Source organism: Arthrobacter ginkgonis (assembly GCF_039540195.1).
Taxonomy (GTDB): Bacteria; Actinomycetota; Actinomycetes; order Actinomycetales; family Micrococcaceae; genus Zafaria; species Zafaria ginkgonis.
The window spans coordinates 115,344-228,597 of record NZ_BAABEO010000017.1 but is presented as its reverse complement, the minus strand read 5'-3'; the positions used below and the strand labels follow the sequence as shown (position 1 = coordinate 228,597).

At 69.4% G+C, this 113,254-nt stretch carries 104 protein-coding genes and 1 tRNA gene (1 of these 105 running past the window's edge); 53 read left to right on the top strand and 52 right to left on the bottom strand.

Annotated elements, in window-relative coordinates; all coding sequences use genetic code 11:
* A partial coding sequence (locus ABD912_RS12970) for an alpha/beta fold hydrolase (protein ID WP_345151328.1) occupies positions 1-441 on the top strand: 441 nt, incomplete at its 5' end.
* A gap of 101 nt (positions 442-542) precedes the next feature.
* On the opposite strand, the gene ABD912_RS12965 is transcribed toward ABD912_RS12970, so the two are convergent.
* Positions 543-1,040 (bottom strand): SRPBCC family protein, encoded by a 498-nt coding sequence (locus ABD912_RS12965; RefSeq protein ID WP_345151326.1) that lies wholly within the window; start codon positions 1,038-1,040, stop codon positions 543-545.
* A gap of 230 nt (positions 1,041-1,270) precedes the next feature.
* Positions 1,271-2,164 (bottom strand): ribonuclease Z, encoded by an 894-nt coding sequence (locus ABD912_RS12960; protein ID WP_345151324.1) that lies wholly within the window; start codon positions 2,162-2,164, stop codon positions 1,271-1,273.
* 150 nt (positions 2,165-2,314) lie between these two features.
* Here ABD912_RS12960 and ABD912_RS12955 point away from each other — a divergent pair, with 150 nt between their 5' ends.
* Positions 2,315-4,204 (top strand): thiamine pyrophosphate-dependent enzyme, encoded by a 1,890-nt coding sequence (locus ABD912_RS12955; protein WP_345151322.1) that lies wholly within the window; start codon positions 2,315-2,317, stop codon positions 4,202-4,204.
* Positions 4,205-4,325: 121 nt separating this feature from the next.
* Positions 4,326-6,278 (top strand): ATP-binding protein, encoded by a 1,953-nt coding sequence (locus ABD912_RS12950; RefSeq protein WP_345151320.1) that lies wholly within the window; start codon positions 4,326-4,328, stop codon positions 6,276-6,278.
* A gap of 125 nt (positions 6,279-6,403) precedes the next feature.
* Here ABD912_RS12950 and ABD912_RS12945 read toward each other — a convergent pair whose 3' ends face one another.
* Entirely contained in the window at positions 6,404-7,732 is a 1,329-nt protein-coding gene (locus ABD912_RS12945; protein ID WP_345151318.1) for an MFS transporter, read from the bottom strand.
* Positions 7,733-7,895: 163 nt separating this feature from the next.
* On the opposite strand from ABD912_RS12945, the gene ABD912_RS12940 reads away from it, so the two are divergent.
* From ABD912_RS12940 to ABD912_RS12930, 3 genes are all read left to right on the top strand, one after another.
* Entirely contained in the window at positions 7,896-8,732 is an 837-nt protein-coding gene (locus ABD912_RS12940) for a shikimate dehydrogenase family protein (RefSeq protein ID WP_345151317.1), read from the top strand.
* A 127-nt stretch (positions 8,733-8,859) separates the two neighbouring features.
* Positions 8,860-9,657, top strand: coding sequence for an IclR family transcriptional regulator domain-containing protein (locus ABD912_RS12935; RefSeq protein ID WP_345151316.1), 798 nt, complete (start codon positions 8,860-8,862; stop codon positions 9,655-9,657).
* A gap of 144 nt (positions 9,658-9,801) precedes the next feature.
* Positions 9,802-11,034: a globin domain-containing protein gene (locus ABD912_RS12930; protein WP_345151315.1), complete on the top strand. Its 1,233-nt coding sequence runs from the start codon at positions 9,802-9,804 to the stop codon at positions 11,032-11,034.
* Between the two features lie 37 nt (positions 11,035-11,071).
* Here the strand turns inward: ABD912_RS12930 and ABD912_RS12925 are convergent, their stop codons facing one another.
* The 6 genes from ABD912_RS12925 to ABD912_RS12900 all read right to left on the bottom strand — a co-directional run bounded on the left by ABD912_RS12925 (position 11,072) and on the right by ABD912_RS12900 (position 16,934).
* Positions 11,072-12,409, bottom strand: a complete 1,338-nt coding sequence (locus ABD912_RS12925; RefSeq protein WP_345151314.1) for an MFS transporter — start codon at positions 12,407-12,409, stop codon at positions 11,072-11,074.
* Positions 12,410-12,437: 28 nt separating this feature from the next.
* Entirely contained in the window at positions 12,438-13,535 is a 1,098-nt protein-coding gene (locus ABD912_RS12920; RefSeq protein ID WP_345151313.1) for a maleylacetate reductase, read from the bottom strand.
* Positions 13,536-13,647: 112 nt separating this feature from the next.
* Positions 13,648-14,322, bottom strand: a complete 675-nt coding sequence (locus ABD912_RS12915; RefSeq protein ID WP_345151312.1) for an alpha/beta hydrolase — start codon at positions 14,320-14,322, stop codon at positions 13,648-13,650.
* Between the two features lie 98 nt (positions 14,323-14,420).
* A complete protein-coding gene (locus tag ABD912_RS12910; protein ID WP_345151310.1) occupies positions 14,421-15,374 on the bottom strand; it encodes a VOC family protein in 954 nt (317 codons plus the stop codon).
* A 157-nt stretch (positions 15,375-15,531) separates the two neighbouring features.
* On the bottom strand, positions 15,532-15,747 hold the full coding sequence (locus ABD912_RS12905) for a hypothetical protein (RefSeq protein WP_345151309.1): 216 nt from the start codon (positions 15,745-15,747) through the stop codon (positions 15,532-15,534).
* Positions 15,748-15,770: 23 nt separating this feature from the next.
* Positions 15,771-16,934 (bottom strand): flavin reductase, encoded by a 1,164-nt coding sequence (locus tag ABD912_RS12900; RefSeq protein WP_345151308.1) that lies wholly within the window; start codon positions 16,932-16,934, stop codon positions 15,771-15,773.
* A 433-nt stretch (positions 16,935-17,367) separates the two neighbouring features.
* On the opposite strand from ABD912_RS12900, the gene ABD912_RS12895 reads away from it, so the two are divergent.
* The 17 genes from ABD912_RS12895 (at position 17,368) to ABD912_RS12815 (ending at position 35,120) form a co-directional block, all read left to right on the top strand.
* Positions 17,368-18,576: a CaiB/BaiF CoA transferase family protein gene (locus ABD912_RS12895; protein WP_345151307.1), complete on the top strand. Its 1,209-nt coding sequence runs from the start codon at positions 17,368-17,370 to the stop codon at positions 18,574-18,576.
* Positions 18,573-19,385, top strand: coding sequence for a citryl-CoA lyase (locus ABD912_RS12890; RefSeq protein ID WP_345151306.1), 813 nt, complete (start codon positions 18,573-18,575; stop codon positions 19,383-19,385). The genes ABD912_RS12895 and ABD912_RS12890 overlap by 4 nt, the downstream gene beginning before the upstream one ends.
* A 202-nt stretch (positions 19,386-19,587) precedes the next feature.
* On the top strand, positions 19,588-20,157 hold the full coding sequence (locus ABD912_RS12885; RefSeq protein WP_345151304.1) for a VOC family protein: 570 nt from the start codon (positions 19,588-19,590) through the stop codon (positions 20,155-20,157).
* 215 nt (positions 20,158-20,372) lie between these two features.
* Positions 20,373-21,635, top strand: a complete 1,263-nt coding sequence (locus ABD912_RS12880; RefSeq protein WP_345151302.1) for an acyl-CoA dehydrogenase family protein — start codon at positions 20,373-20,375, stop codon at positions 21,633-21,635.
* A gap of 148 nt (positions 21,636-21,783) precedes the next feature.
* Positions 21,784-22,869 carry a zinc-binding dehydrogenase gene (locus tag ABD912_RS12875; RefSeq protein WP_345151300.1) on the top strand — a complete coding sequence of 362 codons (1,086 nt, stop codon included), beginning with the start codon at positions 21,784-21,786 and terminating at the stop codon, positions 22,867-22,869.
* A gap of 176 nt (positions 22,870-23,045) precedes the next feature.
* Positions 23,046-24,071, top strand: coding sequence for an ABC transporter substrate-binding protein (locus ABD912_RS12870; RefSeq protein ID WP_345151298.1), 1,026 nt, complete (start codon positions 23,046-23,048; stop codon positions 24,069-24,071).
* 43 nt (positions 24,072-24,114) lie between these two features.
* Complete coding sequence (locus ABD912_RS12865) at positions 24,115-24,990, top strand: ABC transporter permease (protein WP_345151296.1); 876 nt, start codon at positions 24,115-24,117, stop codon at positions 24,988-24,990.
* Positions 24,991-24,993: 3 nt separating this feature from the next.
* Positions 24,994-25,848, top strand: a complete 855-nt coding sequence (locus ABD912_RS12860) for an ABC transporter permease (RefSeq protein ID WP_345151294.1) — start codon at positions 24,994-24,996, stop codon at positions 25,846-25,848.
* Between the two features lie 15 nt (positions 25,849-25,863).
* Entirely contained in the window at positions 25,864-26,718 is an 855-nt protein-coding gene (locus ABD912_RS12855) for an ABC transporter ATP-binding protein (RefSeq protein WP_345151292.1), read from the top strand.
* A 3-nt stretch (positions 26,719-26,721) separates the two neighbouring features.
* Positions 26,722-27,813 (top strand): zinc-binding dehydrogenase, encoded by a 1,092-nt coding sequence (locus ABD912_RS12850; protein WP_345151290.1) that lies wholly within the window; start codon positions 26,722-26,724, stop codon positions 27,811-27,813.
* 55 nt (positions 27,814-27,868) lie between these two features.
* Positions 27,869-28,177, top strand: coding sequence for a Dabb family protein (locus ABD912_RS12845; RefSeq protein WP_345151288.1), 309 nt, complete (start codon positions 27,869-27,871; stop codon positions 28,175-28,177).
* A gap of 34 nt (positions 28,178-28,211) precedes the next feature.
* Complete coding sequence (locus ABD912_RS12840) at positions 28,212-29,180, top strand: aldo/keto reductase (RefSeq protein WP_345151287.1); 969 nt, start codon at positions 28,212-28,214, stop codon at positions 29,178-29,180.
* 95 nt (positions 29,181-29,275) lie between these two features.
* A complete protein-coding gene (locus ABD912_RS12835) occupies positions 29,276-29,983 on the top strand; it encodes a GntR family transcriptional regulator (protein WP_345151286.1) in 708 nt (235 codons plus the stop codon).
* Positions 29,984-30,492: 509 nt separating this feature from the next.
* A complete protein-coding gene (locus tag ABD912_RS12830; RefSeq protein WP_345151285.1) occupies positions 30,493-31,350 on the top strand; it encodes an SDR family NAD(P)-dependent oxidoreductase in 858 nt (285 codons plus the stop codon).
* A gap of 229 nt (positions 31,351-31,579) precedes the next feature.
* Entirely contained in the window at positions 31,580-32,506 is a 927-nt protein-coding gene (locus ABD912_RS12825) for an SDR family oxidoreductase (RefSeq protein WP_345151284.1), read from the top strand.
* A gap of 127 nt (positions 32,507-32,633) precedes the next feature.
* Positions 32,634-34,208 (top strand): FAD-binding oxidoreductase, encoded by a 1,575-nt coding sequence (locus ABD912_RS12820; RefSeq protein ID WP_345151283.1) that lies wholly within the window; start codon positions 32,634-32,636, stop codon positions 34,206-34,208.
* Positions 34,209-34,316: 108 nt separating this feature from the next.
* Positions 34,317-35,120 (top strand): SDR family oxidoreductase, encoded by an 804-nt coding sequence (locus tag ABD912_RS12815; RefSeq protein WP_345151282.1) that lies wholly within the window; start codon positions 34,317-34,319, stop codon positions 35,118-35,120.
* Positions 35,121-35,291: 171 nt separating this feature from the next.
* Here ABD912_RS12815 and ABD912_RS12810 read toward each other — a convergent pair whose 3' ends face one another.
* From ABD912_RS12810 to ABD912_RS12765, 10 genes are all read right to left on the bottom strand, one after another.
* Positions 35,292-36,905, bottom strand: coding sequence for an FAD-binding oxidoreductase (locus ABD912_RS12810; RefSeq protein ID WP_345151280.1), 1,614 nt, complete (start codon positions 36,903-36,905; stop codon positions 35,292-35,294).
* A 62-nt stretch (positions 36,906-36,967) separates the two neighbouring features.
* Positions 36,968-37,807, bottom strand: coding sequence for an SDR family NAD(P)-dependent oxidoreductase (locus ABD912_RS12805; RefSeq protein ID WP_345151279.1), 840 nt, complete (start codon positions 37,805-37,807; stop codon positions 36,968-36,970).
* Between the two features lie 83 nt (positions 37,808-37,890).
* Positions 37,891-39,135 carry an acyl-CoA dehydrogenase family protein gene (locus ABD912_RS12800; protein WP_345151278.1) on the bottom strand — a complete coding sequence of 415 codons (1,245 nt, stop codon included), beginning with the start codon at positions 39,133-39,135 and terminating at the stop codon, positions 37,891-37,893.
* Positions 39,132-39,869 (bottom strand): GntR family transcriptional regulator, encoded by a 738-nt coding sequence (locus ABD912_RS12795; protein WP_345151277.1) that lies wholly within the window; start codon positions 39,867-39,869, stop codon positions 39,132-39,134. Before ABD912_RS12795 ends, ABD912_RS12800 begins: the two co-directional genes overlap by 4 nt.
* A 27-nt stretch (positions 39,870-39,896) precedes the next feature.
* Positions 39,897-40,724: a carboxymuconolactone decarboxylase family protein gene (locus tag ABD912_RS12790; RefSeq protein ID WP_345151276.1), complete on the bottom strand. Its 828-nt coding sequence runs from the start codon at positions 40,722-40,724 to the stop codon at positions 39,897-39,899.
* 35 nt (positions 40,725-40,759) lie between these two features.
* On the bottom strand, positions 40,760-41,656 hold the full coding sequence (locus ABD912_RS12785) for an NAD(P)-dependent oxidoreductase (protein WP_345151275.1): 897 nt from the start codon (positions 41,654-41,656) through the stop codon (positions 40,760-40,762).
* Entirely contained in the window at positions 41,649-42,092 is a 444-nt protein-coding gene (gene pcaC / locus ABD912_RS12780) for a 4-carboxymuconolactone decarboxylase (RefSeq protein WP_345151274.1), read from the bottom strand. The genes ABD912_RS12785 and pcaC overlap by 8 nt, the downstream gene beginning before the upstream one ends.
* A 2-nt stretch (positions 42,093-42,094) precedes the next feature.
* The gene (locus ABD912_RS12775; RefSeq protein ID WP_345151272.1) at positions 42,095-42,499 is read right to left on the bottom strand and encodes a cupin domain-containing protein; all 405 of its coding nucleotides are present in this window, start codon (positions 42,497-42,499) and stop codon (positions 42,095-42,097) included.
* The gene (locus tag ABD912_RS12770) at positions 42,496-43,485 is read right to left on the bottom strand and encodes an NAD(P)-dependent oxidoreductase (protein ID WP_345151270.1); all 990 of its coding nucleotides are present in this window, start codon (positions 43,483-43,485) and stop codon (positions 42,496-42,498) included. The genes ABD912_RS12775 and ABD912_RS12770 overlap by 4 nt, the downstream gene beginning before the upstream one ends.
* The gene (locus tag ABD912_RS12765) at positions 43,482-44,342 is read right to left on the bottom strand and encodes an N-acyl homoserine lactonase family protein (protein WP_345151268.1); all 861 of its coding nucleotides are present in this window, start codon (positions 44,340-44,342) and stop codon (positions 43,482-43,484) included. The genes ABD912_RS12770 and ABD912_RS12765 overlap by 4 nt, the downstream gene beginning before the upstream one ends.
* Before the next feature lie 287 nt (positions 44,343-44,629).
* Between ABD912_RS12765 and ABD912_RS12760 the strand changes: the two genes are divergently transcribed.
* The 8 genes from ABD912_RS12760 (at position 44,630) to ABD912_RS12725 (ending at position 54,466) form a co-directional block, all read left to right on the top strand.
* A complete protein-coding gene (locus tag ABD912_RS12760) occupies positions 44,630-45,883 on the top strand; it encodes an acyl-CoA dehydrogenase family protein (protein WP_345151266.1) in 1,254 nt (417 codons plus the stop codon).
* Positions 45,884-45,898: 15 nt separating this feature from the next.
* Complete coding sequence (locus ABD912_RS12755) at positions 45,899-46,906, top strand: alpha/beta hydrolase (RefSeq protein ID WP_345151264.1); 1,008 nt, start codon at positions 45,899-45,901, stop codon at positions 46,904-46,906.
* A gap of 308 nt (positions 46,907-47,214) precedes the next feature.
* Positions 47,215-48,375, top strand: coding sequence for an MBL fold metallo-hydrolase (locus tag ABD912_RS12750; RefSeq protein WP_345151262.1), 1,161 nt, complete (start codon positions 47,215-47,217; stop codon positions 48,373-48,375).
* A 262-nt stretch (positions 48,376-48,637) separates the two neighbouring features.
* On the top strand, positions 48,638-50,209 hold the full coding sequence (locus tag ABD912_RS12745) for a sugar ABC transporter ATP-binding protein (protein WP_345151260.1): 1,572 nt from the start codon (positions 48,638-48,640) through the stop codon (positions 50,207-50,209).
* Complete coding sequence (locus tag ABD912_RS12740; RefSeq protein WP_345151258.1) at positions 50,199-51,194, top strand: ABC transporter permease; 996 nt, start codon at positions 50,199-50,201, stop codon at positions 51,192-51,194. Before ABD912_RS12745 ends, ABD912_RS12740 begins: the two co-directional genes overlap by 11 nt.
* Positions 51,191-52,219 carry an ABC transporter permease gene (locus ABD912_RS12735; protein ID WP_345151257.1) on the top strand — a complete coding sequence of 343 codons (1,029 nt, stop codon included), beginning with the start codon at positions 51,191-51,193 and terminating at the stop codon, positions 52,217-52,219. The genes ABD912_RS12740 and ABD912_RS12735 overlap by 4 nt, the downstream gene beginning before the upstream one ends.
* 92 nt (positions 52,220-52,311) lie before the next feature.
* Positions 52,312-53,598, top strand: coding sequence for a substrate-binding domain-containing protein (locus ABD912_RS12730; protein WP_345151255.1), 1,287 nt, complete (start codon positions 52,312-52,314; stop codon positions 53,596-53,598).
* A 139-nt stretch (positions 53,599-53,737) separates the two neighbouring features.
* The gene (locus tag ABD912_RS12725; RefSeq protein WP_345151253.1) at positions 53,738-54,466 is read left to right on the top strand and encodes an SDR family NAD(P)-dependent oxidoreductase; all 729 of its coding nucleotides are present in this window, start codon (positions 53,738-53,740) and stop codon (positions 54,464-54,466) included.
* Positions 54,467-54,502: 36 nt separating this feature from the next.
* Here ABD912_RS12725 and ABD912_RS12720 read toward each other — a convergent pair whose 3' ends face one another.
* The gene (locus ABD912_RS12720; RefSeq protein WP_345151251.1) at positions 54,503-55,660 is read right to left on the bottom strand and encodes an iron-containing alcohol dehydrogenase; all 1,158 of its coding nucleotides are present in this window, start codon (positions 55,658-55,660) and stop codon (positions 54,503-54,505) included.
* 153 nt (positions 55,661-55,813) lie between these two features.
* Between ABD912_RS12720 and ABD912_RS12715 the strand changes: the two genes are divergently transcribed.
* The gene (locus ABD912_RS12715; RefSeq protein ID WP_345151249.1) at positions 55,814-56,800 is read left to right on the top strand and encodes an AraC-like ligand-binding domain-containing protein; all 987 of its coding nucleotides are present in this window, start codon (positions 55,814-55,816) and stop codon (positions 56,798-56,800) included.
* A gap of 54 nt (positions 56,801-56,854) precedes the next feature.
* Here the strand turns inward: ABD912_RS12715 and ABD912_RS12710 are convergent, their stop codons facing one another.
* The 5 genes from ABD912_RS12710 to ABD912_RS12690 form a co-directional block, all read right to left on the bottom strand.
* Positions 56,855-57,781: a dioxygenase family protein gene (locus ABD912_RS12710; protein ID WP_345151247.1), complete on the bottom strand. Its 927-nt coding sequence runs from the start codon at positions 57,779-57,781 to the stop codon at positions 56,855-56,857.
* Complete coding sequence (locus tag ABD912_RS12705) at positions 57,778-58,875, bottom strand: maleylacetate reductase (protein ID WP_345151245.1); 1,098 nt, start codon at positions 58,873-58,875, stop codon at positions 57,778-57,780. Before ABD912_RS12705 ends, ABD912_RS12710 begins: the two co-directional genes overlap by 4 nt.
* A complete protein-coding gene (locus ABD912_RS12700; protein ID WP_345151243.1) occupies positions 58,872-60,674 on the bottom strand; it encodes an FAD-dependent oxidoreductase in 1,803 nt (600 codons plus the stop codon). The genes ABD912_RS12705 and ABD912_RS12700 overlap by 4 nt, the downstream gene beginning before the upstream one ends.
* A gap of 223 nt (positions 60,675-60,897) precedes the next feature.
* Complete coding sequence (locus ABD912_RS12695; RefSeq protein ID WP_345151240.1) at positions 60,898-61,860, bottom strand: helix-turn-helix domain-containing protein; 963 nt, start codon at positions 61,858-61,860, stop codon at positions 60,898-60,900.
* On the bottom strand, positions 61,857-62,768 hold the full coding sequence (locus tag ABD912_RS12690; RefSeq protein WP_345151238.1) for a LysR family transcriptional regulator: 912 nt from the start codon (positions 62,766-62,768) through the stop codon (positions 61,857-61,859). Before ABD912_RS12690 ends, ABD912_RS12695 begins: the two co-directional genes overlap by 4 nt.
* A 146-nt stretch (positions 62,769-62,914) precedes the next feature.
* Here ABD912_RS12690 and ABD912_RS12685 point away from each other — a divergent pair, with 146 nt between their 5' ends.
* From ABD912_RS12685 to ABD912_RS12650, 8 genes are all read left to right on the top strand, one after another.
* Entirely contained in the window at positions 62,915-63,760 is an 846-nt protein-coding gene (locus tag ABD912_RS12685; protein ID WP_345151236.1) for an ABC transporter permease, read from the top strand.
* Positions 63,757-64,560, top strand: coding sequence for an ABC transporter permease (locus ABD912_RS12680; RefSeq protein ID WP_345151234.1), 804 nt, complete (start codon positions 63,757-63,759; stop codon positions 64,558-64,560). The genes ABD912_RS12685 and ABD912_RS12680 overlap by 4 nt, the downstream gene beginning before the upstream one ends.
* Positions 64,561-64,562: 2 nt before the next feature.
* A complete protein-coding gene (locus ABD912_RS12675) occupies positions 64,563-65,402 on the top strand; it encodes an ABC transporter ATP-binding protein (RefSeq protein ID WP_345151233.1) in 840 nt (279 codons plus the stop codon).
* 24 nt (positions 65,403-65,426) lie between these two features.
* Positions 65,427-66,506 (top strand): MBL fold metallo-hydrolase, encoded by a 1,080-nt coding sequence (locus ABD912_RS12670; RefSeq protein ID WP_345151232.1) that lies wholly within the window; start codon positions 65,427-65,429, stop codon positions 66,504-66,506.
* 35 nt (positions 66,507-66,541) lie between these two features.
* The gene (locus tag ABD912_RS12665) at positions 66,542-68,281 is read left to right on the top strand and encodes an FAD-dependent oxidoreductase (RefSeq protein WP_345151231.1); all 1,740 of its coding nucleotides are present in this window, start codon (positions 66,542-66,544) and stop codon (positions 68,279-68,281) included.
* A 58-nt stretch (positions 68,282-68,339) separates the two neighbouring features.
* Complete coding sequence (locus ABD912_RS12660; protein ID WP_345151230.1) at positions 68,340-69,197, top strand: fumarylacetoacetate hydrolase family protein; 858 nt, start codon at positions 68,340-68,342, stop codon at positions 69,195-69,197.
* 10 nt (positions 69,198-69,207) lie between these two features.
* A complete protein-coding gene (locus ABD912_RS12655; protein ID WP_345151228.1) occupies positions 69,208-70,128 on the top strand; it encodes a VOC family protein in 921 nt (306 codons plus the stop codon).
* Between the two features lie 164 nt (positions 70,129-70,292).
* Entirely contained in the window at positions 70,293-71,246 is a 954-nt protein-coding gene (locus ABD912_RS12650; protein ID WP_345151226.1) for an ABC transporter substrate-binding protein, read from the top strand.
* A 64-nt stretch (positions 71,247-71,310) separates the two neighbouring features.
* Here the strand turns inward: ABD912_RS12650 and ABD912_RS12645 are convergent, their stop codons facing one another.
* The 4 genes from ABD912_RS12645 to ABD912_RS12630 form a co-directional block, all read right to left on the bottom strand.
* Positions 71,311-72,258 (bottom strand): alpha/beta hydrolase, encoded by a 948-nt coding sequence (locus tag ABD912_RS12645; protein WP_345151225.1) that lies wholly within the window; start codon positions 72,256-72,258, stop codon positions 71,311-71,313.
* A 78-nt stretch (positions 72,259-72,336) separates the two neighbouring features.
* Positions 72,337-72,888: a flavin reductase family protein gene (locus ABD912_RS12640; RefSeq protein ID WP_345151224.1), complete on the bottom strand. Its 552-nt coding sequence runs from the start codon at positions 72,886-72,888 to the stop codon at positions 72,337-72,339.
* The gene (locus tag ABD912_RS12635; RefSeq protein ID WP_345151222.1) at positions 72,885-74,078 is read right to left on the bottom strand and encodes an acyl-CoA dehydrogenase family protein; all 1,194 of its coding nucleotides are present in this window, start codon (positions 74,076-74,078) and stop codon (positions 72,885-72,887) included. The genes ABD912_RS12640 and ABD912_RS12635 overlap by 4 nt, the downstream gene beginning before the upstream one ends.
* 187 nt (positions 74,079-74,265) lie before the next feature.
* Positions 74,266-75,330, bottom strand: coding sequence for a helix-turn-helix transcriptional regulator (locus tag ABD912_RS12630; RefSeq protein ID WP_345151220.1), 1,065 nt, complete (start codon positions 75,328-75,330; stop codon positions 74,266-74,268).
* A gap of 156 nt (positions 75,331-75,486) precedes the next feature.
* On the opposite strand from ABD912_RS12630, the gene ABD912_RS12625 reads away from it, so the two are divergent.
* Entirely contained in the window at positions 75,487-76,887 is a 1,401-nt protein-coding gene (locus tag ABD912_RS12625; RefSeq protein ID WP_345151218.1) for an MFS transporter, read from the top strand.
* 10 nt (positions 76,888-76,897) lie between these two features.
* Here ABD912_RS12625 and ABD912_RS12620 read toward each other — a convergent pair whose 3' ends face one another.
* Positions 76,898-77,137, bottom strand: coding sequence for an amidohydrolase family protein (locus tag ABD912_RS12620; RefSeq protein ID WP_425548063.1), 240 nt, complete (start codon positions 77,135-77,137; stop codon positions 76,898-76,900).
* A 132-nt stretch (positions 77,138-77,269) separates the two neighbouring features.
* Here ABD912_RS12620 and ABD912_RS12615 point away from each other — a divergent pair, with 132 nt between their 5' ends.
* On the top strand, positions 77,270-78,295 hold the full coding sequence (locus ABD912_RS12615; RefSeq protein ID WP_345151215.1) for an adenosine deaminase: 1,026 nt from the start codon (positions 77,270-77,272) through the stop codon (positions 78,293-78,295).
* Positions 78,296-78,340: 45 nt separating this feature from the next.
* Here the strand turns inward: ABD912_RS12615 and ABD912_RS12610 are convergent, their stop codons facing one another.
* The 3 genes from ABD912_RS12610 to yczR all read right to left on the bottom strand — a co-directional run bounded on the left by ABD912_RS12610 (position 78,341) and on the right by yczR (position 81,479).
* Entirely contained in the window at positions 78,341-78,709 is a 369-nt protein-coding gene (locus ABD912_RS12610; RefSeq protein ID WP_345151214.1) for a hypothetical protein, read from the bottom strand.
* Between the two features lie 120 nt (positions 78,710-78,829).
* On the bottom strand, positions 78,830-79,810 hold the full coding sequence (locus ABD912_RS12605) for an alpha/beta hydrolase (protein ID WP_345151213.1): 981 nt from the start codon (positions 79,808-79,810) through the stop codon (positions 78,830-78,832).
* A 253-nt stretch (positions 79,811-80,063) separates the two neighbouring features.
* Positions 80,064-81,479, bottom strand: a complete 1,416-nt coding sequence (yczR, locus tag ABD912_RS12600; protein WP_345151212.1) for a MocR-like transcription factor YczR — start codon at positions 81,477-81,479, stop codon at positions 80,064-80,066.
* A 60-nt stretch (positions 81,480-81,539) separates the two neighbouring features.
* Here yczR and yczE point away from each other — a divergent pair, with 60 nt between their 5' ends.
* The gene (yczE, locus tag ABD912_RS12595) at positions 81,540-82,217 is read left to right on the top strand and encodes a membrane protein YczE (RefSeq protein ID WP_345151211.1); all 678 of its coding nucleotides are present in this window, start codon (positions 81,540-81,542) and stop codon (positions 82,215-82,217) included.
* A gap of 96 nt (positions 82,218-82,313) precedes the next feature.
* Here the strand turns inward: yczE and ABD912_RS12590 are convergent, their stop codons facing one another.
* The 3 genes from ABD912_RS12590 to ABD912_RS12580 form a co-directional block, all read right to left on the bottom strand.
* A complete protein-coding gene (locus ABD912_RS12590; protein ID WP_345151210.1) occupies positions 82,314-83,213 on the bottom strand; it encodes a hypothetical protein in 900 nt (299 codons plus the stop codon).
* On the bottom strand, positions 83,203-83,424 hold the full coding sequence (locus tag ABD912_RS12585; RefSeq protein WP_345151209.1) for a hypothetical protein: 222 nt from the start codon (positions 83,422-83,424) through the stop codon (positions 83,203-83,205). The genes ABD912_RS12590 and ABD912_RS12585 overlap by 11 nt, the downstream gene beginning before the upstream one ends.
* 167 nt (positions 83,425-83,591) lie before the next feature.
* Positions 83,592-84,827 (bottom strand): MFS transporter, encoded by a 1,236-nt coding sequence (locus ABD912_RS12580; protein WP_345151207.1) that lies wholly within the window; start codon positions 84,825-84,827, stop codon positions 83,592-83,594.
* Between the two features lie 143 nt (positions 84,828-84,970).
* Between ABD912_RS12580 and ABD912_RS12575 the strand changes: the two genes are divergently transcribed.
* The gene (locus tag ABD912_RS12575; protein ID WP_345151206.1) at positions 84,971-86,011 is read left to right on the top strand and encodes a LysR family transcriptional regulator; all 1,041 of its coding nucleotides are present in this window, start codon (positions 84,971-84,973) and stop codon (positions 86,009-86,011) included.
* On the opposite strand, the gene ABD912_RS12570 is transcribed toward ABD912_RS12575, so the two are convergent.
* The gene (locus ABD912_RS12570; RefSeq protein ID WP_345151204.1) at positions 86,008-86,835 is read right to left on the bottom strand and encodes a LysE family translocator; all 828 of its coding nucleotides are present in this window, start codon (positions 86,833-86,835) and stop codon (positions 86,008-86,010) included. The genes ABD912_RS12575 and ABD912_RS12570 overlap by 4 nt on opposite strands.
* A gap of 107 nt (positions 86,836-86,942) precedes the next feature.
* On the opposite strand from ABD912_RS12570, the gene ABD912_RS12565 reads away from it, so the two are divergent.
* Positions 86,943-87,392, top strand: a complete 450-nt coding sequence (locus tag ABD912_RS12565; protein ID WP_345151203.1) for an Lrp/AsnC family transcriptional regulator — start codon at positions 86,943-86,945, stop codon at positions 87,390-87,392.
* Positions 87,393-87,567: 175 nt separating this feature from the next.
* On the opposite strand, the gene ABD912_RS12560 is transcribed toward ABD912_RS12565, so the two are convergent.
* The 5 genes from ABD912_RS12560 to ABD912_RS12540 form a co-directional block, all read right to left on the bottom strand.
* Positions 87,568-88,908, bottom strand: coding sequence for an MFS transporter (locus ABD912_RS12560; protein ID WP_345151201.1), 1,341 nt, complete (start codon positions 88,906-88,908; stop codon positions 87,568-87,570).
* Positions 88,909-88,952: 44 nt separating this feature from the next.
* A complete protein-coding gene (locus tag ABD912_RS12555; protein ID WP_345151200.1) occupies positions 88,953-89,264 on the bottom strand; it encodes a Dabb family protein in 312 nt (103 codons plus the stop codon).
* The gene (locus ABD912_RS12550; RefSeq protein WP_345151199.1) at positions 89,261-90,934 is read right to left on the bottom strand and encodes an FAD-dependent oxidoreductase; all 1,674 of its coding nucleotides are present in this window, start codon (positions 90,932-90,934) and stop codon (positions 89,261-89,263) included. Before ABD912_RS12550 ends, ABD912_RS12555 begins: the two co-directional genes overlap by 4 nt.
* Positions 90,935-90,985: 51 nt before the next feature.
* Positions 90,986-91,753 carry an SDR family NAD(P)-dependent oxidoreductase gene (locus ABD912_RS12545; protein WP_345151198.1) on the bottom strand — a complete coding sequence of 256 codons (768 nt, stop codon included), beginning with the start codon at positions 91,751-91,753 and terminating at the stop codon, positions 90,986-90,988.
* Between the two features lie 225 nt (positions 91,754-91,978).
* Positions 91,979-92,782: an IclR family transcriptional regulator gene (locus ABD912_RS12540; protein ID WP_345151197.1), complete on the bottom strand. Its 804-nt coding sequence runs from the start codon at positions 92,780-92,782 to the stop codon at positions 91,979-91,981.
* A 114-nt stretch (positions 92,783-92,896) separates the two neighbouring features.
* On the opposite strand from ABD912_RS12540, the gene ABD912_RS12535 reads away from it, so the two are divergent.
* Both ABD912_RS12535 and ABD912_RS12530 read left to right on the top strand, forming a co-directional pair.
* Positions 92,897-94,666: an FAD-dependent oxidoreductase gene (locus tag ABD912_RS12535; RefSeq protein ID WP_345151195.1), complete on the top strand. Its 1,770-nt coding sequence runs from the start codon at positions 92,897-92,899 to the stop codon at positions 94,664-94,666.
* 9 nt (positions 94,667-94,675) lie between these two features.
* Positions 94,676-95,518, top strand: coding sequence for an aldo/keto reductase (locus ABD912_RS12530; protein ID WP_345151193.1), 843 nt, complete (start codon positions 94,676-94,678; stop codon positions 95,516-95,518).
* 70 nt (positions 95,519-95,588) lie between these two features.
* Here the strand turns inward: ABD912_RS12530 and ABD912_RS12525 are convergent, their stop codons facing one another.
* From ABD912_RS12525 to ABD912_RS12510, 4 genes are all read right to left on the bottom strand, one after another.
* Positions 95,589-96,869 (bottom strand): MFS transporter, encoded by a 1,281-nt coding sequence (locus tag ABD912_RS12525; protein ID WP_345151190.1) that lies wholly within the window; start codon positions 96,867-96,869, stop codon positions 95,589-95,591.
* Positions 96,870-96,984: 115 nt separating this feature from the next.
* Complete coding sequence (locus ABD912_RS12520) at positions 96,985-97,530, bottom strand: hypothetical protein (RefSeq protein WP_345151188.1); 546 nt, start codon at positions 97,528-97,530, stop codon at positions 96,985-96,987.
* Between the two features lie 72 nt (positions 97,531-97,602).
* The gene (locus tag ABD912_RS12515) at positions 97,603-99,120 is read right to left on the bottom strand and encodes an exonuclease/endonuclease/phosphatase family protein (RefSeq protein WP_345151187.1); all 1,518 of its coding nucleotides are present in this window, start codon (positions 99,118-99,120) and stop codon (positions 97,603-97,605) included.
* A gap of 342 nt (positions 99,121-99,462) precedes the next feature.
* Positions 99,463-99,535 (bottom strand) — tRNA-Arg (locus ABD912_RS12510).
* A gap of 210 nt (positions 99,536-99,745) precedes the next feature.
* Between ABD912_RS12510 and ABD912_RS12505 the strand changes: the two genes are divergently transcribed.
* Entirely contained in the window at positions 99,746-100,327 is a 582-nt protein-coding gene (locus tag ABD912_RS12505) for a single-stranded DNA-binding protein (RefSeq protein ID WP_345151186.1), read from the top strand.
* Positions 100,328-100,533: 206 nt separating this feature from the next.
* Entirely contained in the window at positions 100,534-102,216 is a 1,683-nt protein-coding gene (ettA, locus tag ABD912_RS12500; protein WP_345151184.1) for an energy-dependent translational throttle protein EttA, read from the top strand.
* Between the two features lie 224 nt (positions 102,217-102,440).
* Here ettA and ABD912_RS12495 read toward each other — a convergent pair whose 3' ends face one another.
* Both ABD912_RS12495 and ABD912_RS12490 read right to left on the bottom strand, forming a co-directional pair.
* Positions 102,441-103,406, bottom strand: coding sequence for a hypothetical protein (locus tag ABD912_RS12495; protein WP_345151182.1), 966 nt, complete (start codon positions 103,404-103,406; stop codon positions 102,441-102,443).
* A gap of 311 nt (positions 103,407-103,717) precedes the next feature.
* Positions 103,718-104,587, bottom strand: a complete 870-nt coding sequence (locus ABD912_RS12490) for an acyl-CoA thioesterase (protein ID WP_345151338.1) — start codon at positions 104,585-104,587, stop codon at positions 103,718-103,720.
* Positions 104,588-104,740: 153 nt separating this feature from the next.
* On the opposite strand from ABD912_RS12490, the gene ABD912_RS12485 reads away from it, so the two are divergent.
* Both ABD912_RS12485 and ABD912_RS12480 read left to right on the top strand, forming a co-directional pair.
* The gene (locus tag ABD912_RS12485) at positions 104,741-105,493 is read left to right on the top strand and encodes a hypothetical protein (protein ID WP_345151180.1); all 753 of its coding nucleotides are present in this window, start codon (positions 104,741-104,743) and stop codon (positions 105,491-105,493) included.
* 81 nt (positions 105,494-105,574) lie between these two features.
* On the top strand, positions 105,575-106,369 hold the full coding sequence (locus ABD912_RS12480) for a VOC family protein (RefSeq protein ID WP_345151178.1): 795 nt from the start codon (positions 105,575-105,577) through the stop codon (positions 106,367-106,369).
* 13 nt (positions 106,370-106,382) lie between these two features.
* Here ABD912_RS12480 and ABD912_RS12475 read toward each other — a convergent pair whose 3' ends face one another.
* The 3 genes from ABD912_RS12475 to ABD912_RS12465 form a co-directional block, all read right to left on the bottom strand.
* Complete coding sequence (locus ABD912_RS12475; RefSeq protein WP_345151337.1) at positions 106,383-106,793, bottom strand: globin; 411 nt, start codon at positions 106,791-106,793, stop codon at positions 106,383-106,385.
* A gap of 236 nt (positions 106,794-107,029) precedes the next feature.
* Positions 107,030-107,821: a DNA alkylation repair protein gene (locus ABD912_RS12470; protein ID WP_345151176.1), complete on the bottom strand. Its 792-nt coding sequence runs from the start codon at positions 107,819-107,821 to the stop codon at positions 107,030-107,032.
* 4 nt (positions 107,822-107,825) lie between these two features.
* Positions 107,826-108,296 (bottom strand): OsmC family protein, encoded by a 471-nt coding sequence (locus ABD912_RS12465; RefSeq protein WP_345151174.1) that lies wholly within the window; start codon positions 108,294-108,296, stop codon positions 107,826-107,828.
* A 438-nt stretch (positions 108,297-108,734) separates the two neighbouring features.
* On the opposite strand from ABD912_RS12465, the gene ABD912_RS12460 reads away from it, so the two are divergent.
* Positions 108,735-110,123 (top strand): APC family permease, encoded by a 1,389-nt coding sequence (locus ABD912_RS12460; protein WP_345151171.1) that lies wholly within the window; start codon positions 108,735-108,737, stop codon positions 110,121-110,123.
* Positions 110,124-110,399: 276 nt separating this feature from the next.
* On the opposite strand, the gene pepN is transcribed toward ABD912_RS12460, so the two are convergent.
* Positions 110,400-112,946, bottom strand: coding sequence for an aminopeptidase N (gene pepN / locus ABD912_RS12455; protein WP_345151169.1), 2,547 nt, complete (start codon positions 112,944-112,946; stop codon positions 110,400-110,402).
* A 62-nt stretch (positions 112,947-113,008) separates the two neighbouring features.
* Between pepN and ABD912_RS12450 the strand changes: the two genes are divergently transcribed.
* Positions 113,009-113,254, top strand: partial view of a hypothetical protein gene (locus tag ABD912_RS12450; protein WP_345151167.1) — the 5' portion only. The gene runs 171 nt beyond the window's last position; only the first 246 of its 417 coding nucleotides appear in the window; it begins with the start codon at positions 113,009-113,011; its stop codon lies beyond the right edge, outside the window.

Below are 113,254 nucleotides of genomic sequence, written 5' to 3'. Positions count from 1 at the left end.
ACCCTGTTCGGCGCCGCGGGACCGTCCGAGGGCATCAAGGTCCTGGTGGCGGGCTACCGGGACCCCAGTCCGGAGACCATGCGCCGCCTCGCGGACGTGATGACCTTCGATCCCGGCTTCGCCACCGGGGAGATGGTGGCCAAACGGGCCGAGGCCGCGGCCCGGCGCGATGACCACCGGGCCAACTTCCTGGCCGGGTTCGGCCAGCCCGGCTACATGCCCTTTGCCACCCCGGAGCAGGTCGCCTCCATCACGGCCCCGACCCTGCTCATCCACGGCCGCGATGACCGGGTGGTGCACTTCGAGCACTCCCTGCGCCTGTGCTCGCTGATCCGGGACTCCCGGCTGTACCTGGTCAACCGGTGCGGGCACTGGGCCCAGCTCGAACACGCCGCCGAGTTCAACCGCGTCGTGGCCGACTTCGTCGGCACCGGCGCCTGACCCGCCCGGGCAACGACGACGACGGCACGCACCGCCCGCGCGCATGCACCACGACGGCGGCCCCCACCCTCACACACGGGAGGGTGGGGGCCGCGGGACACTCACACGGCCGGCGATTCGGCGAGGAGGGCGTCGATCTGCCCCACCGCCTCAGCCATTCCTTCCTCCATGCCCATGGCGAGCATCTGCTCCTGCTGCTCGGCGCTTTCGAAGGTGGAGACGATGGTCATCCGGGTCCGGCCCTCCACCTCCTCGAGGGTGACGGCGGCATGGGCCGAACCCAATTCGGTCACGGGCTCACCGCTCTCGTTGGCAAAGCCCATGTCGAACTCCAGCCGGTTCGGTTCCTCGATGGCGGTGAACCTCCACCAGCCGCTGGCCTTGTCGCCGTCGGGCCCTGTCATGAAGTAGCTGGCCCTGCCGGTGGGCGTGAACTCGTGGATTTCGAAGGTGGCGGGATAGCTGGGCGGCCCCCACCAGCGTTCCAGCTGGCGCGGATCCGCCCAAATCCGCCACACGCGTTGGATGCTGGCGTCGAACTCGGCAATGACGGTGAGACTCAGCGCCTCCGTGTCCGTGTGCGTATTGATGACCGGCATGATGGGTGCCTTCCTATCGATCGGTTCCAACAGACAAGAACGTCCGGGATCCGGCCGGCGCGCTGCCGCCGGATCGCCGTGTAGCCGTCAAGCAGCCGCCGCGGCGAAACCCGCGGCGTGGAGAACGGCCGACCTCGACGCCGAAGATGCGCCGCCGGCGACCGTGGCGAGAATATCGCGGCGGGTGGGATCGGCCAAGGCCTGGACCGGGCGGTCCTCGGGCCGCCCCTTCAGGGGTGCGGGTGGCGGCGCTTGGGGAATTCGAAGCGGTCCAGGTCGTTGGCGGCCACCACCGCCGCCCCTCCGGCGCGGGCCCGGGCCTGCGCCGCCAGCGGAGCGGTGTCCGCGTAGCGCGAGGAGAAATGGGTCAGGACCAGCAGGGAGGCGCCGCCTCCGGCGGCCAGCGCGCCGGCCTGTCCCGCGGTCAGGTGGCGGTAGCTCGCGGCGAGGTCGGCGTCGTCATCGCTGAAGGTGCATTCGGCCACCAGCAGGTCGGCCCCCTCGGCCAATTCCTCGGCGCCGGGGCACGGCGCCGTGTCCATGACGAAGGCGAACCGCTGTCCCGGCCGCGGTACGCTCACGTCCTCCAGCCGCACCCCGCCCAGGCTTCCGGCGCGCAGCAGGCGGCCGACGTCGGGCCCATCGAGCCCGGCCGCCTCGAGCCGGTCCGGCAGGAGGGTGATGCCGTCGGGCTCCACGAGCCGGTAGCCGTAGGCCTCGACGCGGTGGTGCAGGGGCCGCACCTCCAGGCCCGGGGCGACCGGCCCGGGGCCGGCGTGCGGGTGCAGCCTCAGGTCGATGCCCGGAGAGGCCGCGGACACGAGCGCCCGGACCACCGCCTCGCCGGAGGCGGGATAGTGCAGGTGGACCGGGTGCTTCACCTGGTCCAGGTCCATGCTGGAGAGCACGCCGGGCAGGCCGAAGCAGTGGTCCCCATGGACGTGGGTGATGCAGATGCGCGTGATGTGGGCGGCGGAGACGTCCGCGTGGATCATCTGCCGCTGCGTGCCCTCGCCCGGGTCGAAGAGCAGGTCCTCGCCGTCCCAGTGCAGCAGGTACCCGTTGTGGTTTCGGGTCCGCGTCGGGGCCTGCGAAGCGGTGCCGAGGACGACGAATTCGCGCATGGACAGAGTGTGCCACCTGCCCTGGCCGGGCGGCCATCGCACCGGGGGAAGCCTTTCCGCGGTGCCCCCGCCGTGGTAGGCAGGGGGAAGGCGCGGGCCCAGGCCGGTGCGGGGCACGCGGCAATCGAGCACACACCGAAGGAGCCGACGATGGCGGAACGACTCGTGGCCGATGCGATGGTGGAACGGCTGAACGCCTGGGGCGTGCGGCGCCTGTTCGGGTACAGCGGAGACGGCATCAACACGTTCATCGGGGCGCTGCGCCGCAGCGCAGCGGGCCCGGAGTTCGTCCAGGCCCGCCACGAGGAGAACGCCGCCTTCATGGCCGTGGCCCACTCGAAGTACGGGGTGGGGCAGTTCGGCGGCGGGCACGCAGCGGTGGCTCCGCCCGAGGCCGGCCAGGCCGGTTCGGAGCCGGCGGGCGCGGAGGACCAGGGCGTCGGCGTCGTCATCGCCACCCAGGGCCCCGGCGCGGTGCACCTGCTCAACGGCCTCTACGACGCGAAGCTGGACGGCACGCCCGTGGTGGCGATCGTGGGCCAGCAGAACACCACCGTCCTCGGCTCGCAGTACCAGCAGGAGATCGACCTGCTCTCCCTCTTCAAGGACGTCGCGGCCCAGTTCTGCCAGCAGGTTTCCGCCCCCGAGCAGGTTCCCATGGTGCTGGACCGGGCCTTCCGCACGGCGCTGGCGACCTCCTCGCCCTGCGTGGTGATCGTCCCGCACGACGTGCAGAAGCAGCCGGCGGCCGAGCTGGAGGGCGAGCACGGCACGATCGCCACCGCACCCCTGTGGGCGGGCCCGCACCCGCTGCCGGACGAGGCCGAGCTCGACGCCGCCGCACGCCTGCTCGACGCCGGGGAGCGGGTCATGCTGCTGGTCGGGCAGGGCGCGCGCTGGGCACGGGAAGAGGTTCACGGCATCGCCGCGCTCCTGGGCGCGGGCATCGCCACCAGCCTGCTCGGCAAGCCCTACGTCGACGAATCGCTGCCCTACGCGGCCGGCGTCATGGGACACCTGGGCACCCCGGCCAGCGCCGCGCTGCTCAACCGCTGCGACACCCTGCTGATCGTGGGATCCAACGACCCGTGGACCGAGTTCTACCCCAAGCCAGGGGCCGCCCGCGCGGTGCAGATCGACCTCAGCGGCAAGCAGGTGGGCAACCGCTACCCCGTGGAGGTCGCCCTGGTCGGGGATGCGGCCGCGACCTTGCGCGAACTGGCCGCACGGCTGGACCCGGGGGCGGCCGAACGCCGGCGGCCCTGGGTGGAGGAGGTCGGCAAGGCCGTCGAGGACTGGCGGACCCTGACCCGGGAACGGGCGCTGACCCCGGCCGAACCGGTCAACCCGGAGCGCGTGGTCCACGAACTGACGCCCCGCCTGCCGGCTGATGCCCAGCTGGCGCTCGACGTCGGCAGCTGCGTCTACTGGTACGCCCGGCAGCTGCTGCTGCCCCCCACCGTGCCGGTCCAGTTCTGCAGCACCCTGGCCAGCATGGGCTGCGGCGTTCCCTACGGGCTGGCGGCCAAGCTGCGCGCGCCGGACCGGCCCGTCGTCGTGCTCGCCGGCGACGGCGGCATGCAGATGACCGGCATCGCCGAACTGGTGACGGTGGCCGCCCGCTGGCGGGACTGGGCCGACCCCCGCTTCGTGGTCTGCGTGTTCAACAACGGCGACCTGGCCGAGGTGACGTGGGAGATGCGCGAGACCGAGGGCGACCCGCGCTACGGCCCCACCCAGGACCTGCCCGACTTTCCGTACGCCCGCTACGCGGAACTGCTGGGGATGCGCGGCATCGAGGTCACCGATCCGGAACGGCTGGGAGACGCGTGGGAGGAGGCCTTCGCGGCCGATGCGCCGGTGGTGATCAACGTGCGCACGGACCCGGCCGTGCCGCTGCTGGCTCCCTTCCCGGACGGGGCACGGAAGCTGGATTCGATGCGCGCGGGGCTGGAGCAGGAGGGACCCGCCGGCGCCCACGCCCTGGAACTGCTCCAGCGCTACGCCGAACAGGAGGAGCGCCTGTTCGGCGGGGACTGAAGCCGCCCGCCGGGACCGGGCCATCGGGAGTCCAACCGCTCTAGGAGGATCCTTAAGGCCGGTCTTAGAATCGCCTTGCCCGGCCGGGTGTCAACAACGGCCTTGAAAGCGGGGATTCGGCATGACGGTTGCGGAAATCCGGGTGGACCAGCGGTTGATCGGCATCGATTCCCGGCGGTTCGCCTCCATCGAGAAGGCGCTGGTGGAACTGGTCACCAACAGCGACGACAGCTACTCCCGGCAGGAGGAGTCGGGCGTTCCCGTGGCCGGCCGGATCCACCTCGGCTACGACCGCCACCACACCGGCGCCGTCCTGACCGTCACCGACCAGGCGGAGGGCATGCCGTTCGACGAGGCCGTCGGCATCCTGACGTACGGCGGAGCGCACAGCCCGCTCTCGCGCGGGGAGGGCTATGGCCGCGGCTACTTCGGCCGGGGCCTGAAGCAGGCCATCTTCGGCCTGGGCCACGGATGGATCGAGACGATCCGCGACGGCAGGTACACCCGCGTCGACGTCTTTCGCGGAGAGGGTGGCGGGTACCTGTACGACGACGGCGGCACCGACCGCGCGGCCGGCCCCGCCGACCGCGAGCGCCTCGGCATCGAGGACAGCGGCACCCGGGTGACGATCGTCGTCGACAACCCCCACGTCAGGATCACCCAATACACGACCCTGCTGCAGTCCCTGTCCGACAACATCTACCTGCGGGACGTGCTGGAGCGGCGCCTGGTCGAAATGACGAGCGGGCGGCCCGGAACGGAGCCCTACCGCGGCGAGCGGGTCCGCTTCGAGGAGCCGGCGTCGCTGCTGCTGCTCGGACCCGAACAGCCGGGAAGCTTCACCCATGAGGGGCAGGAGTACCCGTTCACCGTCACGCTCAAGCGGGCGAAGGACGTGGAACTGGCGCTGCGGGGCGACGAACGCACCAATGGCCTGGTTGTCATCTCCGGCACGGCGGCGCTTGACTGCCAGCTGTTCGACTTCGAGAACCAGGTCGGCACGGAGTACCTCTTCGGCACGGTGCGCTGTTCGGCACTGACCGAGATGCTGGGCCAGGGCCAGGCGATCATCAGCGACGAGCGCGAGGGCCTGAACCCCAAGGACCCATTCGTGGCGGATTTCTCCCGTGCCGTCAGCCGCATGGTTTCGGGCCACGTGCTCGCCGAAAAGGAGAAGCTCGACCATCTGGAACGCGCCACCACCTCCGGGCGCACCGCCGAGATGATCGGGCGGCTGCTGCACCGCATGAGCGAGGCGGCCGTGCGGGACCTGGGCCTCCGGACGCTGTCGGCGGCCGAACCGTCGCCGGCGTCCGCGGCCGTGGCCGATCCGCTGGCCCCGCTGCGTTTCACCACCCCCTTCTACTACCGGCAGCCGGGCCACCCCTTCCACGTCACCCTGCTCATCGACCCGGGCCAACTGCCCGACGACGGGGTCCTCACCTTCGAGGTCGATGCGCCCGGTTCCCTGCGGATCGATCCCGCGCCGGAGGCCGTGCCCGTCAGCGCGCTGGGGGAGACGCGGCGCATCGAATGGACGGTCGTGGGGGATGGGCCGGTGGACCGGGGGCAGATCACGGCGCGGGCGGGCGCATACTGGGCGTGGTGCGAGATCGTCGTGGCCGAGCACGCCTCCCACCACAGCCACCGGCAGCCCGCGCACATGGCCGCGGTGTCCCGTTCCGAGCCCCTGGCGGCCGGTGCCGAACCGGCGGCGCTGCGGCTTACGACGCACCGGGCGCCGCGGGACTACGGGGCCGACCTCTTCGTCGGCTACGAGTTCCGCAACCTGCACAACAGCGTGGACCGGGCCGTCTACAGCCCGGAGGAGCGCAAGGTCATCATCAACACGGGCGCGCCCACGGTCCGGCTGTACGTGGACGGGCGGGGCCGCTTCCGGGATTCCGCCCGGCTGCTGTTGGCGGAACTGTTCATGGACGTGATCTCGGACGAACTGGCCCGGCGTGCAGCCGCCCAGCACGGCCACCTGGACGACCAGGCCTACCGCGCCGTCAAGCGGGACATCATCCACCGGTACGGCAGCGACATCCACCTCTCCTTCCTGAAGTCCTGACGTCCTGAACGGGCGGGGCCACGGAGTTTCGGGGCGGGGATTGCAGCGCCAAGGACGCAGCCCCGGTTCGGGAACCGGGGCTGCGTCCCTCGTGGTGAAGCTTCGTGGTGAAGCGGGAGCCGGTCCTACGGAACGGGGTTGCCCAGTTCGCGCAGCGGGGTCTTGCTGGTTTCGCGGGCCCACGTGGCGCCGGCGACGGCCAGGAGGGAGGATCCGGCGACGATCCACGCGGCCGGGCCCCAGTTGGCCTTGTCCCCGCCGACCAGGGCGGCGCCGAGCAGGGGGGTGAAGCCGGCACAGAGGATGCCGACCTGCAGGCCGATCGCCATGCCGGAGTAGCGGACCTTGACGTTGAACAGCTCGGAGAACCAGGCCGGGTAGACGGAGTTCGAGGCCGCGTAGGTGCCGGCCGTGATCAGCGTGCTGGCCACGAAAATCATCGCGATGTTGGCGGTGGAGATCACCGAGAAGTAGACGAAGATCATGAGCCCGGACCCTATGACGCCGGTGATGAAGACCCTGCGGCGGCCGAACCTGTCCGAAAGCCTCGCCGCCAGCGGCTGCGTGGCGATGGCGACGACGTTGCCCAGGATGCTGACCCACAGCATGGTTGCCGCGGGTACGCCGACGGACACAGCGTAGGCCAGGCCGAAGGATTGCATGAAGGTGTTGGTGACCACCTGGAAGGACATCAGGGCGACCTGGAAGAACTGCGCCGGGTGCGTCTTGAGCATCTGGGCGAAGGGCAGCTTCACGGTTTCGCCGTGTTCGTGCTTTTCCTCGAAGACCTCCGGCTCCTCGAGCGAGCGGCGGACCAGGAACGCGGCGACCAGGACGAAGATGGAGAGCCAGAACGGGATGCGCCAGCCCCAGGCGAGGCGGTCGGCTTCGCTCATGGCGGCGACCGGCAGGAAGGCCAGCGAGGCCAGCACGATCCCGAAGGAGATCCCGCTCATCGCGAAGCTCGCGAAGAAGCCGCGGCGGTTGGCGGGGGCCTCTTCCATGGTCAGGGCGGACGCGCCGGCGGTTTCGGCGCCGGCGGAGAGGCCCTGCATCAGGCGCAGCAGCACCAGCAGGGCCGGTGCCCAGTATCCGATGGCGTCATACGTCGGCAGCAGTCCGATCAGGAAGGTGGCCCCACCCATCAGGACCAGGGTCATGACCAGGGTGGCCTTGCGGCCGATCTTGTCGCCGAGATGGCCGAAGAACACCGCACCGAAGGGCCGCGCCACGTACGCGACGCCGAAGGTCGCGAAGGAAGCCATCAACGCAACCGTGGGGTCTCCCGCGGGGAAGAAGATCTTCGAGAAGATCAGCGACGCCGCGGTGGCGTAGATGAAGAAGTCGTAGTACTCCAAGGCTCCGCCAAGGAACGCGGCCAGGGCAGCCTTCTTGGCCCGCTTGAGCCTTTGCTCTTCCTCTGCCGACGAACGGCGGGCTGCGAGATTGGTCATGGTGCTGGTCCTTCCGCACTGTAATTCGGGGAGGCAATGCTTTCATTTGTGCGCATACCGAGCAAGTGTGCAGTATGCGACCATGGAATAGCGTACACGCAGGGTGACGCTCCTCACAACGGCTGGCTTTCCCCTTGCAGCCCATCCCCTGAAAGGCGGCACCATGGACAACCCGACACCGTCCTCCCGGCTGTTCCTCATCGGTTCGGAGGCCTCGCGGGCCATGTCGCCGGGACTGTGGAACCCCGCGCTCGAAGGGCTCGGCAGCGGCTGGACCTACGAGGCCTGGGACGTGCCCCTCAACGTCCCGATGGCCGGGGTGCGCGCCCGGCTGCTGGAATCCGACGTCGTCGCCGCCAACGTGACCATGCCCCACAAGCAGTGGGCCGCCGAGGCCGCCGACACCGCGACCGAAGCGGTCCGGCTCAGCGGGGCCTCGAACCTGCTCATCCGGCACGGCCGGACGCTGGAGGCGCACAACACCGACGTTGCCGCCGTCGCCGAACTGCTCGGCGGGCGGCACCAGCGCCATGCGGTCATGCTCGGGGCCGGCGGCGCCGCCCGCGCGGCGCTCGCGGCGCTCAAGGGGCTGGTCGACCGGGTGTCGGTCGCGGACCGGGACCCCGAAGCGGCGAGGCGGTTGGCCGCGCTCGCCGAGAGCCTGGGCATGGACGCGGAACCGGTCCCGTGGGCGGAGGCCCAGGACCAGGCTTCCCGGGCGTCGCTGATCGTCAACGCGACCCCGGTCGGAAAACGGATCGACGATCCTCCGGCCTGGGGCGGGGCCCCGCTGGCCGAGGACGCCTTCGTCTACGACTTCGTGTACGCCGGACACGTGACCGGCACGATTGCGGCCGCCAGGAAGCAGCGGCTGCGCTGCGCCGACGGGTGGGACCACCTTCACGCCCAAGCGGCCGCCATGGTCCCGCTCCTGGGCCTGCCCGCGCAGGCGGATCCGTTGCTGCGCAGCACGCTCGCCGCCCTCCAAGCCAAGGCCTGACGTGCGTCGGCTCCGGGACGTGCGTGCCGCCGTCGTTGTCCCCGTACCTTTATGATCGAAAGATGGGCCTGCAGCCTTTTCGCTGCCACCGGGTGCGGAGGCAGGTCCCGGGAAAGACGGGGGATCCATGGAGGAGCAGCCGGCGTACTTTGTGAAGTCGGTGGAAAAGGCCTTTGACGTCCTGCTCGCCTTCACTCCGGAGACTCCGCGGCTGACCGTCTCCCAGGTCGCGGCAGGGGCGGACATGACCAGGGCTTCCGCACGGCGGTTCCTGCTGACGCTGGCGGATTTGGGCTACGTCCGCGCCGACGGGCCGTACTTCGAACTGACGCCCCGATGCCTGGACATCGGCCGGTCGTTCCTGGCGAACCAGACGCTGCCGGGCGTGGCGGAGTCCCACCTCAAGTCGCTGGCCGCGGCGCTCAACGAAACGACGTCGCTGTGCATCCTGGACGGCCCCGACGTGGTCTACGTCGCCTGCGTGCCCTCGCCGAGGCTGCTCAGCGTGTCCGTCCGGGTGGGCACGCGGTTCCCCGCGTGGGCGACGTCGATGGGGCGCGTCCTGCTGGCGGCGCTCTCGGAACCGGAACTGCAGGAGTACTTCGATTCGGTCCAGCTGGAGCGCTTCACCGAGCGTTCCATCGGCAGCGTCGACCAGCTGCGGGCCGAGATCGACTCGGCGCGGGCCAAGGGCTGGTCCATGGTGTCGCAGGAGCTGGAGGAGGGCCTGCGCGGTGTGGCCGTGCCGGTGCGGAGCGGGCGCGACGTCGTCGCCGCCGTCAACGTGTCCCTGCAGACGCACCGGGCCCCCGCGGAATCCATCGAGAAAACGGTTCTTCCGCTCCTGCGGGAAGCGGCCCTCCAGATCGGCAACGACTACGGCGGCCGGCACTCCGGGGCGCTGCGGAGCGGATCCCGAAGGTAGCAGGGTTCAGGTTCCCGGTTGCGGTTCCCCGCGGCGGCCCTTGGCCTTGGGCCACCGGTAAATACCGCCCGCATAAGGTTTCCCGGCGGGAACGGAACCGTGATGCTGGAGGGACAGAGAACCGATCCGCAAGGGAGCCCGATCATGCTGTCAGACACCTCCGCCCCCATCATCCAGGCGACGCTGCCCGTGGTCGGGGCGCACATCCAAGAGATCGCCGGCCGCTTCTACGAGCACATGTTCGCCGGCCGCCCGGAGCTCCTGGACGGGCTCTTCAACCGCGGCAACCAGGCGGACGGCCGGCAGCAGCAGGCCCTGGCCGGGTCCGTGGCCGCGTTCGCCACGCACCTGGTCGAACGCCCCGACCAGCCCCTGGACCACCTGGTTTCGCGCATCTCCCACAAGCACGTGGCCCTGGGCCTGGCGCCGGAGCAGTACCAGGTGGTGCACGACAACCTGATGTGGGCCATCGTGGACGTGCTCGGGGAGGCGGTGACCCCGGAAGTGGCCGCCGCCTGGGACGAGGTGTACTGGCTGTTCGCCAACGTGCTGATCAACAAGGAGCGCGGCCTCTACGACGCCATCGGACTGTCCCCGGACACCGTCTGGCGCAGGTGGAGGGTCGCCGAAAAGGTCCAGGAAACCGAGGACGTGGTCACGTTCGTGGTCGAACGGATCGATCCGCGCGAGGTCAAGCCGTCCCTGCCGGGCCAGTACGTGTCCCTGAGGGCACTGATGCCGGACGGAATCCACCAGTCGCGGCAGTACAGCCTGACGCGGGCCGACGACGGCGAGCACCGGCAGTTCGCGGTCAAGCGCGTCCATGGCGGCAACGCCCCGGACGGGGAGGTTTCCAACCTGCTCCACCGCGAGGTCCACGTCGGGGACGAGGTGGTGCTCTCGGCCCCGTTCGGCGACGTGGTCCTGGAGTATTCGGACCGTCCCGTGGTCTTCGCCAGCGCCGGCATCGGGATCACCCCGATGGCCGGGATGCTGTCCCATCTGGTCAAGTCGGGTTCGACCCGCAAGGTGAGGCTGTTGCATGCGGACGATGCGCCCGGCACCTTCGCGCTGCGCCGGCAGGTCGAGGAGGACCTGGCGAGGCTGCCGCACGCGTCCATGGACGTCTGGTTCCTGGAGCCCTCCGCGGCGGCCGCTGCTTCCGGCAGTGCGGGGCCCGAGGCGGTGGAGCGCGAACGGGCGGGCCTGATGGATGTGGACGAGGTGGACCTTCCCGCTGACGCGGAGTACTACCTGTGCGGTCCCCTTGCCTTCATGCAGTCCGTCCGCAGCGCCCTGATCGGCCGCGGGGTGCGGCCGCAGGACATCCAGTACGAGGTGTTCGGCCCCGACCTGTGGCTGGCCGACTTCCAATAGGGGTGGTTGCCTGCGCCCCGCGCCCCGGAACTTCGGGCTAGCGGACCGCGGCCGGGAGTGCCGCCGTCGTGGTGGCCCGGGACAGCGCCCGGGCGGCGGGCGGCACCAGGGCCAGCGCCGCCGCGCACAGGCCGGCGAGGAGCAAGAAGCCGGCGTCGAAGGAGCCCAAGGCATCTTTGGCCGAGCCGAGCAGGTACAGCGAGAAGAGCGCGCCCACGTTGGCCCAGAGGTTGGAGAAGCCGCTGATGGAACCCGCGAATTCGCGGCCCAGCGCACGGACCGGGATGTCGAACAGGGGACCGAAGTAGATCTGCACCAGGAACTGGCTGACCGCGACCAGCACGAGCAGGGCGGGGATCGACCGCGCCTGGACGATCAGCACCAGCGTTGCGCCGATCAGCACCAGCGCCGCCGCGATCACTGCCGCCGGCCGGTTGAAGCGGTCCGCGATGTAGCCGCCGAGGAAGTTGGCCGGGGCGGAGAGCAGTGCGCCGGCGGCGAGGACCAGGCCCGCGGTCTGCAGCGACATTCCCTTGTCCGCCACCAGGTAGGTCGGGAGCCACATGGCCGTACCGCTGGTGACCGCCAGGCGGACGAACTGGATTCCGCCGCAGAGCCACAGGATGCGTTCCTTCATCAGCTTCGCCAGTTGGGGAAGGCTGACCGGGTGGGTCTCCTCGGCCGATTCGGGGGCTTCCGGCGTGCACCGGTAAAGGACCAGGACCAGCAGCCCGAACGCTGCGAAGAGCAGGAACAGGTTGCGCCAGCCCAGCGGGCCGACCAGGAACGGGCCGAGGGTGTTGAGGAAGATGTTGGACGTGAAGCCGAGCGCCACGAACAGGCCCATCGCGGTGGCGCGCCGCTCGGGCGGAAACTGCCGGGAGATGAGCACCATGCCCGGTGCGAACATCAGCGAGCGGAACACGCCGGACACCGCCTGGTTGGCCAGCAGCCAGCCAAAACTGGGCAGCAGGGCGAACCCGATCGCCGTCAGGTTGACCCCGAGCGTGCCGATGAGGAACACCCTTTTGGCCCCGAACCGGTCCGCCAGGTAGCCGGCGGGGATCTGCATAAGCGCGTAGGTCGCGGTGGTCGCAATCGCAAACAGCCCCGACTGGGTGAACGTGAGGCCAAGTTCCGTGCGGATCAGCGGCAGGAACAGGGCGATGCCCGCAAAGGCCAGGGACTGGGAGCTCTGGCACAGCACGATCAGGGCGGCGATGATGCCGCGCGAATTCCTCATCGTGCCAGTCTTCCAGACGGAGCGTGCCGGTTTGCAGTGGCCTTGTGCAGCGGTCCTGTGCAGCGGCGCCGAGCCGCTCTTCAGGCACGCGTCACGGATGAACGGGTGCAGGCGGGTGGGCGGCTGCTGCATCCATTGCTTCAGGCGGGAGTGGCGTCGTTCATCGCCGTGCTCCTTCCAGGGCGTCGTCGGTCAGGGTGGCGGGGTCCGCGCCGGTGAGGGCGGCGGCAAGCAGGGCGGTGAGGTTGTCCGCCGTGACGGGGCGGGGGTTGGTGGCGGGGATGGCGGGCAGGGCGACGGCGACGGCCTCGGCGATCCCGTCGGCGGTGAACCCGTAGTCGGCCAGGGCCTTGGGTGCGTCGAGTTGTTCGCGCAGGGCCTGCAGGCCCTCCAGTGCGGTGCCGGTGCCGAACGCGGCGGCGATGCGGGCCTCGGCCTGGGGGGCGTGCGGGGCGTTGAAGGCGAGCACGTAGGGCAGGACGGTGGCGTGGGTCTGGGCGTGGGGCAGGTTGAAGGTGCCTCCGAGCACGTGGCAGATCTTGTGGTGCATCCCGGAGCCGGCGGAGGCGAAGGCGACGGCGGCCAGGTACGCCCCGTAGAGCGCCTGTTCCCGGCCCTCCAGCCCGGCCGGGTCCGCGACGATGGCCGGCAGCCCGGCGGCCAGGGCGCGGATGCCCTCTGCGGCCAGGGCGGCGTTGATGGGGTCCGCGCGCGGTCCCCAGAGGGAGTCGACGCAGTGGGCCAGACCGTTCAGCCCGGAGGCCACGGACAGCTCCACGGGCAGGGTGAGGGTCAGCCCGGCGTCGTAGATGACGGTCGCGGGCAGGACCTGGTCGTCGACGCCGGTGGTTTTGCGGGCGGCCTCGGTCAGGCCCCACACGTTGGTGGCCTCGGACCCGGCGTAGGTCGTCGGGACCGCGAGGATCGGGATCCCGGTGGTCAGGGCAATGGCCTTCGCCAGGCCCGTCGTCGAGCCCCCGCCCACGCAGACGATGAGGTCGATCCCGGCCTGGACGGCGGCGGTGCGGGCGCGCTCGGCGACCTCGACGGGCACGTGCATGATGACCTCCTGGTGCCACAACGCCACCTCGATCTCCGCCGCGACCGTGCGGGCGAGGTCGGCCTCGAACTCGGAGGCGATCACCATCACCCGCCCCGCGCCGAGCCGGGAGACTTCCGCGGCCAGGTGCTCCGCGGCCTTCCCGCTGCCGAAGAGGACCCGCTGCCCCAACGTCACATGCTCAAAAGCCAAAGACACTTTTCGGTCCTATCTGTTCGTGGTCTGTTTCTGGGCTATTTTTGGTGCGCGGTGCGCGGTGGGTCCATTGTTCGGGTACAAGGTTCGGTCGGCGTTCGGCCGGTCGATCGGCTCACGCGTTCCGCCAGGCCTGGACCCCGCTGTTGTTCAGCAGCATATTGTTCAACAGCCCGCTGGCGGCGGACATGGCTTCGTCGGTGATGATGTGCTCGTGGCCCGGGGCGATGAGCAGATCCGCCCGGGCACCTGCCGCCTCCAGGGCGGAAGCGGTTTGCTGGATGCGCGGCCCGGGCACCCAGGGGTCGTTTTCGATGCTGCGCAGCACCGCCGGCACGCCCTCCAGCGGCCGGCCCGGGGGGACCTGCAGCGGGTCGGGCCCGATGTAGCCGCCGGTATGCAGGATCAGGCCGGCGTACTTGGCCGGGTTGGTCAGAACGAAGTGGGACACCAGGCAGGCGCCCTGGGAAAAGCCCCAGAGGACGACGCGGTCCGGGGAAAACCCGTCGGCCTCGAGTACCGCCACGTGGGCGACGAGGGCTTCCAGGGCGTGGGCGAGGTCCGGCTGGTTGTTTTCCAGCGGCTCAAGGAACGGCTTCGGATACCAGGTGTCCCCGGCCGCGGAGGGGGCGTAGAACCGCAGCCCGGCGACGGCGAGGCGTCCGGCCTGCTCCTGCATGAACTTGGGGCCTTGGCCCCTGCCGTGCACGGCCAGGACGGCGGCGCGCGCCGTGCCGGCGCTGCTGCCCCAAGTGGTCATCGGGCGGTCCAGATGCCTGTTCTTGATCACTGCGCTTCCTTGCACTCGGATGGATTCAGGGTAAACGGCACCGGGGTGCTGCACGCCTTTCGAAGGAAAGGGCGCAGCACCCCGGGGAGGGCGGGTGCCTAGATGTCGATGTGTTCGAGCTGCTCGAAGATTTCGGTGCGGCGGTGCTCGAACTGCTCGGGCAGCTGGAAACGGCTGCCGAGCTCCTGCGGGGATTCGTCGCAGTCCCAGCCGCCGTCCTCGTGGGTAACGGCCAACTCGAAGAGGGCGCCGCCCGGGGTGCGGACGTAGACGCTCTTGAAGTACTTGCGGTCCTTGAGTTCGGAGATGTCGGTGTAGCCGGCGCCCTCGATCTCGAACTTGACCTCGTCCTGGTTCTTCAGGGTGTCCAGGTTCCAGGCGAAGTGGTGGTAGGTGCCGGAGCCGTAGTGCCAGGTGCCCTGGTCGTCCTTGCGGTTGGCGGTCAGCTCCACGTGGTTGCCGTACTTGGCGTTGCCGACCTGGAAGACCGCCCGGTCGCCTTCCTCGTCGATGCGGCCCTGGGAGAAGAAGGTGTCGTTGGCGAAGTCGACCATTCGTTCCGGGGTGGTCACGTGGATGCCCACGCCGTGGATGCCGTGGATGGCGTGCTCGGCCGGCACCCCGTTGCCGGCGTACCCTTCGCGCTCGTCGTTCTCGTTGGCGACGAACACGTACTCGATGCCCGAGGGGTGGCGGAAGGCCAGGCGGCGCTGGTCGAAGACCTCGATGTTCTCGACCTGCACCTTGCGCTCGCTCAGGCGCTGGTGCCAGAAGTCCAGCGAACCCGCCGGCACGGAGAGCAGCACCTCGCGGGCCTGGTTGGTTCCCCGCTTGCCGTAGAGGCCGGCCTGGGCCCAGGGGAACGTGGTCACTACCGAGGACGGATCCCCGTTGGCGTTGGAGTAGTACAGGTGGTAGATCGGCTTGGACCCGTCGAAGAGCACGGTGCGCTTGATGAAGCGCATGCCCAGCGTGTTCACGTGGAAGTCCACGTCCTCCTGCGCCCCGCCCACCGACAGGGTCACGTGGTGCGAACCTTCAACAAAAGCCATTCGATTCTCCTTGGTTTATTAATGGTCGTGCCGGGATTCCGCCGACTCGGGATACTGCCTGACCGGCCTGATCCCCTAGCCCGTGATCTGACTCACGATGCTATTGTCGTACGATCTTACAAACTGGCGAAGAAGGATGTCAATGATGTTCTGCCGCCTAATTGCGCGCGGTCGGCGGGTCGGAGACAGGCAAAACGGCATGGCCTCGCGCCTTCTCGTACAGTGCGCGAGGGTCGGCGCCGTGCGCCTGGATCCAGAGCGCATCCGCCGCAAAGGTCACGGCGTCCACATAACCGGTTCGGATGATCCGGCCGTCCTTGCGCACCTGGACCCGCCGGCCGACCAGCTCTTCCCAATTCGGGTGGTTTCCCACGGGGTGGGCCCTCGTGCCGTGCCCTACGCGCCCGCCGGCCCGGCGAGCTCGCGTTCACGGGCGCGCATCTGCCGGGGCCGGTCCGCGTGCAGACGCAGCACCGCCGTGACGGCCGCCAGATCCCCGTTTTCATAGGCCTCGACCAGCCGGCGGTGGTCCTCAAGCAATTCGGTGGTGGCGTACGTCGAGGTGTTGATGGTGCGTGCGTTCAAGCCAGGCAACCCCAGCCGGCGGTAGGTGTCCAGCAGGATCTTGGAGCCGGCCAGCTCCACCATGTACTCATGGAAGCGCTCGTTGGCCTCGATCCAGGCCCGGGCGTCGGTGAAGTGGTCGTCCTCGACGAATTCGAGCGTGGCCTCCATGTGCCTGCGCAGCTGGGCAAGCTGTTCCCCGCCCACCTTGCCGACGGTGCTTTCGGCGACGCCGAGTTCGATCGCCAGCTTGGCGGCGTAGGACTCGAAGATGATGGATTCGGGGACCGGAGCAATGACGAACCGTCCAGCCTCCCGCCGCACCAGGCCCTCGCTGGCCAGGGCGGTGAGCGCGCGGTGGACCAGGTCGACGTCGACGGCCAGTTCCCGGGCCCAGAGGCCGATGTCGATCGCCTGGTCCCGATCGTTGACGGTGTTGATGATGCGTTCGCGGACGTCCCGCAGCACCGATGCTTCCGGCGCCATCCGCATCCTGCCGAAGCCACCGCGGAAGTAGGCCAGCGGATGGCCCGGGTTGGCGACGGCGTCCTCGACGTGGGCCAGGAACGCGTAGTGGGTTCCCGCCTCGACCTGTTCGCTGACCCGGCACACCAGGTGGGCGAGGGCGCCCACCAGCAGCGGGGAGCCGTTGCCGTCCTTTTCGACGGGGACGCCCTCGAACTTGTCCGGCAGCTTCGACGCGAATCTGCCGGCCAGTTGGACGTGGTCCTCGGCCAGGACGTTGACCGCGAAAGTCCCGCTCTCGAGGATGGCGTGGGCGCTGGAGGAGGACTTGTTCAGGCAGATAAGCAACATGGGCGGATCGTCGGTGAGGGAACTGACGGCGCTGGCCGTGGTGCCGTAATCCTTGCCCCCGCTGTGGGTGGTGATCACGGTGACCCCGCTGGCGAATCGGCCGATCACGTCGCGGAAGGCCTGGGAGGTCAGCTGCAGCGGGGCATCCGGCGCAGGGTTGGGGCTGGAGATGGGGGACATGCGGATCAACTCCTCGTTCTGGGACCGCGGCTGCGGGTTCCGGTGCTCTCGTTGCTCGACTGTATCATGGTCATACAATCTTGGTAAGGATGAAAGTGCCCGCCGCGCCCGCGCCAAAATCCCGTGGTTCCGAGGCTCCCCACGGGGATGATTTGGATTCCGCTCCGGCCTGCGGCCGCTTGTCGGACAACTCGGAACTGACGCTCCACGGCGAGGCGTCGCCCGGGGAGGCCGCTTCTTCCGGCGCGTTCGGCAGGGCGCCGTTGGCCGACCCCTCGATCCGGAGCTCAAGCGACAAACGACCTACGGTTGACATCTTGTCTGCTTGACATACATTATTTGGGCCCGCATTCTGGGGAACATCCACCGCTGCGAAGCTCCGCCCGGCAAGTGGACCGAATCGTTATGGCCCCAAAGCTCGAAAGGAACCACCGTGATCAGCCTCCCCGAACCAGCGGTCACCACCGCCCCGGCCGCCCGCCCCCTTGACGGGGTGGTCATCGCCGACTTCTCCCGGGTGCTGGCCGGCCCCTACGCGACCATGCTGCTGGCGGACATGGGTGCGGAAGTCATCAAGGTCGAAAGCCCCGCCGGGGACGATACCCGCTCGTGGGTTCCGCCGGTGCGCCCGGACGGGGTTTCCACCTATTACGCGGCCATCAACAGGAACAAGAAGTCCGTTGTGCTGGATTTCGGGGACGCCGGCGACCTCGCGGCCGCCCGGGCCCTGGCCGCGCGGGCCGACGTCGTCATCGAGAACTTCAAGCCGGGCGGCCTGAAGCGCTTCGGGCTGGACTACGCATCGGTCAAGGAGCGCAACGAGTCGGTCGTGTACTGCTCCATCAGCGGCTTCGGCACCGCCGAGGGCGCCGCGCTGCCGGGGTACGACCTGATCGTCCAAGCGATGTCCGGCCTGATGAGCCTGACCGGCGACGCGGACGGTTCGCCCTACCGCGCGGGCATCAGTGTTTTCGACGTGATGGCGGGCCTGCATTCGACCATCGGCATCCTGGCCGCGCTGCGTCACCGGGAACGGACCGGGGAGGGCCAGCAGATCCAGACGTCCCTGATGGCCTCGGCGATGAGCGGGCTGGTGAACCAGACCTCGGCCTATGTTGCCGGCGGGGTGGTTCCGCACCGGATGGGCAATGCCCATCCCAGCCTCTTCCCCTACGAGCCGCTGCCCACGGCGGACGGGGAGCTGATCATCGCCGCGGGCAACAACGCCCAGTTCCGCAAACTCTGCACGGTCCTGGGAACGCCTGAACTGGCCGACGACCCGCGCTTCGCCGAGAACGCGCACCGCACCGAACGCCGGGAGGAACTGCGGCCCCTGATCGTTGAGCGCCTCAAGACGCGCCCGGCCGGGTACTGGTTCGACAAGCTCAACGAGGCCGGTGTGCCGAACGGGCCCATCAACACCATCGAGCAGGGCGTGGAATACGCGCAGAAACTCGGTCTTGAGCCCGTGGTCCGCGTCGGTGCCGGGGACCATGCCGTGCCCGGGGTGCGCAACCCCATCACGTTCTCGGCCACTCCACCGCGCTACGATCTCGCGCCGCCCCTGCTGGGCGAACACAGCGACGAGGTCCGCGCTTGGCTTGCGGCCGCACCCCAATCCACTACCAAGGGAGAAGCATGAGCACCACCATCGGCCAGGACGGCCTGCAGTTCCCCACCTCGCTGGGAACCTCCACCGAAACGGAAATCCGCCTCCTGGGCCACGACCTGGCCCAGGACCTGATGGGCAAGGTCAGCTTCGGGGAACTCGCGTTCTGGCTCGTGGCCATGCGCCGGCCGACCCCCGGGGAGCTGCGGGTCTTTGAATCCGTGCTCGTCGCCTTGGCCGACCACGGGTTCACCCCGACCGCCATCGCCGCCCGCGTGACCTACCTCAGCGCCCCGGACTCGATCCAGGGCGCCATGGCGGCGGGCCTGCTGGGCGGCGGGTCCCGCTTCCTGGGCGTCACCGAGGACTGCGGCCAGTTCCTGGCCGCAACACTGTTCGAGCGTGACGGACAGCTGCCGGAGACCGACGCCGGCTGGGACGACATGGCCCTGGAAGCCATCGCCAGGCAGCGGGCCGCCGGGAAATTCGTGCCCGGCCTGGGTCATCCCAACCACAAGGACGGGGACCCCCGGACCCCCGTGCTGATCGCCATCGCCGAGGAGGAAGGGCTGCGCGGACCGCACCTGCGCCTGTTCGAAGCCATCGGCCGGATGAGCGAGAAGGCGCTGGGCCGGAAGCTGCCGCTCAACGGCGCCGGCGTCTGCGGGGCGGCCCTGGCCGACCTCGGCCTGCCCACCGACCTGCTCCGCGGGTTCTCCCTGCTGGCCCGTGCCGCCGGATTGCTGGGGCAGATCGCCGAGGAACGCCGCAACCCGATCGCCAACGACATCTACATGGCGGTGGACCGCAACGCCGTGTACGTCGCCCCCGAGGGGATCTGACGGGAGAGGCGTCCGGCTCTGATAGGTCAAACCGAACCCTTGACGATATACTATCGTCATACAATAATTGTCGATGGAGACGCCGGACACATGTCCGCTCAGTGGGCCAGCACCGATGCTGGCGGCCACGTTTTCCCCGCCACGCTTTCCCCGGGGGGAGCAGGCGCTCCGGATCCTTGATTGACCACGGAAAGGGCCAACCATGACTACGACCAGCACCACCTCCGCGGCGGCAGCCATCGACGCTTCCGCCCTGCCCAGCCGTCTGCACCACAACGCGTACGTGACCAACGACCAGGAGGCCACCCGGGCCTTCTACGAGGACATCGTCGGCCTGCCCCTGACGGCAACCTGGCGCGAGGAGGATGAGCTCTTCGGCGCCGTCCGCACCTACTGCCACACCTTCTACGGCCTGGGCGACGGCAGTGCCCTGGCCTTCTTCCAGTTCGTCAATGAAGAGGACCAGAAGCAGTTTGGACCCAAGATGCCGTTCTCGCCCTTCCAGCACATCGCCCTGAAGGTGACCAAGGAGGTGCAGGACAGGATCGCCCAGAGCCTGAAGGCCTCGGACTGGAAGCCGGAGGAGACCTACGTGCTGGATCACGGCTACTGCACGTCGCTCTACACCTCCGATCCCAACGGACTGCTGCTGGAGTTCACCTACGACACCCCCGGCGTCGAGGAGAGCGACGAGCAGCGCCGCAAGACCGCGCATGCGGACCTCAAGGCATGGCTGGAAGGCCAGCACGAGAGCAACAACAACTACCGCTGATCCGTCCCCGGCGAAACGGTTCGGCCGCAGCCTCCCGGCTGTGGCCGAACCGTTTCTTTTAATGCTCCCCGACACCCCTTTCCGGAGGGCCGGCCGCATCCGGACGCCGGGGCGCGGGGCGAACTTTGCCAGGTCCCTACCCAACACCTTTACCTGCCAGTATGATGGTCATACAATCTAAAACGACCAGACGACTCATCGGAGGCACCGTGAGCATGACAAGCAGCATCCCCTCCGCCGAACGGGCGGGCGACGGCCCGTCGCAGGGCGCACCTGGACACGACCCGACACCGGAGGAGCTCATACGGAGGGCACAGGCGCTTCGTCCCCGGCTGCGGGAACTGCAGCAACAGCACGAGGAACTGGGCGGCTACACGCAGGAAATACATGACGCGCTGGTCGCCGCGGAGTTCTACAGGATCCTCCAGCCGCGGCGCTTCGGAGGCCTGGAGTACGGCCTGGAACTGTTCCTCCGGATCGCCGTGGAGATTTCCCGGGGCGACCCCGGGGTGGGCTGGTCCTTCGTCCTCGGGGCGGGCCACACCTATCACGTCTGCTCGTTCTTCGGGGAGCGGGCCCAGCGGGAACTGTTCGGGGAAGGCACCCTCATCGCCCCCTCCCGCACCATTCCCATGGGCAAGGCAACACAGGTTGAGGGAGGCTACCGGCTCTCCGGGACCTGGGACTACTGCTCCGGGTCGATGTGGGGAACGTACGCCCTGGTGGTCGCCCCGACCATTGGTCCCGACGGATCCTCCGGCGGGCTTCGCTTCTTTGCGGTTCCCCGTCGCGACTTCACCGTGCTGGATGACTGGGGCGGAGGCCAGACCATGGGCCTGCAGGCATCCAGCTCCAACTCGGTCAAGGTGGAGGACGCCTTCGTGCCGGAGCACCTGAGCGTCCACTACGACTTCCGCGACCACGTCCTGGGCGAGAGCGGTCCGGAGGGATTCCAGGTCAACCAAAACCCCCTCTACGTGGGACGCTCCCTGCTGTTCTTCAATGCCGAAGGTGCCGCCGTTATGGTCGGCGCGGCCTTGGCGGCCCTCGACGAGTACGAGGATCTGATGCGGCAGCGCAACTCCAGCTTCCCGCCCCGCCTGCCCCGAACCGAGACCCACGAATACCACGGCTGGTACGGGGAAATCCGGTCCCTGACCGACGCCGCGGAGGCGCTGCTCTTTGCCGGTGCCCGGCAGTACATGGAACTGGCCATGCGCTGGATGGAGACGGGGGAGGACTTCTCCCTGGAGCACGACCTGCGCCTGCGCGGCATCGTCCAGCAGGGCGTGCAGATGGCCAACCGCGCCGTCGACCTGGCCTTCACGACGGCGGGCACGTCGGCGGCCAAGCGCGGCTCCGCGCTGCAGAAGTACTACCGGGACGTGGGCATGTTCAGGACGCACATCCTGGCCCAGTGGGACGTCACCAATGCCGCGGCGTCGCGCTACCACTTCGGCCAGCCGCTGACGTTCTGACCCGTGCCGGCCGCCGCGGGTCCGGTGCCGTCCCGGCGCCTGACCCGCGGCACCGGCCCTCCCCGCGAGAACCGCTGCCGCCCAACGGGACGGCAGCCTACGAGCTTCCCGTCTTCACGTTCCCATTTTCACAGTGAGGTGAAACCCCATGCGTGCTGCAGTGCTTCGCGAATTCAATCTCCCCATCAGCGTGGAGGAGGTGGAACTGCTGGATCCGGACCCGGACCGCGTGCTGGTCCGCACCAAGGCAAGTCCCTTCTGCTCCACCGATGTCACGAGCTTCCATGGAAATCTCGGAAAGATTCCGCCGACCATCCTGGGGCATGCGTCCGCGGGCGAGGTCATCGAGGTGGGCAGCCGGGTGGCGGGCATCAAACCCGGCCAACGGGTGATCGTCCCCGGGACGCCCGAATGCGGGACCTGTTACTACTGCGGCATCGGACGTCCCGACCAGTGCTCGGAGCTCTTTGACCTGGGCGGGATCTATCCGGACGTCGCCAGGACCGCCGAGGGACAGCTGGTTTCCGCCGCCGGTTGCGTGGGCGGCTACGCGGAGATCATGAACGTCTCGAAGAACCAGGTGTTCCCGGTCGAGAGCGACCTGCCCTACGACGTGCTGGCCCTGCTCGGCTGCGGTATCACGACCGGCGTCGGGTCCGTCTTCAATGTCGCGAAGGTGCAGCCCGGCGACTCCGTCGCCGTGGTCGGCTGTGGCCACCTCGGCCTGTGGGCCGTGCAGGCGGCCCGGCTGGCCGGCGCCGCCCGCATCATCGCCATCGAGCCCCTCGCCGACCGCCGGGCCCTCGCCGGCGAACTCGGGGCCACCGACCTGGTGGACCCCTCGCTCCAGGACGCGGTGGCCGCCGTTAAGTCGGCGACCGCCGGCCGGGGCGCGGACGTGGTGATCGAGGCGGCCGGCGCCCCCGAGGCCCAGCGGCTGGCGCTGGAAGTCTCCCGGCGCGCCGGAACGGTGGTCTACAGCGGGGTGGACCACGGCACGGCCGAGGTCACGCTGCCGCAGATCCCCCTGGCCGTCCAGAGCCGGCAGCTGGTCAGCACCCAGAACGGCAACGTCCGGATGCGCCGCGACCTGCCCCGCTACATCGGCCTGCTTGAGCGGGGGCTGCTGGATGCCTCCCCGATCATCACCTCCCGCTACGCGCTGGACGAGATCAACCTGGCACTGAAGAAGTCCGAAACCAGGGACGACCTCTCCGGGGTCATCGTCTTCTGACGCATCCCCGCGGAACGCGGGCGCCGGACCGGAATGTAATACAACGGCTGGCAGCGGCATCTGAGGTCCCAAGAGGGAAGAAGTATTGTGATGGTCTTCACAATCATTCCTGTCTGCGCATACTATTGTCGTACAACTTTCCTTATTTCCGTCTTTCCAACTTGTAAGGGAACTCCATGAACCTGCTTTCCCAGCCGGCCCACCGCCGCTCCCGCCTGTCCCTGTCAGCGGCTGCCGTTGCCGCGTCGTCGGTCCTGCTCCTGACCGCCTGCGGCGGGGGAGGCAGCTCCGCCGCCGCCCCGGCCGCCGCGCTGGACCCGCACGCCCCCGAGGTCGCGGACATCACCGGCCTGAGCTTCCGGGCGCCGATTGCCGCCGGCTTCCTCCAGGCCGAAAAGGGCGGCGCGGCGGCCGAATATGGACTCAATCTGACGCTGGAGCCGATCGAAAGCAGCGCCACGGCCGTTTCCCAGATCGTTTCCGGGGACGTCGAAATCGCCCAGTCCAGCTACTTCGGTGTCATCGACGCCGCCCGGCAGGGGATCGACGTCGTCATCGTCAGTGAAAGCTACGCCAGCGGACCCAACGTCGCGTCCCTCGAAACGCTGCCGGACTCGGGCATAAAGGAACTGAAAGACCTGATCGGCAAGAAGGTCGCGGTCGTTTCCCTCAACAGCAGCCACGCGGTCAAGCTCAAGGACAGCATGCTTGAGCAGGGCTTGGATCCGAACGCGGTCGAGTTCGTGGAACTGCCGTACGGCGAGGTCGCCGCGGCGCTGCAGCAGGGAACCGTCGACGCCTCGAGCGCCACGGCCGCGTTCCTGGTGCAGGTCAAGGAGAAGTTGAACACCGTGACGGTCTTCGACTATGGCGCCGGCAAATACGACGGAATGGCCGAGTCGGGCTGGATCATGAAGAAGTCGTTCGCGGAGGAGAACCCCAACACCGTTGCGGCCCTGCAGTGCGCGCTGCTCAAGGGCACCGACCAGGTCAGGGACGAGGCCACCTACAAGGCCATCCTCAAGGACGACCTGCAGTTCAACGCCGAGGCGGTGGCCGGGGATGTCGCTCCCACCTTCGGCGCCGCGATCCGGAAGGAGCCGCTGCAGATGAACGCGGACATGCTGCACAACATCGGGGCCATCGACGAGGAGTTCGACATCTCCAGCATCACCATCCCCACTCCCGCCAACTGCGGCTAGCCGTCCTGCCTGGCCCAGCGATTCCCGGAGGGACGACACAGTCATGGCACTGTCCACTGAAACACTGAAAACGGGTGGCCGCGGGACCGGTTTCCGGGGCACCCGGAAGGCGGCCGCGCGTGGCACCGCCCCGGCAGCAGGCAACGGAAACCGGAAGCGGAACAGGATCCTGCTGGGCGCCACAGGGGTGGCCGGCCTGGGCCTGACCATGGAAGCGGTTTCCCGCGCCGGCCTGGTCCATTCCGATTTCCTGCCGCCGTTCTCCACGGTCCTGGGGGAAGCGGTGCTGATCTGGGGGCGCGAGGACTTCCGCGCCGATGTGCTCTCCACGATCGGCTCCTACCTGCTCGGGATGGGCCTGTCCGCGCTGATCGCCATCCCGCTTGGGGTGCTGTTCGGCCTCTCCGAGAGGGTCTACCGGGCCTCCCGCGCCGTGGTCGAACTGATCCGTCCCATACCTCCGGTGGCGCTGATCCCGCTGGTCGTGCTCGTGTTCGGCAACGGCCTGGAGATGAAGCTGGTCATCGTCGTCTTCGCCGCGGTCTGGCCGATCCTGTTCAACACCATGTACGGGGTGCACGACGTCGACAAGCAGGGCAAGGAAATGGCGCGCAGTTTCGGGGTCAGCCCCGCGGGCGTCATCCGCCGGGTGGTCCTGCCGGGGGCCGCACCCTTCATTGCCACCGGCATCCGGGTCTCTTCCTCCATCGCGCTGATCGTGGTCATCACCGTCGAGCTCATTGCCGGCGGGGCCGAGGGCATCGGGGCCTTCATCGCCCGCACCAGGGCTACCGGAACCGAGGTCGAACTGGTGTATGCCGGAACCCTGATGGCGGGGGTGCTGGGCCTGTCCCTGAATATGATCCTGAACTCGGCGGAGCGCCGCTGGTTCGGCTGGCAAAGCACGAAGGGAGCCTGACCGATGTCCACCACCGCCAGAGAATTGCGGGCACCCGCCCGGCCCGGGAAGGGAACGGCGGCACCGGGAGGTGCGGGACGGCTGGGTTCGCGCTTCGCGTACAGCTTCGGGCTGCTCATTGTGCTGCTGGTCCTGTGGCAGGCGGCCACCGCACTGAATCCGTCGCCGTTCTTTCCCACGCCGTTGAAGATCGGAACCCACGCCTGGAAGATGTTCTTCGGCGCCAAGGACGGGGCGCTGCTGACCGACGCCATGGCGGAGCACACGCTCCAGACGCTGGGGCGGGTGCTGCTCGCCTTCGTGCTTGGGTCGGTCGCCGGCATCCTGCTCGGCACCGCCACCGGCCTGTACCGGGTGCTGCGGGACGCCACCGACCCCGTGGTCGAATTCCTGCGCTCCGTTCCGGCGACCGCCACCCTTCCCCTTTTCATCGTCTTGCTGGGCGGCGAGGACAGCATGCGCGTGGCCTTCATCGCCTACGGCATCTCGTGGTACGTCCTGATCAACACCGCCAACGGCGTCGGGGCCATCCACCCCACGCAGCTGGCGATGGGCAAGGCCTTCCGGCTCTCGAAGTGGCGTACCCTCACGGGCATCATTCTGCCGGCGGCGCTGCCCAAGATTTTCGCCGGGCTCCGGCTGGCACTGACCGGGGCCCTCATGTTCGCCATCGTGTCCGAATTCATGCTTGCTACGAATGGAATCGGCTTCCAGCTCATCCAGTCCCAGGCGCGTTTCCAGATCCTGGACATGTGGGCGTGGATGCTGCTCCTGGCGGTCCTCGGACTGCTGCTGAACAGCGTCCTGGAAGCCATTGAACACCGACTGTTGGCCTGGCACCGCCTGGCCCGAAGCTAAAGAGCGGAAGAGGTTATGGATACCAACGCCTTCCCTGGCACCCAGGAAACACTGACCCGTGGCGCCGGCACACTCGAACCGCTGCTCAGGGTCGACAACGTCACCCACACGTACGGTTCGGGCCCGGACGCCCACACGGCGCTCAAGGGGCTCTCCTTCGAGATTTTCCCCCAGGAGTTCGTCTCCATCGTTGGCCCTTCCGGCGCCGGCAAGACGACCCTGCTGCGCACCCTCTCGGGCCTGTTGGCCCCGACCAGCGGCAGCGTCACCATCGAGGGCAGGCCCGTGACCGGCGTCCCCGAAGGCATGGCGATGGTCTTCCAGGACTACAGCCGCTCGCTGCTGCCGTGGCTGACCATCGAAAAGAACGTCGCCTTCCCGCTCACCAAGGACAGCGGAACCGCCGCCGAGCGGCGCGCACTCATCGACGAGAGCCTGGAGGTCGTCGGGCTGGGTGGACTCAACAACCGCTACCCGTGGCAGCTCTCGGGAGGCATGCAGCAGCGGGTGGCGATCGCCCGGGCCTTGGCCTACCGGCCGCGGCTGCTGCTGATGGACGAGCCCTTCGCTTCCCTCGATGCCCAAACCCGTGCGGACCTGGAGGACCTGGTGCTCTCCCTGCGCCAGCGCTACGGCGTGACGGTCCTGTTCGTGACGCACGACATCGACGAGAGCGTCTACCTGGCGGACCGGGTACTGGTGCTCTCCAAGGCCCCGGCCCGCCTCGTGGAAAACATCGAAGTCCGGCTGCCGGAGCCCCGTGACCAGATCTCCACCAAGGAAGACGAGACCTTCGTCCAGCTGCGCGGCCACGTCGCACGACTCATCCGCAGCGGCGGCGAGCCCGTCGACGCTGCCCAAGCGAGGTAGGCGATGCGGATCAGGGCGGCCATCCTGGAGCAGTTCGGCGTCCCGATGGCGGTCCACGACGTTGAGCTGAAGGAACCCGCCGCGGGCGAGGTGGTGGTGCGTACGACGGCCGCCCCGTTCTGCTCCACCGACTGGCTGGGGTGGAAGGCGATGCGGAACAAGTTGCCGCCGGTGATCCTCGGCCACACCGCGATCGGCATTGTCGAGCAGGTCGGCCCGGGCGTGGACCGCTTCAGGGACGGCGACCAGGTGGTGGTCTCGGGAACGCCGCAGTGCGGGGAGTGCTTCTACTGCCGGATCGACCGGCCGGACCAATGCGCGGTTCTGCTGGACCAGCCCGAGCCGCTGGTCGCGTTCAAGCAGGACGGCACCGAAGTCCGCGCCGCCGGGCGCGTCGGGGCCTACGCCGAGTACATCCTCGCCAACACGAACCAGGTCTGGCGGGTCGACAGCAGCCTGCCGGCCCGCGAACTGAGCCTGCTGGGCTGCGGGGTCACCACCGGCCACGGCGCCGTCTTCAACGTTGCCCAGGTGCGCCCCGGCCAGTCCGTTGCGGTGGTGGGACTCGGGCACCTGGGCCAGTGGATGGTTCAGGCAGCCCGGCTGGCCGGCGCCGAAAAGATCATCGCCCTGGACATGATTCCCGGCCGGCGGGAACTGGCCCTGGCGCTGGGTGCCACGCACGCCGTGGACCCGGCGGACGGTGACCCGGTGGAGCAGGTCAAGGCGCTGACGGAAGGGCGGGGCGTCGACGTTTCGCTGGAAGCCGCCGGCCCGGAGCTCGCCGTCCAGCAGGCCGTGATGATGTCCCGCCGCGCCGGCACCGTGGTCCTCACCGGAGTGCAGCAGTTCCAGGCCGAGGTGTCCCTTTCCCAGCTGGCGATTGCCATCCAGGGACGAACGATCAAAGCGTGCCAGAACGGGCAAACCGTCCCGGGTCGCGACATCGCCCGATGCCTGGAACTTTTGGAAGGCGGCCAGTACACGGCCGGCCCCATCGCCACCGCCGAATACTCGCTCTCCGAAATCAACGAGGCGATGTATGCCTCGGGGGAGCTCAGGGACCTCAGCGGAGTGTTCACCAGCTTCCGCTGAATGGCCGCCCTCGCCCAACCGTCTAGACGACAGACCCTCACAGCAAAGGACCCGCATGATCACCCACACGGTCATTTTTCGCCTGAATCGTCCCGCAGACACGGGACGGCGGGAGCAATTCATCGGCCTGTTGCAGGACTTCGGGAAGGAACCGCCGCACGGCCTGGGCCCGGCGAAGGTCCATCAGGACCTGCAGTTGCGCCCCGAGGGACGCAGCGTGAGCGAGGTGCTAATGGAGGTGCGTTTCGCCGATGCGGAAGCGTTCCAGCGGTACCTGGCGGACCCGAAGCACCAGGAACTCGTCAGCGGCGTGCTCGCCGCCGAGTGCGAGTCCTGGCTTTCGGTCCAAGCCGAAACCACCTAGCCGAAACCGCCTAGCCGAACCCGGGGGCAGGACCATGGAATATGTGAAACTCGGATCCACCGGCATGGATGTTTCCCGCCTGGCGCTGGGCTGTATGACGTACGGCGAGCCGGAGCGGGGACCGCATCCCTGGACCCTGGGGGAGGAGGCCAGCCGCCCCCTCATCAAGCAGGCGCTTGAGGCCGGGATCAACTTCTTCGACACCGCCAACGTCTATTCCGACGGCAGCGGAGAAGAGATCCTCGGGCGCGCCCTGGCCGACTTCGCGCGGCGCGATGAGATCGTGCTCGCCACGAAGGTGCAGGGACGCATGCGTCCGGGGCCCAATGGCGCCGGCCTCTCCCGCAAGGCGATTTTCGCGGAGATCGACGCCAGCCTGGCCCGGCTGGGGACCGACTACGTGGATCTGTACATCATCCACCGCTGGGACCCGGCGACCCCCATCGAGGAAACCCTGGAAGCGCTGCACGACGTCGTCAAGGCCGGCAAGGCCCGCTACCTCGGCGCATCCTCCATGTGGGCGTGGCAGTTCTCCAAGGCGCAATACACTGCGCGCGCCAACGGATGGACGCCCTTCGTGAGCATGCAGAACCACTACAACCTGCTCAACCGCGAAGAGGAACGGGAAATGCTGCCGTTGTGCCGGGACCTTGGCGTGGGGGTGACCCCATGGAGTCCCTTGGCCCGTGGCCGGTTGACCCGCGGTTGGGAGAGCACTACGCACCGGATGGAAACCGACGAGGTCGGCAAGGCACTGTACGACGACGGTGACCGGGAGATCGTGGAGGCCACCGCCAAGGTCGCCGCAGGGCGGGGGGTGCCCATGGCTCAGGTGGCGCTGGCTTGGCTGCTGCGCCAACCGGGGCTCACCGCGCCGATCATCGGAGCCAGCCGGTCCGAACAGCTCCGCGACGGCCTGGCCGCCCTGTCCCTCGCGCTGTCCGACGAAGAGGTTGCCGCGCTCGAAGGTCCCTACGCTCCGCGGCCCGTGGCGGGCATTTAGCGAGGTCCCGCCACGCTTCGCAGGGTGCGGTAGCATAAGGTGTGATTGTATGTCAGGCAGTTACTTACAAGATCTAACGAATGGTGGAAGGGATTATGTCCTCCTCGACAAATTCCTTGGCTGAGGCCTGGAACTCGAATCCGGTCGGCCGCGTTGCGGCGCCCCTGCGCGAGCAGGTCATCAATGCCCTGCGTTCGGCCATCCTGGACTTCAGGCTCCGGCCCGGCCAGCGGCTGGTTGAACGTGAACTCATCGAGCAGCTCGGGGTTTCACGCACCACCGTTCGGGAGGCGCTGCGGGAGCTGACCTCGGAGGGTTTGGTGACCGTCGTTCCGCAGAAGGGAGCGATCGTCAGCGCCCCGTCTCCCGAGGAGGCCCGGGACCTCTACGAGGCGCGGGCGGCGCTGGAGGCCGTGGTTGTGAAGCGCTTCGCTGAGCGCGCCTCGAAGTCCCAGATCATGCGGCTCGGAGCCGCGGCCGAGAGTTTCGCCGAGGTCATCGAATCCAGCGAAGATCCCGTTACCCTCTTGGCCGCCAAGGACGTCTTCTACGACGTGCTCATCGAAGGCTCCGGAAGTGCCGTGCTCCAGCAGTTGACGGAAGGCATCCAGGCCCGGCTCCGTGTGCTCCGGGCGACCGCCATGTCCAGCGAAGGCCATGCCGCGGTGGTGGAAGAACTGCGGGGAATCACCGCGGCCATCCAGGACGGCGACGCCGAGGGTGCCGCGCAGCTTTATGCCCAGCACATTCGGCGGGCCGCCGACAACGCGCTGCAGAGTCTGCAGGAGACCGACCAGGCCTGAGCCGCGGGGGCCAGGGGTCGCGCGCGGTGCGCCCCGCGGCCGTTCCGCGCCGGAGGCGTTCCATGGTCATAACGCGTTCAGGCCACCTCCAGCCTCGCGGTTTCGGCAGGCTCGACGGACTCCGTCGCCAACCCGGTTGGCGTCCCCAACTCCCGCGGCACGGCCCGGGTTTCCGTAACCCCGCCGCCTATCGCCTTCGCAGCCTGCCCGCCGTCGGCCAGCTCCGGCCAGCCACGCCCAATCGTGAGGGCCGCAGTGCGGGGCCGTCCAGCCCGGCGCCGTACGTGCGCCCTGCCAGCTCTCTTCGGGCGACTGGCGCCTCTTGAGTCTTGATTGTATGACCGTCTGATGATAGCTTGTGGGCAATTGTTCCGGCCCCGATTTCCGGCGATGCGGACCCGCCCGCCTTGGGGAGCCAGAAGGATACCTTCCGCTCCGCGTAATGCGAGGGGGCTTTGTGCGCCGGGACGTGATTCGTCCTGGGCCACGGGCCCGGTTGGGAGGTCTACATGCGGTTCCTTCAAGGCAGAGTGGCAGTCATTGCCGGCGGTTCATCCCGATCCGGGGCGGCACTTGCGCGGCGGTTCGCCGATGAGGGAATGAAGATCGTCCTTGCCGACGCGGACAAGCCGAGGGTGGACGCCCTGGTGGCGGAGCTGCGGGCCCAAGGGGCCGAGGCAATCGGCGTGCCGGCGAATTTGACCAAGCCGGGGGAAGCCCAGCGGCTGCTGGAGGCCACGGTGTCCGCGTATGGAGCCGCGCATGTCCTGTGCAATAACGCCTCGGTCCTCACCGGCTCCCTCCAAATGGACATGTGGCATTGGATAGCAGACGTGGATCTAGGCACCACCATCGCAATCTGCCGGGCCTTCCTGCCCCTGCTTGCCGCCCAAGAGGAGGCGCACATAGTCAACACCTGCGCCGCACCAGGGCTGACGGGCTTGCCGGCGGCGTCGCCGTCGCTGCGGGACGTCCACGCCGCGATGCGCTCCGGCGTGTGGGGGATGAGCCAAAACCTGAGCGATGAACTGGGTCGGGGGCACCCGAACATCGGGGTTTCCCTCCTGGTTCCCGAGTTCACCCGCACCGATGCTGCCCATTTTGCCCGCGCCATGGCCGGGGATCCCACGCAGGCCGGGTTGATCGCGCAGGCCGGGTTGATGGCGAAGGCCCCTGGCCGGACCCCGCTGCCGCGGGCGGCGGTAGGGCGCGATCCGCTGGCGATGGCAGGCCTGGTGTGCGATGCGGTGCGGAAGCGGCGTTTTTACGTGCTGCCGCACCAGCAAAAGTTCGCCCAGCTCTTGGATATCCACCTGCGGCGGCGAATGGATGTGAACGCGGCCCCGGTCCGTGCTCCCCGCCACTAGCGCGCTCCTGCCGGTGCGGGCTGGTCCGTGCTCCGGATGGTCCTCAAGGACCACCAATTCCGTATGTCGGTCATACAAGATCTTGTCATCCGGACAACAGTATGAAAGATTGTCGGACAGGCATACTGAAACTTTCGGACGGCTGTTCAGCCACCCGCATCCGCTTCGACATCCCGCATCCGATGCGTCCACCCATATCAAATCCGACTACTCAATGGAGAGCTTTCGAATGTACGTACTCACAGGCGTCAGTGGCTATTTGGGATCCGCGATGGCGGAGGAGTTGCTGGGACGGGTGAAGCCGGCCGAGCTCGTATTCACCAGCCGCAACACCGCGGCCCTGCGGAAGTTCGCCGAACGGGGCGCCAGGACCGTGGAAGCCGACTACGACAACCCCGAAAGCCTCGTGGAGGCTTTCGCCGGAAGCAAGCGCCTCCTCATGATCTCCGGCATGCTCGTGGGGCCGCACCGTCGCCGCCAGCACCGGAACGTCGTGGAGGCCGCCAAGCGGGCCGGCATCGAGCATGTCGTCTACACCTCGTACCTGGGCGCAGGAGACCCCGAAAACGATGCTTTGGTCACCCTCGACCACCGGTTCACCGAAGAGGCCATCATGGAGTCCGGCATGGGCTGGAACTTTATGCGCAACAGCCAATACGCCGACGCCATGGCCGAAGAGCAGGCAGCGATGGCTGTGGGCAGCGGGAAGAGCATCGGAAACACGGCCGACGGGAAGGTCGCCTTCGTCGCACGCGACGACGTGGCAGCCGTTGGGGTGGAACTGCTGCTCGGAGGCGGCACCCCGAACACGGCCTACGACATCACCGGTCCGGAACTGCTGACCTATGCGCAGGTCGGGGCGCTGATCCAGGAAGTCAGCGGCAGGGACATCGAGATCATCGACCTCACCGACGAACAGATGTATGCCATGTGGGACGCCCTCGGCGTGCCCCGGGAATCGACCGGGGACTTCTCCAAGTCCCCGGTTCCGTGGTGCAGCGACGACATGGTGTCTTTCGGCAGGGCGATCCGGGAGGGCGCCATGGCCGCCCACACCACCAACCTCACCGACCTCACGGGCCGGCCGGGCATCACCCTGCGCGAGCTTATGCAGCGGGCGGCACCCAACTGGACGGCACCCGCTGAACAGCAGTAGGAGAGCGCGGCGGCAGCAAGGCCCCGCAGCAGGAGCAGGACAACGCGGCGAAAGCCGCCACCTTGAGGCGCCGGCCCTCCATGAGGGACCCGGGCGCACTCACCACGAACAACGCGAAAGGACGCAGATGCAACAACGTACGGTCGAGGCCGCCGAACTTCCCGAGATCATGCTGGCCGAACTGCGGGAGGCGGTCGGTGAGGAGTGGGTCTTCGTTGAGGAGAACGAGCGGGACCAGTTCCGCGACCCCTACTGGCACCACAATGACCGCCGGTACGATTCCCAAGCCGTGGTGCAGCCGCGGACAACCGAAGAGGTCCAGCGGATCGTGGCCCTGGCCAACACGTACGGCGTGCCGATCTGGACGTCCTCCCAGGGCCGCAACAACGGATACGGCGGGCCCTCGCCGCGGGTCAAGGGCAGCATTCTGCTGAACCTGCGCCGCATGAGCCGGGTGCTGGAAATCAACCGGGAACTGGCCTACGCGGTCGTCGAGCCCGGGGTCCGCTGGCTGGACCTGCACCAGGCGCTGGAGGAGTCCGGGAACGGGGACCTCATGGTCTCGGTTCCGGACCTGGGGTGGGGCAGCGTCATCGGCAATTCCCTGGACAACGGTTTTACCTACCTGCCGCAGGCCGCGGACTTCGGCGCTCCCTGCGGCATGGAAGTGGTCCTTGCCGATGGAGAACTGCTGCGCACCGGGATGGGCGCCATCCCGGACAACAAGTCCTGGCACCTCTACAAGCGGGGCCTGGGTCCCGTCCTGGACCCGCTGTTCATGCAGTCCAACTTCGGCGTGGTCACCCGGATGGGCGTGTGGCTGATGCGCCGCCCCGAGGCCTATGCGCCGCTGTTCCTCACCGTCCCGCGCGACGAGCAGCTCGAAACGGCCATCGACACCCTGCGGGACCTGCGGATGGACGGGGTCATCCGCGGGCTGCCGGTAATCCAGAACACCCTCACGCTGGCCTCCCACTTCCCCGAGATCCTGGGGAAGTTCCAGGGGGCGGCCGGCACCATGCCCGATGGCGACATCCAGAAGCTCGCGGACGAGACCGGAGTGGGCCGCTGGGGCATGCGGACCGCGCTGTGGGGCGACCGGCCGGTGGTCGAACATCAGCTTCGCCGCATCCGGGAGGCCTGGGCAGCGGTCACGGGCGGGGAGGTCCGTTCGGAGCGCATCTACGCTCGGGACGAATGGGGGGAGATCACCGAATTCGTGGAGAAGGTCCAGGCCGGCATCCCCAGCCTGGACATGCTGGAGGCCATTCCGGAGAACATGGGACACATCGGCTTCTCCCCGGTGGTTCCCCTGGTCGGGAACGACGTGAGGGAAGTGGTCGACCTGCTGGAGGAGATCGTCACCACGCGTTCCGGCACGAACTTCGCGGCCGGCATCATCCCGATCAACGAACGGGCCTGCGTGATCGTCAGCGGCGTCAACTTCGACGTCACCGATGAGGAAGAGGTCCAGCGCGCGTACCAGATCGCCAAGGAAATGGTGCTCGAGGCGGGGAAGCGCGGGTATGGCGAATACCGGGCCCACATCGATTTCATGGACCTGGCCGCCGAGCAGTACTCGTTCAACGGCCACGCCTACCGCCGCTTCGTCCAGGGCATCAAGGACGCGGTGGATCCCAAGGGCATCCTTTCCCCCGGGCGCCACGGAATCTGGCCCTCCTCGATGCGCCCGGCCGAGTAGGGCCGTGGCGTCCCCGACGGAAACCCCTAACGGATCCGGCCCTGCGCCGGTCCGGGACCTTGTACCAACTGCCGGCCCGCGGGCCGCAACCCTGAGTGGAGGAAAACCATGACCACGATCAACGGGCGCCGCGCGGTCGTTACCGGCGGCGCATCGGGCATCGGCCGCGGGATCGCGGAGGAACTGATTGGGGACGGCGCGGAGGTGGTGATCGCCGACATCGACGAGGCCGCGTTGGCGGCCACGGCCCGCGAAATCGGCGCCCACGCCATTGCCGTCGACGTCGCCGACCCGCACAGCGTCCACGCCCTCGCGGAGCAGGCCGAGGCGGTGCTGGGAGGCGTCGACATCGTCGTCAACAACGCCGGGGTGGGGCCGCTGGCCCCGCTCGAGGACCTGACGCTCGCCGACTGGCGGTGGATCCTGGACGTGAACCTCTACGGCGTCATCCACGGGGTGCACGAATTCCTGCCCCGGCTCAAGGCCAACTCCCACGGCGGACACCTGGTGAACACCGCGTCCATGGCGGCCTTTTCTCCCGCGCCCGGGCTGGGTGCCTACGCGGTCTCCAAGTACGGAGTGGCCGCCCTCACCGAGGTGCTCGACCTGGAACTGAGGCAGGCCAACAGCGACGTGCGGGTGACCCTGCTGGCTCCGGGAACCGTCACCACCAACATCAAGGAAAGCCTGCGTCACCGTCCCGCCGGGGACGGGGAGACGGGGCTGCGCGACGTCGACATCTCCAAGGGCCTGGCCGGGGACGTCCGGTGGATCACGCCCCGCGAAGCCGGGCGGATCCTGTGCGACGCGATCCTGGGGAACGACCTGTACGCCATCACCCACCCCGAGTGGTGGCACATGGTGGACGAGCGGCAGGCGGCGATCCGCCAGGCCTTCCACCGGGTGGGGTAGCGCTCCACCCCAACCGCAGCGGCACCGCAGCCCCGACCGATGGATTCGGTCGGGGCTGCGGTGCCGTGGGGACAAGCAGCGTGGACAACAGCGAAAACCCGGTTCCGGATCCGGTGCGTACCGGACCCGGAACCGGGCTTCAACCAGGCGCCCCAAAGTGCGCGCGTGGCCTCAGGGAGTGCCGGCGTAGGATTCATCTCCCGCCGCGTCCTGCTGCGGTGCGCCTTCCGCCGCGCGGAAGCGCCGGGGCCAGATTCCGTGGCGGCCGGGGGAGAGGATGCCCTTGGGGTCCACGGCGTCCTTGATGCCCTGGACGAAGCGGCGGTAGGCGTGGTCGTTGAAGGAGTACTGGTCGGCGGCCAGGTCCATGAAGTCCAGGTGCGCCCGGTATTCGCCGTAGCCCAGCTTGCCCGCCTCGGCCACCAGCATCTTGGCGGTGTCGAAGGCGGCGCGGGTCTGAGCTTCGTTCGTCGTATCGAAGCTCAGGCTGGACACGATGAAGCAACTGCGGTCGTTCGTCGGGAAGATGGCGCAGACGAAGTTCGTGCCTGCCTGGGTGGTCACGAGGCCCTGGATGAGGTCCACGACCTTGCGCACCTCCCGTCCGACGAGCGGAACCACCGGTGAGAACCCCACGTGGCCCATGTTCTCGGGAATGACCTCCAGCATGTCCAGGCTGGGGACGCCGGCCTGGATCTTTTCCATGAAGGTGGAGATCTCGTGCCAGTTGTCCTTGGTGAAGGTCCTCTCATGGTCCACCCGGGAGCCCTCGATGGCACCCCAGGCCTCGCGGATGCGCTCGAGATGGTGCTCGACCACCGGCTTGTCGCCCCACAGGGCCGTCCGCACCCCCCAGCGGCCGATGCCGGTCCGGCCGGCCAGCTCGTCGAGTTGCTCCTCCGTCAGGGGGCCTTCCGCCCCCACGAAGGTGCCCAGCAGTTCGGGGAACTGCGCCGCCATGGTGATCGTGTTCTGGAGGTTCGGCACGCCCCGGATGACACCGTCGAGGCGCAGCTCGCGCAGGATGTCGACGGCCTGCTCGAGCTGGTCGTCCCGGGGAACGGTCAGGTAGACCGGCGCGTAGGCCTCGGGGCGGCGCATCAGCCAGACTCCCATGCGGGTGACCACGCCGTAGTTGGACTGCATGAACAGCGGGTCCAGGACGGGGCCGAGGCCGCGCTTGTAGAGGTGCCAGGACTTGTTGTCCGGGATGGCGCCCATCCCGGTGCGCATCAGCGAACCGTCCGCGAGGACCACCTCCAGCCCGCACTGCGCCGAGTAGTCGGAGCCGTAGGGGAGGTAGGTCATGCCGTTGTCCAGCGAATTGCCGATGACGCTGCCCCACCCGATGTCGGGAACGGACAGCAGGAGGTCTCCGTTGCCGGATTCCTGCAGCGCCGCGTAGAGGTCCAGCCAGCGGACGCCGGGCTCAACGACGGCGTAGGCCAGTTCGCGGTTGATCTCCAGGACGCGGTTCATCTTCCGGAAACTGATCAGGACGCTGCCGCGGACCCGCGGCGAGGGGCCGCCGTACCCGTTGTTGCGTCCCTGCGAGGACGTCCAGACGGGAAAGCCGAATTCGTCCGCGATGCGCACGATCTCCTGGACCTGCTCGGTGCCGGTGGGAAACACCACGGCGCTGGAGTCGTAGGTGCGGTCCTGCTGGTACCAGTACGGGTCGCGGTACCGGTCCCGCTCGTCGTCGGAGACCAGGATGTTGTCGGGACCGACGACGGCGCGGAGCCGGTCGATCGCCTCAGCGGGCACGTCGATGGGGTGGGTCATCACATCTCCTTTGATCGGGTGGAATACACGGCCGTCATGGCGGCCGCGAGGCCGGCGGCGGGCTAGCGGGACGCCGCGCCGTGCAGCTTCAGGATCTTCTCGTCCGCGACGTTCACGTCCCACAGGCCGGCCCCGCCGGCGTTGCGGTTGGTGTTCTGGATGTTGGCCCCGCCGTCGATGGAGAGGATTTCGCCGGTGATGTAGCTGGCGTCGTCGCTGAACAGGAAGGCCACGGAACCGGCGATCTCCTCCGGCTTCCCGGCCCGGCGCAGCGGCGAGGTGCCGGCGCGGCGGATCATGTCCGCCTGCCCGGCCTCGCCGAAAATGCTGGTGGGCACGATGCCCGGGGCGATCCCGTTGACCCGGACCCCGATCGGGCCGCCGTAGACCGCCGCGCCGTGGACCAGCCCGATCACCCCGTGCTTCGAGGTCGTGTAGGCCAGCAGGTCGTTGCTGCCGCGCAGCCCCGCGATGGAGGCGGTGACCACGATCGAGCCGGTGGTGCCGGTCTTGAGGTACTGCCGGAAGGCGGCCCGGACGCCGAGGAACGGCCCGCGCAGGTTCACCGCCATGACCCGGTCCCATTCCTCGACCGGAACGTCGACGAGATCGGCCAGGGAGCCGGCGATCCCGGCGTTCAGGTGGTGGAAGTCCACCTGCCCGAAGGCCTCCAGCGCCTCCTCCATGTAGTGCTCGACGCCGGCCTCGGTGGCCACGTCGGCCCCGACGCCGATGGCTTCGGCGGGCAGTTCCGCCGCTGTCTTTTCCGCCGCCTCGGTGTCCAGGTCGACGGCGACCACCTTCACGCCTTCCTCGGCCAGCCGCTGCGCGGTGGCCCGGCCGAGGCCGCCGGCGGCGCCGGTGACGATGGCGACCTTGTCCCTGAGTCCTGCATGTGCCATGGGGTTTGCCTTTCCTTGGGTGTGCCGCGGCGGTGGCGGTGGTGCCGCCGCCGAGATGGTGAGTGACCTGGCTTGTAAGTCGCCTAGGTGGTCAGTGGTCCGCCCAGCACGAAGCGCGCGGTGGCGGCGTAGACGGCGTCGAACTGCGCCGCGATGTGGGTGCGGTACATGGAGGCGTCGCGGTGGTACTTCTGCATCCGCGAACCGTTCCTGGCGGCGCTGGAGCCGGCGGTGGTGAAGGCCAGGTCCACGGCCTTGGTGGCCAGCTGCGCGGCCTGCTGGACGATGCCGCGCAGCCTGGCGTCGTCCTGCGGGGTGAATTCCTTCCCGCCCTCGGCCCATTGGCGGTTGAGGTCGGTGTACAGCTGGACGGCGCCCATGAGCAGGGTCTGGGAGGCCTCGGTCAGGGACATGATCTTGCCGTACCAGCGCTGGTACTCCGGCGACTCGGTGCGCGGCATGCGCGGCGGGAAGCTGGTGCCGCGCTTGAGCAGGTCCTGGTATTCGTCCAGGGCCGCCCACGCCGTGCCGACCTGGGTGGAGATGAGTTCGGCGTAGAAGAAGAACAGGCTGCGGCCCAGGTACAGCGGGTTGCCGTGCAGCTGGAAGCCCTCGGTGCCGGTGTCGCCCCAGTCGTGCATCTTGAAGTCGTAGGCCACGGCCATGTGCTCGGGGACAAAGGCGTTCTCCACGCGGATCGAATTCGAGCTGGAGGCCTGCAAACCGATGGTCCGGTCCCCGCCCCAATCCCCGAGGATGGAGTAGTCGGGGCGGGGGAGGACGAACATGTACAATTCCGGCTGGCTGCCGTCCCCGCCGGCGAGCGGGGCCACGGGCATCGCGTGGGTGCTCCAGGTGCAGCCCGAGTTGTAGTCCCAGGTGCCGTTGAGGATGAAACCGCCGTCGACCCGTTGCGCCTGGCCGTGTGGGATGGCGCGCGAGGGCGCCACGAACGGATCGGCGCTGAAGATCTCCGACTGGGCCTTCTCCGGAAAGTAGGAGGCGGCCTGGTAGGTGTGGCCGGAGCCGAGGACGAAGGACCAGCCCACCCCGGGATCGCCCCGCGAGATTTCCACCGCCACCCGGAAGAAGGTGTCCAGCCCGTACTCGAACCCCCCGTACCGGGAGGGCCGCAGGATGTTGTACAGCCCGGCCTCGGTGAAGGCCCGGTGGATCTCCGCGTTGTAGCTGCCCAGCGCCGCGTGTTCGTCCTGCAGCTCGCGCAGGCGCGGCCGCAGGGCGATGGCCCGGGCCACCAGTTCGTCCGGGCCGGGCACGGCACCGGCCCCGGTGGACAGCGCGGTCCTTGAATAGAGGCTCTCCGTCATGATGCCGCTCCTTCCCCGGGCCGGGGCCCGGCGCCGATGTCGTGCAGGCTTTGCAGCGCGGTCCGCGAGGCCTTGCGGATGTGTTCGGCGTACAGCGCCGCCGCGTGCTGCCCGTCGCGGGCCCGGATGGCCGCGATGACACCGCGCAGTTCGTCCACGGCCTGGCTGCCCCGGCCCGGCGTGGACATCGAGGCCGCCCGCAGCACGCGCACCCGGGCCTGGATGCCCTCGGTGAGCTGTTGCAGGGCGGGACTGGCGGCGCCGGCCAGGAGCACCTCGTAGAAGACGTCCTTGGCGGCCAGCACGGCCTGGATCCCGGCGCCCTGCGCGGAGGCCTCCGCAAACCCCTCCACGGCGGCGGCCAGGCCCAACGCCTGGGACCGGGAGGCCCGCTCAGTAAACCGCTGCACCAGCAGGGACTCCAGCGCCGCCCGGACCTCGTACAGGTCCCGGACGTCGTCGAAGCTCGGCGCGCTGACGATGGCCCCCTTTTGCGGAACCATCGTGACCAGCCCCTCGGCGGTCAGCTCCCGCAGCGCCTCGCGCACGGTGGTGCGGGAGACATCGAGCTGCTCGATCAGCTCCCGCTCCACCAGGCGCTGGCCCGGCTTCAGCCTGAAGTCGTGGATCGCCTCACGCAGGGCGGCCGACACCTGCTCGCGCAGGGGAGCGGCAACCCGGCCGACGGGACTGGAACCCCAGGCCTCGGCCAGCGAATTGGTGGATGTTGGCATGGTTCCTCGCTGCGCTGCCGCAGGTCCCTAGCGCACCAGCTCGGGCGCACCGGCGCCATCCGCCGCGCTGCCCTCCGCCGTCGTGCCCTCCGAGGCGGGGCGGGCGGCCCGGGCCAGTTCCTCGGCCAGGATCGGGAAGGCGGTGGTGGCCGCCTGCATGCCCATGACGCTGGCGATCTCCATGACCTCCAGAAGCTCCTCCTTGGTGGCGCCGTAGCCCAGGGCGTTCTGCATGTGCAGCTTCCAGCCCTTGACGTACAGGTGCGTGGCGGCGGCGTCGAAGGCGATGTAGATGAACTCCTTGACCTTCGGTTCCAGCGTTCCGGTTTCCCAGGGCACGGAGGAGAAGCCGGTGTAGGCCTCGAAGACTTCCGGGTCCAGTTCCAGCATCTCGTCCCAGAAGGAGTGCCAGTAGCCGCGGTTCCGGGTGAACCGCTCCTTGAGCTCCTCCTGGTACTGCGTCAGCGGTTCCGGGCCGGCGCGCAGTCCGGCCTCTTCGAGCACCTCCACCAGCAGCGGGACGCCGATGTTCATGGCGTGGATGCCCAGCGTGCTGGTCAGCTCGATGACCTCCATGATTTCCCCGGGGCTGGCGCCGTGGGCCAGCGCAGCGCGGATGTGCCGGCGCACGCCCGGGGCGTGCAGGTGGGTGGCGGCGGCGTCGACGGCCAGGTAGACCAGTTCCCTGGTCTTGGCGTCCAGGTGGCCCTTCTCGCACGGAACGGCGGCGAACCGGGCGTAGGCCGCCAGGAACCTCGGACGCAGGTCCAGGACGGACTGCCAGGCCCCGTCCCACTCGCCGTGGACGGCAATGATCTCGTTCTTGATGCGCTGCTGCTCTTCGGTCAGGCTCACGGTGGTCTCCCTGGTTTCCTAGTCGGCGTGATTCGCTAGCCGGCCCGGGTGGCGGCAGCCGCCCAGCGGGCGATTTCGGTATGGTCGGCGGCGGGCGGCAGGGCCTCGGCCGCGTGCTCCCACAGGGCCACCGCCTGCTCGCCCAGCCGGCTGGAAAGGCCCAGCTGCCGGGCCAGTCCGGTGGCGATCTTCATGTCCTTGAGCATCAGGCGCAGCCCGAACCCGGAGTCGAAGGTCTCCGGCAGGATGAAGTTGGGGTACTTGTTGTCGGTGGAGCCGCTGCGCCCACTGGAGGTGTTGATCAGCTCAACCATCACCGCCGGGTCCAGGCCGAAGCGCTCGCCGGCCAGGATGCCCTCCGCCGTCGCCAGCAGGTGCGTGGCCGAGAGCAGGTTGTTGATGGCCTTGATCGCGTGGCCGGATCCCACGTTGCCGGCGCGGCGGGCCGATCCCAGCTGCGCCAGCAGCGGCCGGGCCCGCTCCACGGCCGCCTCCTCGCCGCCCACCATGATGGTCAGCGTGCCGTTTTCGGCCCCCTTGACGCCGCCGGAGACCGGTGCGTCGATCAGGGTCACGGAGGCTGCGGCCAGTTCGCCGGCCAGCTTCCGGGTGGAGAGGGGGTCCGAGGAGCTCATGTCGATCACGGTGGTCCCCGGCGCCAGGGCCGCCGTGACGGCGGGCTCGGCAAGGACGGCCTCGACGACGGCTGAGCTGGGCAGCATGAGGATGACGACGCCGGCGCCGCGGGCGGCCTCGGCGGCACTGCCGGCGGTGGTGCCGCCCGCCTCGGTGAGCCGGTCCCGGGCCGCGGGGTCCAGGTCGAAACCGGTCACCGGGTAGCCGGCGGCGGCCAGCCGGGCGGACATGGGCGAGCCCATGTTGCCCAGGCCGATGAACGCGACGGCGGGCAGGTCTGCCTTGGGATCAGTCATTGCCCTTGAACTCCTTGATGACCTGCTCGGCCACGCGGAAGGACTCCAGCGCGGCGGGCACGCCGACATAGATGGCGGTCTGGAGCAGGACCTCCTGGATCTCCTCCTCGGTGACGCCGTTGGTCAGCGCCCCACGGACATGGACGCCGAGTTCGTGGCTGCGGTTCAGGGCGGTGAGCATGGCCAGGTTGAGCATGCTGCGGGTGGCCCGGGGCAGGCCCGGGCGGGTCCAGACCTCGCCCCAGCAGTACTCGGTGACCAGCTCCTGCACCGGGCGGGCGAATTCGCTGACCTGGCTGAGGGACTTGTCCACGTGCGCGTGCCCGAGCACCTCGCGGCGGACCTGCAGGCCCTCTTCGTAGCTTTGGAGGTGCGTCTTCCCGGCGTTCAGGGTGTGGGCGGTCGTGTTCTCGCTGGTGGTGTTGCCGCTGGTCATGGTTACTGGCCTTCCTGCGCCGCGGGGGCGGCTGCGGAGTGTTCGTCGGCGACTTCCTCGGCCCACCGGGTGGTTCCGAGCGAGATGGCCGTATGCGTCATGAAGGAGTCCGGTGCCGCGCCGTGCCAGTGCCGCTCGCCCGGCGGGCACCAGACGGTGTCCCCGGCCCGCAGGACGCGCACGCCGTCGGCCCCGGTGCAGACCAGGCCCCGGCCGGCGAGGACCTGGAGGATCTGGCCGTGTTCGTGTTCGTGCCAGTGGGTGCGCGCGCCGGGGGAGAAGTTGACGGTGTTGATGGTCACGCCGTCGGTGGAGGGCATCGTCAGGTAGTTGTGGACGGTGCCGGTGAACTTCGAGCCGGTCTTGCCGGCGGTGCCGGCCTGCTCCGTGCCGTGGATGAGCCTCATGCCTGGTTCCTGTCCGTCGTGTTCGCGCCTGCCGTGTCCGTTGTGTCGGGGGCGCCGTCGTGGAGCCGGACGCCGCCTGAGAGGTCGCCGATGGCGTCCACCACGGTGTTGCTGATCTCCTCGGCGTAGCCCAGCTGCTTGGCCAAGCCGAACGAGGCCAGGGGGGCGGAGGAGTTGGGGCTGGCCACGCCCAGAGAGGCGGCCAGGTCCACGTAGGCCAGCACGTCCTTGAGCATCAGCGAGTTGGTCAGTCCGCCCTTGAGGTAGTCGCCGCGGATGATCTTGGGGAACCGGTTCAGGGTGGCGAAGTTGACCCCGGAGCTGTTGTTGAGCACCTCCAGCAGCACCTCCAGGTCCAGCCCCGCCTTGCGGCCGGCCACCATGACCTCGGCGGTGGCGGAGAGGGAGATCGCGTTCAGGAAGTTGTTCAGCAGCTTGGCGGTGTGGCCGGCCCCGACGCCGCCGCAGTGGAAGATGTGCTCGGAGAACGCGTCCAGGATCGGGCGCACCTGCTCCAGCACCGCCGGGTCGCCGCCGACCATCAGGGTCAGCGTGCCTTTTTCCGCCGCGGCCGCGCCGCCGGAGATGCCGGCGTCGATCAGGGTCATTCCTTTGGCCTTCAGCTTCCCGTGGAGGCCGATGGTGGAGGCCGGCGCGGAGGTGCTCAAATCCACCAGGACCTGTCCGGGCCGGGCGTGGGCCAGGATGCCGTCCTCGCCCAGCACCACCGCCTCGACGATCCTGCTTTCGGGCAGGGACAGCAGCACGACGTCGGAAGCGGCCACGACCTCGGCCACGGAGGGGGCGGCCGTGGCTCCGGCCGCTTCGATGCTCTCGGGGCGGGCGTCGTAACCGAGCACCGGCCGGCCGGCATCCACCAGGCGGCGGGCCATGCGCCCGCCCATGTTCCCCAGGCCGATGAAGCCGGTCCGGAGCCCGGCCTGCGGTGGGGCCGGACGGTCATCGCTGAGCGTGCTGTGGGTCATGGGGTTTCCTTCTCCTTCGGTGCCGTGTGCTGGGGCTGCGCCGTGGGCCGGGGCAGGCGGCCGATCGAAGCCGCGATGCCGGCGAGGTCGCCGTCGTACTGTTCGTGCCTGGCCAGGACCGCCGGGTCGTGCCCGGGGACCAGGATGGCGCCGCGCTCGGCCACCAGGCGCTTCATTTCGTCGAAGCCGGCGTACATGGCCTCCAGGTCCGCCACCACCAGGAACGGCATGTCCCGCTCGAGTTCCTCGTAGTAGTGCGTGGCGTCGGAGGCAAGCAGCACCGTGCCCGCACTGGTCTTGACGGTGAGGATGGCCTGGCCGGGGGAGTGCCCGCCGAGCTGGATCATTTCCAGGCCCGGGGCGAGCCGTTCCTCGCCGGCGTGGAACCGGATCCGCCCCTGCTCGTAGACGGTGCGCAGGTGCTCGATCTCCGTGTCCTCCACCGAGTGGTGGTACTGCAGCCGCCGGGCGTAGGGGCCGGTCCAGAAGTCGAACTCGGTCTTGGGCACGATCACCGTCGAGTTCGGGAACAGGTCCACGTTGCCGGCGTGGTCGTAGTGCGCGTGCGTCAGGACCAGCGTGGCCTCGTCCGGGTCGATGCCCAGTTTCCGCAGCGCCTCGCCGGGGTGGATCAGGTGGCCGCGGTTCCGGTTCTCCCCGCCGAGCGTGCTGTAGCCGGTGTCGATGACGAACGTGCGCCGGGCGTTGCGGACGATCCAGAAGTAGTAGTCCATGCCGATCGGGCCGTCCGGCTCCCCGTACAGGTGGTAGTTCAGGTACACCTGGCTGCGCATCGTCTGCCGCGATGCGTAGCGGACGATGATGACCTCGTATTCATCATCCACAGTGGTGGTCAAAGCGGTTCCTCCGTCTGCTGTTCCGCGGGGCGGCCGGTTCCTGGCTCCGCACGGCTGGCTTCTTGTCTTCTCGTACGACAATAACGATCATGGGCTTGGTTTGCTAGAAGTTCGCCCCAAGTACTTCGAAAATCCCCGGAAAGCCATGAAAATATTGACAGGCAAATTTTTGAGTGATTGTCTGACGAGCATAAATGTGGCAGGTGTCACGCGGGGGAGGGATTGGCGCCCCGCGGCGCCGCGGCGCTTCAAAAGGCGCAGGGACCCCAAGCACAAAGGAGAATCAATTGACTGCGGTAGCTTCTGAATCAAAGCCGGGACCGGCGTCCCAGCCGTCGGCGGTGACCCCGGCGGACCTGATCGCCGCCGCCGTCGCCATGCGCCCCGAGCTCATCGAACGCCAGGCGGAGGTGGAGGCGACGACCTACTTCGCCGCGGACACCCACCAAAAGTTCCTTGATTCCCGGCTGTACGACATGTACGTGCCGAAAATGTACGGCGGCCTGGAAGTGGAGGTGCCCACCTTCATGAGGGTGGCCCTGGAGCTGGCCCGCGGCTGCATGAGCACTGCCTGGTGCTTCTCCCTCTCCGCCAACCATGCGCTGCAGGTGGCGTCGTGGTTTCCCCGCCAGGTGCAGGACCAGGTCTTCGCCAACCGCGACTTCCGTGCCGCCTCGGTGTCCGCGCCGACCGTCCGGGCCGAAAAGGTCGAGGGCGGATACGTGCTCAACGGCGAGGTGGCCTACTGCTCCGGCATTCCCTACGCCACCTACTACCTCGGCCAGACCATGGTGGCGGACCCCGACGGCGGCGAGCCGCGGATGGGGATGTTCCTCGCCCCGCGCGACCAGTTCGAGCGGTTGGACGACTGGGGCGACACGCTGGGGCTCAAGGGCAGCGGCTCGCACAGCATCCGGTTCACCAACGGCTTCGTTCCCGCGGAGTTCGTCATGGAGGACATCAACATGGTGGACATCCCGGTCGAGGGCGGCACCGTCGGTTCCGAGCTGCACGGCAACGGCATGTATTCGGGCAGGGGCCTGTCCATCTTCACCATGACCCTGGCCGCCATTGCGATCGGCGGCGGGTACAACGCCCTGGACGAGTTCGAGGACCAGATGCGGACCCGCAAGACGCCGCTGCCTCCGGTGGTCTCCCGGATGCAGGACCCGGACTACCAGCGCTTCTACGGCGCGGCGCTGACCAAGCTCGCCACCGCCGAGGCAGCCCTGATGAACGTGGCGCAGCAGCACATGGACCTGTGCCGGGCCAACGTGGCCGGCGAACGCCCCTACACCTTCGTCGACGACTTCAGGCTGGCCGGAATCGCCCGCGAGCTGGTCGTGCAGGTCTGGGAGACCGTGGAAAAGGACCTGTTCCGCAACATCGGATCCAGCGCGGCCAGGAACGGCGAGCGCTTCGAACGCGTCTTCCGCGACATGGCGCAGGCGGCCGGGCACCGGAACACCCTGCTGCGGGAGCAGTCCTACCGCACCCTGGCCCAGCTGACCCTGGGCCTGGCCCCGGCCACCCAGCACTAGGAAAGGACGGCGGACATGGCCTTCAGCGCCCCACACCTGGCGGAAACCTCAAGGACCGTCACCTCCAAGCGGGGATTCTTCTGGATCCCCGGCGACACCATCCAAACGGCCTACGGCACGGTGCCCCGCGGCCCGCTGTACGTGGCCTGGGAAAGCCCGGAGGAAGTCACCCGGCCGTACCCGCTGGTCCTGATCCACGGCGGCGGAGGCCAGGGCACCGACTGGCTGGGGACCCCCGACGGACGCCCGGGATGGGCAGCGGAGTTCGTCGAGGCCGGCTTCGCGGTCTACGTGGTGGACCGCCCCGGGCACGGACGTTCCCCGCACCACCCCGAGGTCCTGGGGCCGGTGTCCCCTCCGTTCCCCTTCGAGGTGGCCCAGCCGCTCTTCGCCCCGGCGGACGGCGGGGATCGCCAGACCCAGTGGCCGTGGGGCAGGGGCATCGAGGATCCCGAGATGGCCCAGTTGTACGCGGGCATGAGCTTCTTCATGGCGGACCTGGCCGAGTCCCAGGAACTCGACGGCCTCCGGCTCGGCAAGCTCCTGGACAGGATCGGGCCCGCGGTGGTTGTCAGCCATTCGGCCGGCAGCCCGGCCGGCTGGCTGCTGGCCAACCAGCGGCCCGGCATGGTCAAGGGCATCGTTGCGGTGGAACCCATGGGACCGCCCTTCGCGGAGTTCCCGGGCCTGGGCCCGATCACCTACGGACTGACCTACGCCCCGGTGGCTACGGAGCCCGCGCTCGCGGATCCGTCCCAGCTGCGCGCGGACCCGGCGTCGTTCACCATTTCGGGCCTGGCCGGAACCCCGGTGCAGGTGGTCACCGGCGGGGCGTCGCCGAACGCCGCGCACGGGCCGGACACGGTCGCGTTCCTGCGGGCGGTCGGCGCGGACGCCGAACTGCTGCACCTGCCGGACCGCGGCATCGAAGGAAACGGCCACGCGCTGATCCTGGAACGGAACTCCTCCGAGGCGGTCCGGCCGGTCATCGAGTGGATCGCCCAACTACAAAACGCCACCTGAGGGACCTGAAGGACAAGGTCGCGGTGGTCACCGGTGCCGCAGCGCAACCGGCCGGCCGGCGGCCGGGTTGGGGGAACAGGGCGTCGGTCTGGTGCTTGCGGTGGTCGGCGAATCCGCCTTGGCCACAGTCATAGGCCGGATGATGGCGCGGTCTTCGTCTGCTGCCGAATGCTCCGGGCATCAACGGCATCCTGTCCCGGGCGAGCCGGGTCTCGGCCCCAGCGGATGCGCAGGTAAGCACGCCCCACGCCACCCGTTATCCCTGTCCATCCAGCCGCATCAACCATCCAGCTAAGGAGAGTACATTCATGGCTAATTCACTTGGAAGCAAAGGGCCGGCCGGCCTGTCTCGGCGGCTGCTGCTTGGCGGCGCCGCTGCGTCCGTTGGCCTGGCCTCGGCGGCGGCAGCTGCGCAGGCGGCGCCAGCACCTGCGGGCCTGAAAAAACCCCGTAGCAGGACGCACGTGGTCTTGCTGGGCACGGCCGGCGGACCGGCCATCAACCCCCGGTCCGACCGCGAGGGCATCGCCTCGGCTCTGGTGGTAGGTGACCGCTACTATCTGGTTGACGCCGGCCACGGCGTCACCAAGCAGCTCAGCCGCGCCAAACTGGGCGGATGGGACAAGCCCGGGTCCGGCCCCTTGGACAGCCTGCGCGCCGTGTTTCTGACCCACCTTCACTCGGACCATGTGACCGACCTGTCGGACCTCTTCTCGCCCGGACTGTTCAGCGGTCTCGGCGCCGCCGATCTGCCGATCAAGCTCTACGGGCCGGGCAACCGAGGTCAGCTGCCGCCTGTATTCGGATCCGGAGCGGCTCCCGAAGTGGTTGCCCCTGACAATCCCACGCCCGGCACCGTGGAGATGTGGGAGAGCCTGGTCAGGGCCTTCGCAATGGATTTCAACGACAGGGCCCGGGACAACCGCCAGCCGACGCCTGGCCAGACGGTGGAAGCCCACGACATTGAGTTGCCGCCCCATCTGACCGCCGATCCGAACGGCAATCCGCATCCTGAGATGGACCCGGTGTTCGTCTATGAGGACGATCGGGTCCGTGTATCGGCCATCCTGGTCCAGCATGCCCCGGTCTTCCCGGCCTTCGCCTACAGGTTCGACACCGAGGATGGCTCGGCGGTCTTCTCCGGCGACACCGGCCCGTCCGACAACCTGGTGAAACTCGCCCAAGGTGCGGACGTACTGGTCCATGAGGCCCTGTCCCGGCAGTTCTTGGAGGAGGTGTATCCCGAGCCCCGCTCCGCGGTTCAGGAAGCGGTCCTGCAGCATCTGCTCGGTGCCCACACCACCATCGAAGACGTCGGGCCGCTGGCAGAGCGCGCCGGTGCGAAGACCCTGGTACTCAACCATTTGGTGCCGGCCCACGGGCCGGACCAGCAGTGGAAACGGGCGCGGAACGGCTACTCCGGCACGCTCGTGGTGGGACGCGACCTGGACGTCATCAACGTGGGCTGAGCTTCCGGCGGGAGACGGCACCTCCCTTGCCTCCGCGAAGGGCTTCGGGAAATAGGCGGCCGCAAGACGGATTTCGGCCAGCCTGCCGGCAGGCTGCGATGACAGCCTTCGGAAACGACCATTCCAGCCGGAGGGGGCCACGGTCGGGGGCCGAGGGTGGCCAAATCGCAGCAGGCCCGTATCGACGTGGCCCACGCCACACTATAAGCTTCGTATGACGACAATATTGTATGACGATAAAGATTACCGATGGGGGAATCACATGACTGTGGCTGAATTTCACTCAGCACCCGGACCCCGCCCAAGCGCCGCTGCGCCCCTTGTCCTGCACGCCAGGAACCTCGCCAAGAGCTTCGGCCCCACCGTCGCCCTGCGCGAGGCCGGCTTCGAGCTGCGCGCCGGGGAGATCCACGCCCTGGTGGGGGAGAACGGGTCCGGCAAGAGCACGCTGGTCAAGATCCTCAGCGGCGTGCACCACCCGGACCGCGGCGTGATCGAGGCGGGCGGCCGGCCGATGGTCCTGGCGACGCCGCGGACCGCGCAGGCCAACGGCATCGTCACCGTGTTCCAGGAGGTCCTGGTCATTGAGAACCAGTCGGTGCTGGACAACCTGTGGCTCGGCACGGACCGCTTCTTCCGGGCGGGGGTTCCCGAGAAGCAGCGCCGCCAGCGCGCCCAGGAGTGCCTGTCCGAACTGCTGGAACATCCCCCGGCGCTGGATGCGCGGATGGAGGACCTGGAGCTGAGCGACCGGCAGGCCTGCGGCATCGCCAGGGCCCTGCTGCGCGGGCCGCGGGTGCTGATCCTGGACGAGGCCACGTCGGCGCTGGACTTCGAAACGCGCACCCGGCTGTTCCGGATGGTCACCCGGCTTGCCGGCGAGGGCATGGCGGTGGTGCTGATCACCCACCGGATGGACGAGATCGACGAGATCGGCGACCGCATCACCGTGATGCGCTCCGGGGAAACCGTGGCGACCCTGGAGAAAAGCGCGTGGGACCAGCAGGAAATCGTCCGGCTGATGACCGGTGCCGAGCACCTGATCCAGCCCGTGGCGCGCGCCCGGAGGACGGCGGACCCGGAACGGCAGCCGGTCGTCCTGAAGGTGGAGGACGTGCGCCTTGCCCCGGAGCGCGCCCCCATCAACGTCGCCTTCCGGAAGGGCGAAATCGTGGGGCTGGCCGGGCTTGAGGGCCACGGCCAGGACCGGTTCCTGAAGCTGCTCCACGGCCGGCATCCCGGCGGCGTGAGCCGCGTCGACGGGAACGGGAGTGTTGCGCTGAAGAACCCCGGCCATGCCCAGGACCTCGGCATCTCCTACGTGGCCAGGGACCGCCGCAGCGAATCCATCTTTCCCTGGATGTCCATCCTGGAGAACTTCGCCCTGGCCACCATCGCCAAGGACTCCGCCCGGGGCCGGTATTCGCCGGCCAAGAGCGAGTCCCGCCTGGCCAAGTTCACGGGGCAGCTGAACATCAAGCTGGGACGGCCCAGCGACGCGATCACCACGCTCAGTGGAGGCAACCAGCAGAAGGTCATCATCGCCCGCTGGCTCGCGGCCGATCCCTCCATCCTGCTGCTGAACGACCCCACCCGGGGCATCGACGTCAACGCCAAGCGCGACCTCTACCGGCTGCTGGGCGAGCTGGCCGGGCAGGGACTCACCGTCGTCATGCTCTCCACCGAGGTGGATGAGCACGTGGAGCTGATGGACCGGGTGCTGGTGTTCCGCGAGAACGAGCTGTTCACCGAGATCCGCAGCGACCGGCTCTCGCCCGAAACCCTGGTAGGAGCATTTTTCGGCGCGAAAGTGGAGGAAGACATTGACAACTAGCGCAACGACCCTGAAGGCCCCGCCGCAGCCGGCACGGCGGTGGCAGGGGGTGGGAAGCTTCTTCCGCAGGTACAGCTACGCCTTCTCCCTGCTCCTGGCGGCGCTGTTCCTGGCGATCAACCTGGCGATCCAGCCGAACTTCGGGCTCACGGACCAGCTGGCGTCCTTCGCGCCGCTGGCGATCGCCGCGATGGCCAGCGTCCCCTCGATCGTCAGCGGCCGCGGCGGGCTGGACATGTCCATCAGCCCGGTCATGACCCTGTGCAGCATCCTTTTCGCCGTCTGGCTCACCCCGCTTGGCCTGGGCGGCGTGGCCGCCCTGCCCATCCTCATCGTTGTGGGTGCGGCGGTCGGCGTGGTCAACGGGCTCCTGATCGTGCTGCTGCGGCTCCAGCCGATCGTGGTGACGCTGTCCATGTTCTTCGTCATCAGCGGCGTGAACCTCAAGCTCGCCCCCATGCCGGTCAGCACCGGACCCACCTGGCTGGGGAACCTGGCCGGCAGCGTCGGCTTCATCCCCGGCGGCCTGATCAGCATCCTGATCCCCGTGGCGATCTGGGTGGCCCTGACCCGCACCGCCTACGGCAGGACCCTGTACGCGGTGGGCGGCAACGACACCACCGCCTTCACCGCCGGAGTCAACGTCAACACCATCCGGGTCAGCGCCTACGCCCTCGGCGGTGCCTTCGCCGCCGTCGGCGGCCTGGCCCTGACCGGGCTGGTCAGCTCGGCCGTGGCCAGCACCAGCACCTCCTACACCCTGATCGCCATCGCGGCGGTGGCGCTCGGCGGCACCGCGCTGGGCGGCGGACGGGGCGGCCTGCTGGGAGCCCTGATCGGGGCGGCAGCCATCTACCTCCTGCAGAGCCTTCTGGGCGTGCTGCAGGTGTCCCAGATCTGGCTCCAGGTGATCTACGGAATCCTGCTCCTGGTCGCCGTCGTCTTCGGAGCCGTGCTGGCTTCGGCTCCAAAGGAGAAGCAATGACCACCACCATCTCGCCCTCACGCAAAACCAACGAGGCCGTCCGGCCCGCCAAGCAGCCCCTGCGGGACCGCTTGGTCCGGCTCCAGCGGCGGATCCCGATCGTGCAGCTGGCCCTGCTGGTCCTGGTCTGCGCCTATGGCCTGGCCACCCTGCCGGGATTCGGCAGCTGGATGAGCATCAAGTCCATCCTGATCCTGGGCGCACTGGTCGGCATGGCGGCCCTGGGCCAATCGATCGTGGTCCTGATCGGGGGCATCGACCTCGGCGTCGCCGGCTACATCGTGGCCGGCGCCCTGATGGTCACCCAGTTCGCCACCCTGAACAACGTGCCTTTCGGCGTGGCCTTCCTGCTGGCCACGGCCGGCGCGGCCGTGCTCGGCGGAACCGTCGGCTACCTGTGCCACCGCTTCAGGATCCACTCGATCATCGTCACCTTTGCGATGGGCTCGGTGGCCCTCGGCCTGGCGCAGCTGCAGGTGGCCGGCGCCTACGGCGGCGGCGCGCCGGTCTGGCTGACCCAGATGACCTCTCCCGTCATGGGCACCCTGGGCCTGCCCATCCCGCCCCTGGTGCTCGTGTGGGCCGTCGTCATCGTCCTGGCGGCGCTGTTCCTGCACCGGACCGCCGCCGGGCGGCGCCTGCTGGCGACCGGCGCCAATCCCCGGGCGGCGGAACTGGTGCACATCAGGACGCGTCGGGTCTGGGTCCTCGCCTTCGCCTTCAGCGCCGTCGCCTCCGTCGTCGCCGGCGTCTTCCTGGCCGGGTTTGCGGGCAACGTGGACGTCACGATGGGCAACCCGTACCTCTTCGAGAGCCTCGCCGCGGTGATCATCGGCGGCACCGTCTTCGGCGGACCCGGCGACTACTCGCGCACCGTGGTCGGGGTCCTGCTGCTGACCGTCCTGACCACCGTCCTCGTGGGGCAGGGCCTGACCGGGGCGGACAAGCAGATCCTCTACGGACTGATCATCCTGGCCGCCATGGCCGTGTACGGCCGGGAGCGCCGGCTGCGCGACCAGGTCTGACCCCGCGGTCCCCATATTCCAGCACTTCTCACCACTCGCCCGGCACCGCATCGCGGCCGCGCCGGTCAACACCACAAAGAAAGAAGGGCACCATGCCTGAAGCCAGCAACACCGCCAGCCCCGCGCGCCGCCATGGCCGCCTGGCCGTCACCGCGCTGTCCCTGCCGCTGGTCCTGATGTTCAGCGCCTGCACCCCGCCCCCCGCCACCTCCGCCGGGCAGTCCGCCGCGGCCGCCCCCGCGGCGGACCTGGGCAGCTGCGGCACCGTCCCCGAGTTCGACGTCAAGGACGTGGACGGGGCGGTGGCGGCCCTCCCCGCGGAGATCCGGGCCGGCTACGCCAGCTACCCCGAGGAGGTCTACGCCAGCCCGTGGAAGGACCTGCCCAAGGCCGACGGCCCGATCAAGGTGGGCCTGTCCTACCTGCCTATCGCCAACCCCTTCGGCAAGTCGGTGCTGGACCAGCTCGAGGCCAGCTTCGCCGAAGCCAAGGCCCAAGGACTGGTGGAAGGCGAGCTGGTCAAGCGGATCATGCCCGATCCGGCCACCATGACGCCCGCCGAGCAGATCCGCGGCTACCAGGAGCTGGTCCGCGAGGGCGTGGACGTCATCCTGACCACCCCGCTCTCCGGCGCGGCCATGGTGGACGCCGTCAACGAGGCCGGCGAACAGGGCATCGTCACCGTCTCCCTGTCGGGCACCATTCCCTCCAAGTACGCCGTCAACATCCTGGACAACACCTACCTCAACGTCGCCAAGCCCACCGCCGAGGTCGCCAAGCAGCTGGGCGGCACGGGCGACGTCCTGGTGGTCCGCGGAGTGCCGGGACTGACCACCGACGAGTACGGATACAACGCCCAAAAGGCGGTCCTCGAGCAGTGCCCCAACATCAACGTGGTCGGCGAGGTGGTCGGCAACTACATTCCCGCGGTGGCCAAGTCCGCCGTGCTGCAGTTCCTGACCAGCCACCCCGCCGACGTCGACGCCGTCCTGCAGATCGGCGTCATGGGCTCCGGGGCCTTCGCGGCCTTCGAACAGACCGGGCGCCAGGTCCCGAAGATCACCGACAGCGGGGCCTCGGCCGGCTCGCTGGCCTACTGGAAGAAGTACATGGCGGAGCAGGGCTACGAATCCGCCGGCACCGGCGGAAACGGCACCCAGCAGGCCAAGGCGATGTTCGAGGTCGCGATGCGCACGCTGCAGGGTCAGGGGCTCACCGTCGGCACCATCACGCGCACGCCGTCGATGATCAGCAACGAAAACATCGACCAGTACCTGCCGGCGGGGTCCGACGCCACCTCCCCGGAGGAGGTCCTGGACGGCGAGTCGTGGATGGAGTCCGCGTACCTGGACAACTTCTTCACCGCCACCCAGAAGTAGCGGCGGACCAAGCAGCAGCGGACACGGCGGCGGTGGGACCCTTGGGGGCGCCACCGCCGCCTGATCCTTCACCCAACGACGACGGCTGGGGCGCAGCGTGCAACGGCACGCCGCGCCCGGTCCTGAAAGGCGAGGACAGATGCGTTTGGAAAACAAGATTGCGCTGGTCACCGGGGCGGCCTCCGGGATCGGCAACGCCACCGTCCGCCGGTTCGTGGCCGAGGGCGCCCGGGTCATCGCCGTGGACCTGGACCGGGAGCGGACCGCGGAGGCGCTGGCGGACGTGGAGAACGCCACCGTAGCCGCCGCCGACGTCACCCGCAGCGCCGAGGTGGACCTGGCCTTCAAGGCGGCGGAGCACCTCCATGGGCGGGTGGACGTGCTGGTCAATGCCGCCGGCATCCCGGGAACCGCCGCGGACATCGAGGACATCACCGACGCCGACTTCGCCCGGGTGGTCGAGGTGAACCTCTACGGCAGCTTCTACGCCCTGCGTGCGGCGGCCCGGCTGATGCGCCGCACCGGCGGCGGATCGATCATCAACATCTCCAGCGTCGGGGCACTGGCCAACTTCCCGCTGCCGGCTCCCTATCCGGCCTCCAAGGCGGCGGTGCTGGGCATGACCCGTGCGACGGCGTCGCTGCTGGCCAAGGACAACATCCGCGTCAACGCCGTCGCCCCCGGCGCCACCGACACCCCGATGCTGCCGCAGGAGCCGGCGCTGCGCGCCGCCGTCGTCGGTCTCGGCGTGCTGGGCCGGGCGGCCTCGGCCGAGGAGATGGCCAACACCGTCCTGTTCCTGGCCAGCGACGAGGCGGCGTTCTTCACCGGACAGACCCTCTCGCCAAACGGAGGCTACGTGATGTGAGCAGGGGCCGAGGAGCGGAGTCTCTGGTAGCGGGGCCTAGCTGGCGATTCCCTCCAGCCGCCGGCTCAGGTCCGCGGTGCTCAGGAGGGTCTCCTTGACCGGACGGAAGGCATCGCGCAGGATCCGGGAGGCCGCGCGCCGGTCCATTCTGCGGGGATGGGATGCGGGCCGGGTGGCGGCCACGGCGGCGATGGCCTCCGCCGCATGCCACTTCCCAAGCCCGAGCTGGGTGAAGGAGTGCGGTGCCCCAATGTCTTCGTAGAGCCGGTTCAGGCTGGCCACGGCGAAGCCGGACTCCAGCGCCGCAGGCCAGGCATCGTCCGGCATCCCGAGCGCCACCGCAATCCGCTCCGCCGCGGACGGCGCGGCAGGGGTGCTGAAGCCGAGCACGTGGGGCAGCATGACCGCGTGGACCTGGTCAAGCGGCAGGTCGAACCGGCTGCTGAGGGTGGTGCAGACGCCGTGCAGCAGGCCCGTTCCCGCGGTCGCCCGCACGGTGCCTGCCAGATGCGCACCGTAGAGCAGCTTCTCGCGGCTGGAGATACGCAGGTCCCGGAGGCCGGCGGCGATGCTGCGGATCCCTTCCTCCGCGAGCAGCGTGGTGACAGGGTTGGCTCCCGGGGCCCAGAAGGCCTCGATGCACTGTGACAGGTTCCGGAGCCCGGCATGGAGCACCTGCTCCCGCGGCAGGTCCCCGACCAGGTGCGCGTCGTAGACCACGGCCTTCGGCAGGGCGCCCGGTCCGGCTGCCCCGTCCATGCCCTCGCCGGCGGGGACCGGGACCATTTCCGTTCCCGAGTAGTCCGTGGGCACGGCGACCAGGGGGAGGCCGGCCGCCTGCGCGGCGAGCCTGGCCAGCTGGATGACCTCGCCGGAGCCGACCGCCACCAGCGAATCGGCGCCGAGCCCGATCGCGGCCCCACGGGCCGTCGCGGACGCGTCCGCGGCGAAGCGTTGCCGCTCCACGGGGTGGATCCCGGCTACCACGCTGCCGAGACCCGCCGTCAGGTGGCGGGCCAGATGCACATCCCCGTGTTCCGTGATGACCATCATGCGTTGAAGTCCCAGAGAACCAGCCGTCTGCTGCAGCGCTCCGCCCGCATTGCCGGTGGCGAAGGTCGTGCGGAGAGACGGTGGCTGGTAGCTGAACATCATGGTGTGGGTTTCCTCCATTGGGCCCGCGAGATGCTGCATGTTGTCCCCAAAATTCGTTCACTGCCGCCCCTGTGGCGCCTTAACAAACGGTAGTGGTGATGGCCGTCACACGCATTGCGGTAATGTGCCGATCGGTATCGGATTTATGCAGCACTGTCCGGGTTGCGCTGCCACACCACGGGGGAACTTGACATGCAGAATGAGATGGAAGCCGATAACCCGGCCGCCGTCGTCCACCACTCGGCCAGCAGTTCCGGCGCGTGGCGCAGCCTGGTCACCGGAATCGTTGGCGGTTTTGCGGTGGACGCCGTCCGGCCCGGGAAGTTCCGCGGGGAACTGCGACGGTTCACCCATGAAGGGGTGGACTTCCTTCACATTGCCACCGGTTCCCACCTGGCGCGGAGGGACGAGGCCCAGGTGGCCGCCGAGCCGCGGTCGGACCTGTTCCTCAACCTGCAACTGGAGGGCAGTTGCAGGATGACCCAGAACGGCCGGACCGAGGAGCTCCAGGCCGGGGACTTCATGCTGTGCGACGCCGCCCGGCCGGGCGAAGTGCTCGCGGAGGCCAACCACCGCAGCCTGAGCCTGCGCTTCCCCCGCGAACTGCTCGGCATTCCCCAGGGCTACCTGGAGCAGATCACGGCGGTGCGCATCCAAGCGGACACGGGGCTGGCCCCTGCCGTGGGTGCCTTCCTGCTCAACCTCCACCGCACCATCCCTGACATTGGGCTGCAGGGCCGCCGGGCGGCGGTGCGCCATCTCCTGGGCCTGGCGGGCGCCATGGTGCAAACCCAGCTGGAAACCACGGGAACCAGGCCACAGCTGGATCCGCAGCAGGCGCTGCTGGAGCGGATCGACGGCTACATCGAGAAGCATCTGTCCGACCCGGCGCTGGATGCCAGCTCGATTGCTGCCGCCCATTTCATTTCCTACCGCCGGTTGCATTCCCTCTACGAAGGGACGGGGAACACGGTTGCCGCATCGATCCGTGCCCGCAGGCTGGAACGGTGCCGGCAGGACCTGGCGGACCCCTTCCTGGCGGCGATCCCGGTGGCCGCCATCGCCGGCCGGTGGGGCTTCGGCAGTGCCTCGCACTTCAGCCAGGTTTTCCGCGGTGCCACCGGGCAGACGCCGGCCGAGTACCGGCAGCTCCAGTTGGGGACGCGGATGAGCGCCTGAGGTTGACGGCGGCGGCCGGCCGCCGCCGCCGTCAACCGAGTGCGGCCGAAGCGGTCAGGAACCCGTGTTCGCGGGGGCGAGGACGATGTCGAAGCGGGTGCGGGCCCAGTCTTGGCCGGCGAGGTCGCGTCCGTCCGGGGTGGGGGTGCCGGCGGGCTGGGGGTGGAAGTCCTTGATGAGGGAGTCCTTGACCCCGAACACGGAATCGCCGATTTCCAGCTGCGGGTCGCCGGTGACGAAGATGTGGGTGACCAGGGTGCGCAGTCCCGGTGCGGTGACCATGAAGTGAAGGTGCGAGGCCCGGACCGGGGAGCGTCCGACGGAGGCGAGCATCGCGCCGACGGGACCGTCGTGCGGGATCGGGTACGGGGTCGGGGTCAGGCCCCAGAAGCTGTAGGTGCCCTGGGCGTCGGCGAACAGGTGGGCACGTCCCGCGACGCGCCCGTCGGTGTACTGGGCGTCGTAGAAGCCGTCGTCGTCGGCCTCCCAGACCTCGATCCGGGCGTTCGGCACGGGGCGGCCGTCGATGTCGGTGACGGTGCCCTCGACCCAGCAGGGCTGGCCGGTGGCGCTGCCGGCGATGTCCCCGCCGATCGGGATCTCGGGGGCGTCCTCGGCGAAGAAGGGCCCGAACACGGTGGCCTCGGTCGCGTCGGCGTGGGCCTCGTTGTTCACGGCCACGGTCATCATGGAGGCTCCGAGCACGTCCGAGAGCAGGATGAACTCCTGGCGCTTGTCGTCGGTGAGGTGCCCGGCGGCGGTGAGGAACCCGATCGCGGTCTCCCATTCGGCCTCGGTCAGGCGGACCTCGCGGATGAACGCGTGCAGGTGCCGGGTCAGGGCCTGCATGAGCTGCTTCAGGCGCGGGTCGGCGCAGTTGTCGAAGGAGGCCAGCACGGTGGCGGTGAGGGTTTCCTCGACGGTGCGCTGCTGCGGGCTGACGCCGTTGATGGTGGTGCCGGCGGGGGTGGTCTCGTTCATCGCTGGGCTCCTTGAAGGGCCGTTTCGGTCAGGGTGGCGGGGTCCGCGCCGGTGAGCGCGGCGGCAAGCAGGGCGGTCAGGTTGTCCGCCGTGACCGGGCGGGGGTTGGTGGCGGGGATGGCGGGCAGGGCGACGGCGACGGCCTCGGCGATGTTCTCTTCGGTGAACCCGTAGTCGGCCAGTGCGCGCGGGGCGTCGAGCGTGGCGCGCAGGTCCTGGAGTCCCTGCAGGGCGGTGCCGCTGCCGAACGCGGCGGCGATGCGGGCCTCGGCCTGGGGGGCGTGCGGGGCGTTGAAGGCGAGCACGTAGGGCAGGACGGTGGCGTGGGTTTGGGCGTGGGGCAGGTTGAAGGTGCCTCCGAGCACGTGGCAGATCTTGTGGTGCATCCCGGACCCGGCGGAGGCGAAGGCGACGGCGGCCAGGTACGCCCCGTAGAGCGCCTGTTCCCGGCCCTCCGGCCCGGCCGGGTCCTGCTTGACCAGCGGCAGGCCCTGGGCCAGGGCCCGGATGCCCTCGGCGGCCAGGGCGGCGTTGATGGGGTCCGTGCGCGGTCCCCAGAGGGAGTCGACGCAGTGGGCCAGCCCGTTCAGCCCGGAGGCGACGGACAGCTCCACGGGCAGGGTGAGGGTCAGCTCGGCGTCGTAGATGACGGTGGCGGGCAGGACCTTGTCGTCGATCCCGGTGGTTTTGCGGGCGGCCTCGGTCAGGCCCCAGACGTTGGTGGCCTCGGACCCCGCGTAGGTGGTGGGCACGGCGAGGATCGGGGTTCCGGTGGTCATCGCCACCGCCTTCGCCAGCCCCGTCGTCGAGCCCCCGCCCACGCAGACGATCAGGTCGATCCCGGCGTCGGTGGCCGCGGTCCGGGCGCGCTCGGCGACCTCGACCGGCACGTGCATGACGACGTCGTGGTGCTCCAGCGCGACCTCGATCCGGGAGGCGACCTGCCGGGCCATGGGGAGTTCGAACTCGGAGGCGATCAGCATCACCTTCCAGGCGCCGAGCCGGGAGACTTCCGCGGCCAGGTGCTCCGCGGCCCTCCCGCTGCCGAACAGCACCCGCTGCCCCAACGTCACATGCTCAAAAGCCAGGCTCATGCGTGGTCCTCCCGGTTCAGGATGGCGGAGACGGCCCCGCGCAGCGCGGCCTCGGGGTCGGCGGGCAGGCTGTGGGAGCGCCAGCCGACGTGCTTGTCGGGACGGACCAGGACGGCGCCGTCCTCGGCCACTTCGCGCAGGCGTTCCCAGTCGAAGTAGAGGTCGGTGACGTCTCGGCCGGGGCCGATGACCACGGCGGCGACCTCCACGCCGAGCTGGTCGGAGACCTTGCGGGCCGCGGTGTCCCAGTCCTCGCCGGTGGACCCGGTCAGCAGGGTGAAGCGGCCGTACGGGGCCAGGTCGTGGGTGGAAACCTTGGAGCGGGCGTTTCCGACCCACGCGTGCGGCAGCCGGCCGCCGGGGTGCGTGGTGGGCTCGTAGTACAGGTCGGTATCCCGCGCCGGGGCCGGGCGGGAGGTGCCGTCGCCGGCGACCGCCGAGGACTCGTAGTGCTGTCCCAGTTCGACGCCGTGCGCATTGAACTCGTAGTTCTTCAGTTCCATGGCTTCCTTGATCGCGGCACGCTTGGCCGCGCCCTCCGGGGTCGCGTCCTTCCGGGACTCGATGAGGGCGTGCATTTCCTCGGCGCTCTTCGCCTTGTCGATGCCCAGGGCCTCGAACAGCTTTCCGAATTCGCGGCCTGACCGGTTGGCGCGGGTGACGATCTGCCTGGCCACCGGCGCCCGCTCGGCGGAGTAGGTCTCCAGCAGCTGCTCCCCGGCCTGCCCGTTGAGGACCGCCGCGATCTTCCAGGCCAGGTTGTAGGAGTCCTGGATGGAGGTGTTGGAGCCGAGCCCGTTCGACGGCGGATGCTTGTGGGTGGCGTCGCCGGCACAGAAGACCCGCCCGGACTGCATCCGGGTGGCGAACTGCTCGTTGTTGCCCCACAGGGAGGTGCCGGTGATCTCCACCTCGAGGTCCGGGACGCCGATCAGGTTCCGGACGATCTGCGTGGCGGATTCCTCGGTGACGGTCGGCGGTTCGTCGTTGATGTCGAAGCCCCAGACGATCAGCCATTCGTTCCACGGGCGGACCATGCGCACCAGGCCGGCCCCGATGCCGCCGATGTTCGAGCCCGGCTGCACCACCCAGTAGAGGACGGACGGGCGGTGCCCCACGAGTTCGGCGATGTCCGCCTTGAAGGTGATGTTCATCGAGCCGGCGATGTCCATCCGGCCCTCGTAGGGCAGGTCGATGTCGGCAGCGACCTTTGAGCGGGCTCCGTCGGCGCCGATGAGGTACTTGGCCCGGATCGTGTATTCGGTGCCGGTCAGCCGGTTCAGGACCCGGACGTCCACGCCCTGGGCGTCCTGGGTGTGGGAGAGGTACTCGGTGGAGAACTGGGTCTGGGTGCCGCGCTGGGTGGCGTTGCGGACCAGGATCGGTTCCAGGTAGGTCTGCGGGATGTCGCAGTTCATCGATGGCGAGGCGAGTTCGTAGTCGGCGTGGCGGGCCGGGTGGTTGCCCCAGCTCAGGATCCGGCCGATCTCGTCACCGGCGATCGAGGTGCAGAACACGGTGTCGCCGATCAGCTCGTGCGGGGTGGCCTCGGCCAGCACCTGGTCCTCGATGCCCAGGTCGCGGAAGATCTCCATGGTCCGCTGGTTGGTGATGTGGGCCCGGGGCGTGTTCGCGGTCCAGCGGTACTTCGTGATCATGATGTTCGGCACTCCCAGCGAGGACAGGAAGAGGGCCGCCGAGGACCCGGCGGGGCCGGAACCGACGATCAGGACATCCGTCTCGACGACGGCCGAGTCCGGGGTGCGGGTCTCCGCGACCCCGTCATTGAAAACCACCATGTTTGTACTCCGTATCTTGCAGCCGGGCGGTGCCGGACGACTTGCCTCGAGTGTGGCAAGTCACAGTGGTGGCCGGTGGCTGCTGTGCGGATTGCGGCGGAAAGGGGCAAGGCGGTGGCGCTTTCAGGCAAGCGGGCCGTGTGGCCGGCCTCGTGCCCGGTTTGTCCGCTGGAGTCCGGAAAGGGTGGCGTGAGGCGCGGGGGTGCCGGCGCGGACGGTTCGATCAGCGTGAGGTGTTGGTGCGCCGGTCTTCGGCCGGGGAGATCCCGAAGCGTTCCTTGTAGGTGCGGGAGAAGTGCGGTGGCGAAGCGAAGCCGAGCCGGCCGGCGATCTCCGCCAAGGGAGAAGCCGCGGCCGGATCGGTGATCCGGCGGCGCGCCTCGTCCAGGCGGGCCGCCAGGATGGCCTGCGGGACGCTGGTTCCGGACGCGGAGAAGATCCGGGAGAGCTGGCGTTCGGAGACGCCGACGGCCGCGGCGATGCGACGCGCCGCCAGTTGCGGGTCGCCGAGGTTGCGGTCAATGAAGGCGCGCGCGGCGGCGAGGTGGCCCGCCGGACCGGAATCCTCGCCCAGCAACTGCCTTACCAACGCCAGGCCGGACTCCTCCAGGGCATCCCAGTCGGTCGCTTGGCCGGCCATGGCCCTGCCCAGGAAGCCGACCAGTGCCCCGGCAGGCGCGCTGCCGGATTGGTGGTCGGCAAAGGAAAAGGTCAGGGGTTTGGAGAGGCCGGAGCGACCGGTGACCTCGCTCAACGTGCGGCGCGGAACCTTGAGCGCCAGTTCGCGCAGGCCGTGGGAGAAGCCGCGCAGGAACGGCTGGTCGGCGTCGACCAGGATCGCCTGGCCGGGCCGCAGCGTTTCGCAGCCGCCACGGTGGTAGAAGAAGCACTCGCCCTCCAGGGCGAAATAGGCGACCACGGCCTCGGCTGGGCTCTCGGCGATGTTCCGGGCGGTGCGTTCAACCAGGTGCGGGTTGCCCGCAACCTGGGCGAGCTGCAGGCGCGGCAGGTGCAGGTTCAGCTCGGTGGCTTCCAGCGGGTCGCCGGTGAGCGTGCGGGCCTCCAGCCCCACCAGGGCACGGGCGTTGTGCTCCTCCCAGAGTTGGATCCGGTGGGCGCCGGGCAGTCCGGCGGTGGAGAACCGCGTGAGCGCGTGCGGGCGCATACCGGCTGTGGCCTGCGTCATAGTTTTCCAGTGTACGTCTCCCGGGTGACGGCGAGAAACCGTTCCAGGACCGGCGAGGGCGGCATGTGGCGGGACCAGACCATGGCCGCATGCAGCGGCGGGACCTGCTGCACGGGCCTGCGGACCTGCACCCTGGGGCCGGCGACGTCGGCGACGGAGCGCGGCATCAGGCTCAGGCCCATGTCCGCGGCGATCAGCGGTACGGCCGTCTGCAGTGTCGAGACGTACCGCACGGATCCCGGACGCGTCCCGGTTTCCCGCCAGACGGCCTCGGCGATCTCGACCAGCCCGGGAAATCCGGGGGCGGGCAGGGGCAGTAGCCATGTCTGCCCGGCCAACGCCGAGAGATCCAGGGGATCCGGAAGGTCAGGCAGGCTCGGCGGCAGGACCGCCAGCAGTGGCATTTCCGCAACGAGCTCGATGGCGAGCCCAGGGTGTGCGGCGGCCAGCAGTCCCGTGTCGGACGTGGCAACGAAGCCAACATCGGCGCTGCCATCAGCCACCTGGGCGAGCACCTCGGACGGTACCGGATCGGACAGCTCCACCTCCACCCCGGGCGCCGTATCTGCGAACGCCTGAAGCAGCGGCGGTAGGTGCGACCAGCCGAAGGTCGGCACCGAGGCGATGTGGAGGCTCCCGGCCAGGCCTTGGCCCATGGCCGAGAGCCGCTCCTCCAGCCGTCGGCTCCATTGGAGCAGGTGCTCGCCCTGTTCCATCAGCAGGCGGCCGGCCTCCGTCGGCGACACCCCTTGCGCGTGCCGGACCAGCAGCTGGACGCCGAGCTGTTTCTCCAGTTGCAGCACCGACTGGCTCAGCGGCGGCTGGGTCATGTGCAGGACGCCGGCGGCTCGGGAGAACGAGCCCTCGGCCGCCACGGTCAGGAAGTACTCAAGCTGGCGAAGATTCATAGTCGCAAATTATATGGGGTGGGGAGGAAATTGATATTTGTCCTCTGGCTTGCCCTGTCCGAGGCTTGTGGGAGTGATCGACGACACAGAGGAGGGACCGTGAAGTCCGTAGTGATGATGCTGCCGGCACCCGAAGCGGGCCGGAAATGACGACGGCCCAACTGGACGCCCGCAACGGTAGCGGCCGCAGGTCCGTGCCGCGGCGCGGCCTTGCCGCCGGGCGGACCGGCAGGGCGGTCCTTGGCGCCTCGGCGGTCGCCGCGGTCCTGCTGGTCTGGGAGGCGCTCTCCCGCACCGGAGCGGTTCCGTCCGGCTCCATTCCGCCGGCCACCGCGGTCCTGGCCGAATTGGGACGCCAGCTGGGCTTGGCCGAATTCTGGCTGGCTGTCTGGAACACGATGTCGGTGGCGATGATCGGCCTGCTCCTGATCGTGCTGATCGCTTCACCGCTGGCCCTGCTGATCGGGCTGGTGCGCCCGGCGCAGGAATCCACCTGGTTCGTGATGGAGTTCCTCAAACCCATCCCGCCGGTGGCCCTGATCCCGCTCGGGCTGCTGCTGTGGGGCCCGTCGCCGGGCATGAAACTGTTCCTGATCGTGATGGGGGCCATCTGGCCGCTGCTGACCCAGCTCATTTACGGGCTCAAGGAAGTCAACGGCGTCAGCGCGGACATGGCCCGCAGCTACCGACTGGGCTGGTGGCTGACCACCAGCCGGCTGCTGGTTCCCTCCATCCTGCCGTTCGCGCTGACCGGAATGCGCATCTCGGCCTCCATCGCCCTCGTCATCGCCGTGGTGGCAGAGATGGTCGGAGGTGCCGCCGGCCTGGGCCAGAGCATCGTAGTGGCACAGTCCGCCGGAGCGCTTGCCGAGATGTATGCCCTGATTCTTGCGGCAGGCCTGCTGGGCCTGCTCGTCAATGCCGGGTTCCGCGGCGCGCAGCAGCCGCTGCTGTTCTGGCACCCGTCCATCCGCCAGAAAGGAAACCTGTGAGCTCCATCCGAGCCTCCCGACGGCGCGGCGCAGCCAAGCTCTTCCTGCTGCGTGCCTGGCTGCCCGTCAGCCTGGTAGCCCTGTGGTGGATTGCTTCGGCGTCCAGCACCTCGCTGTACTTCCCGCCGCTGCAGACCATCGTCGAAACACTCCGGCAGGACTGGCTCGGCCCGGGATTCCTCCAGCACATGGTGCCCAGCATGGGCAAGTTCCTGGCCGGATTCCTCATTGCCTCGGCCCTGGGTGTGGGACTGGGAGTGTGCATCGGCATGTACCCAGCCCTGCGGGCGGGCGCCGAGCCCATCATCCAGTTCCTGCGCTCGCTGCCACCGCCGGTGCTGCTGCCGATCGGGCTGCTGCTCTTCGGCATCGGCCCGTCCATGAATATTGCGATCATCGCCTTCGGTGCCATCTGGCCGACGCTGCTGAACACCATCGACGGCGTGCGCTCACTGGATCCGCAGCTGACCGAGATGACCCGTTCCTACCGGCTCACCCGGGCCCAGAAGGTTCGCTGCGTCATCCTGCCCAACGCCGGGCCGCAGATCTTCGCCGGACTCCGCACCACCTTGCAGCTGTCCATCATCCTGATCGTCGTCTCGGAGATGGTCGCCTCCACCCACGGCATCGGCTACTACGTGCTGAATTCCCAGCAGACCTTCGCCGTGCCCCAGACCTGGGCCGGGACCCTGCTGCTGGGGATGCTCGGCTACCTCGCCAACCTACTTTTCATCCGTCTGGAGCGGTACGTCCTGCGTTGGCAGACCGGCCTGCTCGCCACCACAGGAAGCGGTGCATGAGAATGACCGAGACCCATTCCCCGAATCCATTGCACGCCGGGCGATCGGCGAGCGCCGACGTCGTCCCCGCGGAAGTCCTGTTGCAGCTGCAGGACCTGCGGAAGAGCTACGGTGCCGCGCAGATCCTGGCCGGCGTCGACTTCGAGATCCGCAGGGGCGAGTTCGTCTGCGTGGTCGGGCCTTCCGGGTCGGGCAAGACCACGCTGCTCAAGTGCATGGCCGGGCTGCTGGAGCCCTCCGGCGGGCAGACCGTCTTCGAGGGCGCGCCGGTGACCGAACCGCCGGCGAGGCTCGCCGTCGTTTTCCAGGACTACAGCCGCTCACTGCTGCCGTGGATGACCATCCGGGGCAACGTGGAGCTGCCCATGAGAAACAAGTTCCCCAAGCCGGAGCGCCCGGCCCGCATCGAGTCGGTGCTCGAGGCGGTGGGGCTGGCGGGCAAGGGAAACCTCTACCCCTGGCAGATGTCGGGCGGCATGCAGCAGCGCGCCGCCATCGCCCGCGGCCTGGCCTATCAGCCGGACGTGCTGCTGATGGACGAGCCGTTCGCCGCCGTCGATGCCCAAACCCGGATCGAGCTGGAGGACCTGGTCCTGCGTGTCCGCCAGGAGTTCGACACCACCGTCGTGTTCGTCACCCACGACATAGACGAGGCGGTCTACCTGGGCGACCGGGTCGTCGTGCTCTCCGGGGCACCCACAACGGTCACCCGCAACATCGCAGTCGACCTTCCCCATCCCCGCAACCAGCGCGACACCAAGCTGCTGCCGGAGTACGCGCGACTGCGCGCCGAGGTGTTCGAGCTGATCCAGTCCGCCAAGTCCCACGCCACCATCCGCTAAGCCCCACTCGAAAAGGACCAGAGCATGACTAGCAAATACCTGCCGCTGGACGCGGCCGAAGCCGCCACGTACCGGACCCGCGTGACCCTCCTGGGCACGGCCGGAGGTCCGCCGTGGTGGGACGACTCGAACCGGGCCGGAATCTCCACCGCGATCACGGTCAACGACGCCGTCTACCTGATCGACTGCGGCGAGGGCTGGGGTCCGCAGTTCCGCAAGTCCGGCCTCGGCCCGGCAGGCTTCCAGAAGGGCCTGGACAACATGCGGGCGGTGTTCATCACCCACCACCATTCGGACCACATGGTGGACTACCCGAACCTCTTGCTGTTGGCCTGGCACAACGGCTCGGACGGGCTGCGGCAGCCGATCCAAATCCACGGCCCCGGCGACCGGGGCGCGCTGCCGCCGATCTTCGCCGAGGAGAATCGCGAGGACCTGCCGGAGGTGTTCCATCCCGAATCGCCGACCCCCGGCCTGGTGGAGTCCTCCCAGAAGCTGCTGCAGGCCTACGCCCTGGACATCAACGACCGGATGCGCGACAACGCCAAGCAGGACCCGCGCGAGATCTTCGAATTCCACGACATCGAGTTGCCCGCCGGCACCGGGGACGATCCGAACGGGAACCCCACCCCGACGATGGACCCCTTCGAGATCTACCGGGACGAGAACGTCCGCGTTACTGCCATCCTGGTGGACCACCGTCCGGTCTTCCCGGCCTTCGCGTTCCGCTTCGAGACGCCCGACGGCAGCATCGTGGTCTCCGGCGACACGGGGGTCTGCCAGAACCTCGTCACGATCTCGCAGGGCGCCGACATCCTGCTGCACGAGTGCATCGACATGGACTGGGTAAACGGGCTCCTGGGCCCGGACTCGCCCAAACCGGATCCCAACCTGATGCAGCACATGCTCGCCGCACACACGGCCATCGAGGAAGTCGGACCCCAGGCGGAAAGGGCCGGGGTCAACACCCTGGTGCTGACCCACCTCGTGCCGGGCTACACCCCGGAGGAGAAGTGGCGCAAGGCGCAGGTCGGCTTCTCCGGGAACCTCGTGATCGGCGAAGACCTCATGCACTTCGGCCTGGGGAACCCCGGGGCCCGATGAACACCTGGAAGCACGAAATGAAAGAGGCACATGAGATGGCAATCCAGACCGATGTCCTTGTGGTCGGTGCGGGCCCGGCGGGCCTGACCCTGTCCGCTTTGCTGGCCACGTACGGGGTGGACGCCGTGACGGTGTCTCGGCACTCCGGAACGGCCAATTCGCCGCGGGCGCACATCACCAACCAGCGCACGGTCGAGGTGTTCCGCGACCTGGGAATCGAAGACCGGATCCGCGAGCTGGCCACCCCCAACAGCTACATGACCAACAACGTGTGGGCCACCAGCTTCGCCGGACAGGAAATCGCCCGGCTGCAAACCTGGGGCACCGGAGTCGAACGCAAGGCCGACTACGAGGCGGCGAGCCCGTCGAGCATGTGCAACGCGCCGCAGCACCTGCTCGAGCCGGCGATCCTGGCGGCGGCCAGCGATCGCGGGGCCGATATCCGGTTCAGCACCGAGCTGGTTTCCATTGCCCAGGACGACGACGGCGTCACCGCCGTCGTGCGCCACCGCGACACCGGTGCCGAAGAGACGATCCGGGCCAGGTACGCCGTCGGCGCCGACGGAGCCCGCAGCACCGTGGCCGAACAGCTCGGCTTTGCCATGGAAGGCGAAACCGGCTTGGGATCGGCGCTGAACATCTGGCTGGAAGCGGACCTGACCAAATACTGCGCCCACCGGCCTGGCGTGCTGTATTGGATGGCCCAGCCGGGCAATGACTTCTGGGTCGGGTCCGGGACCTGGATCAACGTCAAGCCCTTCACCGAGTGGGTGCTGCTGTGCATGTACGACCCGGCAGAGGGCGAGCCGGACCTGGACGAGGAATCCCTGATTGCGCGGGCCCGGATGACCATCGGCGATCCCGACATCGAGGTGAGGATCAAGGCCGTCTCTAAGTGGCAGATCAACCACATGGTCGCGCAGTCCTACCAGCAGGGCAGGGTCTTCCTGGCCGGCGATGCCGCGCACCGGCACCCGCCGGCCAACGGCCTGGGTTCGAACACCTCGGTCCAGGACTCCTTCAACCTGGCCTGGAAGCTGGCCATGGTCGTCAAGGGCGAGGCGGGGGAGGGGCTGCTGGACACCTACACGGCCGAGCGCCAGCCGGTCGGCCGCCGGGTCGTGGATAGGGCGCTCAAGAGCGTGCAGGACATGGCCCCGATCTCCCAGGCGCTGGGGTTCGCCCCGGGCCAGTCCAGCGAGGATGGCTGGGCGAGCCTGAAGGAACTCTTCGCTTCGTCCGCGGAGTCGGCCCGGCGCCGGGAGCAGCTCGCCGCGGCCGTCCAGCTGCAGAACTACCAGTTCAACGCCCACGGCATGGATCTGGGCCAGCGCTACGCGTCGGTGGCCGTCATCGAGGACGGCACCGCCTGGCCGCAGACCGGTCGGGATCCGGACCTTTACCACCAGGCGAGCACCAGGCCCGGGGCCTCGATCCCGCACGCCTGGCTCCAGCGCGGCACGGAAACGATTTCCACCCTGGACGTCGTCGGCAAGGGCCGCTTCACCCTGGTCACCGGCCTCGACGACCAAGCCTGGCGCGAGGCCGCGGCGGCCGTCTCCGCGGAGCTGGGCGTCGAACTGGCCGTGGCCCAGATCGGCGTCCGCGGCGACAACGACGACGTGCTGGGCACCTGGAGCGGCCTGCGGGAAATTGCCGACGACGGCTGCCTGCTGGTCCGGCCGGACCGGTTCATCGCCTGGCGGCAGAAGTCCGCGACCCTCCAGCCGGCCGCCGCCCTCAAGGCGGCGCTGTCCGCGGCGCTGGGCCGGTAACCCCCGTACCCAAAAATCCATCCGTTCCCCACTTCCACGAGTTTCCCTAGGAGCAGTTATGCGTATCGCCAACCTGGACGGCCGGGCCGTCCTCCTGACATCCGACGAGGCCGGTCTGGACGTCCATGCCGCCAGTGCGGGCCGTTTCGGTCCGGACCTGCCGTCCGTCTACAAGGACTGGGCCGCGTTCATGGCCTGGGCCGAAGCCCTGCCGCAGGCGGCCGGGGACGTCGCCATCGAGCGCGCGCGGCTGGGTTCGCCGTCGCCGGAGCCCCGGCAGGTGCTGGCCATCGGGCTGAACTATTCCGAGCATGCCAAGGAGTCCGGCTTCGAGCAGCCGGAGACGTTGCCGCCGGTCTTCACCAAGTTCGTGACCAGCATCAGCGGGCCGGACACCACGGTCACCCTGCCGGCGGGCGGGAACACGGACTGGGAGGTCGAGCTGGTCGCGGTGATCGGCAAGACGGCGTCCAACGTCCCGGCCGCGCAGGCCTGGGAGCACGTGGCGGGCCTGTCCGTGGGCCAGGACCTTTCCGAGCGCGTGTCCCAGCTGGCCGGTCCGGCGCCGCAGTTCGGGCTGGGCAAGTCCTTCGCCGGTTTCGCCCCGATCGGTCCCTGGCTGGTCACCGTTGACGAGTTCGCGGACCCGGACGACCTGGAACTGGGGTGCAGCATCGACGGCGAACAGGTCCAGAAGGCCCGCACCTCCGAGCTGATCTTCTCCGTCCCGCAGCTGATCGAGGCCCTGTCGAAGACCGTCACGCTGCTGCCCGGGGACGTGATCTTCACCGGCACGCCGGCCGGGGTGGGCCTGGGCCGGAGCCCGCAAAGGTTCCTGCGCGCAGGGGAGAACCTGGTGTCCTGGGTCGAGGGCATCGGCGACCTGAACCAGAGCTTCGTCATGGGCGATCGGTGAGGGGGCCGTCATGGGACTGCACCGGCTGACCCGGGTCACCATCGGGGTGCCCAACGTCGAAGAGACCATCCGGTACTACACCGACTTCGGGCTCGAGCCCCTCGGCAACGGCTCGTTCGGCACCCGCGACGGCGGCGAACAGCTCAAGATCGTCCACGCTCCTGTCCGCCGGCTTCTCGAGTTGGGCATCGGCGTCGATGACCAGGACGACGTCGCCCGCATTACGCTGCAGCTGCAGCGCCTGGGCGTTCCCGTGGACCACAACGGCACCGAGCTGAGCGCGCAGGAACCGATCTCGGGGTTCGTGGCCCGGATCCAGGTGGCTCCGCGGATCGTGCAGGAGATGACCCCTGCCACCCCGTACAACGGCCCCGGTCGGACCGACCGGCGGGGCCGCGCGCCCGGGGTGGTGCGCACCGAACCGATCAAACCGCGCAAGCTCGGGCACACCGTCATCGGCACCACCGACCTGGCTGCGACCATGCGCTTCTTCACCGAGGGCCTGGGCTTCAAGGTCTCCGACTACATCGGTGAGAAGGGCGCCTTCATGCGCTGCTCGGTGGACCACCACAACGTCCTGGCGATGGCCGCGCCGGTGAACTTCCTGCACCACACCTCCTGGCAGGTCGACGACATCGACGACGTCGGCCGCGGCGCCAAGGCCATGCTCGAGGGGAACCCCGAGCGCCACATCTGGGGACTGGGCCGCCACCACGCCGGCTCGAACTTCTTCTGGTACCTGAAGGACCCGGCCGGGAACTTCTCCGAGTACTACTCGGACATGGACTGCATCCCCGAGGACGAGATCTGGACGCCCGAAACCTTCCACGGCGCCCAGGGCCTCTTCAACTGGGGCCCGCCCCCGCCGCCGTCGTTCCTTGAACCGGACGACCTGGCGGCCATGATGACGGGCCAGCACTCGACCGTCTAGCCGGGCCTCCCCGGACATCGCCGGGGCCGCACAGCGGTCCCGGCGACCTCCCCACAACGCGTTAGAACCACGGACGGAAGCGAGCACCCATGTCTGTCTCCCATTCAGTCAACAGAGCCGGAAAGCACCCCGGACAACACCGTCGGAGCCATCGGTCCAGGATGGTGGCAGGCGTCGCTGCGGCCGTCGCCCTGCTGATGGCGCTTGCGGGCTGCGGTGTCGGCCAAGGCAGCGCCGTGACGGTCGGCGAGCACGACGTCATTCGGGTCGGGGTCATTCCCGTCGCCGACTTTGCGCCCGTATATATCGCCATCGACACCGGGTTGTTCGCCGAGGAAGGCCTGACGGTCAAGGCCCAGGTCATGCAGAACGCGGCGGCCATCGCACCCGCCGTAATCAACGGCCAACTCCACTTCGGCACCTCGGCGCAGACTCCGTTCCTGACGGCCACCCAGAAGGGCCTGCCGCTCAAGGCCGTCGCCAACTCGGCCGATACGGGTACGGGACCGGCCGACGATGCCTCGGCGCTGATGGTGGCGGCCGGCAGCAGCATCAACCGTCCGCGTGACCTGGAAGGTAAGGTCGTCGCCGTCAACGCACTGAACTCGATCATCCATGTCGCGGCCGCGGCCTCCGTCCGCGAAGACGGCGGGGATCCGGCCAAAGTCAGCTTCGTGGCCATGCCGCTGCCGGAGATGGCCCAGGCGGTGGCTGGCGGCCGAGTCGATGCGGCATCGCTGGTTGAACCCTTCGTCGCGGCCGGTGCCAGCCTGGGAAACAGGACGATCGCCTACCCGTATACGACAGCCTTCAAGCACGAGGCCACCTATGGGCTCGTCTTCGCCGCAGGGCCGTTCATTGACAAGAATCCGGCCATCGTGAGGAAATTCGTTTCCGCCCTCGGCAAGGCCAGCGACATTGCCGCCAATGATCCCGACGAGGTCCGGAGGGTCCTGGTCAAATACGGCAAGCTCAAGCCGGAGACGGCCGAAGCCATGCGCCTGCCGCACTTCAGCAACCGGCTTGACGCCACGGCCCTGACCGAGGCTGCAGACCTGATGGCGGACCTCGGCTTCCTGCCGGAACCGGTGGCCACCGAGGGGCTGGTTTGGAAATGACCACCATTGCGCGCACCGCCGGCGAACGACGGCGGCGACCGGCCGCCGTCGTTCGCCGGGATCCTCAGTTCGGGGCGAACGAGCCGTCCCGGATCTTCCCCGCAACCAGTTCCAGGGCCTCCGCACTCGCGGGCAACACGTTCACCAGCGAGAAGAACGCGTGCATCTGCCCGGCCCAGCGGTGGTGCTCCACGGCGACGTGTTCCGCGCGCAGGCGCTCCGCATAGGCCTCGCCCTCGTCGCGCAGTACGTCGTGCTCGCCGGTGATGACCAGCGCCGGCGGCAGGCCCGCCAGCGACTCGGCGCGCAGCGGGGAGGCGTCCGGGGCGCTCCGCTTGGCTGGATCCGGGAGGTAGTGGTCCCAGAACCACTGCATGAACTCGGTGGTCAGGAAGGTCTGGTTCTCCGGCTCGGAGTAGGAGGGACGCCCGAGGTCGGCGTCGGTGGCAGGGTAGACGAGGATCTGGCCCGCCAGCTCCGGGCCGTCGGCATCACGGGCGCGCCGGGCCACGACGGCGGCCAGGGTTCCGCCCGCCGAATCGCCGGCCACGAACAGGGGCGCCGTCCCGCCGGCAAGTTTCGTGGCGTGCGCCGCGGTCCATTCCAGCGCGGTCCAGGCATCCTCCACGGGGACCGGGAACGGATGCTCGGGCGCCTTGCGGTATTCGGCCAGCACGACGGCGGCTCCGGACTTTTGCGCGAGCTGCCGGCCCAGCGTGTCGTATCCGTCAAGGTCCTCCAGGACCCAGCCGCCGCCGTGCAGGTACAGGACCACCGCTGTGGGCTCCTCGGTGGGCAGCAGGACGCGCACACGGAACGTCCCGCCATCGTGCCCCGTCAGGACGTGGTCGGTGGAGCTGCGGACTTCGGGTCCGGGGCCGTAGAGCTCCTTGAGCCCGCCGCTGGCGATGCGGGCCTCGGCGGGACTGAGTTCCCAGAGCGGCTTCGCCGCGGGACCTCCGGCTTCCGCCATGCCGGCGAGGAATTTCAGCGTTGCCTGATCGAGTGCCATAGGTTGTTCTCCTTCGATGGTGGGGGCCGGGCTGCCGATTCGATGCAGAAGCCGGTCCGGTGCGGTTGCCGGTCCGGCCTAGCCGATGGCGGAGTGGTTGCCGAGCCGGTGCCAGGTGCGGTTGTGGTAGACGAGCGGATCCGGGATCCGTTCCGGCACCTGGACCTGCAGGACCTGGGCGGCGACGACGATCGAGTCCCCGGCCTCCATGCGGTTGACGATCCGGCCCCGCAGCCACGTGGGGGCAGAGGTGAGCACCGGTTCGCCGGTGGTCAGGCGGGTCCAGCTGCCCGGGTCCGCGAAGCGGTCGATCCCGCCGGTGGCGAACCGCTTGGCGGTTCCCAGCTGGCCGGTGTCGATCAGGTGCACCACCACGGTGTCCGCTTTCGCCAAGGCCTCCGCCGCCGAGGAGAACGCCGAGAGCGAGAAACACAGCAGCGGGGGATTCGCGGAGACCGAGATGACGGAACTGGCGGTCAGGCCGACCGGGCCGTTGCCGGCGTCGGCCGTGATGACGGCGACGCCGCCCGGATGGTTGCGGAAGGCCGCCTTGAACTCGTTCGCGGGAAGCATGTCCGCGGCGGCCCCGTCGACCGGCGCGACGCGGTGGACCCGCTCGGGGGCGCTCATTCCTGGCCCACCAGGGAGAAGAAGACCCACTGGGAGTCCTTCGCCAGGCCGGAAAGCACGCGGCCGCAGCCCTGCAGGACAACGGGTCCGCTGGTCATATGCTGGGTTCCGGCATGCATGTCGCGGAAGAAGCGCTGCAGGTCGCCCTCGCGCAGGGCCGCGGTGGCGGCCCACTTGTAGACCACCATGCAGACCTCGTGCGCCGACCAGGTGGCGTTGTTCAGGGCCAGCCGGGTCAGGGTCTCCTGCTCCGTGGAGAGCAGTCCGCCAGCGTCGAGGGTGGCCTCGTTGCCGGCCCAGACGTCCAAGACGAACGCGCGGGCCGAGCGCAGCGTGGCCTCCGCCTTGGCGTATTCGGCGGCAAACTGGTCCGTGTCGACGCTGGCGCCGGGGGTGCCGGACTTCTTCCGGGCCAGCGTGCGCAGTTCGTCCAGCATGCGGCGTCCGACGCCGAGGGCCCATCCGGCGTGGTTGATCCCGGACATGTTGGCCAGGCCCATGCGGTAGAGGGCGCCGCCATGGACGGACTCCTTGGTGGCGACGTCGTAGGTGTAGGCCTCGGGGACAAAGAGGTCCTGGGTGCTGTAGTCGATGCTGCCGGTGGCCTTCAGGCCCATGACGTCCCAGTTGTCGACGATCGTCGCCTGCTCCTTGGGGAACGTGAAGATCAGCGCCTGCCCGGTCTCCTGGACCAGCCCCGCGGTGTGGATGTGGCTGGCATGGGGCAGGCCGGAGGCGAAGCTCCACGTGCCGGTCAGCAGGTAGCCGCCGTCGACCTTCTTGGCGGTGCCCAAGCGGGTGCCCTGGCCGGCCATCAGGTGGTAGTTGCCGTCCGCGAAGAGCTCGGCCGTGGCCTCGGCGCCCTGGTAGGCGGCGGTGGTGCCGGTGATCATCTGCAGGGCCATGACGGCCCAGCCGGTGGAGGCGTCCGCGTAGGACAGCTTCTCGATGACCTCGATCACCTGTCGAGGGGAGGCCTCGTAGCCTCCCAGCTCGCGGGGGATGCCCAGGAGGAAGACGCCGGCCTCATGCAGGGCCCGGGCCGACACGTCGGTGAGGTGGCCGAGCTCCTCGTTGAGTGCGGCCTGGGAGGAGAGCAGCGGGGTGATCTCCGCGAGGCGCTCCAGCAGGGCCGGGACTTCGCCGCTGACGTGCAGCCGGCCGGCGGTTTCGGTGAGGGTTTGGGACATGGTGCGCTCCTGGGGTTGCAGCCGTTGAGTCGATGTGACGTGCATCTCATCTTGGCTGCGGGTGCGGTCGGTGGAGCGCGGTGGCGGAAACGGGCAAGCGGGACGTCCGCCGGGAGCAAAGCTGTAACCGGCAAACCGGCAAACCGGTAACCGGCGAATCCGCGATCGGGCAGTCAGGCGCTGGCGCTCAGCCGGCGCCGGCGGCGCGCACATCCCGCGGGCTCATCCCGAAGGCCGCCTTGAAGGTTCGCGAGAAATGCGCGGCCGACGCGAAACCGGTGGTGCGCGCAATGTCCCCGATCGGCGTCGCGGCCTCGGCTGGGTCCTTGAGGCGTGCGCGGGCGTGGGCCAATCGGGCCGAGAGCATGTATTCGGCGACCGTTGTGCCGTCGGCCGCGAACAACCGGGACAGGTGCCGTTCGCTGAGGCCGACGGCGCGGGCAATGCTTCCCGGGCCGAGCTCCGGATCCGCCAGATGGGTACGGACGTGCTCGCGCGCAGCCAGCATGTGTCCTGCCGTGCTGGCCGGTTGGGCGCCCGCCAGAAGGGCGAACAGGTCCAGGGTGGTGTCCTCCAGTCGGCGCACGTCGTGCGGCGGTGCCGACAGGGCGTCCTGGATGGTGCGGACCAGGGTGTGGGCGATGGCGTTGCCGGTCGGTTGTGCCTTGCGGGACCGCGCCCCGCCTGAGGCCGCGCCGGCACGCAGGACCCGGGCCTGCGGCGGGCGCCCGCGGCGCAGTTCCGTTGCCAGCGGGTCCGGGCCGCCGCCTGGCCTCGCGTTGTCCATCAGGTCGGCGAAGAGCGTTCGGGGCACCTCGGCGATCACCTGCCGCATATTGGTGCCGAACCCGTAGAGGAAGGGTTGGTCCGACGCGTAGAGCAGTACGTCCCCGGCCTCCAGGGCAAGGGTCTGTTCGGGGGCGTGGTGGAACGCCCGGCCTTCCAGCAGCAGGCACAGCAGGACGGTGTCCGTCGGGGCGGTGCGGATGTCGCGCGCGGAGCGCTCCACCACGTGGTCGTTCGCCCGGATTTCGGTCAGGTTCAGTCGCGGCAGGTGCAGATTCTGCTGGGCCGCCAGCAGTGAGCCGCTGGCCAGGGTGTTGCAGGAGATTTGCAGCAGCGACCTGCTGTTGTAGTCCTCCCACAGCGGCAGGCGGTCGGCCCGCGGGACGCGGGCCGTGGAGAAGCGCGTCGTGGTGGCGGGGGGAAGGTCGCCGGCCGGGCGGCCAGGGGTGACTGTGACCTGGGTCATGGGAACGGAGTATAGCCGTACTCGGCCAAGGCGCTGATTGCGATGGGGGTGAAGGCCAATAGGCCGCCACTCTCCTTTTTCCGTGAGGGGCACGGGATGATGGGTGTGCGGAGGCGGCGCAAACGGCCGCCCTCCTCGACCGTCTGGCAACCGCGCATGAGCAACCCGTCCCCCCAACCCACGCAGGACCGCGGAGACCCCCGCCGCTGGTCCGCCGCGCGGCGGAACCGCTACGGGTGGTTCATCACCGTGGCCCTGCTGTTCCTGATGATGCTCAGTTGGGCGGACAAGGCGGTCCTGGGCATTGCTGCGGTGCCCCTGATGGAGGACCTGGGCATGAGTCCGGAGCAGTTCGGCCTGGTGAGCAGCGCAATGTTCCTCACCTTCGGCATTGCGCAGCTTGCGGCCGCGCCCATCGTGAACAGGGTGCCCAGCAAGTGGATCCTGCTGGTTCTGTGCCTGCTCTGGTCCGTTGCCCAGGTGCCGATGCTGCTGTTCGCCTCGCTTCCGGCGCTCTGGGCCAGCCGCCTGCTGCTGGGCGCGGGCGAAGGACCCCTGGCTCCGGTGATGGTGCACGGACTCTACAAATGGTTCCCGCAGAAGAAGGTCGCCACCCCTGCCGCGCTGGCCGCGTCGGGAGTGACCCTGGGAATCCTGGTCTTTGCGCCGATCCTTGCCTGGGTCATAGGCCAGTTCGGGTGGCGCATGGCCTTCGCGCTCCTCGCGGTGATTGGCATTTTGTGGGCCCTCTTTTGGGCCGTGGCGGGAAAGGAGGGACCGTATGCCAGCGCCGGGGACGAACGCGAGCTCGACGGCGGAGGCGATCCCTCCGCGGATCTCGCGGCGGCGCCGATCGCCCGGGAACGGAATGTCAGCTACCTCCGGACCATCCTGACGCCGAGCTGGATCTTCGCCGTGCTGGCCTCGTTCTTCGCCTACTGGACCTTCACCCTGGCCATGTCCTGGGGGCCGGCCTACTTCCAGGACGTCCTGGGGTTCAGCGCGCAGGAATCCGGAAGCCTGATCGCGCTGCCGGCGGCCTGGGGCGCCGTCGCCACGGTCGGCCTGAGCGCCCTGACGCAGCACCTGCACCTCAGGGGCCTGCCCACCCGCAAGGCCAGGACCTATGTCCTCGGAGGTGCTGCCGTCTTTGCCGGGGCGATGCTGCTGGCCGCGACCATGACCGCCTCACCGGCAGCGTCCATTGCGCTGATGGTCTTTGGATTTGGGACTGCCCCGGCCCTATTCGCCATCACCCTGCTCATTGTCGCCGAGCTGACCACGGTGGCCCGGCGCGGAGCAAACCTCGCCATCGCCAACGCAGTGCTGACCAGTGCCGGCATTTTCGCCCCTGCCGTATCCGGCTTCCTGATCGGCGGCGCCGCGACTGCCGCCGCAGGTTACACCCTGGCCTTCGGGCTGGCCGGGGGCCTGATGCTCGGGTTCGGCGTGCTGGCCCTGGCCTTCGTCAACCAGCAGCGCGACCGCCGGCGGCTGGGACTCGATGAGGCGCAGTCGCCGGCGGGATCGGGGCGGAACGGGGTGCGGGGAGTCTGACGGGAGGCCCTTAGCCCCCCACCGGCACCCGCCGTCCGCCCAGCCACGTTTCCAGCACGGCGATGCTGCCGACCTTTTCCGGAGACAGTTGCAGCGGATCCGAGTCCAGGACGACGAGGTCCGCCAGTTTCCCGGGCTCCAGCGAACCGACTTCGTGGTCCGAGAAGAGTTGCCAGGCCGCGTCGATGGTCTGCGCCCTGATCGCCGCCTCGATCCCGACGCGGAATTCGGGACCTAGGGGAATTTCCATCCGCCGGTCCTGCCGGATGCGCGGTCCGCGCGGCCGCCGTCGCACTCCAGTAGGCTGAAAGGCCGTTCCCCGGCGCGACCCTGCCGGCGGGACCCACGCGTGCCGCAACCCGGCCCACCCGGAAGGACCTCCATGCCCACGACCCCCGCACCCGCCGAACGCTATGCCGCCCTGCCCAAGGCCGAGCTGCACCTGCACATCGAGGGCACGCTCGAACCGGAGGCGGCCTTCCGGATGGCTGCCCGCAACGGGGTCAAGCTGCCGTACGCGGACGTCGAGGAACTGCGGGCCCGCTACGCGTTCACAGACCTGGTGTCCTTCCTGAACGTCTACTACGAGTGCATGGCCGCGCTGCGCACCGAGGAGGACTTCGCCGAGCTGTGTGAGACGTACCTGCGCACCGCCGTCGGCCAGGGCGTGCGGCACGTGGAGATGTTCTTCGACCCGCAGGCCCACACCTCCCGCGGGGTGCCCGTGGACACCGTGATCGACGGACTGCTCGCCGGGTTCGCCCGCGTGGCCGCCGGGGAGGACCTGACCGGCGGGCTGATCCTGTGTTTCCTGCGCGACCGCCCGGTCGCCGAGGCGGCCGAGACGCTGGAGTCGGTGCGGCACCGCGCCAGCGACCTGATCGGCGTCGGGCTGGATTCGGCGGAGGTGGGCTTCCCGCCCTCCCTCTTCGAGGGCGTCTTCGCCGCGGCCCGCGCCCTGGGGCTGCACGTGGTGGCGCACGCCGGGGAGGAGGGCCCCGTCGAGTACATCGAACAGGCCCTTGACCTGCTGCACGTCGAGCGCATCGACCACGGGGTGCGCTGCATGGAAAGCGCCGAAATGGTGGCGCGGCTGCGCGCCGAACGGATCCCGCTGACCGTGTGCCCGCTGTCCAACCTGCGCCTGGGCGTCGTGTCCGACCTCGCCGACCATCCGCTCCCGGCCATGCTGCGCGAGGACCTGATGGTCACCGTGAACTCCGACGACCCCGCCTACTTCGGCGGCTACGTGGCGGACAACTTCACCGCCGTCGCCGACGCGCTGGGCCTGGGCGAGGAACAGCTGGAACTGGTCGCCCGGAACTCGATCAGCGGCTCCTTCGCCCCGGCCGGGCGGAAGGCGCAGCTGCTGGCGGAGATCGACGCCTGGGCCGCAGCCCGCGCCTGACGCACGGGCCTAACCCCGGCCGCGCGACGGCGGGTGCCGGCTCTGTCAGTCGGCCCGGACCGCCTCGTCGACGACCCCCACCAGGCGGGTGCCGATCTGCTCGTACTCGCACCGGACCCGGCCCTCCGGGACAGGCGGCAGGTCGCCGGCGGTGTGGTGCTCGCAATGGACGAAGTCGAACTCCGGCCACCACTTCTTCGGCCGGGCCGCCTCGGCGAAGCCGCAGACGGCGCAGGTCAGGTGGACCCACACCGGGCGCTTGCCCTCGCGGTTGGCGCGGGACTGGACCAGCCAGGCCGGGGGATCGGCCTGCAGCGCGGCAAGCTCCGCTTCGCTCATGCGCGGGGGGATGCCATGGCGCTTGGCCATCTCCAGCGGGATATCCAGGGCGATGGCTGCGTCTCGTCTGTTCATGGCCTTTAACACTAGGCCATGTCACACAAGGCTCTGCCCGTCCGCCCGTCCGCCCGTCCGCCCGTCCGCCCGTCCGCCCGTCCGCCCGTCTGCCCGTCCGCCCGAATGCGGGTGGACGGGTCAGGCGTCCGCGTGCAGGGCCGCCAGGCGCGCATCCAAGGCGTCCGCGACGTCGTCGTGCACGGCGCCCGCGACCAGGTCCATCACGTCCGCGCTCGCCGGCAGCAGGTTGACCATCGAGAAGAAGCCGTGCATCTGCCCGGGCCAGCGGTGGAACTCGACGTCGTTTCCGGCCCGGAGCAGGCGTTCGGCGTAGTCCTCGCCCTCGTCGCGCAGCACATCGTGTTCGGCGGTCACCACGAACGCCGGCGCCAGGCCGGTCAGGTCCGCCGCGCGCAGCGGCGAGGCCTCGGGGTGGGTGCGGTGCTGGGAGTCCGGGACGTAATGGTTCCAGAACCACTCCATGAACTCGCCGGTCAGGAGCGCCTGGTTCGCCGGGTCCGCGTAGCTGCCGCGGCTGAAATCGGCGTCCGTGACCGGGTGGATCAGGAACTGGCGTGCGATCGCTGGACCGCCGCGCTCCTTGGCCCGCAGCGCCATGACGGCGCTGAGGTTCCCGCCGGCGCTGTCCCCGCCGACAAACAGCGGGGCCCCCGGGCCCGCCAGGCGCTTGGCATTGTCAGCCGCCCACTGCAGGGCGGTCCAAGCATCCTCCACCGCGGCCGGAAAGCGGTGCTCCGGCGCCTTGCGGTACTCGACCAGCACGACGGCGGCCCCGGACTTGTCCGCCAGCTGGCGCCCGAGCGTGTCGTAGCCCTCCAGATCGCCGAGCACCCAGCCGCCGCCGTGCAGGTAGACGAAGACCGAGTGCGGCGCGGGGGTGGGAACGTGGACGCGGATGCGGAACGTGCCTCCGTCCCAGCCGGTGAGCCGGTGCTCCTCGGTGGCGTGCATCGCCGGGCCGCTGCCGAAGCCGGCGTTCAGGGCCGCGGCCGCGGCGCGCGCGTCGGCGGGGGTCATCTTCCACATCGGAAGGGCGTTGGGGCCGGCGGCTTCCGCGCCGGCCTGGAGGAATGCGAGGGTTGCCTGATCAAGTGCCAATTCAATCTCCTCATCGTTGAGTGCAGTGCTGCGTGGACTGCCGAGTGAACTGCTGAGTGCATAAGTGAGTGAACCGTTGCCGAGCCCGTGGTGCGAGGGGGCCGCCATCACGCCGTTGTGACGCGACCCACAGGAAACATACAATTTTGATTGCAGCGTGACTAGACCTGTGCATAAACGCATTTGCCCAATTCAGCCCGCAGGCGGCGGCTGGCGCAGCACCTGCAAGGGGCGGACGTGTGCCCGGCGGCAGCTAGGGGGCCACCTCGGACCACGCCGCGACGATCCCCGGAACCGCCCGTTCCAGCTCCGCCGGCGGCAGCGCGAACGGGGTGCGGATCCAATGCTCCAGGCCGTGGTCCTCGACGGCGAACGCGGAACCGGGTGCCAGCAGCACCCCGTGGCGCCCGGCCGCCGTGGCCAGCGCGGTCGAGCGCGGGGCGGGCAGGTTCCACCACAGCGACAACCCGCCGGCGGGCACCTCGGCCCGCCATCCCGGCAAGGCCGCAGCCAGCGTGGAATGCAGCCAGTCGCGGTTGGCGCGTCCGGCGGCCCGCGCCTGCGGATGCAGTCCCGGACGCTCGCGCAAGAGGTCCTCCAGCACCAGTTGTTCCAGCACCGGGGCGCCCAGGTCCAGGGTCATCCGCACCCGGGCCAGTCCGTTCACCAGCGCGTGCGGGGCGCGGATCCACCCCAGCCGCAGCCCGCCCCAGTGGGACTTGCTGGCCGACCCCACGCTGACGACGGTGTCGGAGAACGCCGCCATCGGCCATGTTTCGGGGGCGCGGTCCCACCACAGTTCCGCGGAGGTCTCGTCCACGATCCCGATGCTCCCGCGCTCGGCGAGTTCGCGCGCCCAGCGTTCGCGGCCGGCGTCGTCCACCAGCGTTCCCGTGGGGTTGTGGAAGTCGGGAAGGCACAGCATGGCGGCGGGGCGGACGGCGTCCAGTGCGCGGGTGACCGCGTCCAGGTCCGTCCCCTCGGTGCCGATCGGCACCGGCGCCACGCGTGCCCCGTGGTGGCGCAGCGAGACCACCGAGTTCGGGTAGGTCGGGCTTTCGGCGAGCACCCGGGCCCCGGGCGGGAGTACGGCGCGGATGATCGCCGCGATGCCGGCCAGCGCGCCGCTGGTGACGATGATCTGGTCGGGGGAGGTGGCGGCGCCGCGCTGGGTGTAGCGCTCGGCGATCGCCTCGCGCAGCCCGGGCAGGCCCAGCGGGAAGTAGCCCATTCCGCCGATGTAGGCCGGCAGGCGGTCCAGCGCCGCCTGGAACACGTCGGCCAGGCCTTCCGGAGCGGCGGGCGCGGCGCAGGTGAGGTCGACGGCGGTGCTGCCCTCGGCCGGTCCGAAGCCTCCCAGCGGCAGTGGTTCGGAGCCTCCGGCCGCGGGGCCGCCGGGGATCTGGACCACCGTGCCCGAACCCTGCCGGGCGGCGGCGAAGCCGCGGTCGCGCAGCTCGGCGTAGGCCCGCGAGACGGTGGTGCGGCTCAGGCCAAGGGCCGTGGTGAGCTCGCGCTCGCTGGGCAGCGTGGTGCCGTGCAGGACCCGCCCGTTGGCGACCAGGTTCCTGATTCCGGAGGCCAGCCAGGCGTAGGCGGGGCCATCCCCGTGCGGGGAGCCGAGCATGCGGCGCAGTCCTGAGGCGGAGAGGGTTCGGGTAGGGGCCATGAGGCCAGTCTCTCCGAATTGGCTATTTTTTCAAAGGCCAATCCGGCGGAGGATGGCCGTATGGTTCCCTCGACTTCCGCTTCCCCCGCCCTGGCCAACCTCACCTCCTGGGGGCAGGTGCGCGCCGGGCGCCTGCCGCTGCGCCTGGTCCGCCTCTTCATCGGACTGACCCTCTACGGCGCCGCAGCGGCCTGCTTCGTGCGGGCCGGGGTGGGGCTGGAGCCGTGGGGCGTGTTCCACTACGGACTGGCCCTGCACACCGGCCTGAGCCTGGGGACCCTGGTGGTCCTGGTGGGTGCCGTCGTGCTCCTGCTCTGGATCCCGCTGCGCCAGTGGCCCGGTCTCGGAACGGTGGCGAACGTCCTCTGGCTCGGGATCGCAATGGACCTCACGCTGGCGGTGCTCCCCGCATTCGAGGGTCTCCCGGCGCGGACGGGCCTCTTCGCGGTGGCGCTGGTGGCCAACGGGCTCGGCGGCGCGCTCTACATCGGCAGCCAGTTGGGCGCGGGTCCGCGCGACGGCCTCATGACGGGGCTCCACCTGCGCACCGGCGTGAGCCTGAGGCTGATCCGCACCGGACTGGAGGCCACCGTCCTGCTCGCCGGATGGCTGCTGGGCGGGCCGGTGGGGGTCGGAACGGTGGCGTACGCGCTGCTGATCGGCCCGCTGACGCAGTTCTTCATGCGCTGGACGGTTGTGGCGCTGCCCGTCCGTCCCGCGGTTCCGGTGCCTGCCTGAACCGCACGCCTCAACCACGGGTCCGGAGCCGGCAGGGCGTGTACCGGCCGGTGGGCGACGGCACGTCCGCCAGCCGGCCCCGGGCCCCAGGGGCGGCTACTCGAGCATCCGGCGCAACCGGGCGACGATGGCCCGGTCCACATGCCCGGCCAACTCGCCCGCGGCCAGCCAGGCACGGATCGCCGCCACCGATTCGCCGGCCCCACCGACGTGCACGCCGCCGGGGGAGACCTCCTCGCCCGGGGTGAACTCGACGGTCCCAGAGGATTCCGGCCACACCGCGATCTGCACGCGGAGTTCCTTGCACAGCTTCGCCACGGTCCGGTTCCCGTGCAGGTCGGCCACGCGGACCGGCCGGACGTTGGTCCTCCGGGACGAGGCCTGGCCCATCTCACGGTCATTGACCCAGCGGTACTTGCCGGGCGGCCAGACCACCGACTCGACCAGGACCAGCCTCCCGCCGTTGAGGACCGCGTGGTCCACGTGGATGTCCGGTTCTCCGGGGATGCGCAGCCCGTGGAAGATGCGCGTTCCCGGCACGGCCACCAGCGATTCCAGCGCCGCGGCGGTGCCCGCGGCGCCCGTGCGTTTGGCCGCCGGTCCGGCGCCCGAAGGGCTGCGGCGGTGTCCGTGGACGGGACGCAAGGCCACGCGCCGCGAAACGGAACGGACCGGCAGGGCCAGGGCCGCGCCCGTCGCCAGCAGACCGGTGGCCAGCGCCACGGCCAAGGGCAGCAGCCAAGGCTCGGCGCGCTCCGGCAGGCCCAGGCTCGACCGGAAGCCGAGCCATGCCGGCGGCCCTTGCGTGGAGGCGCTCCACGGATCGGGCATCAGGCCGGCCAGGGCGAAGCCGGCAAGCGCCAGCAGGGCGGCGGCCGCTCCGGCCACGAACCGCAGCCACCTCAGGTCCGGACCGAGGCTTTCCACGAGCCCGCCGGGCAGGGGGTTCGCGATCGCTGCGGCGCGGACGGCGGGTGAACCGGTGTCAGTGCGCATCGCCGGCCTCCAGTGTCGGAGGGGCGAAGTCCGTGATTCCGGCGTCGTAGTCGCGCCGGCGGGCCGGATCGCGCAACGCGAACCAGGCCCGGCTGATCCTGGCCGCCTCCTCGCGCGTCAGGGCCGGCCGCCACAAGGCATGGCGGGCCGCTTGGTCGATTTCATCCGCCTGGGCATCGGGTTCCACCCCGAGCAGGGCATAGTGGTCCATCAGAATTCCCCCAGTAATTGTCCCCAAACAATTGCTCGGAATGTACACCGCGGGACCGGGTCGGCAACAGGTTTGTGGGTGCCCGAATTAAGCCTCAAGGCCCCGCGGCGGACGGATTCGACCGCTGCGGGGCCCTGGAGGACCGGCGTTTTGGGAACTGAGGGGGACTACTGGGCGCCGGAGGTCCGGGCGGGCGCGGTGGCCTGCTTGCGGGAGCGCGCCTGCGGGATCATCATGACCGCCAGCGCGCCGAGCACGGCAACGATGGAGAAGAAGTAGAAGCCCCAGGGGTAGGCGATGCCGGCGCTGACCAGTGCGCCGGTGGCCATCGGGCCCACGATGGCTCCGAGGCGGCCCACGCCGGCAACCAGGCCCATGCCGGTGCCCACCACGTTGCTCGGGTAGAGGTAACCGACGAAGCCGTAGACCAGCACCTGGGCGCTGAACACGAAGACGCCCGTGAACAGCACGGCCACGTTCAGGACCAGTTGGCTCTCCATGCGGATGCTCAGCGTGGCGAGCATAACGGCGGCGATCAGGAACCAGATGGTGGCGATCTTCTTCACGCCCACGCGGTCGGCGACGCGGCCGCCCACCAGCAGGCCGGCGATGGCGCCGACGTTCAGGATCAGCAACATGACCAGGGAATCGGAGACGTTGTAGCCCGCCTCGCCCATGAGCTTGGGCAGCCAGGTGTTCAGGCCGTAGACCAGCAGCAGGCCCATGAACGCGGCCACCCACAGCCCCAGCGTGACCGGAAGGTACGGCTTGCGCAGCAGGTCGCGCCCGCGGACCACCGGGGCGGCGGACGGCGCGGCGCCGGCGGGCTTGGCGGCGACGGTTCGGTGCGTCTCCGGAAGCTTGGCCCACATGATCGGAATCATGATCAGGCCTAGGATGCCGCCGCCGTAGAAGAGCCATTGCCAGTGCGCCCCGGCCAGCAGGGCCACCAGTGCGGCGGTGACCGCGCCGGCGTGGTAGCCGGTCATGGTCAGCGTGCTGGAGTGGGCCTTGCCGCTGGAGGGGGCGGCCTCCTGCATCATGGTCAGCGAAACGGGCATGCATGCGCCCAGTCCGAGCCCGGCAGCGAACCGCACCAGCGCCAGCAGGGCGACGGTGGGCATCAGCGGGAACAGGAACGTGAAGACGGAGAAGACCAGCACGCAGGCCATCAGCGGCACGCGTCGGCCGAAGCGGTCGGAGATCGGCCCGATCAGGGCGGCCCCCAGGCCCACGCCGACCAAGGAGAGCGTGGCGATGAACGTCGCGTCGAGAGCGGTCATGCCCGCATGGGCGGTGTTGAGCAGCGTGGGGATGGAAGCGCCGAGGGCAACGATGTCGAAGCCTTCGAAAACGACCGTCAGCCAGCACAGGGCGACGATCCAAGCGCGATTGGGTTGCATGGGTAGAGCGGTCCTAGCTTGTGGCCGGGGATACCAAGGGGAGTGTCAGGCATCACCGGTATGGCGGGTGTTACCCGCTAGTGTGCGGGCGATCACGGGCCGAGTCCAATAGATGGGAGGTTGCCAAACCATAGACTTGATCTATGGGTAGCGTGGAAAGTCGACGACGAAACGGCATGAAGCGCGGGGCCGGGGACGAGTCGGCGCCCGAGGACGGCGCCGCTGCCGGGGCGCTGGATCCGGGATTCGACCTCAACCTGGTCCGCACTTTTGTGCTGCTTCACGAAACCCTCAGCGTCACCCGCACCGCCGAGTACCTGGGCGTCAGGCAACCGACGGTCAGCCACTCGCTGGGCAGGCTGCGGCGCCTGTTCGATGATCCGCTCTTCACCCGCGAGGGCCGCACGCTGGTCCCCACCCGCGCCGCGCGCCGCCTCTACGCGCCACTGCGCGATGCGCTGCAGAACGTGGACCAGGCCCTGTCCCGGACCCGCCACTTCGACGCGGCGACCTCGGACGCGACCTTCACTGTTGCCATGTCCTCCCTCGGCGAGGTCCGTTTCCTGCCCAGCGTCCTTGAGCTGTTGGCCACCGAGGCGCCGGGCGTGCGCGTGGAATCCGTGGGCCTTGACCGGGAGGCGGCCGTGGAGCAGTTGCTCTCCGGCAGCGTGGACGCCGCCTTCGGATCGGTCGAGCTGCCGTCCGCGGGGGTGTCCCGCATGCCGCTTTTCCGCAGCGGATACGCGCTGTTGGCCGACGCCGCGAACCCGATCGTCGGGGGCGAGCCGACCCTTGCCGATTTCGAGGCCGCCCGGCACGTGGTCGTGGCGACGGCCTCCGGGCACGGGGTGCCGGAGGCCGTCGTCGAACGGCTGGGCATCCGCCGCCGGGTCCTGGTGCGGGTCGGGCACTTCGCCGTGCTGCCGACGCTGGTGCGCGGATCGGATCTGGTGGCCGTGCTGCCCGAGGACATTGCGCGGATCTTCGCGGCGGACTTCGGTTTGGGCACCGCGGCCCTGCCGTTCGAGGTGCCGCCGGTGGAAGTGGCGCTGTACTGCCGTCCCGAGCACATGGCCACCGAGGAGCAGCGCTGGTTCGCGGACCTCATCCGGCGCGCCGTCGTGCTGGAGGGAACCCCGGGCCGCGGCGCCGGAGGGGCTCGCCACCCGGAACGGGAACCCTAGGCCGCGGCGCCCGCCAGGCTGCTCACCAGGCCGCCCAACCACGGCAGCTGTTCGGACAGCAGCACCGCGCCGAGGCCCACCATGATGATGCCGCTGGCCAGGGTGATGATCCGCGCCGCCGCCGGACGCGAGCGAAGCAGCCGCCGGGCACCCGCCGCCACTGCCGAATACACCACGGCGGACAGGGCCAGGTGCCCCAGCCCGTAGGCCGCGGTCTGCACGACCGGCGGGACCGCCGCCGCGGAGGAGACGAACTGCGGGATCAGCGCCAGGTACAGCAGCAGCGCCTTGGGGTTGGTGCCGCTGGTGCCCAGCCCGCGCAGGAAGGCGCGCCGGTCCTCGCTCCGGTTGCGGCCGCCCCGCGCGGGGGCCGGAGCCTCCACGGCGGGCGGGGCGAGCAGCGCCGTTGCGCCCCCCAAGGGCACGACGGCGTGCGCCGGCTCCGCGCGCACCGTCGCCGCCGGGGCAAGGGCCGCTACGGACGGACCGCCGGCGAAGTCCTCTGCGGCGTCCTCGGCATAGGCGCCTGCCGTGAAGCCGGCCTTCCGCCAGCCGCGGGCGGTGGTCACGCCGAGCCAGAGCAGGTAGCCGGCGCCGAAGACGGTCATCCACGCCAGGAGCCCGGGCAGGCTGGCCACCAGGGCCGCCATGCCGGCCACGAGCAGCAGCGTGTGGATCCCGTAGCCGGCGATCAGGCCCGCGATGGCGGGGAAGATCCGTGAGCGGCCGAGCCCGGCGGCGATGCAATAGGCCCAGTCCGCGCCGGGGGTCAAGGCGAGGGCGATCGAGACGGCGGCGAAGCCGGCGAGTGCCTGCGGATCCATGGGTCCTCCTGATGCTGCGCGGATGATGCCTCCAGCGTAGGAAAATGCCCGCGAAAAGTGCTGACCCGATTTGGCCGTAAAGCCCTCCAAGGCTGTATGTTTTTTGCGTGATTGATGCGATTGACAGGGAAATTTTGCGCCACGTCCAGAAGGATGGGCGAATCACTGCCACCGCCTTGGCCGCCGAGGTGGGCCTGACGGTGGCCCCGTGCCACCGCCGCCTCAAGGAACTGGAGTCCTCCGGAGTGATCCAGGGCTACCGGGCGGTGGTGGATGCGGCGAAGGTGGGACTGGCGTTCGAGGCCATGGTGTTCGTGACGCTGCGGGACCGCCAGCACATGCTGCGGTTCGAGGAGGAGGTGGCCGTGATTCCGCAGGTGGTGGAGGCGGTGCGCCTGTTCGGCGAACCGGATTTCCTGCTGCGCGTGCGGGCCGCGGACCTGGCCGCGTACCAGCGCTTCTACGACGAGGTGCTGGTGGGTCTGCCGGGGGTGGAGAAGCTGACCTCCACCATCGTCATGAAAAACGTGAAGGACGGCGGGCAGCTGCCGGTGTGACCGGAGCTGCCCGCCGTCGGGGCGGTCCTGCCGGGGCGGCCTGCCCGCCAGCGCGGGGCGGCCGGGTCCCTGCGTGGCGACGAAGTCGACACGAAAGGGCCGTTCCCCCGCCAGCGCGGGGCGGCCGGGTCCCTGCGTGGCGACGAAGTCGACACGAAAGGGCCTGCCCCGCGCGCTACCGGACCGGAACCGCTGCCGCGCGTTCCGCCCGGGTGCGTCCCAGCTCCCCAAGCCGGGTGAACGCGGTCTCCCGGGCCGAGAACCCCGCCGCCCCGCACAGGGCCAGGCAGATCGAGGTCATGACGGCCACCGGCACCCAGCCGTCCGCCCCGGTGCCCTGGATCGCGTAGCCGATCGCCGGGGCGAACCCGGCCACCAGGAAACCCACCTGCGTACCGATGGCGAACCCGGTGTAGCGCACCGGTGCGGCGAACATCTCGGTGAAGAAGGACGGCCAGAGCCCGTTGAGCATGGAGTAGAAGAGCGTCATGTGCAGGATGGCTCCGACGAAGACCAGCGCGATGTTGGCCGTGGAGATCGCCCAGAAGTACAGGAACACCGTGCCCAGGCACCCCACTGCGCCGGTCACCCAGACGGGGCGGCGCCCCACCCGGTCCGAGAGCCGGGCCAGCAGCGGAATCGCGACGATCGACCCGCCGATCGCCACCGTCTGCACCCACAGCATGGTGGTGCGGTCGATGCCCACGTGCTCGCTGGTCGCATAGGCCAGGCCGAAGACGGTGAACACGGTCTGAGTCACCGCGAACAGGGCGCAGAACGCCACGCGCAGCAGGTCCAGCGGCTGGGTGCGCAGCACGCGCAGGGCCGGCACCTTGGAGACCTCGTCGGCCTCCTTCGCGTCGGCGAAGACCGGGGTCTCGTCCAGCTTGGAGCGCACCCAGTAGGCGACCACGAGCACCACGATCGAGAACCAGAACGGCACCCGCCAGCCCCACGAGTACAGGGCCTCGGCCGGCAGCGACGCCACCGGGATGAACACCAGGGTGGCCAGCACCATGCCGGCGGCGTAGCCGGTCATCGTGAAGGAGGTGAAGAAGCCGCGGCGGCCCTCGGGGGAGTGCTCCAGCGTCAGCGAGGACGCGCCCGCGGCCTCGCCGCCGGCGGAAAAGCCCTGCGCCAGCCGGCAGAGGACCAGCAGGGCCGGGGCCCAGTAGCCGATCTGACCGAACGTGGGCAGGAAGCCGATCGCCAGCGACGCCGTCCCCATGATGACCAGGGTGATCAGGAGGATCTTCTTGCGTCCCAGCTTGTCCCCGAAGTGGCCCAGCACGATCCCGCCCAGCGGCCGGGCCACGTAGCCGACGCCGAACGTGGCCAGTGCCCCGATGGTCGCCACCGCCGGGTCCCCCTGCGGGAAGAAGATGGTGCCGAAGACCAGTGCGGCGGCGGAGCCGTAGATGAAGAAATCGTAGTATTCGAGGGCGCTGCCGAGGAACGCGGCGAGGGCGGCCTTGCGCGGCATCTGCCGCGGGGTGTCATGCGCAACGACGGACATGACGTCTCCTTTAGGTGGAAGTGGTGGTGCTTGTGGATGGGCCGCTAAGCGCTCTGGGCCGGGGCCGCGACGGTGTAGTCGACGGAGGCGATGCTCTCCGCGTTGGGTCCGGAGATCCCGATCAGCGGCAGGTGCAGCGGATGGACCGCGTACGCCTGCACCGCCTCGAGGGATTCGAAGTCGGCGATCAGCGAGGCGTCGTGGGAGCGCGGAGTGCCAAGCTCGTCCCACGCCAGTTCCAGACCCAGCAGGCCCGGGACGCGGCCGGCCAGCCCGCGAACCCCCTCCTCCCACTCCGCTTTCAGAGCCGGATCGAAGTCCGGGCGGAACTTGAAGAGGACCACGTGCCGGATCATGCGCCGGCCTCCGCCCCGGTTCCGGCGAGTGCCGCGTCCCGGTACGACGCCGGCCGGCCGGCGATGGTGCGTCCGGCCAGGTAGCCCATGGTCATGATCGGGCCCAGGGTCGCCCCGGCGCCGGGGTAGCCGGCGGCAAAGGCGTTCTCGGTGGTGTTGCCGGCGGCGAACAGGCCCGGGATCGGTTCCCCGTCGGTGTCCAGGACGCGGCCCAGGCCGTCGGTGGACACGCCTCCGCTGGTCCCGAACGCCCCGTTGACCACGGGCAGCGCGTAGTACGGGCCTTGGGTGAGCGGGGCCAGGCTCGGGTTCGGGTAGGGGTTGGACGCATCGCCCCAGTACTTGTCGTAGGCCGATTCCCCGCGGTGGAAGTCCGCGTCGACGCCGTTCTCGGCGAACCCGTTGAAGCGGGCCACGGTGGCCTCGAGCGCCCCGGCCGGAACGCCGATCGCGGCGGCGAGGTCGGCAAGGGTCGCGCCCTCGGCGAGCCAGGCCGGCGTCGGCTGCCCGGCGCGGTGGGCCAGCAGCCCGTACCGGGCCAGGTGGGCCTGGTCCACCACCACCCAGGCCGGGGTGTTCAGCGTCTGGTTGTTCGCCGGGTCCCACGAGTGCAGCGCGCGGGCCAGGTCGTTGTAGTTCTGGGACTCGTTGGCGAAGCGCTCGCCGTGGCGGTTGACCATGATCGAGCCCGGGCCCTGGCGTTCGAAGCGCAGCAGGGTGCCGACCTGTTCGCCGTCGCGGGTGTCGCCGGGGATGACAGACATCGGTGCCCACCAGGCCTCGCGGGTGGATCCCATGCGGGCGCCGACGCGCTGGGCCATGCGGTAGCCGTCGCCGGTGTTCGAGGGCGGGGAGCAGCGGGTGTAGAGGCGGGACTGGAGCAGCCCGTCGGAGAGTTCGCGGTCCCATTCGAAGCCGCCGCAGGCCAGCACCACGGCATCGGTGGCGGTGATCGCCTCCCCGTCCACGACGACGCCGGTGACGCGCCCGGCGTCGTGCACCAGTCGCTCTGCGCGGGCCTCGACGGCCAGTGCCACCCCGAACCTCAGCGCCGCCGCGAGCAGCCGGCTGACCAGGGCCTGGCCCTTGGCGACCAGGCCCGCGTCCTGGCGGGTCTGCAGGTCCTCCCACGGGAAGTTGGTGAAGGCGCCCCACTTCTCGTATTCCTGCATCGTGAAGGGCAGGCGGCCGTCGGTGCGCACGTGCGGGCGCAGGTCGCCCAGGGCCTGGGCCGCGTCGAAGAGTTGCGGTTCGACGGTCCGTCCGCCGGTGGCGGCGCCGGGGAGGTCCTGGCGGTAGTCCGGGAAGTCGTCGAGCATGATGAATTCGAGCCCTGCCGTTTCGCGGACGAAGTGCAGCATGTCGTCGCCGTGGCCGATCGCGGCGTCCAGCAGGTCGTCGCGGCCGCGGCCGCGGGCCACGGCCCGGACGTACTCGCCGGCGCGCTCCACGGAGTCCTCGATGCCTTCGGCGCGGGCCAGGTGGTTGTCGGCGATCCAGAGCATCCCGCCGGAGACCGCGGAGGTGCCGCCGAGCAGGGACGCCTTCTCGAGCACAACGACTGACTTGCCGGCCGCCGCGGCGGTCACGGCGGCGGTGAGGGCGCCGGCACCGGAGCCGACGACGACGACGTCGTAGCTGGCGGAGGGGGTTCCGTTGAGGAATTTCATGGTCTGTCCTTTTGAAGCTGGTGGGGTTTGTGTGTGGTGCGGCGTGTGGGCTCAGACGGCGGTGTAGCCGCCGTCGACGACGAACTCGGCCCCGGTGGTGAAGGCGGCCTCGTCGGAGGCGAGGTAGAGCACCGCGTAGGCGATCTCGAGCGGTTCGCCCTGGCGGGGCAGCGGGTTGCCGCCGACCAGCTGCCGGTAGTAGGCCTCGGCGCCGACCGCCGACTGCTCCGCGGCGCGGCGGCTCATCCGGGTGTTCATGGAGCCCGGGTGGATGGAGTTCACCCGGATGCCCTGGTCCCCGTAGGCGGCGGCATCGGACTTGGTCAGCAGCCGGACCGCTCCCTTGGTGGCGTGGTACAGCGGAACGCTCTTGCCGCCGGTGATGCCGTGGATCGAGGAGAAATTGATGATGCTGCCCGCGCATCGTTCGGCCATGGCCGGCACGGTGTGCTTGGTCATCAGCCACACGCCCTTGACGTTGACGTTGAAGAGCAGGTCGAAGTCCTCGACGGCGGCGGTGTGGGAGGGCCCGGCGGGGCCGATGATGCCGGCGGCGTTGACCAGCACGTCCGGTGCCCCCAGGTCGCCGCGGACCCGGGCGACGGTGGCGGCGACGCTGTCCTCGCTGGTGACGTCGACGTCGTACTCGGTGACGTTGGGGTGCTGGGCCGTGGCGGGCGTGCCGGCGACGTCCAGGCTGGCCACCCGGGCGCCGTGCTCGGCCAGCAGGCGCACGGTGGCGGTGCCCAGATCGCCGCGTCCGCCGGTGACGATGGCCGTCTTGCCGGCCACGCGGCCGGTTGCCTGGGTCTGGTTCATGTTCCTGCTCCTTGTGGTTCCGGGATGCCGCCGGGAGATGCCGGTGGCGCGTCGGTTGCGGTTGGGCGACGCGGCATCCGGGCAGCACGAATCAGGGCCGCTGGCGGTGGGATTCGGCGGGAGGCTCCGGCGGGGTGCCGGTGGCGGCCGGAGGGGCCGCCGTCGAAGGATGTGATCCGCGTCTCCCTCAAGGGTGGCGCGGGGTATTGCCGGCGTGGGCGGCGATTACCGTTGAACGGGAATCTTTTGGGTGCGGTGCACGGTGCCCGTCAGCTCCCCGCGCCAGCCGAGCGTGCGGGAGATGCCGCGGGCCGCGGCCTTCAGCAGCGGCACCGTGGCGGCGGTGTTCTCCTCGCGGGCCGGGACGATCACGTTCAGGGCGGCCACGGCCCGGTTTTCCGCGTTGAAGACCGGGACCGCGATGCCGCTGGATTCGGGCACGATGATGCCGCGCATCGCCGCGTAGCCGTGCTGGCGGATTTCGGCCAGGTGCTGGCGCATCAGCGCCGGGGTGGTGATGGTGCTGTCCGTGTACTTGGTCAGCGGCCGGGCCATGATTCGGTCCTGGTACTCCTTGGGGGAGTAGGCCAGCAGGACCAGCCCCGAGGAGCAGGCGTGGATGGGCAGGCGCCCGGCGATCTTGGCGATGTTCACGGCCGAGGACCGGGCGCTGAGGCGCTCGATGTAGAGCACCTCGTCCTGGTCCAGGATGCCCAGGGTGGTGTGGTGCTGGACGACGGCGTGCACGTCCTCGCAGAACGGGAAGGCCGCCTCCCGCAGGCCCAGCATCGAGGAACTGCGCGAGACCAGTTCCCACATCCGGACCCCGATCCGCACCTTGCCGCGGGGATCGCGCTCCAGCAGTCCTTCCTCCAGCATCTCGTCCACCAGCCGGTAGGTGGTGGTCGGCGGCAGGCCGGTGCGCCGGGCCAGCGTGGACACCGGCATGGCGGTGTGGGCGGCATCGAAGGCGCTGATGATCCGGACCAGCCGGTGGATGACTGATTCGCCCGTGGGGGAGTTGGCCACTGCGCCTCCATGCCTAGCCGGTTCCGGGACGGCTTCAGGATATCCCGTTCATCGGTAATGGGACTCACCCCGCGGGCCGGGGTCGGTTTGGCTGGAACGGTCAGAATTTTCCGCGTGGAAGCGGCCGGCGCGTCAGCCGGCGGGCTTTCCACCGTGATGGGAGTGCACAAGATGAACAGCAAGCCGGTGGAATGCGATGTCCTGGTGGTCGGCTCCGGCGTCGCCGGCCTGGCCGCGGCCATCAAGGCCGCCAAGCAGGGCCTGAGCGTGGTCGTGGCGGAGAAGGAACCGTACCTGGGCGGCACCACGGCGATCTCCGCCGGCTGGGCGTGGGTGCCCGGCAACCGGCAGGGCGCGGCCCAGGGCGACACCCGCGAGGAGGCCGAAACCTACCTGCGCAGCCTTGCTCCGGAGACCTTCAACGCGGAGGGCGTGGCGGCGTTCCTGGACACGGTGCCGGAGGCCATCGAGTTCTTCGAGCAGGAGACGGACGTCAAGTTCACCTACCCCGAGAAGGCCCCGGACTACCAGATGGACCTGCCCGGGGCGCGGATGTCCGGTCGGGCCATCCTGCCGCAGGACGTGGACGCCCGGATCCTGGGGGACAAGCGGCTGAAGATGCAGCCCTACCTGAGCTCCTACACCGTCTTTGGCTACATGCCGCAGGTGGGCCCGGACATCAACGAGTTCTTCCACGTGAACCAGTCGCTGAAGTCCTTCGCCTACGTGGCCAGGAAGCTGCTGCGCACCTGGATCGACGCGGCCCTGTATCGGCGTGCGGTGCAGCGGACCAACGGCAACGCCCTGATGACCAGGATGGTCAAGAGCGCCCTGGACTCGGGCGTGCGGCTGTGGACCTCGACCCCGGTGCTCTCGCTGGCCACTGACGATTCCGGCGCCGTCACGGGCGCGGTGCTTGGCGGCGAACAGGCCGGTACCGTCCGTGCGAAGCTCGGCGTGGTCCTGGCCGCCGGCGGGTTCTCCGGCAGCAAGGATTTGCGCCGGGAGTACTTCCCGCACGATCCCCACGGGGACAACCACTTCACCCCCACCGTCGGCCACGGCGGCGACGCGGTGACGCTGGCCCGGCAGGTCGGGGGATTCGTCGACGACGGCGTCCACTCGGTGGGCTCGTGGGCTCCCGTCACCGTCTTCCGGCACCTCAACGGCCGCCAGCGGCTCTTCCCGCACCTGCGCGCGATCGGACTGCCCGGCCTGATCGCGGTCGACGGCGAGGGCAGGCGCTTCGGCAACGAGGCCCTGAGCTACCACGACTTCGGCGGGCGGATGCTGGCGCACACCGCCGGCGCCCCCGAGACGTTCGGCTGGGTGATCGCCGACGCGAAGACCATGCACAAGTACGGCATCGGCTACGCCAAGCCCTGGCCCATGCCGCGCGGCTACTTCTACCGGACCGGCTACCTGGTCAAGGGCGATTCCCTGGCGGACCTCGCCGCGAAGATCGGCGTCGACGCGGCAAACCTGGCCGAAACCGTTGGCGAGTTCAACCAGGGCGCCGAGATCGGCGAAGACCCCGCGTTTGGGCGCGGTTCCACCCAGTACAACCACTTCCGCGGGGACCTGGAGCACAAGCCGAACCCGAACCTGGCCCCGCTGGACGAGGGCGCGTTCTACGCCGCGAAGATCCGCATGGGCGACCTGGGGACCTTTGCCGGCCTGGGCGTCAACGGGCATTCGGAGGTCATCACCGCCGACGGCGCCGCGGTTCCGGGCCTGTTCGCCGTGGGCGCGGCGGCCGTTTCCGTCTTTGGCGGCGGCTACCCCGGCTACGGCTCGCACATCGGTCCGGCCCTGGTCTTCGGCTACCGCGCCGGCCGCGACATCGCGGCTCGGGCCGGTGTGCGGAAGGACACCACCGCGTAGCATGGCCCCATGTCAGCCAAAACAGCGCAGGTACCTGTCAAGCAGCTCGCCAACGGCGCCACCCTTCCCGCGATCGGACTCGGCACCTGGCCGATGGACGACGCGGAGGCCGGCGCCGCCGTCGTCCACGCCCTTCACGCCGGCTACCGCCTGATCGACACGGCGGAGAACTACCACAACGAGGAGGGCGTGGGGGAGGGGATCCGCCGTGCGGGCATCCCGCGCGCCGAAGTCTTCGTGACCACCAAGTTCAACAAGGAATGGCACTCGGTCGAAGGGGTGCGCACGACCTGGGAGCACAGCGCCAGCCGGCTGGGCCTCGAATACATCGACATGATGCTTATCCACTGGCCCAATCCCGGGCAGGACCGCTACGTGGAGGCCTGGCAGGGGCTGGTGAAGCTGCTCGAGGCCGGCAAGGTCCGTGCCATCGGCACTTCCAACTTCACCGCCGAGCAGCTCCAACGCATCATCGACGTAACCGGGGTGGTGCCGGACGTGAACCAGATCCAGCACAGCCCCTTCTGGCTGCGCGACGACCTGCTGCCCTTCCACGCCGAGCACGGCATCGTCACCGAATCCTGGGGGCCGCTGGGGCGCGGACGCGGCATGCTGGGTGCCCCTCCGGTGGCGGACGCGGCACGGGCGCACGGGGTCACCCCGGCGCAGGCGGTGCTGCGCTGGCACGTCCAGCGCGGGGCCGTGCCGATCCCCAAGTCCGTCGACCCGGAACGGATGGCGCAGAACCTGGACGTGTTCGGCTTCGAGCTCACCGACGAGGAGGTCAGGGCGATCGACACGCTCAACGGGGCCGGGCCGGAACTGACGTCGCCCCTGGAATTCGGGCACTAGGGAGGGCGCCGGCGGCGGTTCCGCCGCCGGCGCCACTCCGCCGGGCCCGGTCCGTCAGGCCCACGGTTCGTCAGGCCGCGTCCGGACCCTTGCCCTCAGCCCCCTGCCCTCCGGACCTGCCGCCGCCGGGGCGGGCTTGGCCGCGGGTGGCGGCGGGGGTGACGGCCAGGGCGACGGCGAGGACGGCCACCACCAGATACAGCGCGCTCAGCAGCCCCCAGGCGTCGCCGAGCATGCCGAGCAACGGAGGGCCCACCAGGAAGGCCGAGTACCCGAAGATGGAAACCATGCTGACCCGGCGGGCCGCGAACTGCGGATCGGGGTGCTCGGCGGCCGCGGAGATGCCCACGGGGAAGCCGAGCGAGCCGCCCAGGCCCCACAGGGCGGCGGCCGCGTAGGCGATCCACGGGGTGTCGGTGGCGATGAACAGGAGCAGGCCGGCCAGGCCCAGGGCCATCATGGCGATCAGCACCGGCTGCCGGCCGTACCGGTCCAGCAAGGGGCCGCCGGTCGCCCGCCCGAGGGTCATCGCCGCGACGAAGGTGCCGTAGACCAGCGCACCCGCCGCCTCGTCGAATCCGTGCCCGTCGACGGCCGCCAGCGTGATCCAGTCGTTGGCCGACCCTTCCGCGAAGGCCATCCCGGCCACCAGCACGCCCAGCAGCACCAGCCGGGGATCGCGCGCGGGCCGCAGCGCCTCGTGCAGCCGCGGGCCCAGGCCGGCCGGGACCTGCTTCCGTGCCGGCGCCGGGGCGATGGGAGGCAGGAAGCGGACAGTGGAGGCCCCGATGCCGGCGACCAGCAGCCCGGCGACGGAGAAGTGCCAGCCCACGGGGATCCCGCCGTGGGCGGCGGCCGATCCGAGCACCGCCCCAACGATGGTTCCGATGCTGAAGAACGCATGCATCAGCGGCAGCAGCGTCCGCTCCGCCGCCTTCTCCACCTCCGCCCCGGCGACGTTCATCAGCACGTCGAGGGCGCTGAAGACGAACCCGAAGAGGACCAAAACGGCCAGGGTGAGGGGGAACGAGGCAACGACGCCGGCGCTGGCGCCCAGCGCGACGGCGCCGGCCCCGCTGCCCAGCAGGGTGGCGAGCAGGGCGCGCCGCGAGCCCAGCCGCGAGAGCAGGGCAGGGGCCCCGGCCAGGCCCGCGATGGACCCGGCGGCCAGCCCGAACAGCAGGATCCCCACCGTCGAAGTGGACAGGCCGAGGTCGTCGCGGACGGCCGGGATCCGCGACACCCAGGTGGCGAAGATGAAGCCTGACAGGGCGAACACGCCGAACACGGCATTGCGCCAGGCGGTGGGGCCGGGCGGGGCCGCGACCGACCCGGGGGATGCTGCCTTCATGGGGTTCTCCTCGGTCGGGTTCCGGTTCGGTGGGGTTCCTGTGCGGCCGTGATCCGTCAGGGCGAGGTCGTTGCGGCCCTGCTCCGTTGGGGCCAGACAGGGGCCGCGGTGCCGGCTACAGGCGGCCGACCAGGTCCTTCCAGACCGCCCGCCAGTGGTCGGCGGCGTCCTGGGATCCGAGTTGCCTGTGGTTGATGCCCAGGCCCGCCTTGTCGGAGGCCTTGGCGTGCACGTCGAGGCTGACGCGGCTGCCGTCGGCGAGCGGCACCCGCCAGTACCGCCATTTCTCCGTGGCGCTGCGCTCCGGCTCGCGTTCGGCGGGAACCCCACCAAAGGCGTCGGCGTCGGCGACCAGTGCGCACCACGCGTCCATGGCCTCGTCCATGGTGCCGGCAAGGGTCCGGGACACTCCGACCTGGAAGCTGCCGTCGCAGGCCTGTCCGGGCTGCCGGCGGCCGATGTGCTGCTCGTAGGCCACCGCGACCCCCTGGGCCCACCAGCCGGCGTTGCCGTCCACCGCGGCCAGCCGCTCGGCGGCCCGCACGGCCAGGTCGCGGTGGGGTGCCGCGCGCCCGCCGGCGCCGTCGAGGTAGGACACCCACTCCTCCCACCGGAGGCCGGTGGCCCGTTCGATGGCCTGCGTGTTTGACGACCTGGTCATGCTTCCATCCTAGTGTCGGGCCCTCGCATCGGGTGGGGACTTCCGGTCCGGCTGCCGCCCTAGGTGTATTGCTTAGGGCAGCTTGGCCGTGGCCGTGACCATGGTGTGGTCGGAGCCGTGGTTGGACACCACCTTGCCGCCCTTGACGGTGACCACATTCTTGTAGGAGACGGTGCCGGAGATGTTCTTGGTGAACAGGTAGTCGATCCGCCCGTAGGTCTGCTCCAGCTTCTTGCCGGTGCCGAAGTGGGTGGTCGGGTACAGGTAGTTGGTCCGCTTCGCGCTTGAGGCGGTGTCCGTCCAGCCGGCGTGCACGAACGTGGTGTGCGGGGCGTTGGGCTGCTGGTAGAAGCTGGAGTTCATGTCCCCGCCCAGCACCATCGGCAGGTTCTTCTTGTTGATGGCGGCCATCTTCTTCACGACCAGTTCGGCCGAGGACTTCTTGGACTTCGCCCCGGTCTGCGGCAGGTCCACTGAGACGTGGGTGGAGACGGCGTAGAACTGCTTGCCGGTCTTCCTCGACTTCAGCAGCGCCCAGGCGGCCGTGCGCTGGTTTTCGCCTTTCGCGGTGGGCAGCTTGAACGACCCCTTCGTCACCAGCTTGTACTTGGCGCTCTTGTAGGCCACCCGGTTCGGGATGGCCGTCTGGCCGGCCTTCTCCAGTTTGGTGTCCAGCGCGTAGCCCTGCTTCTTCAGGCCCGCGGAGAACCCGTCCATGCTCCGGGTCTTCTTGGTGCCGGGGATGGGCTGGTTCCAGGCCTCGTTGAGGATCAGCACGTCGGGGTTCTGGGCCTTGACGGTCGCCAGATGGATTTTCACGCGGGTGTTCCAGGATGCGAACTTCTTGCCCGGCACCGTGCAGGTGGAGCACAGCAGGTTCTGGGTGGCCATTTTCACCGTTTCGGTGCCGGCGATCTTCGGTGCGGAGGCGTAGGCGGTCAGTCGCTGCGAGGTGCGCTTCTTGAACGTCTTGTTGTGCGCCGAGACCTTCACGAACGTCGCGTACCCGGAGCGGGATCCCTGGGAGAGGTTCCGGATGGTCAGGGAGGTGCCGGTGACGTTGGTGAACGTCCGCTTGTTCCTGGTCATGTTGTGGTCATCGGCCACCACGACCGTGTAGTGCGTGGTGTAGGCGGTCTTGTTCCACCGGACGGTGACCGAGTCCTGCCCGCCGGTGTACTTCAGCGAGGTGAATTCCCCCGGGAAGCGGGCCTCGGTGGTGACCTTCAGCGTGTTGGACCAGTCGGTGGAGCGGTACGTATCGCGGCCGACCTGGATGAGGGCGCGGTACTGGACGTAGTAGGTGGTGGCGTTGTCCAGCCCCCCGACGTTTCGGCTGTCGTACTTTTTCTCGACGGCGGCGTTGGTGAATGCCGGGGAGGTCGAATGGCGGACCTCGTAGTGGTGCGCCCCCGCGTAGCCAGGCCAGGACAGGTTGACGCTGGTGGTGGTGACCGAGGCGGTCTTGGGCGCCGCGAGCGCGGCGGTCTGGGCCATCGCGGTGCTGGCGGCGGGGAGGGCGGACACCGGGGAGGCGAGTCCCAGGGCCAGGGCCGCCGCGGCGGCGCGGCGCAAGAGGGAGGTTTTCACGCGCCGGACTCCCGTCCGAGGACCACACCGGCCGGGCGGGGAGCTTTGCGGGGGAGTGCCGGTTGACGGGGATCCCTCGGAACCCCTCGATTTTACCGAATGTATAAAGTTGTCAACCCGCAATGTAAATTCCCCCGACGGCGCTGTTAAACACTTTTGCTGATCGAAGATTAGCGGACTTTTCTAGCAAAAGGGAGGGCGCGGAGGGAAGGGAAACGCAGGGAAGTGAGGAGGGGTATGTCCATCCTGAACCGGTCCCTCCGGGCGAGGGAATCTCCGCGCGCATCGCCACGGACCATACGAACCGGCGCGCGCGCCGCCGGGAACCGTTCGGCCAAGAGGTGCCCCCGGCGGGACTCGAACCCACAACCAACGGATTAGAAGGCCGTTGCTCTATCCATTGAGCTACGGAGGCTGGCGCCCTACGGGCGTCGCCCCCAGTCTATAGGGTGCCTCGCCGTCCGCCGCGCAGGCCGTACCCGGCGTTGCCCCCTCACAAGGTGCTTCGTGGGCGTGCGGGCCACCGGCCGTCCACATCCGGGCGGCCGGGGAGCCCGCGGACCCACCGGCCTTCCCAGAATGGGACCGGAAGCACACGGCTTCCGCCGAACCGAGGGAGGACACCATGGCCGAACACCTCACCGTTCGCGGCTTCGTCGCGAGCGACCCGAGCTTCTTCGAGACCGCAGACAAGCTGACCATCGTCAGCTTCCGCCTGGGCGCCCCGGACAGGCGCATCGACCGTGCCACCGGGGAATGGGGTGACGCGGACATGAACTGGTTTACGGTCAAGGTGTTCCGCGAGCTCGCGCGAAACGTCAGGGCCTCGCTCCGCAAGGGCGAGCGCGTGGTGGTCACGGGCCGCCTGAGGATCAGCCAGTACCGCCGGAGCGACGGCACCTACGGAACCGGCGCGGAAGTCCTGGCGGATACCGTGGGCCATGACCTGCTCTTCGGCATCAGCCGGTACCTGCGCACCCCTTCTCCGCGCCAGGAAGCCAGCGAGGCGTCGCACGCCGTGCCGGCCGAGGACGCCGAGGCCGTGCCTCCCGATGTGGATGCGGGAACCGGCGAGGTGCTCTCCGGAGCCTATGGGGAGCCCGGCTTCGATGGCGAGGACTGCGAGGAAAGTGGACAGGGCGACGCTGAAGACGGTGAGGAGGATGCCGGAGAAGACAGGCGCGAGGTGGGCGCCGGCGCCGCCTGACCCCCCTGGTCGCCGCTGCCCGGCGCCCCTTGGCTGGTGCCCCTTGGCCGATGCCTGCTCCGGACGGTGCGCCGGTCCGGATTCGGGCCCGGATCCGGACCGGGAATGGTGTTCGATCCGGCAGGCGTTCCGGGCCGCCGAGGCCGAACCGGCCGAAGACGTGACCGAATGTGAGGAATGGGGGCGCACCCACTAGCCTTGAAGGTATGGCGGAATTCATTTACACCATGACCAAGGCCCGCAAGGCCGTTGGCGACAAGGTCATCCTCGACGATGTCAGCATGTCCTTCTTCCCCGGCGCCAAGATCGGCGTCGTCGGCCCGAACGGTGCGGGCAAATCCACGATCCTGAAGATCATGGCCGGTTTGGACACCCCGTCCAACGGCGAGGCGCGCCTCAGCCCCGGCTACTCGGTCGGCATCCTGCTCCAGGAGCCGCCGCTGAACGAAGACAAGACGGTCCTGGGCAACGTCCAGGAGGGTGTCGGCGAGATCTACGAGAAGATCACGCGCTACAACCAGATCTCCGAAGAGATGTCCCAGCCCGACGCCGACTTCGACGCGCTGTTGGAGGAGATGGGCAAGCTCCAGGAGGCCATTGACGCCGCCGACGCATGGGACATCGACTCCCAGCTGGAGCAGGCCATGGACGCGCTGCGCTGCCCGCCAGGCGACGCCGACGTCTCCGTCCTCTCCGGTGGTGAGCGCCGCCGCGTCGCGCTCTGCAAGCTGCTGCTGCAGAAGCCGGACCTGCTGCTCCTTGACGAGCCCACCAACCACCTCGACGCCGAATCCGTGCTGTGGCTCGAGCAGCACCTGCAGGCCTACCCGGGTGCCGTGCTGGCCGTGACCCACGACCGCTACTTCCTGGACCACGTGGCCCAGTGGATCGCCGAGGTCGACCGCGGCAAGCTGCACCCGTACGAGGGCAACTACTCCACCTACCTGGAGAAGAAGCGCGAGCGCCTCGAGGTCCAGGGCAAGAAGGACGCCAAGCTGGCCAAGCGCCTGTCCGAGGAGCTGGACTGGGTCCGCTCCAACGCCAAGGGCCGCCAGGTCAAGTCCAAGGCCCGCCTGGCCCGCTACGAGGAGATGGCGGCCGAGGCCGAGCGCACGCGGAAGCTGGACTTCGAGGAGATCCAGATCCCGCCGGGCCCGCGCCTGGGCAGCGTGGTCATCGAAGCCAAGAACCTGGCCAAGGGCTTCGACGACCGCACCCTGATCGAGGGCCTGTCCTTCTCGCTGCCGCGCAACGGCATCGTCGGCGTGATCGGCCCCAACGGCGTCGGCAAGTCGACCCTGTTCAAGACCATCGTCGGCATGGAGCCGCTTGACGGGGGCGACCTGAAGGTCGGCGAGACCGTCAAGATCTCCTACGTCGACCAGAACCGTGCGGGCATCGACCCGAACAAGTCGCTCTGGGAGGTCGTCTCCGACGGGCTCGACTACATCCAGGTCGGCAACGTCGAGATGCCGTCTCGCGCCTACGTCTCCGCATTCGGATTCAAGGGCCCGGACCAGCAGAAGAAGGCCGGGGTGCTCTCCGGTGGCGAGCGCAACCGCCTGAACCTGGCCCTGACCCTCAAGCAGGGCGGCAACCTGCTGCTCCTTGACGAGCCCACCAACGACCTCGACGTCGAGACGCTCTCCTCGCTGGAGAACGCCCTGCTCGAGTTCCCCGGCTGCGCCGTGGTCATCTCCCACGACCGCTGGTTCCTGGACCGGGTCGCCACACACATCCTCTCCTACGAGGGCACCGAGGAGGACCCGGCGAGCTGGTACTGGTTCGAGGGCAACTTCGAGTCCTACGAGGAGAACAAGGTCCAGCGCCTGGGCCCGGACGCCGCGAAGCCGCACCGCGTCACGCACCGCAAGCTCACCCGAGACTAGCGCCCGAGGGGCGGGCCGGCGGCACCGCCTAAGCCCGCACTGCGCCGCAACTACGCCGGGGCGCCACCGATCGGTGGCGCCCCGGCGTCGTTGTGTTTGCAGGCCCGTCCGCGGACCGGCTGCGGACGAGGCGGGGATGGTGGCCGGTCCGGCCCTCCCCGCGTGCCCCGCCGGGCTGGCAAGCCGGCATGATTCCGGGAAACGGAGAGGGAACCAGCCACGTTTCACGGACGCGCGGCGGCGGTCACCTGGTTTGCCTTCCCGCCGATCTGACTGATCACCGTGGCGGCCTGGCGGTCGATCAGGCCTGTGACAAGTTGCTGCGCGGCTCCGAAGACCACTGCCCACGCAAGGATCTGGGCCGAACTGTCCAGATTGCTCAGGCCCGGCACGAATTCCCCACGCATCAGAATCAGGCCCAGAAACGCGGTCAGCGCTCCCGTGGGCAGCTTGAGCACGGCGAGTGCCACCGGCAGTCCCAACCGTGTCGAGGTGCCGCTGAGGTGACGGAGGGCGAGGGAGCCGGAAACGGCACCCGCAACCATGCCAATGAACTCCAGAAGGAAGATGTCGGTGGGAAGCGGCGTGTCTCCCGCGGGACAAACCTCGCCGGTGCCGCTGGGGACGTCCGGCGGGGCGGGGGCCGGGGCCTCGAAGCAGATTTGCAGGTCGTCCGGTCGCACGAAGCCCCATATTGCGACGGCCGCCGCAATCAAGGTCAGCAGAACTGCCGTGGCCAAAAGAGCGTTCCGGAAGCTTCGCACCCTGGTAAATTCCCTCCTTGCCTCGGAACTGGCGGCCCGCACCCCCTGAATAAGTAGCTCTTTGTGGTTTCCGTCCAGGGGGCCAGAGCCGGTTCCCTCGGCCAGCGGTTGGACTTGAAGCCGGCGGGGATCATCGGCGGGAAGGTGCTGACGGATGTGTGCCCAGAAGTGAGGTACCTGACCTGCCAGGTATTGGGCGGGCGCGCGCCGGAGAAGAAGGGCTTCGGCTGCGTCGAGGTTGCTCATGGCCCGCTCGATGATGGCGCCGTTCTTCATGTCCCACCAGCGGGAATTGGCTTGGGCGGCGGTGCCGGCCGCCGCTAGGTGTCCGCGTATGGCCTCGTCCAGTTGCTGATCGGTGTTGGCGGGGGCGGTTATTCCTTCTTCGGGCGGCTGGCTGTCGAACCAATCGGACAGTGTTTTCATTTCGGCGATCCGGGTGAGGGCCTGTTCACGCCACGCCCTATTGGTCTGCCCGCCAAGCGGAAAGGGAAGGGCATAAACCTTGCTTGAGTTTGAAGATCTAGTGTTCCCGACCATTCCAATTACCTCCGGCGCGTCACCCGCAGAGCCGATGCATGGCGGCAATGATTGGCGTGCAAGGCCAATCAACCAAAATGTAGGTCGATAACGTTACTTCCGCATTATCGTCGGTCATCACGGCAGCGCTGCGGGGACGATGCCGCTGACACCGGATCGAACCAAACCCCGCCCGAACGGGGTTGGGCAACACCTCCCTAGGCCGGAGGCTGCGGAAGGCGCACCATGCCCTCCTGGGCCACGCTGGCCACCAGGTCCCCGGAGCGGTTGTAGATGCGGCCCAACCCCAGCCCGCGCGCGCCCGAGGCGCTGGGGCTGGCCTGCACGTAGAGCAGCCACTCGTCCACGCGCACCGGCCGGTGCCACCACATGGCGTGGTCCAAACTGGCCACGCTCAGCCCCGGTGTGGTCCACGGGAGGCCGTGGCGGCGCAGGGCGGACTCGAGGATCGTGTAGTCGCTGGCGTAGGCGAGGGCCGCGCGGTGCAGGGCCTGGTCCTCCGGCATCGGCCCGGTGGTCTTGAGCCATACCGTGTTGTGGGCGGTGCGCTGCCTGGCCATCTCCGGGGTGGGGAAGTAGATGGGCGGCTCCACGTAGCGCACGTCGAAGGGCCGGTTGTAGGCCCAGTCCTGCGCCATCGGGTCGTCGATCCGGCCCAGGATGTCGGCCGAGCTGGGCAGGGTCTCGGGATCCGGGATGCCCTCGGGCATGGGCTCCTGGTGCTCGATCCCCTCCGACGGAACCTGGAAGGAGGCGATCAGGGACATGATCGGCTCGCCGTTCTGGTACGCGTGGACGCGGCGCGCGGAGAAGGAGCGGCCGTCGCGCAGCCGCTGGACGCCGAAGGTGATGGGCTTGAGCGCGTCGCCCGGGCGCAGGAAGTACCCGTGCAGCGAGTGGATGGGCCGGTCCCCGTCGACGGTGCGGCTGGCGGCCACCACCGACTGTCCCAGCACCTGGCCGCCGAACACCCGCTGGCGGGGCTGGACGGGGGAGCGGCCGGTGAAGATGTCCTCCTCGGTGCGCGCCTCCGGCTCGCCGTCCAAGTCCAGCAGGTCCAGCAGCATCTCCGTCGTGTCGCGCTCGCTCAATTACTACTCCTCGGTAAGGGTCTTCCGGCTTGAGGTTATCCGCCGCGCGCCCCGCCCATCAAGCGGGCCGGTCCGCCTGCGCAGCGCGCCGCGTGGCGCGCCCCCGCCCGGGAATGGAAACATGGAGGGATGCACCCCGACCAGTTGACCCTCGCCGATGCCGAATCCGTAACCGACCTGCACACTTTCCTGACCCGTGCGCGGGCGATCGAGGACGGGTCGGCACGGCTGGAGGCCGCCGGCACCGCGCTGGGCGTGTACGTGCCGGTCCTCTACCCCGAGGCGCTGGGCGCCCCCGTGCCCACCATCCTGGGCCTGCGCGTGGCGCGGCTGGCGGAGCCGGCCGACCTCGCCGCCGTCTACGGGCTCGGCGCCCTGACCGACCGGCTGGCACGGCTGGCCGGCGCGTCCACGGACCTGTCCCTGCCGCCGGCGGAGGCCTTCGCCCCGTGGGCCGGCGTGGCCCCGCCGCGGCGCGGCTGGGAACGGATCGCCGAGTACGACGACGCCACGTTGCGTTCCGTGGCCGAGGACGGCATGCGTGCCGTGGCCGGCGCGCTGCCGGAGAACGCCGGGAAGCCGGTGCTGGCCACCGTGCGCTCACGCATCTGGTCCACCCCCGCGGCCCTGGTGGCCGCTGCTGCCGACCCCGCCGGTCCCCGCTCCGGCCCGGCCGCGGAACTGCCCGGCTTGGCCGTGGAGCTGCCGGCCGGGGCGGCGTTCGCGGCACAGGCCCTGGGCTTCCTGGCGCCTCAGGGCACCTCGGCCCTGTTCCGGGCCGGCCGCTGGCTGCGGCTCAGCTCCGCGCACGGCCACGTCCTGGTCCGGCTGGCCCCTTCCACGGGTTCAAAGACGGCGGAGCCGGTGCTAGCTTTCAGCTAGGCGCGGGCCCGGCCCCGTGCCGGAACCTCCCGCGGCGCGGTCCGCCGTCCGGGAATCCCCGCGGTGACGAAGGAGCGCGCCATGCCCATCCGCAACGAACCCTGGCACACGGGCACCCCCTGTTGGGTGGACCTGGAGTCGGACGACATCCCCGCCGCCTGCGCCTTTTATGCGCGGCTGTTCGGCTGGTCCTACGAGGAGGCGCCGGGGGACTCCGGCGGCTACGCGTTCGCGCTGCTGGACGGGCGCCGGGCCGCGGGCATCGGGCCCCGCTCGGAGGATCCGCAGGGGCCCCCGGCCTGGATGACCTATCTGGCCGCGGACAATGCGGACCAGGTCGCGGGGTGGATCACGGCCGCCGGCGGCATCGTCATGGTGCCCGCCTTCGATGTCATGGAGGCCGGCCGGATGCTGGTGGCCGCCGACGGCGCCGGGGCGGTCTTCGGCGTCTGGCAGGCACGGAGCTCCATCGGTGCGCAGGTCCGCGGCGAACACGGCGCCCTGTGCTGGAGCGAACTGCACACCCGGGACTACGCCGGGTCCAAGGACTTCTACGCGCGGGTCTTCGGCTACGCCTACCAGGCGATTTCGGACACGGACGACTTCCGGTACGCGGGGTTCCGCCCGGTCGGCGCCGATATGGACTTCGGGGCGGTCTTCGAGGACAACCGTTCCCCGGCCGAGGTCCCGAACTACTGGCTGCCGTGGTTCGCGGTCGGGGACGTGGACGGGGTTTCGGGCACCGCCGCGGAACTCGGCGCGCGAACCCTGATGCCGCCCGCTGACAGCGACTACGGGCGCATGGCGGTGCTGGCCGGACCGGAGGGCGAGCCGTTCGGCATCATCGACCCGCGCATGCCGGAGGGATCCGCGTAGGCGGCGTGCGGCCTCAGCCGGGGCGGTTCTGCAGGGAGTGGGCGGCCCGGTCGAAGTAGTCCCAGAGGGTTTCGGCCTGCAGCGGCGGAAGGTCCAGCGCCTCCACGGCGGCGCGCATGTGGCGCAGCCAGGTGTCGCGGGCGCCCGAGTCCACGGGGTAGGGCATGTGGCGCATGCGCAGCCGCGGATGTCCGCGCCGCTGGCTGTAGGTGCCCGGTCCGCCCCAGTACTGCTCCAGGAACATCTGCAGGCGCATCTGCGCCGGATAGAGGTCCTCCTCCGGGTACATCGCCCGGAAGCCGGGGTCGGCGGCGACGCCCTCGTAGAACTTCTCGGCCAGCCGGCGGAACGTCTCGCGTCCGCCGACCTGGTGGTAGAAGGTCCCCTCGAACGCGGACTGGTCCTCGTCGTAGCCGTCGCCCACCCAGCCCGGAATCCGGCCCAGCGGCGGCGCTGCCTCCTCGCCAGCCGTGCCGTCATCAGCGGTGCCGGTCTCCGGAGCGGCGCCGATCCGCACCGCGCGGCCCGGCAGGGTGCTGCCCGGGCGGACCATGCTGGAGGGGGCGCCGCCGGCGGGCACGCCGGTCTGGGGCATGCCCAGGTTGGTGCGCGGGGGAAGCGGGGCCGTGGCGGGATCGGAGGCGGGGCCGGACGGGGAAGTCATGCGTTAAAGCCTACCGCCGGGCTCGGCACCACCGGGATTGGTACCGCCGGCTCGGGTGTCGGCAGGCGGCGCAGCGCCTCCCGGCGCGAGAGCGGGCTGAGCCCCGGGTGCCCGGCCACGAAGCCGCGCACCCAGTCCGGATCGGTCTTGGCGTACTCGCGCAGCGCCCAGCCGATTCCCTTGCGCAGGAAAAACCCCGGCTGGTCCTGGTTGGCCTCGATGGTTTCGGCCAGCAGCACGACGTCGGTGCGCGCCTTGCGCGAGAGCTGGCAGACCAGCGCGGCGCGCCGCTTCCACGGATCCGCGTCCGTCGCCCAGGCCCGTACCCGCGGCAGCATCGTCTCCGGGTGCGCGTCCAGAAGGTCGGCGAGGTTCCGGTGGATCCCGTCGACCAGGTCCCACCAGGCGCCCTCGGACACCATCCGCTCGTACAGCGGCAGGAACTCCAGTTGGCCCCGGCAGGCCGCCACCTCGGTCAGCCGCTGCGCCGCGTACCGGTGCTCGCGGTGCGCGGCGGTGTCCCACAGCAGGGTGGCGGCCTCCAGCCGGGCCGGCGCCGACCTCAGCCGGTGCGCGGAGGCGGCCTCCGCCGTCGTGCGCCGCAGCAGCGGGGCCGGGACGCCGAGGAACGGCTCTGCGGACTTCATGTAGGACTGCATCGCGGGTGCCCGCCCGGGGTCCGCGACGGCGCGCAGCCGCCGGTCCAGGTCGGCCGCGAAGGCCGCGGCGGACGCGGAGTCCGCCCCCGGCGCCGGTCCGATCGGGTTCACCTGATCAGCCGGAGACATCTGGTCAGCCGGGGGCAACGGGGGAGTGGCGCACCGGGAAGTTGACGCTGCGGGCGATGAAGCAGACGTCGTGCGCCTGCTGGTGCAGGGAGTCGGCCAGGGCGCGCTGGGACTCGTCGGCGAGCTCCACCCGGGGGTGCAGCACGGCCTCGGTGAACTGCCCGCTGCCGTCGCGGTTCAGCTTCATCGTGCCCTCGGCGGCGTCCGAGTAGCCGGTCACCACCACGCCGTTCTTCACCGCCACGTGCAGGTAGGAGAGCATGTGGCACTGGGACAGCGCGGCCAGCAGCAGTTGCTCCGGGTTCCAGCGGTCGCGGTCGCCGTGGAAGGTGGGGTCGGCGGTGCCGGGCAGGTCCGGCAGGCCGGCGGCGGAGACCACATGGTCGCGCCCGTAGGCGCGGTAGGTGGAAGTGCCGGAGCCGCGGTTGCCCGTCCAGTCCAGGGCCACGGCGTAGCGGTGAAGATCCAGGTTCATGGCCCCAGACTATGGGAGCCCGGTCCGCAGGCCGTTGCGTTCGGTGCATGATGACGCGTCCGCATGTACCGAACGCAACACCATGCGAACAAGAGCGGTCGATGCCGGGGTTCGATCTTGATCCCGAGAAGGGCAAATCCAGGTCCTGATCCCGGCTGTCTCCGACGAGGGCGACCCCCGCTCCCCGTTCCGTCGCCGGAACAGCGGCCGAATGTAACGGACCAGCAGGCTCTTGACGGTGATCCGCGTCACTGCTTTACTAAACGAATCATATTCGTTTATGGATGCGGCAGATGGCATTGACTACGAGTCATGGTCACTTGCGGGGCAGGTGGCCGCTGACGGCGGTGCCACCAATGTGCCCGAGATCGTCCAAAATTTCCTCCCACGTATGTTTGCGCCGCCCGGCGTCGGCGGCCCAACCTCTTAGGAACCACCATGAGCTCCACTTCTGATACACAGACCCCTCTGGGGGAGAACCGTCCGAGTCCGGCAACCGATAGAACTGGGAGCGGTTGGCGCCGTGTGCTTGGGGTTCCTTCGTTGGTATTGCTGGGTCTCGTGTACATGGTGCCCCTGACCATTTTCAGCACCTACGGAATCGTCGTGGAACTGACCGGAGGGCGGCTCTCAGCGGCATACGCAGCCGCGTTGGTGGTCATGCTCTTCACCGCTCGTTCCTATGGACGGATGGCCAAGGCCTTTCCGGTCGCGGGCTCCGCCTACGCCTACGTCACAAGGTCCTTCAGCCCCGGCCTGGGGTTCATGGCCGGCTGGTCGCTGCTGATGGATTATCTGCTCCTGCCGATGATCAACTACCTGCTGATCGGCATCTACCTGAACGCTGCTTTCCCAGCCGTCCCGGCCTGGTTGTTCATCTGCGTGTCCATCGTGACCGTAACCGTGCTGAATATCATCGGAATCACTGCGGTGGCCAGGGCGAACTTCGTCGTCGTGGGACTCCAGGGCCTGTTCATCGTCTTGTTCGTCATCCTCGCCTGCGCCTCCATCACCGGATCGGGCAGGGTTGATCTTCTTGCCCCCTTTGCGGGAGTTGGCGGGGCGGAAGGGTTCTCGCCCATCCTGTCCGGCGCGGCCCTTCTCTGCCTCTCCTACCTTGGTTTTGACGCTGTCTCGACCTTTGCGGAAGAGTCCAAGAATCCGCAGCGGAGCATCCCGCGGGCCATCATGATAACCACCGTGCTTGCCGGCCTGATTTTTCTGGGGCTGGCATACATCAGCCATCTCCTGCTTCCGGTAGGCACCTTCTCCAACCCGGACTCCGCGGCGATCGATGTCGTTGCCACTGCCGGGGGAAACCTGCTGGTGGCATTTTTCACCGCCGCTTACATCGCAGGAAGCCTCGGATCTGCGCTGACCTCCCAGGCTTCGGTTTCGCGCATCATTTACTCCATGGGCCGCGGCGGCGTACTTCCCCCAATTCTTGGACGCCTCCACCCGCGTTTGCGAACACCGGTACTTCCGATCATCCTGACTTCGGCCGTAGCGCTTTTGGCCCTGGTCCTCGACCTGACCACCGTCTCCTCGCTCATCAGCTTCGGGGCCCTCGTGGCATTCTCGGCAGTCAATCTCTCCGTGATCAAGCACTACTTCATCAATGAAAAAGAGCGGGGACTGAAGGGGGCGATCAACAACCTGCTGCTGCCGGGAATCGGGCTGGCCTTGACGGTTTGGCTGTGGACAAGCCTGAGTGGATTGTCATTCTCGCTGGGTCTGTCTTGGGCCGGATTGGGCTTGGCATACCTGGTCTACCTCACGCACGGATTCCGCCGGCCAACACCCCACCTGCAACTCGAGGAGGCGTAGCGCCACAAAGAACGCAGGCGCCTAACCGCCATGGCGGTTTCCAGGGGTCGTTGCAACGCTTGGTCGTTGCAGTGCTTGGCCGTTGATTGGCCGGCAACAAATCACGCATGCGCTCGGCCGGGGTGTCCCGGCCGAGCGTTTCGCGTGGCGCCCCGCGGGCGTTCCCGCGCCGGGACGGCCGACCGCGCCCACCCCTGAACCCCGGTGCGACGGCGGACGGCCGGCTCCCGGTGGGGAAGCCGGCCGTCCGCCGTCGTGCTGGTGGCCGCGGGGCCCTTACTTGTCGGCGGCCTGCGCCTTCAGGGCGCGGGCGATGCCGTCGCGGCTTTCCACGACCAGCCGCTGCAGCGCCGGGATGTCGGTCCCGAGCCCGTCCAGGAACCTGTCCGTCAGGTCCAGCGTCGCCTGGCTGGTCTGCCGGGACGGGTAGAGTCCCACGACGATCTGCTGGGCGATTTCGTGGCTCTTCGTCTCCCACGCCCGGCGCGCCGTGGCGAAGTATTCCTGGGCGAAGGGCGCGATCAGGCTCGCGTCGTGCACGCGGTTGAACCCGGCGATCGCGCTGCGCTGCTGCAGGTTGGACAGGGTGCCGTCCTCGATGATCGCGTGCCAGGCCGCCTTCTTGGCCTCCAGGGTGGGGGTGGCGGCCTTGGCGGCCTCGGCTGCCAGCTGGCCGCTGGCGGTGTTGTCCCGCCGCAGCTCGGCATCGATCTCCGGCTGGCCGGCGCGGCCGCCGGTCACCAGCGAGGTGAGCAGCTCCCAGCGCAGGTCGGTGTCCACGGCCAGGCCCTCCAGCACGCGCGATCCGTCGTAGAGCCCGGCGATAACGTCCAGCTGTTCGGGCGACTGCGCGCGGGCGGCGAACGCCTTGGCCAGCTGCAGCTGCGCGTCGGAGGCCGGCGCGGCGGCCGAGGCCAACTCCCACAGGCTGTCCGCCGCGGCGACGGCGATCGCCTGGTGGTCCTCGGGGGCCACGTAGTAGTCCAGCGTGGTGGCCAGCTGGCGCAGCAGCACCTGGACCACGGAGGAGTCGGTCTCGTGCGCGATGTTGCGCAGCACCAGTTCCACGTAGTCCCGCGCGGCCGTCTCGCCGTCGCGCGCCGCGTCCCACGCCGCACCCCACACCAGGGTGCGCGGCAGGGAGTGGGCGAAGTCCTTCAGGTGCGCCCGGGCGGCCTTGAGGGAGACCGGGTCCAGCCGGATCTTCGCGTAGGCCAGGTCGTCGTCGTTCAGCAGCACCAGGGCCGGGCGCTGGTGCCCGGTGAGCCCGGGCACCTCCGTGCGTTCCCCGGCGACGTCCAGTTCCTCGCGGTGCGTGCGGACCAGCCGGCCGGCACCGTCCAGGTCGTAGAAGCCGACGGCGAGGCGGTGCGGGCGGATGGTCGGGTGCGCCGCCGGCGCCGACTGCAGGATCGCGAAGGAGGTGATGGTGCCGTCCCCGTCCAGGCCGATCTCCGGCTCCAGCTTGTTCACCCCGGCGGTCTCCAGCCACAGCCGGCCCCATTCGGAGAGGTCGCGCCCGCTGGAGGCCTCCAGCTCGGCCATCAGGTCCGGCAGCTCGGTGTTGGACCAGGCGTGCTTGCCGAAGTAGGAGCGCACGCCGGCCATGAACTGCTCCTGGCCCACCCAAGCGACCAGCTGGCGCAGCACCGAGGCGCCCTTGGCGTAGGTGATGCCGTCGAAGTTGACCTGCACGTCCTCGAGGTCGTTGATCTCGGCGACGATCGGGTGTGTTGAGGGCAGCTGGTCCTGGCGGTAGGCCCAGGACTTCTCCATGGAGGAGAAGGTGGTCCAGGAGTTGGTGAACTCGGTGTTCTCCGCCGCGGCCAGGGTGGACATGAACTCCGCGAAGGACTCGTTCAGCCACAGGTCGTTCCACCAGCGCATGGTCACCAGGTCGCCGAACCACATGTGGGCGAGTTCGTGCAGCACGGTGATGGCGCGGCGCTCGATGGTGGCCTCGGCGACCTTGGAGCGGAAGACGTAGGTCTCCAGGAACGTGACGGCGCCGGCGTTCTCCATGGCGCCGGCGTTGAACTCCGGCACGAAGAGCTGGTCGTACTTCGGGAACGGGTAGGGGGTGGCGAACTGCTTCTCGAAGAACTCGAAACCCTGGCGGGTGAGGCGGAAGATGTTCTCCGCGTCCAGGTGCTCCATCAGGGACTTGCGGGCGAACACGCCCAGCGGGATGGTGCGTCCGTCGGAGCTGGTGAGCTCGCTGCGCACGGCTTGGTAGGGGCCGGCGACCAGGGCGGTGACGTAGGAGGACATCGGCAGCGTCGGCTCGAACGCCCAGGTGGCGGAGCCGTCCGTGCCCGGCGTCGGCGCGGGGGTGGGGGAGTTGGAGATGACGTCCCAGTGCGCCGGGGCGGTGACGGTGAAGCGGAAGGCCGCCTTCAGGTCGGGCTGCTCGAAGACGGCGAACATGCGCCGGGAGTCCGGGACCTCGAACTGGGTATAGAGGTACACCTCGTTGTCGACAGGGTCCACGAAGCGGTGCAGGCCCTCGCCGGTGTTCATGTAGAGGGCGTCGGCGACGACGGTCAGCTCATTGGCCTCGGCCAGGTCCGGCAGTTGGATGCGGACCCCGTCGGAGACCTCCGCCGGGTCCAGGTCCCGGCCGTTGAGAACCACCGAGTGGACGGCGTCGGTGATGGCGTCGATGAAGGTGGAGGCACCGGCCGCCGCCCGGAAGCGGACGGTGGTGGTCGAGCCGAAGACGCGGTCCCCGCGGGTGAGGTCCAGGGCGACCTCGTAGGATTCAACGTCCAGCAGGGCGGCGCGGGCGCGTGCCTCGTCGCGGGTGAGATTCAAGCCTGGCAACTTCGTGGCCTCCTCCGTGGCGCGGCGGAAGGTGATCGGCCGCGAGTGATGTGAAACAGCTCTTGAACAATGAAACGGATTCTCTCACCCCGGCGGCCCCGGCAACAGCCCGCCATGCCGGGGCCGGGCCGAAACCTGCCGCCCGCCGGACCGGGGCCGCCTCCAGCGTGCGGGCCCCGAGATGGATCCAGGTGGTGCTGGCGCTGCCGATTGTCCTCGTCGCCGTGATGATGGTGGCCACCGGCGAATGGGGGGCCTTGGCCGTGCTGGTTCCGGTCGTGGCCAACGTGGCCGCGGCGGCACTGCTC

Coding starts and splice junctions, on each gene's coding strand:
- ABD912_RS12965 (WP_345151326.1), bottom strand. CDS start 1,040: ATGCCGGTCATCAATACGCACACGGACACGGAGGCGCTGAGTCTCACC.
- ABD912_RS12960 (WP_345151324.1), bottom strand. CDS start 2,164: ATGCGCGAATTCGTCGTCCTCGGCACCGCTTCGCAGGCCCCGACGCGG.
- ABD912_RS12955 (WP_345151322.1), top strand. CDS start 2,315: ATGGCGGAACGACTCGTGGCCGATGCGATGGTGGAACGGCTGAACGCC.
- ABD912_RS12950 (WP_345151320.1), top strand. CDS start 4,326: ATGACGGTTGCGGAAATCCGGGTGGACCAGCGGTTGATCGGCATCGAT.
- ABD912_RS12945 (WP_345151318.1), bottom strand. CDS start 7,732: ATGACCAATCTCGCAGCCCGCCGTTCGTCGGCAGAGGAAGAGCAAAGG.
- ABD912_RS12940 (WP_345151317.1), top strand. CDS start 7,896: ATGGACAACCCGACACCGTCCTCCCGGCTGTTCCTCATCGGTTCGGAG.
- ABD912_RS12935 (WP_345151316.1), top strand. CDS start 8,860: ATGGAGGAGCAGCCGGCGTACTTTGTGAAGTCGGTGGAAAAGGCCTTT.
- ABD912_RS12930 (WP_345151315.1), top strand. CDS start 9,802: ATGCTGTCAGACACCTCCGCCCCCATCATCCAGGCGACGCTGCCCGTG.
- ABD912_RS12925 (WP_345151314.1), bottom strand. CDS start 12,409: ATGCAGCAGCCGCCCACCCGCCTGCACCCGTTCATCCGTGACGCGTGC.
- ABD912_RS12910 (WP_345151310.1), bottom strand. CDS start 15,374: ATGGCTTTTGTTGAAGGTTCGCACCACGTGACCCTGTCGGTGGGCGGG.
- ABD912_RS12900 (WP_345151308.1), bottom strand. CDS start 16,934: ATGTCCCCCATCTCCAGCCCCAACCCTGCGCCGGATGCCCCGCTGCAG.
- ABD912_RS12890 (WP_345151306.1), top strand. CDS start 18,573: ATGAGCACCACCATCGGCCAGGACGGCCTGCAGTTCCCCACCTCGCTG.
- ABD912_RS12885 (WP_345151304.1), top strand. CDS start 19,588: ATGACTACGACCAGCACCACCTCCGCGGCGGCAGCCATCGACGCTTCC.
- ABD912_RS12880 (WP_345151302.1), top strand. CDS start 20,373: ATGACAAGCAGCATCCCCTCCGCCGAACGGGCGGGCGACGGCCCGTCG.
- ABD912_RS12875 (WP_345151300.1), top strand. CDS start 21,784: ATGCGTGCTGCAGTGCTTCGCGAATTCAATCTCCCCATCAGCGTGGAG.
- ABD912_RS12870 (WP_345151298.1), top strand. CDS start 23,046: ATGAACCTGCTTTCCCAGCCGGCCCACCGCCGCTCCCGCCTGTCCCTG.
- ABD912_RS12865 (WP_345151296.1), top strand. CDS start 24,115: ATGGCACTGTCCACTGAAACACTGAAAACGGGTGGCCGCGGGACCGGT.
- ABD912_RS12860 (WP_345151294.1), top strand. CDS start 24,994: ATGTCCACCACCGCCAGAGAATTGCGGGCACCCGCCCGGCCCGGGAAG.
- ABD912_RS12855 (WP_345151292.1), top strand. CDS start 25,864: ATGGATACCAACGCCTTCCCTGGCACCCAGGAAACACTGACCCGTGGC.
- ABD912_RS12850 (WP_345151290.1), top strand. CDS start 26,722: ATGCGGATCAGGGCGGCCATCCTGGAGCAGTTCGGCGTCCCGATGGCG.
- ABD912_RS12845 (WP_345151288.1), top strand. CDS start 27,869: ATGATCACCCACACGGTCATTTTTCGCCTGAATCGTCCCGCAGACACG.
- ABD912_RS12840 (WP_345151287.1), top strand. CDS start 28,212: ATGGAATATGTGAAACTCGGATCCACCGGCATGGATGTTTCCCGCCTG.
- ABD912_RS12835 (WP_345151286.1), top strand. CDS start 29,276: ATGTCCTCCTCGACAAATTCCTTGGCTGAGGCCTGGAACTCGAATCCG.
- ABD912_RS12830 (WP_345151285.1), top strand. CDS start 30,493: ATGCGGTTCCTTCAAGGCAGAGTGGCAGTCATTGCCGGCGGTTCATCC.
- ABD912_RS12825 (WP_345151284.1), top strand. CDS start 31,580: ATGTACGTACTCACAGGCGTCAGTGGCTATTTGGGATCCGCGATGGCG.
- ABD912_RS12820 (WP_345151283.1), top strand. CDS start 32,634: ATGCAACAACGTACGGTCGAGGCCGCCGAACTTCCCGAGATCATGCTG.
- ABD912_RS12815 (WP_345151282.1), top strand. CDS start 34,317: ATGACCACGATCAACGGGCGCCGCGCGGTCGTTACCGGCGGCGCATCG.
- ABD912_RS12810 (WP_345151280.1), bottom strand. CDS start 36,905: ATGACCCACCCCATCGACGTGCCCGCTGAGGCGATCGACCGGCTCCGC.
- ABD912_RS12805 (WP_345151279.1), bottom strand. CDS start 37,807: ATGGCACATGCAGGACTCAGGGACAAGGTCGCCATCGTCACCGGCGCC.
- ABD912_RS12800 (WP_345151278.1), bottom strand. CDS start 39,135: ATGACGGAGAGCCTCTATTCAAGGACCGCGCTGTCCACCGGGGCCGGT.
- ABD912_RS12795 (WP_345151277.1), bottom strand. CDS start 39,869: ATGCCAACATCCACCAATTCGCTGGCCGAGGCCTGGGGTTCCAGTCCC.
- ABD912_RS12785 (WP_345151275.1), bottom strand. CDS start 41,656: ATGACTGATCCCAAGGCAGACCTGCCCGCCGTCGCGTTCATCGGCCTG.
- pcaC (WP_345151274.1), bottom strand. CDS start 42,092: ATGACCAGCGGCAACACCACCAGCGAGAACACGACCGCCCACACCCTG.
- ABD912_RS12775 (WP_345151272.1), bottom strand. CDS start 42,499: ATGAGGCTCATCCACGGCACGGAGCAGGCCGGCACCGCCGGCAAGACC.
- ABD912_RS12770 (WP_345151270.1), bottom strand. CDS start 43,485: ATGACCCACAGCACGCTCAGCGATGACCGTCCGGCCCCACCGCAGGCC.
- ABD912_RS12755 (WP_345151264.1), top strand. CDS start 45,899: ATGGCCTTCAGCGCCCCACACCTGGCGGAAACCTCAAGGACCGTCACC.
- ABD912_RS12750 (WP_345151262.1), top strand. CDS start 47,215: ATGGCTAATTCACTTGGAAGCAAAGGGCCGGCCGGCCTGTCTCGGCGG.
- ABD912_RS12745 (WP_345151260.1), top strand. CDS start 48,638: ATGACTGTGGCTGAATTTCACTCAGCACCCGGACCCCGCCCAAGCGCC.
- ABD912_RS12735 (WP_345151257.1), top strand. CDS start 51,191: ATGACCACCACCATCTCGCCCTCACGCAAAACCAACGAGGCCGTCCGG.
- ABD912_RS12730 (WP_345151255.1), top strand. CDS start 52,312: ATGCCTGAAGCCAGCAACACCGCCAGCCCCGCGCGCCGCCATGGCCGC.
- ABD912_RS12725 (WP_345151253.1), top strand. CDS start 53,738: ATGCGTTTGGAAAACAAGATTGCGCTGGTCACCGGGGCGGCCTCCGGG.
- ABD912_RS12720 (WP_345151251.1), bottom strand. CDS start 55,660: ATGCAGCATCTCGCGGGCCCAATGGAGGAAACCCACACCATGATGTTC.
- ABD912_RS12715 (WP_345151249.1), top strand. CDS start 55,814: ATGCAGAATGAGATGGAAGCCGATAACCCGGCCGCCGTCGTCCACCAC.
- ABD912_RS12710 (WP_345151247.1), bottom strand. CDS start 57,781: ATGAACGAGACCACCCCCGCCGGCACCACCATCAACGGCGTCAGCCCG.
- ABD912_RS12705 (WP_345151245.1), bottom strand. CDS start 58,875: ATGAGCCTGGCTTTTGAGCATGTGACGTTGGGGCAGCGGGTGCTGTTC.
- ABD912_RS12700 (WP_345151243.1), bottom strand. CDS start 60,674: ATGGTGGTTTTCAATGACGGGGTCGCGGAGACCCGCACCCCGGACTCG.
- ABD912_RS12695 (WP_345151240.1), bottom strand. CDS start 61,860: ATGACGCAGGCCACAGCCGGTATGCGCCCGCACGCGCTCACGCGGTTC.
- ABD912_RS12690 (WP_345151238.1), bottom strand. CDS start 62,768: ATGAATCTTCGCCAGCTTGAGTACTTCCTGACCGTGGCGGCCGAGGGC.
- ABD912_RS12685 (WP_345151236.1), top strand. CDS start 62,915: ATGACGACGGCCCAACTGGACGCCCGCAACGGTAGCGGCCGCAGGTCC.
- ABD912_RS12675 (WP_345151233.1), top strand. CDS start 64,563: ATGACCGAGACCCATTCCCCGAATCCATTGCACGCCGGGCGATCGGCG.
- ABD912_RS12670 (WP_345151232.1), top strand. CDS start 65,427: ATGACTAGCAAATACCTGCCGCTGGACGCGGCCGAAGCCGCCACGTAC.
- ABD912_RS12665 (WP_345151231.1), top strand. CDS start 66,542: ATGGCAATCCAGACCGATGTCCTTGTGGTCGGTGCGGGCCCGGCGGGC.
- ABD912_RS12660 (WP_345151230.1), top strand. CDS start 68,340: ATGCGTATCGCCAACCTGGACGGCCGGGCCGTCCTCCTGACATCCGAC.
- ABD912_RS12655 (WP_345151228.1), top strand. CDS start 69,208: ATGGGACTGCACCGGCTGACCCGGGTCACCATCGGGGTGCCCAACGTC.
- ABD912_RS12645 (WP_345151225.1), bottom strand. CDS start 72,258: ATGGCACTCGATCAGGCAACGCTGAAATTCCTCGCCGGCATGGCGGAA.
- ABD912_RS12640 (WP_345151224.1), bottom strand. CDS start 72,888: ATGAGCGCCCCCGAGCGGGTCCACCGCGTCGCGCCGGTCGACGGGGCC.
- ABD912_RS12635 (WP_345151222.1), bottom strand. CDS start 74,078: ATGTCCCAAACCCTCACCGAAACCGCCGGCCGGCTGCACGTCAGCGGC.
- ABD912_RS12630 (WP_345151220.1), bottom strand. CDS start 75,330: ATGACCCAGGTCACAGTCACCCCTGGCCGCCCGGCCGGCGACCTTCCC.
- ABD912_RS12625 (WP_345151218.1), top strand. CDS start 75,487: ATGAGCAACCCGTCCCCCCAACCCACGCAGGACCGCGGAGACCCCCGC.
- ABD912_RS12620 (WP_425548063.1), bottom strand. CDS start 77,137: ATGGAAATTCCCCTAGGTCCCGAATTCCGCGTCGGGATCGAGGCGGCG.
- ABD912_RS12615 (WP_345151215.1), top strand. CDS start 77,270: ATGCCCACGACCCCCGCACCCGCCGAACGCTATGCCGCCCTGCCCAAG.
- ABD912_RS12610 (WP_345151214.1), bottom strand. CDS start 78,709: ATGAACAGACGAGACGCAGCCATCGCCCTGGATATCCCGCTGGAGATG.
- yczR (WP_345151212.1), bottom strand. CDS start 81,479: ATGGCCCCTACCCGAACCCTCTCCGCCTCAGGACTGCGCCGCATGCTC.
- yczE (WP_345151211.1), top strand. CDS start 81,540: ATGGTTCCCTCGACTTCCGCTTCCCCCGCCCTGGCCAACCTCACCTCC.
- ABD912_RS12590 (WP_345151210.1), bottom strand. CDS start 83,213: ATGCGCACTGACACCGGTTCACCCGCCGTCCGCGCCGCAGCGATCGCG.
- ABD912_RS12585 (WP_345151209.1), bottom strand. CDS start 83,424: ATGGACCACTATGCCCTGCTCGGGGTGGAACCCGATGCCCAGGCGGAT.
- ABD912_RS12580 (WP_345151207.1), bottom strand. CDS start 84,827: ATGCAACCCAATCGCGCTTGGATCGTCGCCCTGTGCTGGCTGACGGTC.
- ABD912_RS12575 (WP_345151206.1), top strand. CDS start 84,971: ATGGGTAGCGTGGAAAGTCGACGACGAAACGGCATGAAGCGCGGGGCC.
- ABD912_RS12570 (WP_345151204.1), bottom strand. CDS start 86,835: ATGGATCCGCAGGCACTCGCCGGCTTCGCCGCCGTCTCGATCGCCCTC.
- ABD912_RS12560 (WP_345151201.1), bottom strand. CDS start 88,908: ATGTCCGTCGTTGCGCATGACACCCCGCGGCAGATGCCGCGCAAGGCC.
- ABD912_RS12555 (WP_345151200.1), bottom strand. CDS start 89,264: ATGATCCGGCACGTGGTCCTCTTCAAGTTCCGCCCGGACTTCGATCCG.
- ABD912_RS12550 (WP_345151199.1), bottom strand. CDS start 90,934: ATGAAATTCCTCAACGGAACCCCCTCCGCCAGCTACGACGTCGTCGTC.
- ABD912_RS12545 (WP_345151198.1), bottom strand. CDS start 91,753: ATGAACCAGACCCAGGCAACCGGCCGCGTGGCCGGCAAGACGGCCATC.
- ABD912_RS12530 (WP_345151193.1), top strand. CDS start 94,676: ATGTCAGCCAAAACAGCGCAGGTACCTGTCAAGCAGCTCGCCAACGGC.
- ABD912_RS12525 (WP_345151190.1), bottom strand. CDS start 96,869: ATGAAGGCAGCATCCCCCGGGTCGGTCGCGGCCCCGCCCGGCCCCACC.
- ABD912_RS12520 (WP_345151188.1), bottom strand. CDS start 97,530: ATGACCAGGTCGTCAAACACGCAGGCCATCGAACGGGCCACCGGCCTC.
- ABD912_RS12505 (WP_345151186.1), top strand. CDS start 99,746: ATGGCCGAACACCTCACCGTTCGCGGCTTCGTCGCGAGCGACCCGAGC.
- ettA (WP_345151184.1), top strand. CDS start 100,534: ATGGCGGAATTCATTTACACCATGACCAAGGCCCGCAAGGCCGTTGGC.
- ABD912_RS12495 (WP_345151182.1), bottom strand. CDS start 103,406: ATGAAAACACTGTCCGATTGGTTCGACAGCCAGCCGCCCGAAGAAGGA.
- ABD912_RS12490 (WP_345151338.1), bottom strand. CDS start 104,587: ATGCTGCTGGACCTGCTGGACTTGGACGGCGAGCCGGAGGCGCGCACC.
- ABD912_RS12485 (WP_345151180.1), top strand. CDS start 104,741: ATGCACCCCGACCAGTTGACCCTCGCCGATGCCGAATCCGTAACCGAC.
- ABD912_RS12480 (WP_345151178.1), top strand. CDS start 105,575: ATGCCCATCCGCAACGAACCCTGGCACACGGGCACCCCCTGTTGGGTG.
- ABD912_RS12470 (WP_345151176.1), bottom strand. CDS start 107,821: ATGTCTCCGGCTGATCAGGTGAACCCGATCGGACCGGCGCCGGGGGCG.
- ABD912_RS12465 (WP_345151174.1), bottom strand. CDS start 108,296: ATGAACCTGGATCTTCACCGCTACGCCGTGGCCCTGGACTGGACGGGC.
- ABD912_RS12460 (WP_345151171.1), top strand. CDS start 108,735: ATGAGCTCCACTTCTGATACACAGACCCCTCTGGGGGAGAACCGTCCG.